Source organism: Rhodovulum kholense (assembly GCF_003053725.1).
Classification (GTDB): Bacteria; Pseudomonadota; Alphaproteobacteria; order Rhodobacterales; family Rhodobacteraceae; genus Rhodovulum; species Rhodovulum kholense.
This window is the reverse complement of sequence record NZ_QAYC01000009.1, coordinates 55,175-168,004: the sequence shown is the minus strand read 5'-3', so window position 1 is coordinate 168,004 and position 112,830 is coordinate 55,175. Positions and strand designations below refer to the sequence as shown.

98 protein-coding genes, 1 tRNA gene and 7 pseudogenes (2 of these 106 only partly in view) are annotated in these 112,830 nt (G+C 68.4%); 46 read left to right on the top strand and 60 right to left on the bottom strand.

What is annotated here, in order from left to right:
• A protein-coding gene (locus C8N38_RS13215; RefSeq protein ID WP_108027644.1) for a DksA/TraR family C4-type zinc finger protein crosses the window boundary here: on the top strand, positions 1–60 show its 3' portion. Its footprint begins 210 nt before the window's first position; only the last 60 of its 270 coding nucleotides appear in the window; its start codon lies beyond the left edge, outside the window; its stop codon occupies positions 58–60.
• A gap of 265 nt (positions 61–325) precedes the next feature.
• Entirely contained in the window at positions 326–1,612 is a 1,287-nt protein-coding gene (locus C8N38_RS13210) for a DEAD/DEAH box helicase (RefSeq protein ID WP_425440045.1), read from the top strand.
• A gap of 61 nt (positions 1,613–1,673) precedes the next feature.
• Here the strand turns inward: C8N38_RS13210 and C8N38_RS13205 are convergent, their stop codons facing one another.
• Together C8N38_RS13205 and C8N38_RS13200 are read right to left on the bottom strand one after the other, a co-directional pair.
• A complete protein-coding gene (locus C8N38_RS13205; protein ID WP_108027642.1) occupies positions 1,674–3,701 on the bottom strand; it encodes a M3 family metallopeptidase in 2,028 nt (675 codons plus the stop codon).
• A 45-nt stretch (positions 3,702–3,746) separates the two neighbouring features.
• Complete coding sequence (locus C8N38_RS13200; RefSeq protein WP_146176277.1) at positions 3,747–4,328, bottom strand: phosphatase PAP2 family protein; 582 nt, start codon at positions 4,326–4,328, stop codon at positions 3,747–3,749.
• A 327-nt stretch (positions 4,329–4,655) separates the two neighbouring features.
• Between C8N38_RS13200 and sucC the strand changes: the two genes are divergently transcribed.
• The 9 genes from sucC (at position 4,656) to lpdA (ending at position 14,369) form a co-directional block, all read left to right on the top strand.
• The gene (gene sucC, locus C8N38_RS13195; RefSeq protein WP_108027640.1) at positions 4,656–5,849 is read left to right on the top strand and encodes an ADP-forming succinate--CoA ligase subunit beta; all 1,194 of its coding nucleotides are present in this window, start codon (positions 4,656–4,658) and stop codon (positions 5,847–5,849) included.
• A 5-nt stretch (positions 5,850–5,854) separates the two neighbouring features.
• Positions 5,855–6,736 (top strand): succinate--CoA ligase subunit alpha, encoded by an 882-nt coding sequence (gene sucD / locus C8N38_RS13190; RefSeq protein ID WP_108027639.1) that lies wholly within the window; start codon positions 5,855–5,857, stop codon positions 6,734–6,736.
• Positions 6,737–6,758: 22 nt separating this feature from the next.
• The gene (locus C8N38_RS13185; protein WP_108027638.1) at positions 6,759–7,286 is read left to right on the top strand and encodes a DUF805 domain-containing protein; all 528 of its coding nucleotides are present in this window, start codon (positions 6,759–6,761) and stop codon (positions 7,284–7,286) included.
• Entirely contained in the window at positions 7,283–10,255 is a 2,973-nt protein-coding gene (locus tag C8N38_RS13180) for a 2-oxoglutarate dehydrogenase E1 component (protein WP_108027637.1), read from the top strand. Before C8N38_RS13185 ends, C8N38_RS13180 begins: the two co-directional genes overlap by 4 nt.
• A gap of 5 nt (positions 10,256–10,260) precedes the next feature.
• Complete coding sequence (gene odhB / locus C8N38_RS13175; RefSeq protein WP_108027636.1) at positions 10,261–11,787, top strand: 2-oxoglutarate dehydrogenase complex dihydrolipoyllysine-residue succinyltransferase; 1,527 nt, start codon at positions 10,261–10,263, stop codon at positions 11,785–11,787.
• A gap of 49 nt (positions 11,788–11,836) precedes the next feature.
• Complete coding sequence (locus C8N38_RS13170) at positions 11,837–12,070, top strand: HTH-like domain-containing protein (protein ID WP_108027635.1); 234 nt, start codon at positions 11,837–11,839, stop codon at positions 12,068–12,070.
• On the top strand, positions 12,067–12,459 hold the full coding sequence (locus C8N38_RS13165) for an MAPEG family protein (protein WP_108027634.1): 393 nt from the start codon (positions 12,067–12,069) through the stop codon (positions 12,457–12,459). The genes C8N38_RS13170 and C8N38_RS13165 overlap by 4 nt, the downstream gene beginning before the upstream one ends.
• A gap of 7 nt (positions 12,460–12,466) precedes the next feature.
• Positions 12,467–12,862 (top strand): MAPEG family protein, encoded by a 396-nt coding sequence (locus C8N38_RS13160; protein WP_108027633.1) that lies wholly within the window; start codon positions 12,467–12,469, stop codon positions 12,860–12,862.
• A 118-nt stretch (positions 12,863–12,980) separates the two neighbouring features.
• A complete protein-coding gene (gene lpdA / locus C8N38_RS13155; protein ID WP_108027632.1) occupies positions 12,981–14,369 on the top strand; it encodes a dihydrolipoyl dehydrogenase in 1,389 nt (462 codons plus the stop codon).
• Positions 14,370–14,539: 170 nt separating this feature from the next.
• Here the strand turns inward: lpdA and C8N38_RS13150 are convergent, their stop codons facing one another.
• The gene (locus C8N38_RS13150; protein ID WP_108027631.1) at positions 14,540–15,430 is read right to left on the bottom strand and encodes a LysR family transcriptional regulator; all 891 of its coding nucleotides are present in this window, start codon (positions 15,428–15,430) and stop codon (positions 14,540–14,542) included.
• Positions 15,431–15,573: 143 nt separating this feature from the next.
• On the opposite strand from C8N38_RS13150, the gene C8N38_RS13145 reads away from it, so the two are divergent.
• From C8N38_RS13145 to C8N38_RS13135, 3 genes and pseudogenes are all read left to right on the top strand, one after another.
• Positions 15,574–15,834 (top strand): hypothetical protein, encoded by a 261-nt coding sequence (locus C8N38_RS13145; protein WP_108027630.1) that lies wholly within the window; start codon positions 15,574–15,576, stop codon positions 15,832–15,834.
• 3 nt (positions 15,835–15,837) lie between these two features.
• Positions 15,838–16,101 (top strand): annotated as a pseudogene (locus tag C8N38_RS22325) (MBL fold metallo-hydrolase); the annotation flags it as partial.
• A 43-nt stretch (positions 16,102–16,144) separates the two neighbouring features.
• Positions 16,145–16,600, top strand: coding sequence for an MBL fold metallo-hydrolase (locus C8N38_RS13135; RefSeq protein WP_245895745.1), 456 nt, complete (start codon positions 16,145–16,147; stop codon positions 16,598–16,600).
• Between the two features lie 115 nt (positions 16,601–16,715).
• On the opposite strand, the gene C8N38_RS13130 is transcribed toward C8N38_RS13135, so the two are convergent.
• The 3 genes from C8N38_RS13130 to C8N38_RS13120 all read right to left on the bottom strand — a co-directional run bounded on the left by C8N38_RS13130 (position 16,716) and on the right by C8N38_RS13120 (position 18,923).
• The gene (locus C8N38_RS13130; RefSeq protein ID WP_108027627.1) at positions 16,716–18,458 is read right to left on the bottom strand and encodes a PHA/PHB synthase family protein; all 1,743 of its coding nucleotides are present in this window, start codon (positions 18,456–18,458) and stop codon (positions 16,716–16,718) included.
• A 174-nt stretch (positions 18,459–18,632) separates the two neighbouring features.
• Entirely contained in the window at positions 18,633–18,758 is a 126-nt protein-coding gene (gene ykgO / locus C8N38_RS13125; protein ID WP_075784404.1) for a type B 50S ribosomal protein L36, read from the bottom strand.
• A gap of 90 nt (positions 18,759–18,848) precedes the next feature.
• Positions 18,849–18,923 (bottom strand) — tRNA-Val (locus C8N38_RS13120).
• 153 nt (positions 18,924–19,076) lie between these two features.
• On the opposite strand from C8N38_RS13120, the gene C8N38_RS13115 reads away from it, so the two are divergent.
• Positions 19,077–19,934 (top strand): N-formylglutamate amidohydrolase, encoded by an 858-nt coding sequence (locus tag C8N38_RS13115; protein ID WP_108027626.1) that lies wholly within the window; start codon positions 19,077–19,079, stop codon positions 19,932–19,934.
• Between the two features lie 24 nt (positions 19,935–19,958).
• Here C8N38_RS13115 and C8N38_RS21985 read toward each other — a convergent pair whose 3' ends face one another.
• A complete protein-coding gene (locus C8N38_RS21985) occupies positions 19,959–21,236 on the bottom strand; it encodes a threonine/serine exporter family protein (RefSeq protein ID WP_245895744.1) in 1,278 nt (425 codons plus the stop codon).
• A 228-nt stretch (positions 21,237–21,464) separates the two neighbouring features.
• Here C8N38_RS21985 and C8N38_RS21980 point away from each other — a divergent pair, with 228 nt between their 5' ends.
• Complete coding sequence (locus C8N38_RS21980; protein ID WP_158272351.1) at positions 21,465–23,447, top strand: glycosyl hydrolase; 1,983 nt, start codon at positions 21,465–21,467, stop codon at positions 23,445–23,447.
• A gap of 39 nt (positions 23,448–23,486) precedes the next feature.
• Here C8N38_RS21980 and C8N38_RS13100 read toward each other — a convergent pair whose 3' ends face one another.
• From C8N38_RS13100 to C8N38_RS13080, 5 genes are all read right to left on the bottom strand, one after another.
• On the bottom strand, positions 23,487–25,103 hold the full coding sequence (locus tag C8N38_RS13100) for an OpgD/OpgG family glucan biosynthesis protein (protein ID WP_108027624.1): 1,617 nt from the start codon (positions 25,101–25,103) through the stop codon (positions 23,487–23,489).
• Between the two features lie 172 nt (positions 25,104–25,275).
• Positions 25,276–26,847 carry a GMC family oxidoreductase gene (locus C8N38_RS13095; protein WP_108027623.1) on the bottom strand — a complete coding sequence of 524 codons (1,572 nt, stop codon included), beginning with the start codon at positions 26,845–26,847 and terminating at the stop codon, positions 25,276–25,278.
• Positions 26,848–26,874: 27 nt separating this feature from the next.
• The gene (locus C8N38_RS13090) at positions 26,875–27,399 is read right to left on the bottom strand and encodes a twin-arginine translocation signal domain-containing protein (RefSeq protein WP_108027622.1); all 525 of its coding nucleotides are present in this window, start codon (positions 27,397–27,399) and stop codon (positions 26,875–26,877) included.
• A 78-nt stretch (positions 27,400–27,477) separates the two neighbouring features.
• On the bottom strand, positions 27,478–27,873 hold the full coding sequence (locus tag C8N38_RS13085) for a VOC family protein (protein ID WP_108027621.1): 396 nt from the start codon (positions 27,871–27,873) through the stop codon (positions 27,478–27,480).
• Positions 27,874–27,978: 105 nt separating this feature from the next.
• Positions 27,979–28,272: a ribbon-helix-helix domain-containing protein gene (locus C8N38_RS13080; RefSeq protein WP_108027620.1), complete on the bottom strand. Its 294-nt coding sequence runs from the start codon at positions 28,270–28,272 to the stop codon at positions 27,979–27,981.
• 186 nt (positions 28,273–28,458) lie between these two features.
• On the opposite strand from C8N38_RS13080, the gene cobU reads away from it, so the two are divergent.
• Complete coding sequence (gene cobU, locus C8N38_RS13075; RefSeq protein WP_108027619.1) at positions 28,459–28,965, top strand: bifunctional adenosylcobinamide kinase/adenosylcobinamide-phosphate guanylyltransferase; 507 nt, start codon at positions 28,459–28,461, stop codon at positions 28,963–28,965.
• 9 nt (positions 28,966–28,974) lie between these two features.
• Here cobU and mntR read toward each other — a convergent pair whose 3' ends face one another.
• A complete protein-coding gene (gene mntR, locus C8N38_RS13070; protein ID WP_108027618.1) occupies positions 28,975–29,430 on the bottom strand; it encodes a manganese-binding transcriptional regulator MntR in 456 nt (151 codons plus the stop codon).
• Between the two features lie 236 nt (positions 29,431–29,666).
• Here mntR and C8N38_RS13065 point away from each other — a divergent pair, with 236 nt between their 5' ends.
• Complete coding sequence (locus C8N38_RS13065) at positions 29,667–30,935, top strand: Nramp family divalent metal transporter (RefSeq protein ID WP_108027665.1); 1,269 nt, start codon at positions 29,667–29,669, stop codon at positions 30,933–30,935.
• Between the two features lie 39 nt (positions 30,936–30,974).
• Here C8N38_RS13065 and C8N38_RS13060 read toward each other — a convergent pair whose 3' ends face one another.
• Entirely contained in the window at positions 30,975–31,268 is a 294-nt protein-coding gene (locus C8N38_RS13060; protein ID WP_108027617.1) for a hypothetical protein, read from the bottom strand.
• A 230-nt stretch (positions 31,269–31,498) separates the two neighbouring features.
• Here C8N38_RS13060 and C8N38_RS13055 point away from each other — a divergent pair, with 230 nt between their 5' ends.
• Entirely contained in the window at positions 31,499–32,629 is a 1,131-nt protein-coding gene (locus tag C8N38_RS13055) for a hypothetical protein (RefSeq protein WP_146176276.1), read from the top strand.
• 383 nt (positions 32,630–33,012) lie between these two features.
• Entirely contained in the window at positions 33,013–35,601 is a 2,589-nt protein-coding gene (locus C8N38_RS13050) for an EAL domain-containing protein (RefSeq protein ID WP_108027615.1), read from the top strand.
• A 496-nt stretch (positions 35,602–36,097) separates the two neighbouring features.
• Here the strand turns inward: C8N38_RS13050 and C8N38_RS13045 are convergent.
• The 6 genes and pseudogenes from C8N38_RS13045 to C8N38_RS13015 all read right to left on the bottom strand — a co-directional run bounded on the left by C8N38_RS13045 (position 36,098) and on the right by C8N38_RS13015 (position 44,836).
• Positions 36,098–37,182, bottom strand: a pseudogene (locus C8N38_RS13045) (IS3 family transposase).
• 298 nt (positions 37,183–37,480) lie between these two features.
• Entirely contained in the window at positions 37,481–39,865 is a 2,385-nt protein-coding gene (gene amt / locus C8N38_RS13035) for an ammonium transporter (protein WP_108027613.1), read from the bottom strand.
• A 127-nt stretch (positions 39,866–39,992) separates the two neighbouring features.
• The gene (locus tag C8N38_RS13030; protein WP_108027612.1) at positions 39,993–41,432 is read right to left on the bottom strand and encodes an NAD-dependent succinate-semialdehyde dehydrogenase; all 1,440 of its coding nucleotides are present in this window, start codon (positions 41,430–41,432) and stop codon (positions 39,993–39,995) included.
• Positions 41,429–42,484, bottom strand: a complete 1,056-nt coding sequence (locus tag C8N38_RS13025; protein WP_108027611.1) for a tartrate dehydrogenase — start codon at positions 42,482–42,484, stop codon at positions 41,429–41,431. The genes C8N38_RS13030 and C8N38_RS13025 overlap by 4 nt, the downstream gene beginning before the upstream one ends.
• 22 nt (positions 42,485–42,506) lie before the next feature.
• Positions 42,507–43,970, bottom strand: coding sequence for an aldehyde dehydrogenase family protein (locus tag C8N38_RS13020; RefSeq protein WP_108027610.1), 1,464 nt, complete (start codon positions 43,968–43,970; stop codon positions 42,507–42,509).
• Between the two features lie 89 nt (positions 43,971–44,059).
• Positions 44,060–44,836, bottom strand: coding sequence for a (2Fe-2S)-binding protein (locus C8N38_RS13015; RefSeq protein ID WP_245895743.1), 777 nt, complete (start codon positions 44,834–44,836; stop codon positions 44,060–44,062).
• A gap of 205 nt (positions 44,837–45,041) precedes the next feature.
• Between C8N38_RS13015 and C8N38_RS13010 the strand changes: the two are divergent.
• Positions 45,042–46,480, top strand: a pseudogene (locus C8N38_RS13010) (IS1182 family transposase).
• 231 nt (positions 46,481–46,711) lie between these two features.
• Here the strand turns inward: C8N38_RS13010 and C8N38_RS21705 are convergent.
• From C8N38_RS21705 to C8N38_RS12985, 11 genes and pseudogenes are all read right to left on the bottom strand, one after another.
• Positions 46,712–47,038 carry a hypothetical protein gene (locus C8N38_RS21705; protein WP_245895751.1) on the bottom strand — a complete coding sequence of 109 codons (327 nt, stop codon included), beginning with the start codon at positions 47,036–47,038 and terminating at the stop codon, positions 46,712–46,714.
• Positions 47,038–47,112: pseudogene (locus C8N38_RS21970) on the bottom strand (hypothetical protein); the annotation flags it as partial. The pseudogene C8N38_RS21970 and the gene C8N38_RS21705, both read right to left, overlap by 1 nt.
• A complete protein-coding gene (locus tag C8N38_RS22320; protein WP_215731148.1) occupies positions 47,109–47,228 on the bottom strand; it encodes a 2Fe-2S iron-sulfur cluster-binding protein in 120 nt (39 codons plus the stop codon). The gene C8N38_RS22320 and the pseudogene C8N38_RS21970, both read right to left, overlap by 4 nt.
• A complete protein-coding gene (locus tag C8N38_RS22215; protein WP_215731147.1) occupies positions 47,228–47,404 on the bottom strand; it encodes a 2Fe-2S iron-sulfur cluster-binding protein in 177 nt (58 codons plus the stop codon). The genes C8N38_RS22320 and C8N38_RS22215 overlap by 1 nt, the downstream gene beginning before the upstream one ends.
• Positions 47,401–47,877: a hypothetical protein gene (locus C8N38_RS21690; protein ID WP_215731146.1), complete on the bottom strand. Its 477-nt coding sequence runs from the start codon at positions 47,875–47,877 to the stop codon at positions 47,401–47,403. The genes C8N38_RS22215 and C8N38_RS21690 overlap by 4 nt, the downstream gene beginning before the upstream one ends.
• 27 nt (positions 47,878–47,904) lie before the next feature.
• Complete coding sequence (locus C8N38_RS21960) at positions 47,905–48,837, bottom strand: hydantoinase B/oxoprolinase family protein (protein ID WP_281258228.1); 933 nt, start codon at positions 48,835–48,837, stop codon at positions 47,905–47,907.
• Positions 48,838–48,928: 91 nt separating this feature from the next.
• A pseudogene (locus tag C8N38_RS22160) lies at positions 48,929–49,276 on the bottom strand (hydantoinase B/oxoprolinase family protein); the annotation flags it as partial.
• A 59-nt stretch (positions 49,277–49,335) separates the two neighbouring features.
• Positions 49,336–50,901 carry a hydantoinase/oxoprolinase family protein gene (locus C8N38_RS12990; RefSeq protein WP_245895742.1) on the bottom strand — a complete coding sequence of 522 codons (1,566 nt, stop codon included), beginning with the start codon at positions 50,899–50,901 and terminating at the stop codon, positions 49,336–49,338.
• Positions 50,787–51,401 (bottom strand): annotated as a pseudogene (locus C8N38_RS21955) (hydantoinase/oxoprolinase N-terminal domain-containing protein). Before C8N38_RS21955 ends, C8N38_RS12990 begins: the two are co-directional and overlap by 115 nt.
• 92 nt (positions 51,402–51,493) lie before the next feature.
• On the bottom strand, positions 51,494–51,709 hold the full coding sequence (locus tag C8N38_RS22155; protein WP_215731144.1) for a type 2 periplasmic-binding domain-containing protein: 216 nt from the start codon (positions 51,707–51,709) through the stop codon (positions 51,494–51,496).
• 22 nt (positions 51,710–51,731) lie between these two features.
• A complete protein-coding gene (locus tag C8N38_RS12985; RefSeq protein WP_215731143.1) occupies positions 51,732–52,382 on the bottom strand; it encodes a LysR family transcriptional regulator in 651 nt (216 codons plus the stop codon).
• Positions 52,383–52,485: 103 nt separating this feature from the next.
• On the opposite strand from C8N38_RS12985, the pseudogene C8N38_RS12980 reads away from it, so the two are divergent.
• Positions 52,486–53,514 (top strand): annotated as a pseudogene (locus C8N38_RS12980) (NAD(P)/FAD-dependent oxidoreductase).
• Positions 53,515–53,582: 68 nt separating this feature from the next.
• Here C8N38_RS12980 and C8N38_RS12975 read toward each other — a convergent pair.
• The gene (locus C8N38_RS12975) at positions 53,583–54,908 is read right to left on the bottom strand and encodes an NAD(P)/FAD-dependent oxidoreductase (protein ID WP_108027608.1); all 1,326 of its coding nucleotides are present in this window, start codon (positions 54,906–54,908) and stop codon (positions 53,583–53,585) included.
• A gap of 209 nt (positions 54,909–55,117) precedes the next feature.
• On the opposite strand from C8N38_RS12975, the gene C8N38_RS12970 reads away from it, so the two are divergent.
• Complete coding sequence (locus C8N38_RS12970) at positions 55,118–55,618, top strand: Lrp/AsnC family transcriptional regulator (protein ID WP_075784525.1); 501 nt, start codon at positions 55,118–55,120, stop codon at positions 55,616–55,618.
• Here the strand turns inward: C8N38_RS12970 and C8N38_RS12965 are convergent.
• The 9 genes from C8N38_RS12965 to argE form a co-directional block, all read right to left on the bottom strand.
• Positions 55,615–57,285 (bottom strand): ABC transporter ATP-binding protein, encoded by a 1,671-nt coding sequence (locus C8N38_RS12965; protein WP_108027607.1) that lies wholly within the window; start codon positions 57,283–57,285, stop codon positions 55,615–55,617. The two genes, C8N38_RS12970 and C8N38_RS12965, sit on opposite strands and share 4 nt — an antisense overlap.
• Positions 57,285–58,130, bottom strand: coding sequence for an ABC transporter permease (locus C8N38_RS12960; RefSeq protein WP_108027606.1), 846 nt, complete (start codon positions 58,128–58,130; stop codon positions 57,285–57,287). Before C8N38_RS12960 ends, C8N38_RS12965 begins: the two co-directional genes overlap by 1 nt.
• On the bottom strand, positions 58,130–59,089 hold the full coding sequence (locus C8N38_RS12955) for an ABC transporter permease (RefSeq protein WP_108027605.1): 960 nt from the start codon (positions 59,087–59,089) through the stop codon (positions 58,130–58,132). The genes C8N38_RS12960 and C8N38_RS12955 overlap by 1 nt, the downstream gene beginning before the upstream one ends.
• Positions 59,090–59,171: 82 nt before the next feature.
• Positions 59,172–60,782, bottom strand: a complete 1,611-nt coding sequence (locus C8N38_RS12950; protein WP_108027604.1) for an ABC transporter substrate-binding protein — start codon at positions 60,780–60,782, stop codon at positions 59,172–59,174.
• Between the two features lie 100 nt (positions 60,783–60,882).
• Positions 60,883–61,623, bottom strand: coding sequence for an HAD-IA family hydrolase (locus C8N38_RS12945; protein ID WP_108027603.1), 741 nt, complete (start codon positions 61,621–61,623; stop codon positions 60,883–60,885).
• 274 nt (positions 61,624–61,897) lie between these two features.
• On the bottom strand, positions 61,898–62,806 hold the full coding sequence (locus tag C8N38_RS12940; protein WP_108027602.1) for a 2-hydroxyacid dehydrogenase: 909 nt from the start codon (positions 62,804–62,806) through the stop codon (positions 61,898–61,900).
• Positions 62,806–64,182: an aspartate aminotransferase family protein gene (locus tag C8N38_RS12935; RefSeq protein ID WP_108027601.1), complete on the bottom strand. Its 1,377-nt coding sequence runs from the start codon at positions 64,180–64,182 to the stop codon at positions 62,806–62,808. Before C8N38_RS12935 ends, C8N38_RS12940 begins: the two co-directional genes overlap by 1 nt.
• An 18-nt stretch (positions 64,183–64,200) precedes the next feature.
• Positions 64,201–65,013: a GNAT family N-acetyltransferase gene (locus tag C8N38_RS12930; protein WP_108027600.1), complete on the bottom strand. Its 813-nt coding sequence runs from the start codon at positions 65,011–65,013 to the stop codon at positions 64,201–64,203.
• Positions 65,014–65,177: 164 nt separating this feature from the next.
• Entirely contained in the window at positions 65,178–66,287 is a 1,110-nt protein-coding gene (argE, locus tag C8N38_RS12925) for an acetylornithine deacetylase (RefSeq protein WP_108027599.1), read from the bottom strand.
• Between the two features lie 225 nt (positions 66,288–66,512).
• Between argE and C8N38_RS12920 the strand changes: the two genes are divergently transcribed.
• Both C8N38_RS12920 and C8N38_RS12915 read left to right on the top strand, forming a co-directional pair.
• Positions 66,513–67,178: a haloacid dehalogenase type II gene (locus tag C8N38_RS12920; RefSeq protein WP_108027598.1), complete on the top strand. Its 666-nt coding sequence runs from the start codon at positions 66,513–66,515 to the stop codon at positions 67,176–67,178.
• Between the two features lie 13 nt (positions 67,179–67,191).
• A complete protein-coding gene (locus C8N38_RS12915; RefSeq protein ID WP_108027597.1) occupies positions 67,192–68,469 on the top strand; it encodes an NAD(P)/FAD-dependent oxidoreductase in 1,278 nt (425 codons plus the stop codon).
• Here the strand turns inward: C8N38_RS12915 and C8N38_RS12910 are convergent.
• Positions 68,466–69,629, bottom strand: coding sequence for an MFS transporter (locus tag C8N38_RS12910; protein WP_108027596.1), 1,164 nt, complete (start codon positions 69,627–69,629; stop codon positions 68,466–68,468). The two genes, C8N38_RS12915 and C8N38_RS12910, sit on opposite strands and share 4 nt — an antisense overlap.
• A gap of 286 nt (positions 69,630–69,915) precedes the next feature.
• On the opposite strand from C8N38_RS12910, the gene C8N38_RS12905 reads away from it, so the two are divergent.
• The 3 genes from C8N38_RS12905 to C8N38_RS12895 all read left to right on the top strand — a co-directional run bounded on the left by C8N38_RS12905 (position 69,916) and on the right by C8N38_RS12895 (position 72,823).
• On the top strand, positions 69,916–70,920 hold the full coding sequence (locus C8N38_RS12905; protein WP_108027595.1) for a DctP family TRAP transporter solute-binding subunit: 1,005 nt from the start codon (positions 69,916–69,918) through the stop codon (positions 70,918–70,920).
• Between the two features lie 87 nt (positions 70,921–71,007).
• Positions 71,008–71,502, top strand: a complete 495-nt coding sequence (locus tag C8N38_RS12900; RefSeq protein WP_108027594.1) for a TRAP transporter small permease — start codon at positions 71,008–71,010, stop codon at positions 71,500–71,502.
• Positions 71,495–72,823 carry a TRAP transporter large permease gene (locus tag C8N38_RS12895; RefSeq protein WP_108027593.1) on the top strand — a complete coding sequence of 443 codons (1,329 nt, stop codon included), beginning with the start codon at positions 71,495–71,497 and terminating at the stop codon, positions 72,821–72,823. Before C8N38_RS12900 ends, C8N38_RS12895 begins: the two co-directional genes overlap by 8 nt.
• 90 nt (positions 72,824–72,913) lie before the next feature.
• Here C8N38_RS12895 and C8N38_RS12890 read toward each other — a convergent pair whose 3' ends face one another.
• Complete coding sequence (locus tag C8N38_RS12890) at positions 72,914–73,240, bottom strand: hypothetical protein (protein ID WP_245895741.1); 327 nt, start codon at positions 73,238–73,240, stop codon at positions 72,914–72,916.
• Positions 73,233–74,060 carry a 2,3,4,5-tetrahydropyridine-2,6-dicarboxylate N-succinyltransferase gene (dapD, locus tag C8N38_RS12885; protein WP_108027592.1) on the bottom strand — a complete coding sequence of 276 codons (828 nt, stop codon included), beginning with the start codon at positions 74,058–74,060 and terminating at the stop codon, positions 73,233–73,235. Before dapD ends, C8N38_RS12890 begins: the two co-directional genes overlap by 8 nt.
• 92 nt (positions 74,061–74,152) lie before the next feature.
• Between dapD and C8N38_RS12880 the strand changes: the two genes are divergently transcribed.
• On the top strand, positions 74,153–74,971 hold the full coding sequence (locus C8N38_RS12880) for an LOG family protein (protein WP_108027591.1): 819 nt from the start codon (positions 74,153–74,155) through the stop codon (positions 74,969–74,971).
• Here C8N38_RS12880 and C8N38_RS12875 read toward each other — a convergent pair.
• Both C8N38_RS12875 and rlmN read right to left on the bottom strand, forming a co-directional pair.
• Entirely contained in the window at positions 74,968–75,888 is a 921-nt protein-coding gene (locus C8N38_RS12875; RefSeq protein ID WP_245895740.1) for a DMT family transporter, read from the bottom strand. The genes C8N38_RS12880 and C8N38_RS12875 overlap by 4 nt on opposite strands.
• A 104-nt stretch (positions 75,889–75,992) precedes the next feature.
• Positions 75,993–77,216, bottom strand: coding sequence for a dual-specificity RNA methyltransferase RlmN (rlmN, locus tag C8N38_RS12870; protein ID WP_108027590.1), 1,224 nt, complete (start codon positions 77,214–77,216; stop codon positions 75,993–75,995).
• A 202-nt stretch (positions 77,217–77,418) separates the two neighbouring features.
• On the opposite strand from rlmN, the gene C8N38_RS12865 reads away from it, so the two are divergent.
• A complete protein-coding gene (locus C8N38_RS12865) occupies positions 77,419–78,387 on the top strand; it encodes a VPLPA-CTERM sorting domain-containing protein (protein ID WP_108027589.1) in 969 nt (322 codons plus the stop codon).
• Between the two features lie 60 nt (positions 78,388–78,447).
• On the opposite strand, the gene C8N38_RS12860 is transcribed toward C8N38_RS12865, so the two are convergent.
• Complete coding sequence (locus C8N38_RS12860; RefSeq protein WP_108027588.1) at positions 78,448–78,981, bottom strand: invasion associated locus B family protein; 534 nt, start codon at positions 78,979–78,981, stop codon at positions 78,448–78,450.
• Positions 78,982–79,181: 200 nt separating this feature from the next.
• On the opposite strand from C8N38_RS12860, the gene C8N38_RS12855 reads away from it, so the two are divergent.
• From C8N38_RS12855 to C8N38_RS12845, 3 genes are all read left to right on the top strand, one after another.
• A complete protein-coding gene (locus C8N38_RS12855) occupies positions 79,182–80,177 on the top strand; it encodes an asparaginase (RefSeq protein WP_108027587.1) in 996 nt (331 codons plus the stop codon).
• Between the two features lie 66 nt (positions 80,178–80,243).
• On the top strand, positions 80,244–81,518 hold the full coding sequence (locus C8N38_RS12850) for an aspartate aminotransferase family protein (protein WP_108027586.1): 1,275 nt from the start codon (positions 80,244–80,246) through the stop codon (positions 81,516–81,518).
• On the top strand, positions 81,515–82,501 hold the full coding sequence (locus C8N38_RS12845; protein WP_108027585.1) for a phosphotransferase enzyme family protein: 987 nt from the start codon (positions 81,515–81,517) through the stop codon (positions 82,499–82,501). The genes C8N38_RS12850 and C8N38_RS12845 overlap by 4 nt, the downstream gene beginning before the upstream one ends.
• A gap of 134 nt (positions 82,502–82,635) precedes the next feature.
• Here C8N38_RS12845 and pncB read toward each other — a convergent pair whose 3' ends face one another.
• Together pncB and pncA are read right to left on the bottom strand one after the other, a co-directional pair.
• The gene (gene pncB / locus C8N38_RS12840) at positions 82,636–83,928 is read right to left on the bottom strand and encodes a nicotinate phosphoribosyltransferase (RefSeq protein ID WP_108027584.1); all 1,293 of its coding nucleotides are present in this window, start codon (positions 83,926–83,928) and stop codon (positions 82,636–82,638) included.
• Between the two features lie 3 nt (positions 83,929–83,931).
• A complete protein-coding gene (pncA, locus tag C8N38_RS12835) occupies positions 83,932–84,540 on the bottom strand; it encodes a bifunctional nicotinamidase/pyrazinamidase (RefSeq protein ID WP_108027583.1) in 609 nt (202 codons plus the stop codon).
• Positions 84,541–84,769: 229 nt separating this feature from the next.
• Here pncA and C8N38_RS12830 point away from each other — a divergent pair, with 229 nt between their 5' ends.
• Positions 84,770–85,456 carry a hypothetical protein gene (locus C8N38_RS12830; protein ID WP_108027582.1) on the top strand — a complete coding sequence of 229 codons (687 nt, stop codon included), beginning with the start codon at positions 84,770–84,772 and terminating at the stop codon, positions 85,454–85,456.
• A gap of 72 nt (positions 85,457–85,528) precedes the next feature.
• Here the strand turns inward: C8N38_RS12830 and C8N38_RS12825 are convergent, their stop codons facing one another.
• Complete coding sequence (locus tag C8N38_RS12825) at positions 85,529–86,854, bottom strand: UDP-glucose dehydrogenase family protein (protein WP_108027581.1); 1,326 nt, start codon at positions 86,852–86,854, stop codon at positions 85,529–85,531.
• Between the two features lie 195 nt (positions 86,855–87,049).
• On the opposite strand from C8N38_RS12825, the gene C8N38_RS12820 reads away from it, so the two are divergent.
• Positions 87,050–88,126: an AbrB family transcriptional regulator gene (locus tag C8N38_RS12820; RefSeq protein ID WP_108027580.1), complete on the top strand. Its 1,077-nt coding sequence runs from the start codon at positions 87,050–87,052 to the stop codon at positions 88,124–88,126.
• Positions 88,127–88,142: 16 nt separating this feature from the next.
• Here C8N38_RS12820 and C8N38_RS12815 read toward each other — a convergent pair whose 3' ends face one another.
• Both C8N38_RS12815 and C8N38_RS12810 read right to left on the bottom strand, forming a co-directional pair.
• On the bottom strand, positions 88,143–90,665 hold the full coding sequence (locus C8N38_RS12815; protein WP_108027579.1) for an ABC transporter permease: 2,523 nt from the start codon (positions 90,663–90,665) through the stop codon (positions 88,143–88,145).
• Positions 90,662–91,357 (bottom strand): ABC transporter ATP-binding protein, encoded by a 696-nt coding sequence (locus C8N38_RS12810; protein ID WP_108027578.1) that lies wholly within the window; start codon positions 91,355–91,357, stop codon positions 90,662–90,664. The genes C8N38_RS12815 and C8N38_RS12810 overlap by 4 nt, the downstream gene beginning before the upstream one ends.
• A gap of 76 nt (positions 91,358–91,433) precedes the next feature.
• Between C8N38_RS12810 and C8N38_RS12805 the strand changes: the two genes are divergently transcribed.
• Together C8N38_RS12805 and C8N38_RS12800 are read left to right on the top strand one after the other, a co-directional pair.
• Complete coding sequence (locus tag C8N38_RS12805; protein ID WP_245895738.1) at positions 91,434–92,054, top strand: arylesterase; 621 nt, start codon at positions 91,434–91,436, stop codon at positions 92,052–92,054.
• Between the two features lie 188 nt (positions 92,055–92,242).
• On the top strand, positions 92,243–93,661 hold the full coding sequence (locus tag C8N38_RS12800) for an FAD-binding oxidoreductase (RefSeq protein WP_108027577.1): 1,419 nt from the start codon (positions 92,243–92,245) through the stop codon (positions 93,659–93,661).
• 119 nt (positions 93,662–93,780) lie between these two features.
• On the opposite strand, the gene hemC is transcribed toward C8N38_RS12800, so the two are convergent.
• Positions 93,781–94,725 carry a hydroxymethylbilane synthase gene (gene hemC / locus C8N38_RS12795; protein ID WP_108027576.1) on the bottom strand — a complete coding sequence of 315 codons (945 nt, stop codon included), beginning with the start codon at positions 94,723–94,725 and terminating at the stop codon, positions 93,781–93,783.
• Positions 94,726–94,829: 104 nt separating this feature from the next.
• On the opposite strand from hemC, the gene hemE reads away from it, so the two are divergent.
• Positions 94,830–95,861, top strand: a complete 1,032-nt coding sequence (gene hemE / locus C8N38_RS12790) for a uroporphyrinogen decarboxylase (RefSeq protein WP_108027575.1) — start codon at positions 94,830–94,832, stop codon at positions 95,859–95,861.
• Positions 95,862–96,014: 153 nt separating this feature from the next.
• Entirely contained in the window at positions 96,015–96,632 is a 618-nt protein-coding gene (locus tag C8N38_RS12785; RefSeq protein ID WP_108027574.1) for a TetR/AcrR family transcriptional regulator, read from the top strand.
• 21 nt (positions 96,633–96,653) lie between these two features.
• On the opposite strand, the gene hemF is transcribed toward C8N38_RS12785, so the two are convergent.
• Complete coding sequence (hemF, locus tag C8N38_RS12780) at positions 96,654–97,538, bottom strand: oxygen-dependent coproporphyrinogen oxidase (RefSeq protein ID WP_425440046.1); 885 nt, start codon at positions 97,536–97,538, stop codon at positions 96,654–96,656.
• Positions 97,539–97,669: 131 nt separating this feature from the next.
• Here hemF and C8N38_RS12775 point away from each other — a divergent pair, with 131 nt between their 5' ends.
• Positions 97,670–98,083, top strand: coding sequence for a hypothetical protein (locus tag C8N38_RS12775; protein WP_146176274.1), 414 nt, complete (start codon positions 97,670–97,672; stop codon positions 98,081–98,083).
• Between the two features lie 17 nt (positions 98,084–98,100).
• On the opposite strand, the gene C8N38_RS12770 is transcribed toward C8N38_RS12775, so the two are convergent.
• Genes C8N38_RS12770 through clpS form a run of 3 tightly spaced genes read right to left on the bottom strand, consistent with a single transcriptional unit; the run spans position 98,101 to position 100,292 of the window.
• Positions 98,101–98,910 carry an SDR family NAD(P)-dependent oxidoreductase gene (locus C8N38_RS12770; RefSeq protein WP_108027571.1) on the bottom strand — a complete coding sequence of 270 codons (810 nt, stop codon included), beginning with the start codon at positions 98,908–98,910 and terminating at the stop codon, positions 98,101–98,103.
• Between the two features lie 39 nt (positions 98,911–98,949).
• Positions 98,950–99,951, bottom strand: a complete 1,002-nt coding sequence (locus C8N38_RS12765) for a class I SAM-dependent methyltransferase (protein WP_108027570.1) — start codon at positions 99,949–99,951, stop codon at positions 98,950–98,952.
• A 20-nt stretch (positions 99,952–99,971) separates the two neighbouring features.
• Positions 99,972–100,292, bottom strand: coding sequence for an ATP-dependent Clp protease adapter ClpS (gene clpS, locus C8N38_RS12760; RefSeq protein ID WP_075787469.1), 321 nt, complete (start codon positions 100,290–100,292; stop codon positions 99,972–99,974).
• A 140-nt stretch (positions 100,293–100,432) separates the two neighbouring features.
• On the opposite strand from clpS, the gene C8N38_RS12755 reads away from it, so the two are divergent.
• The 6 genes from C8N38_RS12755 to C8N38_RS12730 all read left to right on the top strand — a co-directional run bounded on the left by C8N38_RS12755 (position 100,433) and on the right by C8N38_RS12730 (position 108,640).
• Positions 100,433–101,134, top strand: a complete 702-nt coding sequence (locus tag C8N38_RS12755) for an HAD family hydrolase (protein ID WP_108027569.1) — start codon at positions 100,433–100,435, stop codon at positions 101,132–101,134.
• A gap of 175 nt (positions 101,135–101,309) precedes the next feature.
• Complete coding sequence (locus C8N38_RS12750) at positions 101,310–102,896, top strand: D-alanyl-D-alanine carboxypeptidase family protein (protein ID WP_181498004.1); 1,587 nt, start codon at positions 101,310–101,312, stop codon at positions 102,894–102,896.
• Between the two features lie 7 nt (positions 102,897–102,903).
• A complete protein-coding gene (locus C8N38_RS12745) occupies positions 102,904–103,590 on the top strand; it encodes a fumarylacetoacetate hydrolase family protein (RefSeq protein ID WP_108027567.1) in 687 nt (228 codons plus the stop codon).
• Positions 103,591–103,714: 124 nt separating this feature from the next.
• Entirely contained in the window at positions 103,715–104,854 is a 1,140-nt protein-coding gene (gene dapE / locus C8N38_RS12740) for a succinyl-diaminopimelate desuccinylase (protein ID WP_108027566.1), read from the top strand.
• Positions 104,855–104,920: 66 nt separating this feature from the next.
• Positions 104,921–107,176, top strand: a complete 2,256-nt coding sequence (rnr, locus tag C8N38_RS12735) for a ribonuclease R (RefSeq protein WP_108027565.1) — start codon at positions 104,921–104,923, stop codon at positions 107,174–107,176.
• A 246-nt stretch (positions 107,177–107,422) separates the two neighbouring features.
• The gene (locus tag C8N38_RS12730; protein ID WP_342750301.1) at positions 107,423–108,640 is read left to right on the top strand and encodes a lytic murein transglycosylase; all 1,218 of its coding nucleotides are present in this window, start codon (positions 107,423–107,425) and stop codon (positions 108,638–108,640) included.
• 22 nt (positions 108,641–108,662) lie between these two features.
• Here the strand turns inward: C8N38_RS12730 and C8N38_RS12725 are convergent, their stop codons facing one another.
• The 3 genes from C8N38_RS12725 to C8N38_RS12715 form a co-directional block, all read right to left on the bottom strand.
• Positions 108,663–109,661, bottom strand: a complete 999-nt coding sequence (locus C8N38_RS12725) for a hypothetical protein (protein ID WP_108027563.1) — start codon at positions 109,659–109,661, stop codon at positions 108,663–108,665.
• Positions 109,662–109,789: 128 nt separating this feature from the next.
• On the bottom strand, positions 109,790–112,651 hold the full coding sequence (locus tag C8N38_RS12720; RefSeq protein WP_108027562.1) for an error-prone DNA polymerase: 2,862 nt from the start codon (positions 112,649–112,651) through the stop codon (positions 109,790–109,792).
• A gap of 58 nt (positions 112,652–112,709) precedes the next feature.
• A protein-coding gene (locus tag C8N38_RS12715) for a LysR family transcriptional regulator (protein WP_108027561.1) crosses the window boundary here: on the bottom strand, positions 112,710–112,830 show its 3' end. Its footprint extends 761 nt past the window's final position; the window shows 121 of its 882 coding nt (coding positions 762–882); its start codon lies beyond the right edge, outside the window; it ends in the stop codon at positions 112,710–112,712.

Below are 112,830 nucleotides of genomic sequence, written 5' to 3'. Positions count from 1 at the left end.
CGTCCGGTGATCCGCGGCGGGATCAACCGGCGGGGGTCGAAGGACAGCCAGCTCAAGTGACGGCAGTTGCAGGATTGACCGGAGGGTCATGTTCCTGTACGTGTCGCCGATCCGCACCTTCTGTCGCGTGAACAGAGGCCGCCTGCCCGGACCGACCGGGCCGCGGCGCAAGGTGTCGGGCAAATCCGTTCCCATCATCACGCGAGGGGTACTGGGACCGTCGCCAACCGACCCGTCGGGTCGGGGCGTCGCGGGCCCGCTCACCCGTTCGCAGCGGCGAACGCAATTTGACGAGGCGTCCGCGACGGGCGCCCGAAAGGACACTGTGACGACATTCGACAAGATGGGCCTGCCCAAGCGGCTCGTGACGCGCCTGGCCGAGGCCGGCATCACCGAGCCCACCCCGGTTCAGGCCCGTGCCATTCCTCCGGCGCTGGAAGGCCGCGACGTGATCGGTCTGGCGCAGACCGGCACCGGCAAGACCGCGGCCTTCGGGCTGCCGCTTCTCACCGCGCTGTCAGAAACCCGCGGCAAGCCCGTGCCCAAGACCGCCCGCGCCCTGGTGCTGGCCCCGACCCGCGAACTGGTCAAGCAGATCGCCGAGAGCCTCCGGCCGCTGGTCGCGGGCACGCCGGTCAGCGTCGAGACCGTGGTCGGCGGCGCCTCGCTGTCGGCTCAGGAAAAGCGGATGGCGCGCGGCGCCGATCTGCTGGTGGCGACGCCCGGGCGGCTGATCGACCTGATGGGCCGGGGCGCCGTGGTGCTGGCCGAGACCCGGTTCCTGGTGCTGGACGAGGCCGACCAGATGCTGGATCTGGGCTTCATCCATGCCCTGCGCCGGATCGCCGCCAAGCTGCCGAAAGAGCGCCAGACCATGCTGTTCTCGGCCACCATGCCCAAGCAGATGGACGAGATCGCGGCCAGCTACCTGACCGATCCGGTCCGGGTCGAGGTGACGCCCCCCGGCACCGCCGTCGACAAGATCCTGCAATCGGTGCATTTCCTTGAGAAGGCCGAGAAGACCGGGCGTCTGATCGAGCTTCTGGATGGCCACCGCGACGACCGTGCCATCGTCTTCGGCCGCACCAAGCACGGCGCCGAGCGGCTGTCGAAACAGCTGGAACGGGCGGGCTTCGCGACCGCCTCGATCCATGGCAACAAGAGCCAGGGCCAGCGCGACCGGGCGATCAAGGCGTTCCGCGCGGGCGATGTGCGGGTGCTGGTCGCGACCGACGTGGCGGCGCGGGGCATCGACATCCCCGAGGTGCGCCACGTCTACAATTTCGACCTGCCGAACGTGCCCGACAACTATGTCCACCGGATCGGCCGCACCGCGCGGGCCGGGGCCGATGGCGCGGCGATCGCCTTCTGCTCGCCCGAGGAGGTGTCAGAACTCCGCGCGATCCAGAAGGTGATGGGCACCGCGATCCCGGTTGCCTCGGGCACGCCCTGGGAAGGGCTGGAGCCGAAGCAGTCGCGGGGCGGCCCGCGCGGCGCAAGCAAAGGCGCGGGCAAACCGCCCGCCAAGGCCCGGGCGCGCCGCCGTCCGCGCAACAAGAACCGCGCGGCGGCCTGCCCCCCCTGGGGCGCTGTCGCTACCCTCACAGGTTAAGGAAAACGCCCGCCCGGGAAACCGGGCGGGCGTTCTTCTGCATGGGGCTGCATGGGCGCGGTCAGGCCGGTTCGAGGTCGAGCCCGCGCCCTTTCAGCAGCGCCTCGACCCCGGGCAGGCGCCCGCGGAAGGCGATGTAAAGCGCATCGGGCTCGGCCGTGCCGCCGGTCGACAGCACGTTGTCTTCCAGCGCCCGGGCCGTTGCCGGATCGAAGGCGTCGCCGGTCTCCTCGAAGGCCGCGAAGGCGTCGGCATCCATCACCTCGGACCACATGTAGGAATAATAGGCCGAGGCGTAGCCGCCCGCGAAGACATGGGCGAAATGCGGCGTCGCATGGCGCATCCGGATCGCGCGCGGCATGCCGATTCCTTCCAGCACCTCGGCCTGTTTCTGCATCGGATCGGCGGGGGCGGGGCCATCGTGGAATTCCAGATCGACCAGCGCCGAGGCGATGAACTCGACGGTCTGGAAGCCCATGTCGTAGGTTGCCGCCGCCAGCACCCGGTCGCGCATCGCCTCGGGCATCGGTTGGCCCGTTTCGGCATGGGTGGCGAAGCGGTCCAGCACCTCGGGCACTTCCAGCCAGTGTTCGTAAAGCTGGCTCGGCAGTTCCACGAAATCGCGCGGCACCGAGGTGCCCGAAAGGCTTTCATAGGTCACGTCCGACAGTATCTGGTGCAGCGCATGGCCGAATTCGTGAAACAGCGTCCGCGCATCGTCATAGGACAGCAGCGCGCGTCGCCCCTCGGCGGGCTTCGAGAAATTGCACACGTTCAGCACATGCGGGCGGATCTCGCCCGTCAGTTTCTGCTGGCTGCGCAGCGCCGAGCACCACGCCCCCGACCGCTTGCCCGCCCGGGCGAAATAGTCGCCGATGAAGACGCCCATATGGCGGCCGTCTCGGGTGACCTCCCAGGCGCGGGCGTCGGGGTGGTGCAGATCGACCTCGAGCGGCGCGAAATCCAACCCGAAAAGCCGGTGCGCGCAGTCGAAGGCCGCCTCGATCATCCGGTCGAGCTGCAGGTAGGGTTTCAGCTCGGCTTCGTCGAGATCGTGCAGCGCCCGGCGGCGTTTCTCGGAGTAATAATGCCAGTCCCAGGGCTCGAGTGGCGCGGCAAGCCCGTCGGCGACCAGCATCTCTTCAAGGATCGCGGCATCGGCCTCGGCGCGCGCCCGGGCCGGGGCCCAGACCTGCATCAGCAGGTCGCGCACATGGCCGGGGGTCTTCGCCATCTCGGTTTCCAGCACATAGGCCGCATAGCTGTCATAGCCCAGAAGCGCCGCGCGCTCGGCGCGAAGCTTCAGCGTCTCGGCCACGATGCTGCGGTTGTCGGTGGCGCCGCCCCGCGCGCCGCGCGAGGTCCAGGCCTCATAGGCCGCCTTGCGCAGATTGCGCCGGGGCGAGAATTGCAGGAAAGGCACGATCACCGAGCGCGAGAGCGTCACGACCGGGCCGTCCGCGCCGCGTTCGGCGCCCGCCGCCCGGGTGGCCTCGGCGACGAAACCGGGCAGGCCCTCCAGATCCGCCTCGGCCAGCGGCATCGTCCAGTCGCGCTCGTCGGCCAGCAGGTTCTGGGCGAAGGCGGTCGACAGCTCGGCCAGCCGGGTGTTCAGTTCTCGAAGCCGCCCGCGCCCCTCTTCGGGCAGCGCCGCGCCTGCGCGGACGAAATCGCGATGCTTCAGTTCCAGCAGGCGGGCCTGTTCGGCGGTCAGATCCAGCGTCTCGCGGGCCTGCCAGACCGCGTCGATCCGGTCGAACAGCGCGCGGTTCAGCACCACGTCGGACGAGAAGTCGGCCAGTTTCGGAGAAAAGGCGCGTTGCAGCGCCTCGCGGTTCGGGGTCGACGAGACCGAGGCCAGCAGGAAGAAGACCGACAGCACGTCGGACAGGGCCTGACCCCTCTGTTCCAGCGCCTCGATGGTATTGGCGAAATCGGGCGGCTCGGGGGACTCAGCGATGGCGGCGATTTCGGCCCGGGCCTCGCTCAGCGCCTGATCGAAGGCCGGGGCGAAATCCGCGTCCGAGACGGCGGCGAAGGCGGGAAGCTCGAACGGCGCCGTGCGCGGCGCCAGCAGGGGATTGGTCATGGGGATCTCCGTTTGCCAGAAGGCATAGCCGGATCGCGGCCGGGTTCAAGGCCGGCCCGGCACCGGCGCGCGTCCGCGCAGCGCGGTCAGCCGCGCTCCGGCCCGCGCCCAGATCGCCACGACCGCCCGGTCGAAGGCGATAAGCTTGACCGTGGCGACAAGCCAGCCCAGAACCGCCCCGGCCAGCGTCTGCCAGATCGTGTGACGCCCGGCGTCGATCCGCGAGGCGCCGACGAAGCCGGCCGACATGACGGCGACCGCCTGCGCCCCGGGGCTGTCGCGCAGGCAGCCGGCAACCAGCGCGCTCGCCCCGAAGGCGGCCGCTGCGGTGTGCCCGGAGGGGAAGCCATGCCCGCCGCCATTCGGGCGAAGATTGACCGGCAGATCGCCCAGCAGGGCCTTGGGGAACTTGATTCCGGCCTCGAGCAAGAGGTATCGTCCAGCGTAGACGCGCGCCTGTCCCCGGGTCGCGGCGCAGACCAGTCCGGCCGCGGGCAGGGCAATCTGCAGATGGTCGCCGATCCGGCGGGCCCGCCCCTCGGACAGTGCGGCCGAAAGCAGGACAAGCGCAAGCATCGCCGAAAGGGCTGCGGGGCGGATAAGGAACGAGGGCGGCGGCACTCGCATGGCGAACAGGTCCGTCTCCGGCAATTGAGGCGCGTCCTCTATCGGCAAGATCTGTGACGATTTGGTGTCGAGTCGCGGTTGCCTTGCGTCGGCTGGCGCAGAAAACGATCCTTTCGGGCTCGTTGCGGCAAGGTCCCGGCAGGGCCGCCCCGCCCGTGCTTTAACACTTCCCGAGTTTCGCCCTACTTTGCGATCACACCATTCGCGAGCGTGATCACAAAGGCAAAAAACATCGGATGATCACGGAAATTTCGGGAAAAGGGCGTTTCGCCGCACCATCATTCCGTGCTTAGACAGCGGTAAATCGTACCAGCACGGGACAGTTTGATGAACATCCACGAATACCAGGCCAAGGCGTTGCTGCGCAGCTACGGCGCGCCGGTCTCGAAAGGGCATGTCGTCACCAAGGCCGAAGAAGCGAAGGCCATCGCGGCCGACATCGACGGGCCGATCTGGGTCGTCAAGGCACAGATCCACGCAGGCGGCCGCGGCAAGGGCCATTTCATCGAGGAAGAAGCGGGCGAGAAGGGCGGCGTGCGCCTGACCAAATCGGTCGGCGAAGCCGCCGAAGAGGCCAAGAAGATGCTGGGCCGCACTCTCGTCACCCATCAGACCGGTCCCGCGGGCAAGCAGGTCGGCCGCGTCTATATCGAGGAAGGCGCGGGCATCGACCGCGAGCTTTACCTCGCGCTGCTGGTGGACCGTCAGACCAGCCGGGTGGCCTTCGTCTGTTCGACCGAGGGCGGCATGGACATCGAGGAGGTCGCCGCCAAGACCCCCGACCGCATCCTCAGTTTCTCGGTCGATCCCGTGACCGGCTATCAGGGCTATCACGGCCGCCGCATCGCCTTTGCGCTGGGGCTGACCGGCAACCAGATCAAGCAATGCGTCCGGCTGATGGGCCAGCTTTACAAGCTGTTCACCGAGAAGGATTGCGAGCTTCTGGAAATCAACCCGCTGATCGTGACCGACCAGGGCGACCTTCGCTGCCTCGACGCCAAGATGAGCTTCGACTCGAACGCGCTCTACCGGCAGGAGGACATCCTGGCGCTGCGCGACGAGACCGAGGAAGACCCCAAGGAGCTTCAGGCCTCGAAATACGACCTGAACTATATCGCGCTCGACGGCGAGATCGGCTGCATGGTGAACGGCGCGGGCCTCGCGATGGCGACCATGGACATCATCAAGCTGTACGGCGCCGAGCCCGCAAACTTCCTCGATGTGGGCGGCGGCGCCACCAAGGAGAAGGTGACCGAGGCCTTCAAGATCATCACCTCGGACCCGAACGTGAAGGGTATCCTGGTGAACATCTTCGGCGGCATCATGCGCTGCGACGTCATCGCCGAGGGTGTGGTCGCCGCGGTCAAGGAAGTCGGGCTGAAGGTGCCGCTGGTCGTGCGCCTCGAAGGCACCAATGTCGAGAAGGGCAAGGCCATCATCAACGGCTCGGGCCTCGACGTCATCGCGGCGGACGATCTGTCGGACGCGGCGCAGAAAATTGTCAAAGCGGTGAAGGGGTAAGATCCATGGCGGTTCTCGTCGACGAAAACACCAAGGTGATCTGCCAGGGCTTCACCGGCAGCCAGGGCACCTTCCATTCGGAACAGGCCATCGCCTACGGCACCCAGATGGTGGGCGGCGTCACGCCCGGCAAGGGCGGCCAGAGCCATCTGGACCTGCCCGTCTTCAACTCGTGCCACGAGGCCGTGGCCAAGACCGGCGCCAACGCATCGGTGATCTACGTCCCGCCGCCCTTCGCGGCCGACTCGATCCTCGAGGCCATCGACGCCCAGATCCCGCTGATCGTCTGCATCACCGAGGGCATCCCGGTGATGGACATGATGACCGTCAAGCGCGCGCTGCAGGGGTCGAATTCGATCCTGATCGGGCCGAACTGCCCGGGCGTCATCACGCCGGACGCCTGCAAGATCGGCATCATGCCCGGCCATATCCACAAGCGCGGATCGGTCGGCGTCGTGTCGCGCTCGGGCACGCTGACCTACGAGGCTGTCAAGCAGACCACCGATGTGGGGCTGGGCCAGTCGACCTGCGTCGGCATCGGCGGCGACCCGATCAAGGGCACCGAGCATATCGATGTGCTGGAATGGTTCCTCGCCGATGACGAGACCCAGTCGATCATCATGATCGGCGAGATCGGCGGCTCGGCCGAAGAGGAAGCGGCCCAGTTCATCAAGGACGAGGCCAAGAAGGGCCGCAAGAAACCCATCGCGGGCTTCATCGCCGGTCGTACGGCGCCGCCCGGACGCCGCATGGGCCATGCCGGTGCCATCGTCGCCGGTGGCAAGGGCGGGGCCGAGGACAAGATCGAGGCAATGAAGTCGGCCGGGATCGTCGTGGCCGACAGCCCGGCGCATCTTGGCGAAGCGGTGCTGAAGGCGATCGGCTGAGGCCGGTCGCAGGGGAGGCAAAATGGGCTTTGCGGCTGCCGTAAAGGTCTGTTTCAGAAAGTACTTCACCTTTTCGGGGCGGGCGTCCCGCCCCGAATACTGGTGGTTCGTCCTGTTCATGCTGCTGGGCAGCATCGTCACCGGGCTGCTTGACCTGGTGCTGTTCCCGAGCGAGGTCCGCACCGGACCGGGCAGCATCGAGGCCGAAAGCGACGGTCCCCTGACAGCCCTGTTCACGCTTGCCGTTCTGGTGCCCTCGGTTTCGGCAGGCTGGCGACGCATGCATGACAGCGGCCGCAGCGGGCTCTATCTGCTTTATCCGCTGATCGTGCTGGTGGGCATCGCCGGTTTTGCGAATTTCATCGGTGCCTTCGACGCCGCCACCACGGGCGATGTCGCGCAGATGTTCACCGGCCTCGCGGGCGTCGTGCTCGCCCTGTCGGTCGTGGTGCTGATGATCTCGCCGCTTCTGGTGCTCTGGTGGCTGACCCGCCCGTCCCAGCCCGGCCCCAACGACTACGGTCCAAACCCCCATGAGGTAGCTCCATGACCGAGCAAAGCGCGAACGACATCTTTCACAGCTCGTCCTTCCTGCAGGGGCACAATGCCGAGTATGTGGAACAGCTTTACGCCCGCTATGCCAACGATCCGAACGCGGTCGACGAGGCCTGGCAGAGGTTCTTTGCGGAACTGGGCGATGACGAGGTTTCGGTCAAGCGCGAGGCGGCGGGGCCGTCCTGGGCCCGGCGCGACTGGCCGCCCGCACCGAACGACGATCTGACCGCGGCGCTTGACGGGCAATGGCCGACCCCGCCCGCCGCCCGCGAAGCCAAGGCCGCCGAGGAAAAGATCCGCGAGAAGGCGAAGGAAAAGGGCGTCGAGGTCACCGATGACGAGGTCAAGCGCGCGGTGCTCGACTCGATCCGGGCGCTGATGCTGATCCGGGCCTACCGGATCCGGGGCCATCTGGTCGCCGATCTCGACCCGCTGGGGCTGCGCAATCCGACCCCGCATCCCGAGCTCGACCCGGGGTCCTACGGCTTCACCGATGCCGACATGGAGCGGCCGATCTTCATCGACAACGTGCTGGGCCTGCAGGTCGCCTCGATGCGCGAGATCCTCGCCATCGTGCAGCGGACCTATTGCGGCACCTTCGCGCTGCAATACATGCATATCTCTGACCCCGAACAGTCGTCCTGGCTGAAGGAGCGGATCGAGGGCTATGGCAAGGAAATCAAGTTCACCCGCGAGGGGCGGCGCGCGATCCTGAACAAGCTTGTCGAGGCCGAGGGCTTCGAGAAGTTCCTGCATGTGAAATACATGGGCACCAAGCGCTTCGGCCTCGACGGCGGCGAGGCGCTGATCCCGGCGATGGAACAGATCATCAAGCGGGGCGGTGCGCTGGGCCTGAAGGAAATCGCCATCGGCATGCCCCACCGGGGCCGCCTGTCGGTGCTGGCCAACGTGATGGGCAAGCCCTACCGCGCGATCTTCAACGAATTCCAGGGCGGCAGCTTCAAGCCCGAGGATGTCGACGGCTCGGGCGACGTGAAATACCACCTCGGCGCCTCGTCGGACCGCGAATTCGACGGCAATACCGTGCACCTGTCGCTGACCGCGAACCCTTCGCACCTCGAGGCGGTGAACCCGGTCGTCCTGGGCAAGACCCGCGCCAAGCAGGCGCAGATGGTCGATCATGAACGCAAGCAGGTCCTGTCGGTGCTCCTGCACGGCGACGCGGCTTTCGCGGGCCAGGGCGTCGTGGCGGAATGCTTCGGGCTGTCGGGGCTCGTTGGCCACCGCACCGGCGGCACCATCCATATCGTCGTGAACAACCAGATCGGCTTTACCACGGCGCCGCATTTCTCGCGGTCCTCGCCCTATCCGACCGACATCGCGCTGATGGTCGAGGCGCCGATCTTCCACGTCAACGGCGACGACCCCGAGGCGGTGGTGCATGCCGCCAAGGTCGCGACCGAGTTCCGCCAGAAGTTCGGCAAGGACGTGGTTCTGGACATCTTCTGCTATCGCCGCTTCGGCCATAACGAGGGGGATGAACCGATGTTCACCAACCCCCTGATGTATCAGAAGATCAAGAAGCATAAGACCACGCTGCAGCTTTACACCGAGCGGCTGGTCGAGGACGGGCTGATCCCCGAAGGCGAGATCGAGGACATGAAGGCCGCCTTCCAGTCTCATCTCAACGAGGAATTCGAGGCCGCCAAGGAATACAAGCCCAACAAGGCCGACTGGCTCGACGGGCGCTGGTCGCATATCCAGCGCGGCGGCGGCGACGACTATCAGCGCGGCGATACCGCGATCGGCGAGGAAACCCTGCAGGAACTGGGCCAGGCCCTGACCACGCCCCCCGAGGGCTTCGAGGTCCACAAGACCGTCGGCCGCCTGCTTGACGCCAAGAAGGAGATGTTCGCGACCGGCAAGGGCTTCGACTGGGCGACCGCCGAGGCGATGGCCTTCGGAAGCCTCCTGACCGAAGGCTATCCGGTGCGGCTGGCTGGTCAGGACAGTGCCCGCGGCACCTTCAGCCAGCGCCACTCCGCGCTGATCGACCAGAACAGCGAAGAGCGCTATTACCCGCTGAACCACATCCGCAAGGGGCAGGCGAAATACGAGGTCATCGACTCGATGCTCTCGGAATACGCGGTGCTGGGCTTCGAATACGGCTACAGCCTGGCCGAGCCCAACGCGCTGGTGATGTGGGAGGCCCAGTTCGGCGATTTCGCCAATGGCGCGCAGATCATGTTCGACCAGTTCATCAGCTCGGGCGAACGCAAATGGCTGCGGATGTCGGGCCTCGTCGTGCTGCTGCCGCACGGCTTCGAGGGGCAGGGGCCGGAACACAGCTCGGCCCGGCTCGAGCGTTTCCTGCAGATGTCGGCCGAGGACAACTGGATCGTCGCCAACTGCTCGACGCCCGCCAACTACTTCCACATCCTGCGCCGCCAGCTGCATCGCAGCTTCCGCAAGCCGCTGATCCTGATGACGCCCAAATCGCTGCTGCGGCACCGGCTGGCGGTGTCCGAGGCGCAGGACTTCGTCACCGGATCGTCGTTTCACCGGGTCCTGTGGGACGATGCCGATGCGGGCCGCATGTCTGAAACAAAGCTCAAGCCCGACGATCAGATCCGGCGCGTGGTGATCTGTTCGGGCAAGGTCTATTACGACCTGCTGGAAGAACGCGACGCCCGCGGCATCGACGATGTCTACCTGATGCGGCTCGAACAGTTCTATCCGTTCCCGGCGCTCAGCCTCGTCAAGGAGCTGGACCGGTTCCGCGACGCCGAGGTCGTCTGGTGTCAGGAAGAGCCCAAGAACCAGGGCGGCTGGACCTTCATCGAGCCAAATCTCGAATGGGTCCTGACCCGCATCAACGCCAAGCACGGCCGGCCTCGCTATGCGGGCCGTCCCGCCGCCGCCTCGCCGGCCACGGGCCTCGCCAGCACGCATAAGGCACAACAAGCCGCGCTCGTGAACGACGCGCTGACCATCGAAGGATAATCGCCATGTCCACAGAAGTCCGTGTTCCGACGCTCGGGGAAAGCGTCACCGAGGCCACCGTAGCCACCTGGTTCAAGAAGCCCGGCGATGCGGTCGATGCCGACGAGATGCTCTGCGAGCTGGAAACCGACAAGGTGACCGTCGAGGTGCCCGCCCCCGCTGCGGGGACCCTGTCCGAGATCGTCGCCGCCGAAGGCGAAACCGTGGGCGTCGATGCGCTGCTGGCCACCATCGCCGAGGGCGCCGCCGCGCCCGCGCCGAAGTCGAATGGCGGCGAGCCCGCCGCAGCTCCGGCTGCCGAGGCCACCACCGAAGAGGTGCCGGTGATGGTGCCGACCCTGGGCGAAAGCGTGACCGAGGCCACCGTCTCGACCTGGTTCAAGCAGGCGGGCGACACGGTCGAGCGCGACGAGATGCTGTGCGAGCTTGAAACCGACAAGGTTTCGGTCGAGGTGCCCGCGCCCGCCTCGGGCGTTTTGAAGGACATCCTCGCGGGCGAGGGCACCACCGTCGAGGCGGGCGGCCAGCTGGCCGTCCTGCTGGCGGGCGAAGGTGCTGCCTCTGCCCCGGCCGCAAGCCCCGCGCCCGCGCAGGGCACCGGCGGCGGCAAGGATGTCGAGGACGCCCCCTCGGCCAGGAAGCTGATGGCCGAAAAGGGCCTGACCGCGGCCGAAGTCGCGGGCACCGGCCGCGACGGGCGCATCATGAAGGAAGATGTGCTGAAGGCCGCCTCGGCCCCGAAACCGGCCGCCGCTGCGCCCCGTGCCCCCGAGGCCCCCAAGCCCGCCGCTATCCCGGACGCGGCCCGCGCGCCGATTCCGGCCGAGGATGCCGAGCGCGAGGAACGGGTGAAGATGACCCGGCTGCGCCAGACCATCGCCCGCCGCCTGAAGGATGCCCAGAACAGCGCCGCGATGCTGACCACCTATAACGAGGTGGACATGTCGGGCGTCATGGCGCTCCGGAAGGAATACAAGGACCTCTTCGAGAAGAAGCACGGGGTGAAACTGGGCTTCATGTCCTTCTTCACCAAGGCTTGCTGCCATGCGCTGTCCGAGGTGCCCGAGGTCAATGCCGAGATCGACGGCACCGACATCGTCTACAAGCGCTTCGTCCACATGGGCATTGCCGTCGGCACGCCCTCGGGGCTGGTGGTTCCGGTGCTGCGCAATGCGGATTCGATGAGCTTTGCCGAGATCGAGAAGCGGATCGCCGAGATGGGCACCCGCGCCCGCGACGGCAAGCTGTCGATGGCCGAGATGCAGGGCGGCACCTTCACCATCTCGAACGGCGGCGTCTACGGCTCGCTGATGTCCTCGCCGATCCTGAACCCGCCGCAATCGGGCATCCTCGGGATGCACAAGATCCAGGACCGGCCGATGGTCGAGGGCGGCCAGATCGTCATCCGTCCGATGATGTATCTGGCGCTGAGCTACGATCACCGCATCGTCGACGGCAAGGGCGCCGTGACCTTCCTCGTCCGCGTCAAGGAAGCGCTGGAAGATCCGAGACGGCTGCTGATGGATCTGTGAGCCCTATCTCCCTCCTTGGTCTGCGCTTGGAGACCAAGGAGGGAAGCCAATGGAGGATCACATGCAAGTGCATGAACTCGCATCCATCTTATCGAAGGGCTATCTTAGCGCTGCGCCAGGGGAAGCCGTTCTCTCCATTCATTTGTTTGGAATCAGATATGCCGAAGAGCTTAAAGGGCATTCCTTGCCGGAGATCTTGGCATTGGCGGACCTCCCGAAATCCTATGGAACTGAAATAAGGAAGGGGATGCGTTTAGCAGAATACGTGGAGATCAGGACTTGACCCCCGAACTTGCCGCCCTCGCGGCGACCGCCTTCATCCACCTTGCCGCCGTGCTCTGGTCCCAGCGTGCGCTCGAGGCCGATGTGGGCCGCGAGGGCAATACCGGCCCCCGCGACGGGATCGAGGACCGGCTGTCGCCCCATACCCTCCGCCTGCGCCGGGCGCTCGCCAACCATGTCGAGAATACGGGCCTCTTCGTGATCGCGGTGGTTCTGGTGCAGTTCACCGGCTCCAATGGCTGGCTCACTGGGCTTGCCGCCTGGATCTTCGTCGCCGCCCGCGCGCTCTACCTGCCCGCCTATGCCTTCGGCTGGGTGCCCTGGCGGTCCGTCATCTTCATGGCCGGGCTCGTTTCCTGCTTCGCCATGATCCTCGCCAGTATCTTCTGAGGCCCGCATGACCCCCGAACTCACCGCCCTCGCTCTCGCAATCCTCGTTCAGGCTGTGCAATTCGTCCTCATGGCGATCCCTGCCAATATGGAACTGGGCACCGAATACACCACCAGCCCCCGCGACACGGCCCCCGACCAGCAGCTCTCGCGGCGGACCGGACGGATGCAGCGCGCGCTGAACAACCATTTCGAAGGGCTGATCCTCTTCACCGCGGCGGTGGTCCTCGTCACCGTATCGGACCAGTCGACCTGGTTCACCGCGCTTTGCGCCTGGATCTACCTGATCGCCCGCATCGCCTATGTGCCCGCCTATATCCGCGGCTGGGTGCCGGGCCGCTCGATGATCTGGGCCGCGGGCTTCGCGGCGACCGTCCTGATGACACTCGCCGCGCTGATATGATCTTCTTCTTGGCGAAAATACCCTCGGGGGGTGAATTGTCCGCCAGGACAAGAGGGGGGCAGACAGCCCCCCATGCCCCCGCCGCCATCCCAACATCCGCCCGTAAAGGAGGCCCCGAATGGCAAGCTATGATGTGATCGTGATCGGCTCCGGCCCGGGTGGCTATGTCTGTGCCATCCGCTGCGCCCAGCTGGGCCTGAAGACCGCCTGCGTCGAGGGCCGAGAAACCCTTGGCGGCACCTGCCTGAACGTGGGCTGCATCCCCTCGAAGGCGCTGCTGCACGCCTCACACCAGCTGCACGAGGCGCAGCACAATTTCGAGAAGATGGGCCTGAAGGGCAAGGCGCCCTCGGTCGACTGGGCGCAGATGCTGTCCTACAAGGACGAGGTCATCGGCCAGAACACCAAGGGCATCGAATTCCTGTTCAAGAAGAACAAGATCGACTGGCTCAAGGGCTGGGCATCGATCCCCGAGGCGGGGCTCGTGCAGGTTGGCGACGAGACCCACAAGGCGAAACACATCGTCATTGCCAGCGGGTCCGAGGCCTCGAGCCTGCCGGGCATCGAGATCGACGAGAAGACGATCGTCACCTCGACCGGCGCACTGGCGCTGCCGAAGGTGCCCAAGAAGATGATCGTGATCGGCGCGGGCGTGATCGGGCTGGAACTCGGGTCGGTCTATGCGCGCCTCGGCGCCGAGGTCACGGTGCTGGAATATCTCGACCAGATCTCCCCCGGCATCGACAGCGAGGTCGCCCGCAGCTTCCGCTCGCTGCTCAAGCGCCAGGGGCTCGACATCATCACCGGCGCCGCCGTGCAGTCGGCCGAGGCGCTCAAGACCAAGGCCAAGGTCACCTACAAGCTCCGCAAGGACGACAGCGAGCATCAGCTTGATGCCGACGTGGTGCTGGTCGCGACGGGGCGCAAGCCTTTCACCGACGGGCTCGGGCTCGACGCGCTGGGCTTGCAGTTGACCAAGCGCGGCCAGATCGCGACCGATGCCCATTACAAGACCTCGGTTGACGGGATCTATGCCATCGGCGACGTGATCGAAGGCCCCATGCTGGCCCACAAGGCCGAGGACGAGGGCATGGCGGTCGCCGAGATCCTGGCAGGGCAGGCGGGCCACGTGAATTACGGCGTGATCCCGGGCGTGATCTACACCCATCCCGAGGTCGCCTCGGTCGGTCAGACCGAGGACCAGCTGAAGGAAGCGGGCCGCGCCTACAAGGTCGGCAAGTTCTCCTTCATGGGCAACGGCCGGGCCAAGGCCAATTTCGCCGCGGACGGCTTCGTCAAGATCCTCGTCGATGCCGAAACCGACCGCATCCTCGGCGCCCATATCCTCGGGCCGTCGGCGGGCGATCTGATCCACGAAATCTGCGTCGCGATGGAATTCGGCGCCGCGGCCGAGGACATCGCCCGCACCTGCCATGCCCACCCGACCTATTCCGAGGCGGTGCGCGAGGCGGCGCTGGCCTGCGGCGACGGACCGATCCACAGCTGAGGCCGGGACAGGACCTGCAAGGGGCGGTGGCCGGACCGGGCCGCCGCCCCTCGTCATGCCGGGGAGCATGACAGCCCGCCCGTCCCGGGCAAGCGCGAGCTTCGGGCCACGGATGATCTTGCGGCCGTGCCATCGGCATCCGTCGCGCGCGGTGCGGGACGGGCGCGCCGTCAGGTCGTGCGGGTCTGGGCCCGGATCAGCATCTCGGCGAAGGCCGTGACCTTGGGCTGGCGGTAGCGCGTCGGCGGATAGACGATGTGGATCCCGCCGTCCCGCAGGCTCCATCCGCTGAGCAGCGGCTGCAGCTGGCCGTCGCGCAACGGCGACTCCAGCAGGAAATCCGGCAGGACGGCGCAGCCCATGCCTTGAAGCGCGCCCGCCAGCACGGCCGCGGTCGTCGACATCGAGACGACGGTGTCGAAGCGCACCCGCTCTACCTGACCCGAACCATCCTCGAAATCCCAGCTGCCGGGGTCGTGCAGCGCCGAGTTGGCGACGAAGGGCAGGCCTTTCAGGTCGGCCGGGGTCTCGATCGGGCCGAAGTCGTCCAGAAAGGCCGGGGCCGCCACCAGAGCCTGTCCGAACCGGCCGACGCGGCGCGATTTCAGGCTGGAATCGACCAGCCAGCCCAGCCGCACCGACAGGTCCCAGCGGCCGGATTGCAGGTCGACCACCGCGTCGGTCAGGTCCAGCTCGACCCGGCAATCGGGGTAGCGGCGGCGGAACTCGGCCACCAGCGGCACCAGAACCGACTGGCCGAAATCGAGCGGCGCGGTGATCCGCAAAAGCCCCGTGGGCCGGTCGGCCGCGTGCAGCAGAGCCTCTTCGGCCTCGGAGGCTTCCTGCAGGATGACCTGGCATTTCTCATGCAGAAGAAGGCCTTCGGCGGTTGCCGTGACCCGGCGCGTCGTGCGCACCAGCAGCGCGGTGCCAAGCTCTTCCTCCAGCCGGGCCACATGCGCGCTGACCACGGCCTTGGTGACCCCCAGCCGGTCCGCCGCGCGGGTGAAGGACCCAGTCTCGACCACGGCGGCAAAGAAGGGAAGACGGTCAAGTTTCATGGGCGCTCCGTACCGAAGGGAAATGGTGAGGCCGTATGGAAAAAGCAGACAGAAATGAATGTATTATTCGGGCAATGCTTCCCAACCCGCAATGAGACCCAGCGTCACCCGGGGCGCCGCCGCCCGGTAAAGATGAGGACATCATGATTTACCGCCCGATTGCCGTCTCCCTGACCGCCATCACGCCGATCCTCGGCGGCCAGGCCGCGCTGGCCAAGGCCCCGTCCACGGTTCATGCGACCTATCGCGCCGCCTCGGCCGATCAGGCGCTGGCGCGGGGCAAGAAGATCGCCGATCTCTTTACGCTGAACATGACCACGCCCCACGTCCTGCAGAAGCTGACCGACCGCACCTGCTGGTATCGGGCGGGCTTCTACGGCACGACCTGGTATTTGGGCGCCTAGGGCGTGCTGCAGTTCGATCCGCTGGACGGGCAGGCTCCGAAGGTCCTCGAGGCGGGGCGCAAGGTCACCGACAAGCCGGTCACGGCGGTGGTCTGTTCGCACGACCATGCCGACCATATCGGCGGAATCGCGGCGCTGTTCGACCTGCTGGCGGACCCGCAGCCGACGCCCGAGATCGTCGCCTCGCAGGAAACGGCCGACAAGATGGAGCGTCTGGGCAGCACGCTGCCGCGCCCCGACCGCATCGTCGCCTGGCCCGAGGGCAGCCTTGCTTTCGAGGGGCTGACCGTCGACCTGCACGGCTTTGCCCATGCCGCCCATACCGAGGTGGCTTCTGGTCGGCGAACGGGTGCTGCATGCCCCCGACCTGCTGAACGCCGACCAGCCGCCCTTCTGGGACTTCGCCGGGTCCGAGCGGTTCACCTATCTGCGGGACAACTTGCGCGAAGCCGATGCGCTGGGCTGGGACTATCCCATTGGCGGCCATGGCAAGGAGGGCTCGCATGACGACATCGCCTTCCATCTGACCTTCATCGACGACCTGATCGCGGCGGTCGGCAAGGCGATGGGCGAGGTGCCCCGGGCATTTGGCGTCGATCCGGCCACGCTGACCGCGCATACCGCGATGCTGCCGGCCTGGTATGCCGAGATCTCGCGGCGCGCGACCGAGGCGCTGCGGCCGAAATACGGCAACTGCTACGGCTTCGATGCGGCCACTCCGCCCAATGCCGGGATGGTGGCCGAGTATCTCTTCAGCTATCGCTGAGCCCGCGGGCGCGGCAGAGCCAGCGGAAGGAAAGCGAACGGCCCGCCGATGGCGGGCCGTTCTGCGTTGCGGGAGTGGCGGGCCAGCCCCGGAGGGGCAACCTTTCCGGCGCCCGCTATTTCATCAAGACATAGGTTCCCGGCGCGGGGCACAGCGGCGGCAGGCCGGCATCGGGCGCCCCCATGGCGGGCGGAGCGGCCTCGGCCGGGCCGGTCTTGTCGGCCAGCCAGCGCGCCCATTCCGGCCACCAGGACCCCTCGGTCGCCGGATGGCGGGCATACCAGCTGTCGGGGTCGGTATAGCGGGTCTCGGGCGTCCGGCAGCCGATCCGGTAATGGCGGCCCTTGTGGCCGGGCTCGGACAGGATGCCGCCGTTATGCCCGCCCTTGGTCAGCACGAAGGTCAGCTCGTTCTGGGTGAAAAGCGCCACCTTGTAGACCGAATGCCAGGGGGCGATATGGTCCTTCTCGGTGCCGATCACGAACATCGGCGCGCGGATGTCCTTCAGGGCGATCACCTGGCCCTCGACCGCGAATCGCCCCGAGGTCAGCCGGTTGTCGAGGAAAAGTGCGCGCAGATAGTCGGAATGCATCTTCGCGGGCATCCGCGTCGCGTCGGCGTTCCAGACGGTGATGTCGAAGGCCTCGTCTTCCTTGCCCATCAGGTAGCGGCTGACGGCGCGGGTCCAGACCAGATCCTCGTCCCTCAGCGCCCGGAACGCGCCCGCCATCTGTTCCTGCGCCAGATAACCCTGGTCCCACATCATGTCCTCGAGGAAGGCCACCTGGCTTTCGTCGAGAAAGAGCATCAGCTCGCCCGCTTCGGTGAAATCGGTCTGCGCCGCCAGAAGGGTGATCGACCCCAGCCGGTCATCGCCGTCCCGCGCCATGGTGGCGGCGGCGATCGACAGGATGGTGCCGCCGAGGCAATAGCCGCAGGCATGGATCTTCTGCCCGGGCATGACCTTGCCGACCGCATCGAGTGCCGCCATCACGCCGTCGCGGCGGTAATCGTCCAGCGACACGTCGCGATAGTCGGCCGAGGGGTTCACCCAGGACATCGCGAAGACGGTGAAGCCCTGCTCGACCAGATAGGCGATCAGCGAGTTTTCCGGGCTGAGGTCGAGGATGTAGTATTTCATGATCCAGGCGGGCACGATCAGCACTGGCTCGGGGTGCACCTTTTCGGTGCGGGGGGCGTACTGGATCAGCTCGAACAGCTCGTTGCGGAAGACGACCTGGCCCTCGGTGACCGCGAGGTCGCGGCCCACGGCAAAGCCGCCCGCCGCGGCGGCGGGGGTGCCGGTGGCCTGGACGCGGATGTCCTCGGCCAGGTGGCGCATCCCCTGCATCAGGTTGCCGCCGCCGGTGCGGGCGGTTTCCTGCAGGACCTCGGGGTTGGTCAGCGGCATGTTCGAGGGCGACAGCACGTCCAGCATCTGCCGCGCCATGAAGGCGACCCGGTCGCTGTTATGCGGATCGGTGCCGCGCGCCGGTTCGGCGGCGGCATCCCACCAGTCCTGCGCGGCCAGGAACGCCTGCTGCCAGAGCGAGAAGGGCGGGGTCGACCAGCCGGGATGGGAAAAGCGGTGATCCTCGGCGCGGGGGCGGAACGGCGGGTCGTCCCGCGTCAGGCCGGTGGCATGGACCGCCAGCTTGGCACCGTTGCGCATCGCCCGTTCGGCCAGTTCCATCTGGCGGCCCGGGGCGCGGGCCAGATGGCTGGCCCAGTCGGCCCAGGCGGCGGCCGCCGCGTTCAGCGAGGACCCCGAGGTCATCCGCGCCAGCATCGCGCGGCCGGCCCGGTCGGCGGTCTCGTAGGGGTGGTCGTGTTTCGGATGGCCGTTCGGTGCGGTCATGCCCTGCCTCTCTGTCGCTCGATCCGTCGCCGGTCTGACAGGCCGGCGTGTCGTCACCGCGATAGCAACGCGGCGCTGCAGCGACAATCCTCCCGCAACGTCACAGAAAAGCGCCCCGAACCGGGGTTCGGGGCGCTTTTCGATCACAGATGCGATCTTGTCCTTGTGCGGCGCTCAGCCCTGACGGGCCTTGTAGCGGCGCTGGGTCTTGTTGATGACATAGACCCGGCCCTTGCGGCGCACAACGCGGCAGTCGCGATGACGCTGCTTGAGCGAGCGGAGCGAGTTGCGGACCTTCATCGGCCTTCTCCTCATGTCGCGGCGCGTCCGTGCGCCTCGTGGGTTTCAAGGGCTGTCCCTGGGCGTTGCGCCGCAGGGGCAGAAATTCGATGGTGGGCGGTACTGGGATCGAACCAGTGACCCCTACGATGTCAACGTAGTGCTCTACCGCTGAGCTAACCGCCCGGTCGCCGATGCCATCCCACCCGTCCGAAAGAAAACGGACGCGGGCAGGACCGCGTCGGTTCGCAGGTCTATAAAAGGAGTCGGAGGAGGGTGCAAGGGCTTTTGGTCGGCCGCGAAATACCGTTATAAACGTTCGAAGGAGGACGTGGCGGCGTGCAAGCGTTCAAGCTTTTCCGGCCGGACTGGCCGACCACCAGCGTTGTATTTTCCTCGCCCCATAGCGGGCGGGACTATTCTTGGTCGTTCCTCCGCCAGACGGTGCTGGACGAACGTTCCGTGCGGTCGTCCGAGGATGCCTTCGTCGATCTCCTGTTTTCCGACGCGCCCGAGCATGGCGCGCCGCTGATCGTGGCCTCGGCCCCGCGCGCCTATGTGGATCTGAACCGCGCCGCCGAGGAACTCGACCCAGCCGTCATCGACGGGGCGCGGCTGGCCGGACACAATCCGCGGATCAGTTCGGGGCTGGGGGTGATCCCCCGGGTCGTGGCAAACGGTCGCGCCATCTATCGCGGCAAGATCGCCCTGACCGAGGCCGAGACCCGGATCGAGACTTGCTGGCGGCCCTATCACCGGCAACTCGAATCGCTGGTCGAGGAAGCGCTGGCCCGGTTCGGCGAATCGATATTGATCGACTGTCACTCGATGCCGCGCGAGGCCATCGAAAGCGCACGGGCGGGCGGGCGGCCCCGCCCCGAGGTGGTGCTGGGCGACCGGTTCGGCACCTCGGCGGGCGGCGAGATCGTCGACCGGGTCGAGCAGGCCTTTTCCAATGCGGGGCTCAGGGTCGGGCGCAACGCGCCCTTTGCCGGGGCCTATATCACTCAGCGCTACGGCCTGCCCTCGCGGCGGCGCCACGCGGTGCAGGTCGAGATCGACCGCTCGCTTTACATGGACGAGGCCACGGTGCGCCCGAATGCCGATTTCGACGCGGTGCGGCGGCTTCTGGGCCAGGTGGTCGGCACGCTGACCCAGATCGGCCGCCCGGGCGAGGTGCCGCTGGCCGCCGAATAGCGCGACCTTCGCCGAGGCACGCGCTCAGACGAAATCCGACCGGCGGAACAGGCTGCGCACGATCGTCAGCCCGGCGCCGATCGCGCCGATGGTGAAGGCCACCCGCAGTCCGGCCGACGCGGTCATGCCCAGCGTTTCGGCGGCGGTCGCCGGGTCCTCTGCGGTCAGGGTCAGAAGGCCGATGATGCATTGCGTGGCGGCCCCGCCCGGGATCATCGGGATGCAGCCCGCGACCGCCAGCGCGGTGCCCATCCGCGCCACCCGAAGCCGCGGCAGGGACAAGATCTCGACCCCCAGCGCGACCGAGGCGGCGGCGGCGAAAGAGGCCGCCTCGAGGCTCCAGCCCAGATCCATGCCGACGGTGCGCACCGCCAGCGCCAGCGCGCCCGCCGCCGCCGCCCAGACCAGCCGGACCCAGCCGAAGTTGAACAGGACCCCGAACCCTGCCGCCGCGACCGCGCCGAAGACGGCCTGGTGCAGCACCGAGCGCTGCGGCTCGAAGATCTGGTCGGGAAGCGCCGGAACCAGAAGCCGCGCGGCCGAGATCCCCACCGTGATGAAGACGAGGATCATGCCGACGGTCACGAAACGGGCGCTTCCGGTGGTCGGATGGCCCTCCATGATGTCGGTCTGCGCGTTCATCGCCGGAACCCCCGGCACCAGCAGCAGAACCGCCGCCGTCATCGCCGTTTCGATCATGTGGCTGCCCGCCGGGATCGCCAGCAGCCCCGCGAGGCTGGCCGCGAGGCAGGCGACGATGGCGGTCAGAACGAAGGTGTTGGTGCCCCGGCGCAGCAGGCTGACCCGGACCCATTGCGCCGCCGTGCTGGCCGCCAGAACGGGCCCGAAGGCGGCCCAGTCGACCCCCAGAAGCCGCCCGAAGGCGGCGCAGGCGATGCCTGCGGCCAGCGCGATCACCAGCCGGGGGTGATGCGGCGTCCCGGCCTTCAGCCGGGCCAGCGCCTCGCGGACCTGCTCGGCGGTCTGGCCGCCCTTCTCGACCTCGACGCAGAGATCGCGGATGGCGTGGTTCAGGCGCATGTTGACCCCATGCCCGCCGGTGCCCGTCATCCGGGTGATAGTGTTCTCGCCATGGGTGACGGTGATCGCGAGCGAGGCGAAGCCGATCCGCGCATGCACCTCTTCGGCGCCAAGCCCCTCGGCGATCTTGCGCATCCCCTCCTTGACCAGAAGCGATTTGCCTCCCGTTTCGGTCAGCAGCACGCCGGCCTGCAGCGCGGTCATCGCGATCTGTTCGAGGTGTCGGTGCCGAAGCACCACCGGGTCCGAGCTGCGTGTCATGCCCGCCTGCCTGTGCGCTATGGGTCGTGCCCTCCCAATTGTGGTCCTGCCGCCCGAGGGCAAGGCCATTCTGCACGACCGGTCGGACGACCGCGCCGGGGCTGGATCCCTGATCGACTAAAAATGGCCTTGATTTCCATGATTTGGTTGAAATTTTGGCCGCCGCGCAGCACCCCGCCGTGGCACCTCCTCCGGTCTGGGCAGGGGCATCCCGGACGGACGGCAGGCATGAGCATCGAGCATCCCGAGAAGATCGGACTTGGCATCTGGGACCGCGATTCCCTCGGCAGCGCGCTGAACGACCTCGAAAGCGTCGGGGTCGCCTGGTATTACACCTGGTCCGACTGGGCGCTTTACGATGCCGATCCCGCGCCCGAGACGGTCGGGTTCGTCGGCATGACCTGGGACGAGCGGCTGGTGACGCCCGAAGCGCTGGAGCGCATCCGGGCCTCGGGGGCGACGGCCCTTCTGGGGTTCAACGAGCCCGATCTGGACCGGCAGGCCGACATGAGCATCGCGCAGGCGCTACACCTGTGGTCGGCGCTTGAGGCGACCGGACTCCGGCTCGGGTCGCCAGCCGCCTCGCAGGACCAGACGCTGGGCGGGGACTCCTGGCTCGGCCGGTTCGTGGCGGGGGCCGAGGCGCGCGGCCAGACCGTCGATTTCGTCGCAGTCCATTACTATTCCGACAGCGGCGATGTGGCCGAGTTCGAGGCCTGGCTGAAGGCCGTCCATGCCCAGTACGACAGGCCGGTCTGGGTGACCGAATGGGTGCTGGCCGACTGGACCGGCGCGCGCAGCTTCAGCGCCGCAGAGCAGGCTGCTTTCGCCCGCGCCGCGACCGAGATGATGGACGATCTCGACTTCGTCGAACGCCATGCCTGGTTCGCGGCCTATGAGGGCGGCGACGGCTGGTATCTGAACAGCGGCCTTTTCGACGCCGCGGGCAACCTGACCGAGGTGGGGCGGACCTTCGCCGACCTGACCGCGCCCGAAGCGCCGCCCCCGATCGCCGGGGGTGCGGGCAACGACCGTCTGACCGGAACCCAGGGGGACGACCTGATCCTGGGCGGCGGGGGCGACGACCTGCTGTCGGGCGGCAGCGGCACCGACACCCTGCGGGGCGAAGCCGGAAACGACACGCTGCAGGGAGGGGCGGGAGACGACTGGCTGCTGGGTGGCGATGGCGACGACCGGCTCTGGGGCGGGGCCGGGGCCGACCTGCTGGAGGGCGGCACGGGCGACGACCTCTATGCGGTCGACACTGCCGGGGACCGGACCCTCGAGCGGCCGGGCGAGGGCTGGGACCGGGTTTGCGCCAGCCTCAGCTGGACGCTTGGCGATCATGTCGAACAACTGACGCTGAGCGGCAGCGCGGCCCTTGATGGCACCGGCAACGCGTTGGCCAATGTCCTGACCGGCAATGCGGGGGCCAACCGGCTTGACGGTCGGGGGGGCCGTGACACCTTGCAGGGCAACGGGGGTGATGACACGCTGCAGGGCGGGGCGGGGGACGACTGGCTGCTGGGGGGCGATGGCGACGACCGGCTCTGGGGCGGGGCCGGGGGCGACCTGCTGGAGGGCGGGACGGGTGACGACCTCTATGCGGTCGACACGGCCGGGGACCGGACCCTAGAGCGGCCGGACGAGGGCTGGGACCGGGTTTGCGCCAGCCTCAGCTGGACGCTTGGCGATCATGTCGAACAACTGACGCTGGGCGGCAGCGCGGCGCTTGATGGCACCGGCAACGCGTTGGCCAATGTCCTGACCGGCAATGCGGGGGCCAATTATCTTTGCGGGCTCGGCGGGCCGGATACGCTGTCGGGCGGGGCGGGCGATGACGGGCTTGTGGGCGGCACCGGCGACGACCGCCTGTGGGGCGGGGACGGAAACGACTGGCTCGATGGCGGCGAGGGGGCCGATCTGCTGGATGGCGGGGCGGGGTCCGACCTGTTGATCGGCGGTGCCGGGGCCGATCTTTTCATCTTCACCGGCGGCTGGGACCGGATCGCGGATTTCGAGGACGATCTCGACACGCTCAGGTTTGACGGCGCGCTTTGGGGGGGCGCGCCGCTCGATCTGGCCGAAGTGCTGAGCCTGGCCACCGAGACCGGCACCGGTCTGATGTTCGATTTCCGTGCCGGAAACGGGATCGTGGTCGAGGGGATCACATCGGTCCTGGCGCTGGCCGATGATCTGCAGATCGTCTGAGCGCCCGGACTTGTCAGGTCAGGGCCGGACCGGCGCGCCTCAGCGCAGCCGGTCGATCTGGTCGGGATGGATCTGGCCGAGCCAGGTTTCGGTCAACGGCTTGCCGTCCCGTGTCAGATAGGCGCGCAGGTCCACCGTCTCGGTTCCGGGCGGCGCCTTGAGGTCGAACACCATCCGCCAGCGGTCGGTGTCCACCACCGGCAGCACGAAGGGGTTGATGATCACGACCCCCTGGGGCGCCGAGACCTTTGGCAGGATCCCGTCCTTGCGGTTCAGCCCCTTCAGCGCGGGCCCCTCGAAATCGACGACGACCTTGATCTGGTCCTTTGGCCGCGGCTGGCCGGGCACGCCGCCATTGCCGATCCGGGTGGCAACGGTATGGGCCAGCTTCATCTCGACCGGCGGGGTCGCGGTCCAGTGCAGCCGGTAGGAAAACGTCATCTCGTCGCCTGCCTGGGGCTTGGTCTCTGGGTTCCAGAACGCGACGATATTGTCGAAGATCTCGTCATCGGTCGGGATCTCGATCAACTGGACCGCACCCGCGCCCCAGGGCGAGGTCGGCTCGACCCAGACCGCTGGGCGCTTGTCGTAGAACACGCCGTCATCCTGGTAGTTCTCGAAGTCGCGGTCCCGCTGGATTAGCCCGAAGCCCTTGATGTCCCGGTCGAAATAGCTGGAGGTCACGACCCGGTCGGGGTTGTTCAGCGGCCGCCAGATATGTTCGCCCGCGCCGGTCTCGATCATCAGCCCGTCGGTGTCATGCACCTCGGGCCGCCAGTCCGCCGACTGGAAACGGTTGCTTTCGGAATACCAGAACATCGAGGTCAGGGGCGCGATCCCCAGCCGTTCGACCGGTGCGCGGAAGAACAGCCGCGCGGTGATGTCCATGATCTGGCCCTGGCCGGGGTGATCGCCAAGCACCATCCGGTAGGCGCCCGCGACGCTTGGCCCGTCCAGCAGCGCGTTGACGATGGTGCGGCCGTCCGGACCCGGCTCGAGGTAGAATTCGGTGAAGCGCGGGAATTCCTCGGGCACCGACATGCCGGTATCGAGCGCGATGCCGCGTGCCGACAGCCCGTATTGCTTCAGCGCGCCGTCCGAGCGGAAATAGGCCGCGCCGAGAAACGAGATCCAGTCGGTTTTCATGTCGGGCCGCATCAGGCGGAATCCGGCAAAGCCCGCATCGGGTTGCAGCGCATGGGCCGGGCTGTCTTCCGGCATGTCGAAATAACCGGTGCTGTAGACCAGCTCGCGGGCGGTGCCGTCCTCGACCGCGAAGATCTTCACCGGCTGGCGGAAATAGGTGCCGAGATGGAAGAACTGCGCCGCGGTGTCGCCGATCATCAGCGAGGTCTCGGGCCGGAAGAAGATCTTCCAATGCGCGTCATAGTCGATCTTTTCCAGCACGTCGGGCTGATGCACCGGCGTCGGCGCATAGGGTCGGGCGGCCAGCGCGGCGGCGCGGGAGGCCAGCATGTCGAAGCTGAAAGCTTTGGGGGCGCCGAGTTCGGGAGCTGAAAGGCCCGGTGCGGGCGGGACCGAAGCCGGATCGGCCGCGGCGAAGGGGGCGGCGGCAAGAACGGCGGCAAAACAGCTTGCGGCGGCGAAGAGGGCACTCGTCAGAAGGCGATAGGCGGTCGGGCGGACAGTCGGCACGGTGGGCTCCTTGGCGGCGGCCCCGGCGGGGGCGTCGTCCGAGGGATGTGGTGGATTCGCGGGCCAAATCAAGCTGAAGATCGGGTCTTGGGCGGTGCCGCGCAGGGATGCCGCCTGGCGGGGGGGCCGCGGAACAAGGGCCGGGCGGTGCCGCCCGGCCCCCGCGGTCCCGTCAGATCGTCCGCGCCGACATTTCGCGGGCGATATGGTCGGCCTGGCGGATCGCCAGCGCGACGATGGTCAGGGTCGGGTTCTCGGCCGCGCCGGTGGTGAATTGCGAGCCGTCCGACACGAAGAGGTTCGACACGTCATGGGTCTGCCCCCAGCGGTTCACCACGCCGTCCCTCGGGTTTTCCGACATTCGGTTGGTGCCGAGATTGTGGGTCGAGGGATAGGGCGGCGTCGGGAAGGTGCGGGTCGCGCCCACCGCCTCGTAGATCGCGCGGCCCTGGGCATAGGCATGGGCGCGCATCGCCCGGTCGTTCGGGTGGTCGTCGAAATGCACATCGACCACCGGCAGGCCGTGCTGGTCGGTCACGTCGTGGTTGAGGGTGACGCGGTTGGTTTCCTGCGGCATGTCCTCGCCGACGATCCACATGCCCGCCATGGTCTCGTAGGCATCGAGCGCCGAGGTGAATTCGCGCCCCCAGCCGCCCGGATCGAGGAAGGCCGCCATGAAGGGCAGGCCGAGGCTCAGGGTCTCGAATTCATAGCCACCGACGAAGCCGCGCGAGGGGTCGTGACGCGCCTCGTCGCGGATGATCCCGGCCATGGTGGTGCCGCGCCACATCCTGACGGGCTTTTCGAAGGTGGCATAAACCGACCCGGTCATGTGCCTCATGTAGTTGCGCCCGACCTGGCCCGAGGAATTGGCCAGCCCGTCGGGGAACATCGACGAGGCCGAGTTCAGCAGGAGCCGCGGGCTTTCGAACGAGTTCCCGGCGACGCAGACGATCCGCGCCTTCTGCATCTGCAGAGTGCCCTCGGCGTCGAAATACTCGACCCCGGTCACCTTGCCGGTCGCGTCATGCAGGATGCGCGCGGCATGCGACCGGTCGCGGACCTCGAGATTGCCGGTCTCTTCGCCGCGCGGAATGTCGGTATAGGCCGAGGACCATTTGGCGCCCCATTTGCAGCCCTGGAAGCAGAACCCCGTCTGCTGGCAGCTGACGCGCCCGTCGCGCTCGACCGAGTTGATCGCCATCCGGCCGGTGCTGACCTCCTTGTAGCCAAGCGCCAGCGCGCCCGCCTCGAAGACCTTGTAGTTGTTGTTCCCCGGCAGGCCGGGCAAGCCGTTGGTGCGGGTCACACCGAGCTTTTTCTCGGCCAGATCGTACCAGGGCTCCATCTCGGCCGCGTCGATCGGCCAGTCGAGCAGGTTCGCACCCTGCACCGGGCCATAGGTGGTCTTGCCCTTCCATTCGTGGTCCTGAAACCTCAGCGAGGCCCCGGCCCAGTGGGTGGTGGTGCCGCCCACCGCCTTGACGATCCAGGCGGGCAGGGCCGGGAAGTCGCGCGCCACCCGCCAGTCGCCCGATGTGGTGCGCGGGTCGGTCCAGGCCAGCTGGCCGAAGCTTTCCCATTCGTCGTTGATGTAATCCTCGGGCAGATAGCGCCCGCCGGCCTCCAGCGCCACGACCTTGACGCCCTTCTGCGCCAGTTCGTTGGCCAGCACCCCGCCGCCCGCGCCGGTGCCGATGATGACGACCACACTGTCGTCGGTCTTGTCGAATTTCGCAGCCATGTCCGTTCCTCCCTGACTGGCTATGGCTCAGAGCCAGGCGATGTCGTCGAAGCCGCGGTGCAGATAGCCGCCCTTCGAATAGCTCTCGCCCTCGTAGCCAAAGAGCGGCCAAAGCGCTTTTTGGTTGTAAAGCCCGGTCACGAGCCCGCCGCGCACGGTCTGAAAGAAGGGGCTGTCCTCGATCCCGCGCAGGATCGCGACCCGGTCGCTTTCCCAGCCGGTGCCCAGGTAGCTGGCGAAGCCGTGGCCCCGGGCGGCCGCGTCCAGCGCGGCGACCCCGGCCTCGACCATGGGCGCGGCCTCGGCGCTGTCGTAGCCCTTGACCGCGACCGCGTAATATTCGGTGCCGACCCGGTCATGGGGGTAGATGTCGCGCGCCATCTGCACGAGGGTCGCGAAGGTCTCGGGTTTCAATGCGGTGGTCTCGAGCGCCCAGGCGGCGTCTGGCGCGGCGACGAAGCCCGCCCCCACCACCAAAGTCGCCCCCGCCGCGCTGGCGCGCGCAAGAAGCTGGCGCCGGGTCAGTGCCCGGACGGCTTGCTGGTCTGTCATCTGGTCTCCTCCCTTGACAGACGGGCGGGGTCCAGCCGCCCTGTCTCTTGTCGTTATCGGTCTTTTCTCTTTATCGGGTCATTTGAAGCGGCCGCTGCGTTCCAGCACCTCGATCTGGTAGCCGTCCGGATCGGCGACGAAGAAGAACCGCCCGACCAATTCGCCCGCCGGGGCGAATTCCACCAGCTTGCGCGGCGCGAGGCCCTCCGCCTCGAAGCGCGCATGTTCGGCATCGAGATCCTCGACCGACACCGCGAGATGGCCATAGCCGTCGCCGAGGTCATAGGGCTCGGTCCGGTCCTTGTTGACGGTCAGTTCGAGTTCGAATTCGGTTTCCGGGTTGCTCATGTAGATCAGCGTGAACTCCGGGAAGTCGAGCCGGTCCGCGACCTTCAGCCCGAAGGCCTTGTCGTAGAACGCGACCGACCGCTCTTCGTCGAGCACCCGGATCATGCTGTGGATCGCCTTGGCCAAGATGGTCCCCTTCTTGCTGGGTCTTCCGTTCGGAATGATCCTAGCGCGAGGCGGGGAGGGTGCGGGTAGTAGCTTGATACTACCGCGCGGGCCTTCCGTGCGGGCCTATTCGGCGGCCATCGCCATCGCGCCCCCGGCCGGGACCGTCTCGCGGAAGATCAGGCAGGTGCAGCGCAGAAGCGAGGTGAAATTCGACGGCTCGCCGTGCAGTTCCAGCACCTCGGCATGCAGCTTCGAGATGAAGGCGGGCGTCGTCACGCCTTCGGAAACCGCGATTTCGTCGAGGATCGCCCAGAAGCTGTTTTCCAGCCTGATGCTGGTGCTTTGCCCGTTCAGCCGCAGCCGCCGCGTTGTGGATTGATACCGTTCGGGGTCCTGACCCGCAAAGATCTGGCACATGGCATGTCTCCTTCCCTGCGGCGCGGTCTTCGTCCGGATCGGCGGCCGCCCGTCCTGTCCGTTTCGAAGTTTATACCAATTCCACGCGCCTCCCCAAGCAGGAACCGTGCCGGACCCGTTCCGGGCGGCGATTGAAGCGCGGCGCGGTGCGGGCTATGCAGCGCCCTGCGGCAAGAGGAGAGCGCGATGGGACGGATCGTTCTGGTGACCGGCGGGGCCCGGTCGGGCAAGAGCAGCCATGCCGAGGCACGGGTGCGGGCGATGCCGGGCGCGCCGGTCTACATTGCCACCTCGGAGCCGCAGGACGACGAGATGCGCGACCGCGTGGCCCGCCACCGGGTGGCGCGGGGGCCGGGCTGGACGCTGATCGAGGAACCGCTCGATCTGGTCGGCGCGCTTGACCGCAGCGACGGCGCCGGACCGCGTCTGGTCGACTGCCTGACGCTCTGGCTGTCCAATCACATGTTCGCCGGGCGCGACTGGGAACCCGAGGCCGAGGCCCTGACCGCGGCGCTTTTGCGTCAGCAGGCGCCGGTGGTGCTGGTCTCGAACGAGGTCGGCATGGGCATCGTGCCGGAAAACGCGCTGGCGCGGGCCTTTCGCGATGCCCAGGGCTGGGTCAACCAGCGCGTGGCCAAGGTGGCCGACGAGGTCGAATTCGTGGTGTCGGGCCTGCCGCTGCGGGTGAAGTGACGGCGGCGGTCAGCCCTTCGCGTCCAGAAACCCCTCGAAGGCATGCAGCGTCGCGTCCGAGACGTGATGTTCGATGCCTTCGGCGTCAAGCTCGGCGGTCTCGCGCGGCACCCCCACCGCCACCAGCAGATCGACCACCACCCGGTGGCGCTGCCGCACCCGGTCGGCCAGCGCCGCGCCGTCTTCGGTCAGGAACACGCCCCGATAGGGCCGCGACACCGCCAGCCCCTCGCGCTTGAGCCGCGAGACCGCCTTGGTCGCGGTCGGATGCGCCACGCCCATGCGCTGGGCGATGTCGGCCACCCGCGCCTCGCCGTGCTCGGCGATCAGATCGCCGATCATCTCGACATAATCCTCAAGCAAGGCCACTGCCTGCGCCTCGCGGGCCCGCTGGAACCGGTCGGGCTGCGCATCGGCGGTGAGGTCCGTTTGCGGGTCGCAGGTCGGGGGCGCGTCGGGCGGCATCGGGTCTCCTCTCCCGCACCGGCGCCGCGGCCGGCCGGACTGTCAGACCCCAATATATACCCGCGCCGGGCGGTCCAGACCAGCCCCTCTTGCCGTGTCCGGAGGAAAACAAAGACGCACCATCACGATAAAGACACTTGCACGGAATAAAGCCCTGGCTACATTTCGAACGTCATCCCTTCACCCCCTGCCCGCAGGACGAAACCGTGAGCCCGAGCGACCGCACCCGTCTGGAAATGTCTGCCGTTCTCGCGGGCAAGCGTCACGGGCTGCGTGCCCGGCTGCTCTTCGTGGGGCCGGCGGTGATCGCCTCGGTGGCCTATATGGACCCCGGCAACTACGCGACGAACATCCAGGCCGGGGCGGGCTATGGCTACGCGCTTTTGTGGGTGGTGCTGCTGGCGAACCTGATCGCGATGCTGTTTCAGGGCCTCTCGGCCCGGCTTGGCATCGTCACCGGCAAGAACCTGGCCGAACTGTGCCGCGACCACTTTCCGCGCCCGCTGGTGGGCGTGATGTGGGCCGTCAGCGAGGTGGCGGCCATGGCCACCGATCTGGCCGAGTTCCTGGGCGGGGCCATCGGGCTGTCGCTGCTGCTGGACCTGCCGCTGCTCGTCGGCATGGCGATCACGGCCATCGTCACCTATGCGATCCTGCTGGCCCAGGGGCGCGGCTTCCGGCCGATCGAGCTGATCATCGGAGCGTTGGTCGGGGTGATCGGGCTGTGCTATCTGGCCGAGATCCTGATCGCCCCCATCGACTGGGGCGCCGCGGGGCTGGGTCTGGTGACCCCCTCGATGCCCGATACCGCGGCGCTGACCATCGCCGTCGGCATCATCGGGGCCACCGTCATGCCGCATGCGATCTACCTGCATTCTGGTCTGACCCAGACCCGGACGGTCATCCACAGCGAGGCCGAGCGGGCCAAGGTGCTGCGCTATTCCGACATCGAGGTCGTGGCGGCGCTGGCCGTCGCCGGGATCGTCAACATGGCCATGGTGATGATGGCGGCCAGCGCCTTTCACACCGGCCATAGCGAGGTGTCCGAGATCGAGACCGCCTATCACACGCTGACCCCGCTTCTGGGCGCGGCGGCGGCGGGGGTGTTCCTGCTGTCGCTGATCGCCTCGGGTATTTCCAGTTCGGTCGTCGGCACCATGGCCGGTCAGATGATCATGCAGGGCTTTCTGAGGATTCGGATCCCGATCTGGCTGCGGCGGCTGGTGACGATGCTGCCCGCCTTTGCGGTGGTCGCGGCCGGGGTCAACGCGACCCAGGCGCTGGTCGTCAGCCAGGTGATCCTGTCGATCGCGCTGCCGGTGCCGATGATCGCGCTGATCGTCTTTGCCGGGCGGCGCGACGTGATGGGGACCTATGCCGCCGGGCCACTGGTGCGGGGCCTCGCGGTTGCGGGCGCGGTCGTGGTGCTGAGCCTGAACGCGGTGCTGCTGGCCGGGTCTTTCGGCGTCGATCTGCCCTTCCTCGGATCGGTCGCGCTGCACTGAGCGGCGGTGCGTCCCGGTTCGCTGTCGCTGTCCTGCGGTTCAGTCCTGCGGGCCGCGCGGCGGCCGGGCCAGGCCGATCAGCAGGCCCAGCGCCAGGGCGCAGATCCCGAAGCCCTGCAGGCCAAGCACGCAGAATTCGGCCAGCACGGGCGGACTGGCGGCGCCCGCCGCAAGCCGCGCCAGACCGGCGCCGAGTCCCAGCCACAGGAAGGCCGAGGCACCGAGCGCGACCGACAGGATCGGCAGCGCCTTGGCGGGCGGCAGCGCACAGAGCGAGCGGCAGGATCCGGGGCAGGACCGGCGGGCAGGAGTGCGGCTGGCGCGATCGGGCATGGCGGGCGGTCTTTCTCGCGAATGGGCTCGTCTGCATGGAACCCTGCAAAAGGTTGATGAATGCCTTTCACCGGGCGACAACGCGGTCTTCCGTCCGGCCGGGTACGATATGAGCGATCGTGTCGCAAGAAAAGTTTATCATGGATCAAGGACTCCGTGACATGGCTCGGGCTATGTCGCCCGCCATCGCGCCCATCCGCATCGCGGACGGCCCGGATCAGGAGCCTCGCATGCCCGCCCTCGTAAAGACCGCCGTCACCATTGCCGAACCGGCCGGTGTTCCGCACCTCTGCCGGGCCGTGGTCCTGCCGCTGGCTCTGGTGCTGGCGGGGTCGGACCTGGCGGCGGGACCGGCGGTCGCGATGCCGCCGCTGACCGACGCGCCGGAGCGGCCCTTCTATTTCGTGGTCGATCTGGGCGATCTGGCGGATGGCAGCGCGACCAGCGTTCCGCACGCGATCAGCGAGGACAATGCCGTCGTCGGCGCCGCCGCCGACATGACGGGCGCCACCCATGCCTTCTACTGGAAAGGCGGGCAGATGCGCGATCTCGGCGTGCTGCGGCTGATGGGCGAGCCGATCTACAGCCAGGCCGAGGACATCAACGAGGCCGGGCAGATCGTCGGAACCACCTATACCGACGAGGGCCCGGCGGTCGCGCTCTGGGACAAGTCGGGCATCTCGCTGCTGCCCGCGCTGGAGCCCGACGCCGATCCGGGGCAGGCGCATTCGATCAACGCCCGGGGCGACATCACCGGCTATGTCGGACGCCCCGACCGCAAGGAAAGCGTGGCGCTGTGGCAGGGCGGGCGGTTGGTCGAGATCGGCTTGCCGGGGCCGCAATTCGACACCGCCCATGGCATGGTCATCAACGACGCGGGCCAGATCGCGGGCCAGGCCGCGCGCCATGACGAGGTGCGCGCCTTCCGCTACGACGCCGGGGTCTGGACCCTGCTGCCGGAATTTTCCGGCGGCGGTTATGCGAGCCTTGTCAACGACATGAACCGGTCGGGCGAGATCGTCGGCAAGGGCATCGGCGAAAGCGGCACGGATCGCGGCTTTTTCTGGGATGGCGCGGTCTTGTACGACATCGGCGACCTGCCCGGGGGCAAGGACATGAGCCATGCCTTCGGGCTGAACGACCGGGGCGAGGTGGTCGGCTACAGCGCCGCCGGGAACGGCAACGCCGCCGTGCTCTGGACCCGGGCCGACCGGCGGTTGGTCGATCTGAACGACTGCATCGACCCGGAAAGCGGCTGGCATCTGGTTCTGGCCAAGGACATCAACGACAATGGCTGGATCACCGGCTATGGCATCGCGCCGAACGGTGCGACCCATGGTTTCGCGCTGATCCCGGAATAGGGCCGGCGACCGGCGGCGCGATCCGGCCGACACGGCCCGGTCGCGGCCTTGCGATCCGGCCCGGCTGTCGTCGGCGCCCGGACGGGCCTGTTCGACGGGACGGGCAGGGCCCGCCCGCCGGTCTTCCATCGGCTGCCGGCCGGCGGTTTTCGCGGGTCGCGGACTGATCCGTCAAGGCGGTCCCTCGGATGCCATCAATTTGACCTATTCGATTGCTATGAAAATGGAAGGCCCTGCAGGCGGCAATCCCGGGTCTCTTAAAGCGGTTTTAAGCTGATGGCGTCAGTCCCTTGCAGTGTCGGGGGGGCAACGCCTCCCGGGCGAAGGTCGGGGCGCGCAGACCCGGGGCAGGCGGAACGATCCGCCAGGGGACGGAGACGGACATGACGGAAACGCGCAGCGGCCGGGGATGGCTCGTCAATCGCCTTGCGGCGACGGGGCTCGGGGTGCGCCTGATCGGGATCATGCTGGCGCTTTTCCTGACCAGCGTGACGCTTGGCGTCATGGGATATGTGGAACTCCGGGCACTGGGGGACTCGGCGCGATCGGTCGGCGATGTCTCGGTTTCGCGGCTCTTTGCCATCAATGACATGGAGAATGCGCTGAGCGATCACGAGATCGCCGCCGAACGGTCCGTTCTTGAGGACGATCCGTTCGAACGCCAGGATCTGCACGACGCGCAGCGTATGGCAAGTTCGGCCTTCGGACAGGCTCTCTTGCGTCTCAAGACGTTCGGTCTGTCGTCCGAGGAAAAAAGGATCGTCGCCGAGATTCAACGTGACTGGGACGGCTATCTCGACAAGTTCCGGCTTGCCGACAGGTTCGCCGATGACGGCCGTTTCGAAGAGGCGAAGGAGCATTTCGAGATCGGGGCCGAACAGATGGCGGCCGCTCTGACCGCGAAGATCACCGACATCACCACGCTGACCCGCGCCGACACTGCGGTTGCGCTGGACCGTCAGGACACCATCGTCGAGCAAAGCCTGCGTCTGATCGTGGTGACCCTGGCGGCCGCCGGGGGGCTGGCCCTCGGCGCGGCGATCTGGGTCCTGCGGCGCCTGAGCCTGCCGCTGATCGCACTGAACGAGGCCCTGCGCAGGCTGCTTGCCGGGGACGATACCGTCCGGCTGCCGGATTTCGGCACCGAACGGAACGAGCTGTCGACCCTGTCCCATTCGGCCCATGCGCTGCGCGACAGCATCGTCGAGACCCGGCGGCTGGCCGCCGAGATGAAGACCCAGCGGGCGCTTCTGTCCGAGACCGTAGAGAACATGCCGGCGGGCCTGTGCATGTTCGACGAGACCGGCAAGCTTCTGGTGGCGAACGCGATGTTCTGGTCCTTCTTCGGCATGCCGAAAGAGCTGACTTCAGGGCAGGGCTCGGTGATGCTGGACCGGCTGTTGACTCAGGTCGGCTGCCGGATGACCGCCGCGCGTCCCGGCGGCGGGGCGGCTTTTGCCAGCCGCATGAAGGCCCTGATCGCCCAGGGCGGATCGGACTCGGCGTCGTGGGAACTGGACGACGGGCGGCATGTCCTGTTGCAGGTCCAGCCGGTGCCCGGCGGCTGGATGATGATCGCCAGCGACATTTCCGACCGGGTCGACCAGGAGGAACAGGCCCTCCACATGGCCCGGCACGACACGCTGACCGGGCTTCCGAACCGGCGCGCCTTTGCGGACAGCATCGACTACGCCATCGCCACCGCCGACCCGAACCGGCCCGCGGCGATCCTCTTCGTCGATCTCGACCGGTTCAAGCATGTCAACGACACGCTCGGCCATGCCGCGGGCGATAAACTGTTGCGCCATGTGTCCGAGCGTCTGCAGGGCGCGGTGCGCGAGGGCGACACCGTTGCGCGGTTCGGCGGCGACGAATTCGCCGTGATCCAGATCGGCCAGCAGCAACCCGACAGCGCGCTGGGGCTTGGCGACCGGATCATCGACTTGCTCTCGCAACCCTTCAGGATCGACGGGCGGCTGGCGGATATCGGGGCCAGCGTCGGCATCGCGCTCGCGCCCGAGCACGGCGACCGCGCCGAAACCATCATGTCGCGCGCCGATATCGCGCTTTACGCGGCCAAGTCCGCGGGCCGCGGCCAGTGCCTTCTGTTCGACACGGACATGCTGGACCGGCAGAACGCGCTGATCAAGCTGGAAGCGGATCTCAAGCGCGCCATCGAGCTGGACCAGTTCTCGATGCTGTTCCAGCCGCTGGTCAATCTCGATACCGGGCGGATCACCGGGGCCGAGGCGCTGCTGCGCTGGCGGCACCCGACGCGCGGGCTGGTCCCGCCCGCCGAATTCGTCCCCATGGCCGAAGAGCTGGGGCTGATCGTGCCGCTCGGGGCGCTCGTGCTGCGGATGGCCTGCACCGAGGCGGCCGCGTGGCCCGACCGGCTGAACGTCGCCGTCAACCTGTCGCCGGTCCAGTTCCGGCGCCACGACATTGTCGGCGATGTGGTCGCGGCGCTGAAATCGAGCGGCCTGCCGCCCGCCCGGCTGGTGCTGGAAATCACCGAAGGCGTGCTGCTCGAGGACACCGACGACGTGAAGGACAAGCTGATCACGCTGAAGGGCATGGGCGTCCGGATCTCGCTGGACGATTTCGGCACCGGCTATTCCTCGCTTCGCTATCTCAGGATCTTCTCGTTCGACAAGGTGAAGATCGACGCCTCCTTCGTGCAGGAGATCGACAGCGATCTGGGCGGCGCCGCGGTGGTGCGGGCGGTCTGCATGCTGTGCGGCAGCATGGGGATCGACGTCGTGGCGGAAGGGATCGAAACCCGCGAGCAGTTGCTGCAGGTGATGGAGGCCGGGTGCAACGAGGCGCAGGGTTACCTTCTGGGCCGGCCGCTTGCGCGCGAGGAGTTCCTCGAGATCGAGGGCCGGTCGGCGGCAGGCGTCTTTCCCGGGCTCGGCGTCGAGGAGAGCCCGGACCTGCCCTCGGCCATGCGCAGCGCGCAGGCGGGCTAGGCACGCCCGGCGCGACGGCCGCCGATCCGGCACGGAAGGGGATCGGGCGCGGTGAGCGTCCGACGAACCGGACCCGGACGAACCGGGCCGAGACCAACCGGACCCGGACGAACTGGAAGCGGACGGACCTGGCAAGCCGATGCGGAACGGCTTTGCGGTGCCTGTCAACGGCCGGATGCACGTCGATCCGCCGACCGCGACTGTGCCCGGCGGCCGGTCTCACGCGGTCGGCCACCGGGCGCAAACCGGTGGCGCCTTGATCAACGCCCGTGATCGCGGCCCGGGCGGCCGCCTGCTCCGCCGGGCGCCGGCCCCGGAGGATCGGACCCCGGCCGATCACGCACGAAACCTGACCGCCGCAATCGCCCCGCTCTGCGGGACGAAGGCCCGGAGGAAGGCTGCGGGCGTCGGGCGATTGCTTGCCTAGCGCCGTTCGGCGAGAACGCCGGCCGGGACAAGGTCGCGACTGACCTGCTGCTCCCCTCGGAGTCCGCGTTTATAGGTTAGCTCTGTTCAGGGTTTGGTCCTCTTTCGACCTTTGGCGATACTCCCACGGGGTGAGCCCGTCGAGGCTCGTGTGGGGGCGGTGATGGTTGTAGTCGTCTCTCCACGCCGTGATCAGGCCGCGGGCAGGGCGCAAGTTGGCGAACAGATGCTCGTTGAGGCATTCGCCCCTCAGGCGGCCATTGAAACTCTCGACAAGGCCGTTCTGCATCGGTTTCCCCGGCGGGATGTAATGCCATTCGATCCGACGATCCTGCTGCCATTTGAGGATGGCGTTCGAAGTCAGCTCGGTCCCGTTGTTGCTGACCACCATGCAGGGATGGCCTCTGATCTCGGCGATCCGATCCAGTTCTCGGGCGACCCGGATGCCGGAAAGCGAGGTGTCGACGACCGTCGCCAGGCATTCCCGGCTGAAGTCGTCGATCAATCACAGGATCCGGAAACGGCGGCCATCGCTCAGACTGTCCGAGACGAAGTCTAGCGACCAGCGCCGGTTCGGTCCCTGCGGGATCGCCATCGGCGCCCTGGTGCCCAGCGCCCGCTTGCGGCCCCCTCGCTTGCGCACGGTGAGGCCCTCCTCGCGGTGGATCCGGTAGAGCGCTACGCCCTGCAAACGATCCCCCGGATCGTTTGATTGACGGGCTTCGATCCAGTTCAGTGCCCAACCTTCCCGCCGCAGCAGGATGTGAAGACGCCGATATCCGAACCGCCGTCTCTCGCCGGACGGGTCCCGCAGCGGCTCGCGCAACTCCCGGTCCTCCGGCCTGATCGGCTGCCGCCGATACACGCGCGGGTCGATCCCGGCCAGCGCACAGGCGCGCGGCTGCCAGCAGCTCTTCTCCTTCATGGCCCAGTCCACAGCACGACGCCTCGAACCGTGTCTTGGAAGTTTCTTCCCAGCGTATTCTTCAGCTTCGCGTTCTCGGCCTCCAGCGCCTTCAGCCGCCGAGCATCCTGAACCTCCATGCCGCCATATCTCGAGCGCCACTTGCAGAAGGTCGCGTCGCTGACGCCGTGCTTGCGGCACACCTCCTTCGCGCCCAGCCCGGCCTGATGCTCCTTCAGGATGCCAATGATCTGGTTTCCATGGGCTTACGCGGCCCCACTTGGGCCACGGTCCCATTCCAACTCGCTGAAACGGCTTCTCTTCTTCGTCTGTCTCCTCGTCTGGAGAACAGGCTAACCTCAAAACGAAAACAGTTCAGGGGAGCAGGTCGCAACCGGATGAAATATCAGGGGCAAGCTCAAGGGTAAGCTCAGAGACAAACTCAGAGACAAACTCTGGGGCAAACTCGGGGACCGCTCGATCGGCCGCCCGCGAGGTTCGCAAGATCCCGCGCGCGACCGGAGCGGAGACCGGGCCTTTGCGGCAGGGTCAGGCGGCGCGATACCGTTCGACCGTGGCGGTGGTGCGGGCGGCGTTCGAGTGCAACTCGCGCGCCACCTGACGGGTCTGGTCCGCCTCTTCCAGCACTTTCCGTGAAGACTGCGCCAGATCGGACAGCGTCGTTTCGACCCGCGCCAGGAGGGTGCGCGAGCGCGCTTCCATTTCCTCGACCTCGGCCAGCAGCGTGGCATTCGAGGCGATGCGGCCGCGAATGTCCTCCAGCGCGTGATCGGTGCCCGCGACCTCGCGGACCGCCCCGGTGACGGTCTCGCGCACCCCGTTCAGCATGCCGCGGATGTCGGCCGCCGAGGCGGTGGTGGTCTCGGCGAGGCTGCGCACCTCCTGCGCCACCACCGAAAAGCCCGCGCCGGCCGTGCCGCTGGCCCGGGCCGCCTCGACCGAGGCGTTGAGGCTGAGAAGTCGGGTGGCAAAGGCGACCTCGTCGATCATCTCGAGCCCGGCGGCGATGCGTCCGATCGCGGCGCTGGCCTGTTCCATCCCGGCCACGGCCCGCCGCGAAATCTCGGCGGCATCGGCCGCGCCCTGACGCGCCAGTTCGGAATTCAGCAGCGCCTGTTCCAGACGCGCGCCGTTGCGGTCGACCTCGGCGCGCAGCTCGGCCATCTCTTCCGAAACGGACCCGATCTGGCGCGCCTGATCGGTCGAGCCCGAGGTCAGCGTCGCGCTCTGGGCGCTGAGCTGCGCGGCATGGGCGGCGACCGACTGGGCCGAGGCGGCGATCTCGCCGACCATAGTCTCGACCGACCCGATCATCGCATTGATCGACCCCGGCACCCGGGCGAAGGGGCCCTCGTGCCCGATCTGCATGCGCCGGTCGAGCCGCCCGTCCAGCACCGCCTCGATGGTCCCGGCCAGATCGGCCAGCAACGCCTCGGACTGGTCGGCAAGCCGCCGGTCGGTTTCGGCCTTGCGGCGGATGTTCTCGGCGATGCCGTTGAACAGGGTCGCCGCCTCGTGCGATTCCTCGCCCGGTTCGGTCTCGATCCTGCCGATCTCGGCCGAGGGGTTCTCGGCGATGCGGGCCATCGCCCGCACCAGCCCCGAAAGGCCCAGCGGCGCGTCGTGTTCGGCAATGTTCAGCCCGGCCTCCTCGGCCTCGCGCGTGACGCGAAGCCCGCCGCGCGGCCCGTCGGGCGCGGGCAGCAGCGCGTCCACGATCCGCAGCAGAACGAAGGCCGTGCCGAAGGCCCAGACGAAGACCGCGCCGATGCCCAGGGCCTGCACACCGATCTGGGCGATCCGGCTGCCTGCCATCAGCGCATCGGGCCGGGCCAGGGCGCCCGCCATCAGCGTCCCCCAGGCCCCTGCGACGCCGTGCACCGAGATCGCCCCGAGCGGGTCGTCTAGCCGCCAGACCCGGTCCAGCATCTCACGCGCAAGGAAGGCGACGGCGCCCGCGCTGGCCCCGATCAGGAAGGCCGATTGCGTCGCGACCGCGTCGCAGCCTGCGGTGATGCCGACCAGACCGGCCAGCGAGCCGTTGATCAGATGCTCGGGCCGGTAGATGCCGGTCTTGCGCGCTCCGATGATCAGCCCGACCGCACCGCCCGCCGCGCCCGAGACGATGGTGTTGGCGATGATCCCGGCGATGGCGCCGGACCCGATATTGGTCGATCCGCCATTGAACCCGATCCAGCCGATCCAGAGGATCAGCGCGCCCAGCGTCGACAGGACCGGCGAATGGCCATGGAGCGTGACCGGCCGTCCCGCTGCGTCATAGCGCCCGAGCCGCGGTCCGATGAGGATGATCGCGGCCAGAGCCACCCAGGCACCGACCGAATGCACCACGGTCGACCCGGCGAAGTCGATGAAGCCGAGCCGCGCGAGCCAGCCCTCGGTCTCGCCCGACAGCAGCCCGCCCCACGCCCAGTGGCCCGAGACCGGGTAGATCAGGCAGCCGATCAGCAGGGTGCAGATCATGTAGCCCGACATCGTCGCGCGTTCCGCGACCGCGCCCGAGACGATGGTGGCCGCGGTGCCGCAGAACATCAGCTGGAAGACGAAGAAGGTCAGCGACCAGTCGCCTTCGGTGTTGAAGAAAATGTAGTCGGAAGAAAACCCGATCCATCCGCCGAGGCTGGGACCGAACATCAGCGCAAAGCCGATCGAGCCGAAGGCCAGCGTCGACAGGATGAAATCGACCAGGTTCTTCTGGGCGACGTTGATCGAGTTCTTGGACCGGACCTGCCCGGCCTCGAGCAGCAGGAAGCCCGCCTGCATCATGAAGACCAGCGCCGCGGCGGTCATCGTCCAGACATGGTCGAGGTCGGTATGAAGCGCGAAACGCTCGGTGCCGGCGGCTGCAATCCCAGGCGTCAGGAGGGTGGCGAGAACCGCCAGGACAGCTTTCATGAACAGGGCTCACTGGTTGAAAACGACTCCCTGCCTAGTCCCCACATCCGAAATAAGAATTAACCGCCCGGGGCCACTGCCGCCGGGGCCCCGGAAAGGGCGCGCCGATGGGCGCGCCCTGCCTCGATCAGAGCAGGCCGCCCATATGGAAGGCTTTGGTTTCAAGGTATTCCTCGATCCCGGCCTGCGCGCCCTCGCGCCCGAGCCCCGAGGTCTTGACGCCCCCGAAGGGCGACACCTCATGGCTGACCGCGCCGGTATTGAGCCCCACCAGACCGAACTCGAGCGCCTCGCCGACCCGGAAGGCGCGGGCCAGATCGCGGGTGTAGAAATAGGCGGCCAGCCCGAAGGGCGTGCCATTGGCGAGGGCCAGCGCCTCGGCCTCGGTCTTAAAGCGGAAGATGGGCGCCACCGGGCCGAAGGTTTCCTCCGAGGCCAGCCGCATCGCGGTCGTGGCGCCGGTCAGGACCACCGGATCGGCGAACTGCGGCGGCAGATCGCGGGCGGGGGTCGCCCGGGTCGCGCCCTTTGCCAGCGCGTCGGCGACATGGGCCTCGATCTTGGCGATGGCGGCGGCGTTGATCATCGGGCCGATCTGGGTGCCGTCCTCGGTGCCCGCGCCCACCTTCAGCGCCGCGACCCTGGCCGAAAGCTTTTCGACAAAGGCGTCATGAATGCCCGCCTGCACGAGGATGCGGTTCGAACAGACGCAGGTCTGCCCGCCATTGCGGAATTTCGAGGCCATCGCGCCCTCGACCGCCGCGTCGAGATCGGCGTCGTCGAAGACGATGAAGGGCGCATTGCCGCCCAGTTCCAGGCTGAGGCGTTTCACTGTGGGCGCGCATTGCTCCATCAGCAGAGACCCCACCCGGGTCGAGCCGGTGAAGGACAGCTTGCGCACGATTGCGGACCCGGTCAGCGTCGCGCCGATCTCTTCGGGGCGGCCGGTCAGGATGTTGATGACGCCCGCGGGGATGCCCGCGCGCTCGGCCAGAACGCCAAGCGCCAGCGCCGAATAGGGGGTGAAGTCCGAGGGCTTGATGACCACGGTACAGCCTGCCGCCAGCGCCGGGGCGACCTTGCGGGTGATCATCGCGTTGGGGAAGTTCCAGGGCGTGATGATGGCGCAGACGCCCACGGGTTCCTTCAGCGTCAGGATGCGCTTGTCGGGCGTGGGCGAGGGGATGATACCGCCATTGATCCGGCGGGCCTCTTCGGCAAACCAGCGCACGAAGCTCGCGCCGTAGCGGATCTCGCCCAGGGCCTCGGCGAGCGGCTTGCCCTGTTCGGCGGTCAGGATCTGCGCGAGGTCTTCCTCGTGGGTGCGCATCAGCCCGTACCAGGCCATCAGGATATCGGCCCGCTCGGCATGGGTGCGCGCCTTCCAGGGGCCCATGGCGGCCCCGGCTTCGGCGATGGCGTCTTCGGTCTCGGCGGCGGTGCAGTCGGGCATGTGGCCGAGGACCGAGCCGTCGGCCGGGTTCTCGACGGCCATGTCGGGGCGGGAGATCCACGCCTTGCCGATCAGCGCGGCCTGGCGGAAAAGGTCGGGGTCGTTCAGCTTCATTCTTCTCGGGCCTCCAGCGCCGCGGCGACGGCTTTCGTGATGTCGGATGTGGAATGGCTGCCGGGCCGGGTGCCGATGCCTTGCGCCGTGGCGGCCTCTATGGCGGCAAGGATCGCGGCGGCGGCCTCGGCCTCGCCCAGATGATCGAGCATCATCGCCGCCGACCAGATCGCGGCGATGGGGTTGGCGATATCCTTGCCCGCGATATCGGGGGCCGACCCGTGCACGGGTTCGAACATCGAGGGCGCGCTGCGGTCGGGGTTGATATTGGCCGAGGCCGCGAAGCCAAGACCCCCCTGAATGGCCGCCCCCAGATCGGTCAGGATGTCGCCGAAAAGGTTCGAGGCGACGATCACGTCAAGGCTTTCGGGCGCCATCACCATCCGCGCGGCCATCGCGTCGATATGCATGGGCTCGACGCTCACGTCCGGGTAGTCGGCGGCGACCTCGCGGGTGACTTCGTCCCAGAAGACCATCGAATACTGCTGGGCGTTCGATTTCGTCACCGAGGTCAGGTGCCCGCGCCGCGCGCGCGCCTGCTCGAAGCCAAAGCGCAGGATGCGCTCGACGCCCATCCGGGTAAAGACCGAGGTCTGGATCGCGACCTCGCCCGGCGTGCCCTGATGCACGCGCCCGCCCGCGCCGGAGTATTCGCCCTCGGTATTCTCGCGGATGCAGAGAATGTCGAAGCCTTCCGACCTCAGCGGGCCTTCGACGCCTTTCAGCAGCCGGTGCGGCCGGATATTGGCATATTGCGCGAAGGCCTTGCGGATCGGCAGCAAAAGCCCGTGCAGCGACACGGAATCCGGCACCGTGGCGGGCCAGCCGACCGCGCCCAGATAGATGGCTTCGAAGCCGCGCAACGTCTCGATCCCGTCCTCGGGCATCATCCGCCCCGTGGCCAGGTAATGGTCGCAGGACCAGGGGAAGGTCTCGGTCGCCAGCGTGAAGCCGAAGCGCCGGGCGGCGGCGGTGGCGATCTCCATCGCGGCATCGGTCACGTCGACGCCGATGCCGTCGCCCGGGATCAGGGCGATCTTGTGGTTGGTCATGGTCGTCTCCTGAAAAGGCGGCTCAAAGGTCGATCAGAACGGATTTCTGGCGTCGGTTGGCCAGATAGGCCTCGCGGCCCAGATCCTTGCCAAGGCCCGAGGATTTCCAGCCTCCGGTGGGCAGGATGTGGTCGCGCGAGCGGCCATAGCGGTTGACCCAGACCGTGCCCGCCTCGATCGCGCGGGTCATCCGCAGCGCGCGCGACAGATCGCGGGTGTAGATCCCCGAGCAGAGGCCATAGGTCGGATGGCGAGCCAGGGCCAGCGCCTCGTCCTCGGTCTGGAAGGTTTCGACCGTCAGGACCGGGCCGAAGATCTCTTCGGTGATGGCGGGCGAGTCCGCGCCAGGCCCGGTCAGGATCGTGGGCGCATAGAAGCTGCCGGACCGGTCGAGGCGTTCGCCGCCGCACAGCACCCCGGCGCCCTCGGCCCGGGCGGCCTGCACGATGCCGTCGATGCGCGACAGCTGGGCCTCCGAGATGATCGGCGAATAGCCGGTGGCCGCCTCCCAGGTCGGGCCGGGGGCGATCCCGGCCATCTTCGCGGCGATTTTCGCGGCCAGCTCTTCGGCCACCGAGGCTTCGGCGATCAGGCGCGATCCAGCGACGCAGACCTGACCGGCATTGGCGGTGATGCCGCGCAGGATGCAGTCGGCGGCGAGGTCCAGATCGGCATCGGCGAAGACCAGTTGCGGCGACTTGCCGCCCAGTTCCAGCGTCATCGGCTTGATGCCGCTGCGCGCGATGTTTTCCATGATCGCTGCGCCCGCCCGGGTCGAGCCGGTGAACGAGACCTTGGCGATGCCGGGATGGGCGACCAGCGCCGCGCCGGCGTTCGGCCCGTCGCCGAGCACGATGTTGATCAGCCCCTCGGGCAGGCCCGCGCGCACCGACAGCTCGGCCAGGCGCAGCGTCGACCAGGGGGTCATCTCGGAGGGTTTCAGCACCACCGCATTGCCCGCGGCCAGTGCCGGGCCAAGCTTCCAGCCCGCCATCGACAGCGGGAAGTTCCAGGGCGTGATGGCGCCGACGACGCCATAGGGTTCGGACGCGATCATCCCCATCCGCCCGGCGCCGGTCGGCACCAGGCTGCCGCCCTCCTTGTCGGCGAATTCTGCGAAAAAGCGGATCTGTTCGGCCAGGATCGCGACATCGCCCGGCACCGCCTCGGCAATCGGGCGGGACGAGGCCACGGCCTCGATCCGGGCCAGGTCCTCGGCCTCGGCCTCGATCAGATCGGCCCAGGCCTGCAGCGCGCGAACCCGGTCGCGGGGGGCCAGATCGGCCCAGCCCGACCGGGCAAGTGCCGTGCGGGCGGCCTCGACCGCGCGGTCGACGGTCCCGGCATCGGCTTGCGGGATAGCGCCAAGGATGCGGCCGTCCGAGGGCGCGCGGATCTCGATGGCGTCGGGGCCGGGCAGATAGCGCCCGCCGATGAAATGACCCTCCGGCAGGGACAGGCGTGCCGGGTCGAAACTGAGCGACATGGCTCCTCCGCTGTGATCTTGGGCCGAGCCTAGCCGATGGCCCCCGTATCTTCCTGCCGAAGCGCCGGGGCGCGCAGCATATTCCGCTGTCAGCGCCGCCTGGATGGCAGGATCGTCTGCGACCGGCCGGGGTCCGGGCGGGCCAGGCAGGCCGAGACCGGCAGCGGCCGCGCCGGGGCCTGGGCCCGCATCCGTCCCGCCTCGGTCGGCCGCATCCTTGGCGCGATCCCGGTGGCGGCGGCCAGGATTTCGGTCGCCGCGATCTGGCAATAGCGGCCCTGACAGCGGCCCATACCGGCGCGCGACAGCGACTTGACCCGGTTCGCCTCCGCCCCGCCATGGGCCGCGCTTTCGCGCAGCGCGCCCGCGGTGATGCCCTCGCAGCGGCAGATGACGGATCTGTCGGGCGGTGCCGCGACCCTGGCGGCGGGGTCGGGAAAGGCCTGCGCCAGACCGGCCGCAAAGCGGCGCGGGCGTTTGAGGCGGCGCAGATCGGACGCGGGGTGGGGCAGGCCCAGATCCTGAAGGCAGGCGATGGCGGCCAGCCGCCCCGCGATCTCGGCCGCGTCGGCGCCCAGAAGGCAAAGCCCGTCGCCCGCGAGATAAAGCCCGGCACCCGCCCGGCCCATCGGGTCGGCCTCGGGCCGCCATTGCGCCCAGAGCGGATCGTGGAAAAGGCGCGCGCCCGCCAGTTCGGCCAGATGGGTTTCGGACCGCAGGTGCCAGCCAAGCGCGACGGTATCGCAGGGGGGCCGCGCCTGTCCGCGCGCGTTGGGCCAGCAAAGCGCTGTCGGCCCCTCGGCATCTGCCTCGATCCGCCCGAGCGTGACGCCCGCGCGGCAAAGCCGCCCGAGCCGCGCCCGCATCGCCAGCCCCCGCAGCGTGACGACGGGTCGGGCGGCCAGCCGGGGCAGCGCCCGGGCCTGCGCCCCAAGCGGTGCGGTGTCTAGAACGGCGGCGACCCCGGCTCCGGCCGCCTGCAGCTGTGCCGCGACCAGCGTGAGCAGCGGGCCGAGGCTGTGTGGAAACGCTGTTCCGTGTTAAGCTTCCGCAAGGTAGCGGGAGGCAGGGATGGCGGGCTTCATCGATGGCACCGACCGGGACCAGGTCACGCTTTTCCCTGATCGCCTCGAGGACCGGATCGGCGAGGATCACCTGGGCCGTGTCGTCGACCTCTTCGTCGAGGAGCTTGATCTTCCGGCGCTCGGCTTCGAGCGTTGTGTGCCCGCCCGAACCGGTCGCCCAGGCTACCATCCGGCTGTGCTGCTGAAGCTCTTCATTTACGGCGACCTGAACCGGATCCCGTCCAGCCGTCGCCTGGAACGCGAAGCGGGTCGCAATGTCGAGCTGATGTGGCTGACCGGTCGCCTGGCGCCAGACCACAAGACCATCGCCGATTTCCGGCGAGACAACGGATCGGCGATCCGCAGGACCTGCGCGCGGTTCGTGGAGCTGTGCCGGCGGATCGGGGTGCTGAAGGGCGCTTGCGTGGCCATCGACGGCAGCAAGTTCAAGGCCGTGAACAACCGCGATCGCAACTTCACGAAGAACAAGATTGCCAGCCGCCTGGCGCATCTCGAGACCGACGTTGAGCGCTATATTACGGAGATGGTCCGCATCGACCGCCAGGAGGACGGCGAGGCACGGGCTGACAAGATCGCTCATCTCGCCCGCCGTTATGGCCGTATCCGGCAGGAAATTACGCGGCTGAAGGCAATGGACCGGGCCCTGGCCGATGCGCCCGACGGGCAGATCTCCCTGACCAATCCCGATGCCCGGGCCATGGCGACCAGCGCCCGGCACGGCGGCATGGTCGGCTACAACGTCCAGACCGCGGTCGATACCGAGACGCATCTGGTCGTGACGCATGACGTGACCAATCAGGGCTTCGATCGCGACCAGCTGAGCCCGATGGCGGCGGCAGCCAGGAAAGCGCTTCAGCGCGACGACTGCACGCCATTGCCGACAAGGGATATTTCAGCGGGTCTCAGATCCTGGCCTGTCCTCAGGCGGGGATCACCGCGACCGTGCCGCGCCCCGAGACATCGGGCAACCTGGGCAAGGGCATGCATGTGAAGGCCGACTTCGCTTACGATCCGGCCCGCGATGTCTATGTCTGCCCGGCGGGAGAAGAGCTGACCTATCGTTACTCGCGCGAGGAGGACGGCCTGCGGGTCGGCCGTCACTGGACCAATGAATGTTAGGATTGTCCGGTTCGTCACCGCTGCACCACCAGCAAGGAACGTCGGATCACCCGGTGGGACCATGAACACCTGGTCGATGCGATGCGCGAAAGGCTGGCTGGACACGCGGATCCGATGTCCCCGCGCCGCTGCACCGTGGAACACCCGTTCGGCACGCTCAAGGCCCGGATGGGGCACACCCATTTCCTGACCCGGAGGCTGAAGAACGTCCGCAGCGAGATGGCGCTGAATGTGCTTGCCTACAACATCAAGCGGGTGGTCGCGTTGATCGGCATCCGGGGCCTGATGCGGGCCATTCCGGCCTGATCAGGGGGTGCGGCGCCCCAAGCGCAGACGTTGCGCTTTGCCCGAAAGGGATCGCGGGCCGCCGCGCGCGCCAGGGGATGTCTGAGACGGCTAAAGCGAGCATCCGGGCAAATCAGCATCCGAAAACCCCTGCCGGCCCGTCTCCACACAGCCTCGGCCGCTTCCGGCCAGCACGATCCCCCGTCCCAGCGCCACGCCCTGCGACTTGAGCGCGATCTGCGCGGCGCCAAGCTAAAACACCCCCGGCGCCTGCCAGCCGGGCACCGGGGCCAGCCGGTCTGTGGCGCCGGATGCAAGGATCAGCCGGTCGAAGAGGCAGGGCAAAAGCCCCTCAGGGCCAAGGACATGCAGCACCCCGTCGCGGATCGCCACGACCGAGCTTTCGGGACAATGGTCGATCCGGCCCCGGGCCACAAGCCCGTCGAAACAGTCATGCAGCGCGACCGCCTTGGCGGCCTCACTGCCATAAAGCGTGGCAGGAGGGCGGGCGAAGCCTGCGGGGGGGGGCGGTAGATCTGGCCCCCCGCGCGCGTGCCCTCGTCGATCACCATCGGGCAAAGCCCGGCATGGGCCAGGGTTTCGGTCGCGCGGATGCCCGCGGGGCCCGCGCCGACGATGACGACCCGGGTCATGGCCAGCTTTCCGGCGGCTGCGACAGAAGCCGCATGCCCGGCGCGACGGGCGTCGAACCGGCGCGGAGCCGCGGCCCGTCTCGCTGCCAGACCCAGCAGTCCTGACAGGCGCCCATCAGGCAGAACCGGCGCGCCGTTCGGGGCCTGCATCGCCCGCGCGCAGGCTCCGGGCCGATGTCAGCACCGCCGTCAGCACCGTGTCGCCCGCCAGGGCCTGACAGGCGCGGCCATCCAGCATGAAGCGGACGGGCGGGCGGCCCTTTCCCGCCAGCCGGACGAACTGACCGGTCATTCGGCGGCCTCAATGGCCTCTGTGGCCCTGGCGGAGCGGGGCAGGTCGGGGAAACGGGCGCAGACCGCCTCAAACGCGGCCGCGACGCCTTCGGCGCCGGTGCGCCCGTCCATCCGCGCAAAGATTTCGGTCTTGGCGAAGAACCGCCAGTGGATCGGCAGCGCCGACAGGATCGCACTAAGCGCGTCATAGGCCGCGGGCGTGGCCCGGGCGCGGAGCGCCGCCGTCGCGGCCTCGTCGACCCTGCCCTCGGGCAGCACCACGCCATAGTCGCGACCGGCGGCCCCGGCCGAGACATAGCCCCGCGCCTCGTCCCAAGCCACCCGCCAGGGCTCGCGCGCCATCGGATCGCCGCGCCCGCCGCACCCGGCCGAGCGGATCTCGAGCACGTCGCCCGGTTGCAGCACGGCGGTATCGACATTGCCCAGACGCCGCTCATTCGGTGTGCCGGGATTGACGACCATATCGGACAACCCCGCCGCCCGGCCCTCCAGTACGCCCTAGGGGCGAAAGAAGGACCGGTCGCGGTTGCGCGCGGTGATGCGGGTATCGGGGGCGAAGACGCGGAACGCCATATCGGTCGCAAGCCCGCCGCGGCAACGCCCGGGGCCTCCGGAATCCCGCGCAAGCCCGTATTTCACGAACTCGACGGGCGTTTCGGTTTCGGTGATCTCGATGCGCGTGTTCTTTAGGTAGGCCGCATCGGCGTCCGACCCGTTGGTGCCGTCGCGATGGGGCATGCCGCCGCCACCGCCCACGACCGGGTTCACCGCAGCGATGATGGTGCACCGGGTCCGCTCGTCGGTGGTCATCACGTTGACGATGCAGTTGTTACCGGCTGGTGCTGCGGGCAGGCGGTCGGGCACGGCCTGCGAGAAGGCGCCGAAGATCACCGAGCGCAGCCGCGCGCAGGTCAGCGAGCGCATGCCGACCGCGGCGGGCGCCACCGGGTTCAGCACCGTGCCCTCGGGCGCGATGCAGGTGAAGGGGCGCGTGAGCCCCGTATTCAGCAGGATCTGCGGGTTCAGGGCGTAAAGGACGTAATAGACGCCCACCAAAAGCACCGTGTGGCGCGGATCGCCGCCCGAGGGCACGTTAAGCGAACTGGCCATCTGCGGATCGGACCCGGTGAAATCGAGGATGGCCTCGTCGCCCCGGATCGTGAGGCGCAGCTTCAGCCGGCAGGGATTGGCCTTTTCGGAATCCTCGGCGGCATAATCGGCGAACTCCCATGTCCCGTCGGGCATCGCCGCCAGCACGGCACGGGCCTGGGCCTCGGCACGGTCGAGCAGCTCCTCCACCCCGTCCAGAAACGTCGCCTTGCCGAACTTGGCGATCATCGCATGGGCCTTGCGTTCGCCCGTGTTCAGCGCGCCGAGCAGCGCCTTGATGTCGCCGATGTTCAGATCGGGCTTGCGCACGTTCGTCGTCATGATCCGCAGGATCTGCGCGTCGAAGCCCCACCTCGTTCACCAGCTTCATCGGCGGAACGCAAATGCCCTCCTGATGGATCTCGGTCAGCCCGCGCGACAGCGAGGCGGGCACGGCGCCGCCCATGTCGGTATTGTGGATATACCCGCCAGACCAGGCGACGATCTCGCCGTCCGCCAAGCTCGGCTTCCATAGATGGGTGTCGGGGGCGTGGGTCGCGACATGGCCCGAATAGGGGGCGTTGGTGAAGGCCACATCGCCCGGGCGGTAGTCATCCACCATGTCGATTGCGCGGCCACAGGTCAGCCCCGGACACCAGGTGGCGCCCAGATCCATCGGCACGGCGAAGGTCTGGCCCGCGCGGTCCATCAGCATCACCGTGAAATCCTGCGTCTCCTTGACGAAGGCGGAATGGGCGGTGCGGTGCAGCGTATGGGCCATGTTCTCGGCCGCGGCGCGGGCATGTTTCGCGAGAACCTGAAGGGTCATGCGATCAAACATCAGGCGCGCTCCTCGATCTGCAGATGAAGGTTCAGGTGCCGCTCCACAAGGGCCAGCGCCCCGGGCGGGATCGCGACGGTGGTGTCTTCCTGGACGACGACGGCGGGGCCTTCGAACCTTGTGCCCGGGGTCAGATCGTCACGGGAATAGAGGTTCACATCCTGTTCGGCGCCGCCCGTATGGACCCGGACGGATTTCAGCGCGGTCGCGGCGGTCTTTGCCTCTTCTGCCTCGGGAAGTTGCAACGCGGGGCCCGCGCCGATGGCGGTCAGGCGCAGGTTGACCATCTCGACCGTGCCCGCCGGATCGTCGAAATCGTAGATCCGGGCATGGGTCGCGTTGAAGGCCGCCGCGATGGCGCCCAGATCGCCCGCCTCGATCCAGGCGGGGTCCAGCGTCACCTCGATTTCATAGATTTGCCCGTGATAGCGCATGTCGGCCGACAGGATCAGATCGACGGCGCCGTCATGGCCCTGATGGGTCAGCCATTGGCGGCCCTCGGCGATCAGGTCGGCCAGCGAGGTCCGCAGCCCCGGCAGGACCTCGGGCGAGGGCAGGGCAAAGACCCTGCGGATGAAATCGCCCCTGAGATCGGCCACCAGTCCGCCAAGCGCCGAGACGACGCCGGGACGGCGCGGCGCCATCACATGCGAGATGCCCATCTCCTGCGCCAGGAACGCGCCCAACATCGGGCCGCCGCCGAAGGGCATCAGGGTGAATTCCCGCAGATCGACGCCCGCGCGCGGGGCCAGTTTCTCGACCTCGACGAACATCTCGGAAACCGCGATATCGAGGATCGCCTGCGCCGTTTCGGCCAGCGGCCGCTCGAGGATCGCGGTCAGTTCGCCCACCGCCGCGCGGGCCAACGCGGGGTCCATGTCGAGCTGCCCATAGGCCATTTCCGCATGTCCGAGCCAGCCGCAATCGGCCATCGCATCGGTCACCGTCGCCTTGGTGCCGCTGCGCCCATAGCAGGCGGGGCCGGGGCTTGACCCGGCCGAGTCAGGCCCCACCCGAAACACGCCGTGATCGTCGATCCAGGCGATGGACCCGCCGCCGATCCCGATCGAGTTGACCGAGACCGAAGGGATGTGCAACGGAAACTCGCCCACCAGCTCGCCCGTGCCGAATTGCGCGGTGCCATCGACGATCAGCGCGAAATCGGCCGAGGTGCCGCCGATATCGAGCGTCAGCACCTTGTCCTCGCCCGCCTGCCGGGCCAGCCAGGCGGCTCCGGTCACCTCCGAGGCGGTGCCCGACAGCAGCATGTTCACGCAGGCGGTCTTGCCCTCGGCGGCATTCATCACCCCGCCATTCGACTTGGTCAGTAAGGGCCGGGTGGGCACGCCCTGCGTGGCCACCCGGTCCTCGAGCGCGCCGAGATAGCCCGCGACGCGCGGATGCACGTACCCGTTCAGGATCGCGGCTGTCGTGCGTTCGTATTGGCGGATCACCGGCCAGACCTCGGACGAGGCGAAGACGAACAGATCCGGTGCAAGGCGTTGGATTTCGGCCTTGATCGCGGCCTCCTGCGCGCCGTCGCGCCAGGCATGCAGGAAGGGCACGTGATCCCCACGGCCCCCCGGGCGCGGGCCGTGGCGACGGCCCCGGCCACCGCAGCCATGTCCGGTGCCAGGGTTTCCCGGCCATCGGCCCGCAGCCGCGCGGGGATGCCGAAGACCATGTCGCGGGCGATCAGCTGATCGGGACGCGCGCAGAACAGCGAATACATGGCGGGCATCCTCAGGCGCGCCAGCTCGATCACGTCCTCGAAACCCGCATTGGTCACAAGCGCGAGCCGCGCGCCCTTGCGCTGGATCACCGTGTTGATCCCGACCGTGGTGCCATGGACGAAGCGGGTGATGTCGGCGGGCGCCAGCCCCTCGCGCTCGGGCCAGCAGGGAAAGGCCGGTGATCAGCACGGCCCCGGCTCGTCGGGCGTGGTCAGCACCTTCAGCGAGGCCACCCGGTCCGAGCGCGTCTCGAGCGCGCAGAAGTCGATGAAGGTGCCGCCGATATCGACGCCGACCTTCCAGTCGGCTGGCAAAGCGGCGCTTGCATCCATGGCCATCTGTCCCTTGCTGTGTCGGGCCGCAGGCTGGCACGGAGGCCGGGGCGCGGTCCAAGACGCATCCTGACCGGCGGCATAAGTTGGACTTATGCGGAAAGCGCGGGCAGGGCACGGCAGGTCTGGCGCAGGTGGTCGCGCAGCCGGGTTTCGGCCTGCGACAGCGGGCGGTTGCGGACCGAAAGCAGGGCCAGCGGCACGGTCGGGCTGGCCGCCAGCGGCCGGACCGCGATACCCGCGAACTGCGCCCAGGGCAGCAGTGCATCTACGAGGGCAAGCCCCAATCCCGCCTGCACGAAGCCCACGGCCGAGATCGAGCCGTCGATTTCAAGGCTGGGGGGTCAGGGTCACGCCCTCGACGCGGGCCAGCTCTTCGCCGGGGCGGGTGTCGCCGCGATAGAAGATCAGCGGTGCTTCTGCCAGATCGGCAAGGCTCAGGCTTTCCTGCGCGGCCAGCGGATGCCCTGCGGGCAGAAGGCAGGCGAAGCCGACACCGCTCAGGACCTCGGCCGCGATATCGGGGGCAAGACGGTCGTCAAGCGCCAGCGCCAGCCCGGCATCGCCCTCGCGCAGAATCCGGATCATCGAGGCCAGCGGCGCGATGTGAGACCGCAGCAGGATTTCGGGATGGCGCGCCCGGAAGGCGGCCAGCGCGCCGGGCAGCACGGCCATTGCGGGCGGGGTCGAGGCCGCGATCCGCACCAGCCCGGCCCGGCCATGCCGCAGATCGGCGGTCTTCTGGCGCAGCCCTTCGAGATAGGCGAAGATCCGTTCGGCCTCGGGGAAGATCCCGATGGCCTCGGGCGTCGGATGCAGGCGGCCCCTGATCCGGTCGAACAGCGGAAAGCCCAGTTCGTCCTCGGTATGCAGAAGGATCTGGCGCAGCGCCGGCTGCGAGATGTTCAGCATCCGCGCGGCGGCGGTGACGGTGCCCGCCCGCATGATGGCGGTAAAGACCTCCATCTGGCGTGCGCGCATCGGCTTTCCATAGGTCTGGCTTATGAGGTTATCCCGATCCGGTCTTTGACGCAAAGACCCCACGCCGCCAAGCTTGCAGCGGACAAAGTCAGGTGGCGGCAGCATGGATACACCGGTTCCGGGCGGCGGGCTGATGGGAAGGGCCTCGGCCTTTTTCCTGGCCCGGCGCGGGGTTCAGGTGACGCTGATCGAGCGCGGCCGGATCGGCACCGGCGCCACCATCGCCGCCTTCGGCAATATCCGCCGGACCGGGCGCCACCTGCCGCAACTGCCGCTGGCCCATCGGTCCCGCGCGCTTTGGGGCGAGGCCGAGGCGCTTCGGGGCCGCGATGTCGAATTCCGCACGACCGGGCATCTGCGGCTGATCTTCGACGCCGACGGCCTGTCGGAAATGCGCGCCTTTGCCGAGGCCGCCCTGCCCTGGGGGCTCGACCTTCAGGAGCTGGCGCCGACAGAGATCCGCGCGCGCTTTCCGGGGTTCGGGCCCGAGGCGATTGCGGCCTCGTTCTCGCCCGAGGACGGGTCGGCCAATCCGCGCCTGATCGCGCCCGCCTTCGCCGCCGCCGCCCGCGCACTGGGCGTGCGGATCGTCGATGAGGCTGGGCGGGTTGATATCCGCCAGACCGGTTCGGGCTTCGAGGTTGCGACCGCGCAAGGCACCTTTGGCGCCGGGATCCTGCTGAACGCGGCCGGGGCCTGGGACGCCGGGATCGCGGCGAGGTTCGGCGAGCCGGTGCCGCTGGAAGCGTTCGGCACGCAGATGGGCGTGACCGAGCCGCTGCCGCACCGGGTGCTGCCGGTGGTCGGGCTCTGGACCCGGGACGCGGGCCGGAACGGCTATCTGCGGCAGGTCTAGCGCGGCAACATCGTCTTCGGCGGCGCGGCCGAACGGGTGCCGGTGGCGCTTGACCCCGGTCATGCCCAAGCCGATCCGGCGCGGCTGCCGGGGCAGGTGCGGGCGCTCGTGCGACTTTTGCCTGCGCTGAGGGATGCCGCGATCATCCGCACCTGGTCGGGCTGCGAGGGCTATGTCGCCGACGGGCTGCCGGTGATGGGGGCGTCGGGCACAACGCCGGGGCTGTTGCATGCCTTCAGCATTGCCCCGGGGTCGGCGACGCGATGGCCGAGCTGATCGCGACCGGGGGCCTGCACGACCCCGCTGGCCGAGTTCGGGATCGGACGCTTCGCCCGATGACCGGCTCAGAACTCCGAGACCTTGCCCCATTGCGCCCCGCCATAACGCGCCAGCCGGTATTGCGCGATTTCGGTGATCGGCGGGCGGCCCAGCAGGATGTCGGCCACCAGATGGCCTGCACCGGGGCCGATGCCGAAGCCGTGCCCGGAGAACCCCGCCGCCAGCAGCAGGCCCGGCACGCCGATCTCGCCGTCGATGACCGGCACCCCGTCGGGCGTGCTGTCGATGTACCCCGCCCATTCGGCCTGCACCGGCAGCGTCTTCAGCGCGGGCAGCAGGCGGCGGGCGCGGGTCAGCGTCTCGGCGATCAGCTTCGGCGCCGGGCGCGGATCAAGGATGCGGACCCGCTCCATCGGGGTGGGGGCGTCCATCGCCCAGCGGCGCCGGGTCTCAAAGCCCGCGGCCCAGGCCTGGAACCCGCCCGGGGCCAGCGCCTGCCAGCGCTTGGCGAACATCGGCAGGAAGTGCCGCGCGCCCATCAGGGCGCCGGGCGTCGGGTCGAGACTGGCCTTGCCCGAGATTGCCAGCGTATGCCCGCCATCGCCGCGCCGGGTGACGGAAACGGCGGCGGTATGAAGCGCCGCCGGAAGATCGCCGCCGCCGGGCGCGAGCGACAGGATCGAGCTGCGGACCGAGGCTTGCGGGAACCGCAGCCCCAGCTGGTGCAGAAAGCTCGCGGCCCAGGCGCCGCCCGCAAGCACCACCTGGCGGGTGCGGATCACGCCCTTTTCGGTGATGACGCCGCTGACGGCGCCCGCCTCACGCTCGATCCCGCGGGCGGCGCAGTTCTGCAGGACGGTGCCCCCCAGCTTCGTCACGCCGGTCGCGATCAAGGGCGCGGCGCGCGCCGGATCGGCGATGCCGTCGGTCGGCGACCAGACCCCGCCCGCCCAGGCCTGCCCGGTCGCGGCGCCGCGTTCGGCGGCCTCGGCGGCACTCAGCATCCGGGTATCGACGCCCGCGCCCCGGGCAAAGCGGCCCCAATTCGCCCAGCCCTCGATCTCGGCGGGGTCGTTCGAGAGATAGAGAAGCCCCGAGCGGCGGAAGCCGAGATCGGTGCCGGTTTCGGCGGTCAGGCGGTCCCACAGCTCGAGGCTTCGGGTGGCCAGCGGCAGTTCGCGCGCGTCGCGGTTCTGCTGGCGGCACCAGCCCCAGTTGCGCGAGGACTGTTCGGCGCCGACCAGCCCCTTTTCCAGCAGCACGACCTTCTGTCCGGCCGCGGCCAGCCAATAGGCGGCCGACACGCCCACGATGCCTGCGCCGATGACGACGCAATCGGCGGATTCGGGCAGGATATCTGGGGTTTCGATCCGGTGAAGGGGCGCGGGCATGAGGGGACTCCGGTCTGTTCGGGGCCGACGTTAGGCCAGCCGACGCGCCCGTACCTGCCAGAATCCGCGCCTTAAACAGCATTTCCTGCGGAATTGCCCTTGCCGAACAGCGTGAGAAGGCGTTTCTCGGACGTTGCGTCAGACGGCCGCAGACCGCCCGCCGGGGCCTCTGGCGCCCCCCGATGACGCCTTGCCGCCGAGGACGACCCATGGACAGCCGCCAGAAACTTGACCGCATCGACATCAAGATCCTGTCCGAGTTGCAGAAGAACGGGCGGATCACCAATGTCGAGCTGGCCGAGCTGGTGAACCTGTCGCCCTCGCCCTGCCTGATGCGGGTCAAGAAGCTGCAGGCGGCGGGCTATATCACCGGCTACAGCGCGCAGATCGATCTGGCGAAGCTGGGCGAGACCCTGACCGTCTTCACCGAGGTCACGCTGAAGAACCACCGCCATATCGACTTTTCGCGGTTCCAGCAGACCGTGGCCAAGATCGAATCCTGCATCGAATGCCATCTGGTGTCGGGCGGCTACGACTATCTGCTGAAATTCGTGACCGCCGGCATCGTCGACTATCAGACCATCATGGAAAGCCTGATCGACCGCGACATCGGCATCGACAAGTATTTCAGCTTCGTCGTGATCAAGTCGCCCTTCATCAAGTCGCAGATCCCGCTGACCAGCCTGTTCGCGGGCAAGCTCGACACCTAGCGGCGCGAGAAGGCGGCCAGCAATTCGGGGTCTTGGTCGAGACTGTCGAGCCAGCCCGGATCGATCTGCGGCACCGAGGAGATCAGCAGTTTCGAATAGGGATGCGCGGCCTCGGCCGACATCCGTGCCGCGGGCAGTTCCTCGACCACCTCGCCCTTGTACATGACCAGCACGTCGTCGCAGATCGCTTCGACCGTCGAGAGGTCGTGCGAAATGAACATGTAGCTGAGGTTCAGTTCGGATTGCAGCTCTTCCAGCAGCTTCAGGATCGCGGCGGCCACCACGGTGTCGAGCGCCGAGGTGATTTCGTCGCAAAGGATCAGCTCGGGCTCGGCGGCCAGCGCCCGGGCGAGGTTCACCCGCTGTTTCTGCCCGCCCGACAGCTCGCGCGGCAGCCGGTATTTCAGCGCGGCGGGCAGGTGCACCATGTCCAGCAGTGCATCGACCCGGGCGTCGCGGGCCGCGCCGCGGAGCCCGTGGTAGAATTTCAGCGGACGCGCGAGGATGCTGCCCACGGTCTGGGCCGGATTGAGCGCGGTATCGGCCAGCTGAAACACGATCTGCATGCGCCTGAGGTCTTCCTTGCGGCGCTCTTTCAGATCGCCGTCAAGCTCGTGCCCGTCCAGCAGAACCGCGCCGCGATAGGGCGGCAGGATCCCCGAAACGGCGCGGGCGAGGGTCGATTTCCCGGACCCGGATTCGCCGATGACCCCAAGGTTGCGGCCCCGTTCCAGCCGGAAATTGATGTTCTTCAGAACCTTCACGGCGGGTTCGCCGTTCTGGAAGGTGCCATAGCCCGCATGCAGGTCGATTGCTTCGAGGATCGGCGGGCGGGGCTGCAGGCCGGCAATGCTGCGCGGCTGGTGCGGCACCGGATCGACCGCCGCCAGCAGCGCCCGGGTATAGGGGTGGCGGGCCTCGGTCAGGATCTTCGGCGTGGTGTTCTCTTCCTGGATCTCGCCGCCTTTCAGCACGATGATCCGGTCGGCGATCTGGGCGACCACGGCCAGGTCATGGCTGACATAGACGCCCGAGACGCCGCCTTTCTGCACCACCGCCTTGAAGGCGCGCAGCACCTCGATCTGGGTGGTGACGTCAAGCGCCGTGGTCGGTTCGTCGAAGATCACCAGTTTCGGGCCGCCGATCAGCGCCATGGCCGCGGCCAGCCGCTGTAGCTGGCCGCCCGAGACCTGGTGCGGATAGCGCCGCCCGATGGTCTCGGGCTGGGGCAGGGCAAGCGCGCGGAACAGCGAGACCGCCTTGGCCTCGGCCTCGGCGCGCGGCATCAGGCGGTGGATGCCGGTGATCTCGACCACCTGATCCATGATCCGCTTCGAGGGATTGAAGGCGGCGGCGGCCGATTGCGGCACGTAGGACACCTCGGTGCCGCGCAGCTCGGCGCGGTCGGCCTCGGACATCGCGGTGACGTCGCGGCCGTCCAGCGTGACGGTGCCGCCCGCGATCGAACAGCCGGGGCGGCAATAGCCCATCAGCGACAGCGCGATGGTGGTCTTGCCCGACCCGGATTCGCCGATCAGCGCGACGAATTCGCCGGGCCGGATGTCGAAGGACACGCCCTTGATGATCTCGACCTGGCGGCCGGAATCGGTGACCGCGCCGATATGCAGGTCGCGGACGGTGACAAGAGGCTGGCTGGCGTCGGGCATCAGGCGCTCCTGTCGCGGATACGGGTGGGCAGGTTGTCGATGAAGAGGTTCATCGAGATCGTCAGCGAGGCGATGGCCAGCGACGGGAACACCACCGCAGGCGCCCCGAAGCTGAGCGCGCCGATATTCTCGCGCACCAGCGCGCCCCAGTCGGCATTGGGCGGCTGCACCCCGAGCCCGAGGAACGACAGGCCCGACAGCACCAGCACGATGAAGACGAAGCGCACGCCCAGATCGGCCAGCACCGGGCCGAGGATGTTGGGAAAGATCTCGCGCGCGATCAGATAGGGGGTCCGCTCGCCCCGCGCCCGGGCGACGGTGACGAAATCCATGGTGTTGACGTTCACCGCAAGCGACCGGGCAAAGCGGTAGGCTCCGGGCATGTAGATCGTAGCCAGCGTCAGGATCAGCACGGTCAGCGACGAGCCGACGGCGGCGACCACCACCAGCCCGAAAAGAAGCCCCGGAATGCCGTTGATCGCATCCAGCAGCCGCGACAGTCCCATGTCGAAGATCCCGCCGACCACGGCGGCGATCATCCCCAGCACCACGCCCACCGAACAGGCGATGGTGACGGCGGCCAGCGAGATGCCCACCGTGTAGCGCGCGCCCATCAGGATGCGCGAAAGCATGTCGCGGCCCAGATAATCGGTGCCCAGCAGAAATTTCTGCGACATCGGACCGAAATAGTCCCAGTCGACGATCTCGCCCACCGGATAGGGGGTGATCAGCGGCCCGACCAGCGCCACCGCCCCCCAGAGCAGCACGATGGCCAGGCCGATCCGGCCGGCCCAGTTGAAGCGGAAGCCATGGCGGGCGGGCGACAGGAACATCGGTTTGGGCATCAGCGGCGGAGCCTCGGATTGGACAGGATCGCGACCAGATCGGCCAGGGTGATCAGCGTCAGGTAGCTGACGCAGAAGATCATCGCGCAGGACTGGATCAGCGGCAGGTCGCGGGTCGCGACCGCGTCGACCATCAGCTTGGCGACGCCCGGATAGTTGAAGATCGTCTCGACGATGATGACCCCGCCGACGAGGTAGGACAGCGACAGCGCCATCGCATTGGCGATGGGCCCCAGCGCGTTCGGCAGCGCGTGGCGCAGCACCTGGCGGATGCGGCCCGCCCCCTTCAGCCGCGCCATCTCGACATAGGGGGTGTCGATGGTCTCGATCAGGGCCGCGCGGGTCATGCGGATCATCTGGGCCGAAACCACGAAGGTCAGGGTGATGACCGGCATGGTATAGGCTTTCAGCAGCGCCCAGAAGGTGCCGACCTCGGCCCCGAAGCTGAGCGCGGGCAGCCATTTCAGCCAGACCGCGAAGATCAGAACGGCCAGCGTCGCGACCATGAATTCGGGCACCGAGATCACGGTGATGGTCAGCGCGGTCACCATCCGGTCATAGGCCGAGCCGCGCCACATCGCCGCGGTGATCCCGAGAAACAGCGCCAGCGGCACCGAGACGGCCGTGGTGACGCCTGCCAGTTTCAGCGAATTCGCCAGCCGGCCGCCGATCAGGTCGGCCACGGGCATCTGGTTGACATAGGAGGTGCCCAGATCGCCGGTGAAAAGCCCGCCGAGCCAGCCCAGGAAGCGCAGGAAGGCGGGCTGGTTCAGCCCCATCGCCTCGCGCAGCCCCGCGACCGCCTCGGGGGTGGCGGCCTGCCCCATCAGGATCTCGGCCACGTCGCCGGGCAGAAGGTCGGTGGCGAAGAAGACGGCGAAGGACACGATGATCAGGGTGATCAGCGCGATGCCCAGCCGCCGGGCGACGAGGATATAGGGGATCAGGGATGCCTGCACGGACGTGGCTCTCCTCCTGCGTGGGGCGTCGACGAGGGGCGCGGGAGGGATCGCCTCCCGCGCCCGCGTTCAGGGGCGGCTCCTAGGCGTCGAGCCAGACATATTCGGCGAAGGCATAGCCCATCATCCCGCCCAGCGGGTTCGGCCTGAGCCCCTTCACCTTTTCCGACAGCCCGTCGACGTTCGAGATATAGGCGGGGATCAGCGTGCCCGCCTGGGTCGCGACCATCTCCTGCATGTCCCAGTAGATCTCGGTCCGCCGCTCTTCGTCCAGCGACCCGCGGGCCTCGACCAGCAGGCTGTCGAATTTCTCGGACGCATAGTGGCTTTCGTTCCAGGGCGCGTCCGAAGCGTAAAGCAGAGAGAACAGGATGTCGGGGGTCGGGCGCGGGTTGATGTTGCCGAAATGGACCGGCGCCTTCAGCCAGTAATTCGACCAGTAGCCGTCCGAGGGCACGCGCTGCACGTCGAGCTTCATGCCGATTTCGGCGCCCGCCTGCTGGACGACAGTCGCCATGTCGACCGACGACATGGCCGCGTCCGAGGCCACGACCGGGATCGAGGTGCCCAGAAGCCCGGCCTTGTCGAAGATGTGCTTCGCCTTGTCGGGGTCGAATTCGGCCGGCTTGAGGTTGGGGTTGTGATAGCGGTTCGCGCTGGACACGGGCTGGTCGTTGCCGATCTCGCCGAGGCCCCGCAGCACCGCCTTGACGATCTGTTCGCGGTTGATGAGGTGGCGCATCCCCGCGATGAAGCCGGCCTTGGTGCCGGGGTCCATGTCGAGCCGGATGTTCAGATCGGTGTAGTTGCCCGCGGTGGTGACCGACTTGACCACATGGGGCTGGCTGTCGATCAGCCGAATCGACCGCGGGTTGAGCTGGGCCGCCAGCTGGATGTCGCCCGACAAAAGCGCGTTGACCCGCGCGCTGTCATCCGAGATCGCGAAGAACTCGAAACTGTCCAGATAGGGGCCTTCGGCCTTGAAGTAGTTGGGGTTCTTCGTGCCGATCGAGCGCACGCCCGGCTCGAACACCTCGCATAGGAAGGCGCCGGTGCCGTTGGCCTTGGTGAAATCGGTCGTGCCCTCGGCCAGGATCATGAAGTGGTGCAGCGACAGGATGGTCGGCAGGTCGGCATTGGGGGCTGCCAGCTCGATCCGGACGGTCAGGTCGTCGACCGCCGAGATGCCGGTCATCTGCTTGGCGATCGAGTTGGCCTTGGAGCCCACGCTCTCGTCGAGATGGCGGTTCAGCGAATAGACCACGTCGGCCGCGGTCAGGGTCTTGCCGTCATGGAAGGTGACGCCGGATTTGAGCTTGACCTGCCAGACCCTGGCGTCGTCGGTCTCGATGCTTTCGGCCAGCTCCATCTGCGCCTGTCCGGCCTCGTCGAGGAAGGTCAGGCGGTTGTAGAAGGCGCAGCAGCGCACGTAGTCGGTCGACAGCGACGCCTTGGCCGGGTCGAGCGTGTCGGCGGTCGAGGCCGACCAGCCCGCCGCGCGGAGCGTGCCGCCCGTCACCGGCGTGGCGGCCACCGCTGCCCCGGCGCGCAGCAGGATCGAGGACCCGGCCGTTGCGGCCACGCCCGAGGCCATCAGCATCTTCAGAAGCTCGCGACGCGAGGCGCCGCGCCGGATCGCGTGTTCGACCGCCGCGTCGTCGCGTCCGGTCCAGTTGGTGGGCTTGAAGGTCATGGGCTTGTCGTCTCCCTGTTGGAGGGGGGGCCGGACGCCTTTGCCATGCGCTTGCGGCCCGGATGTGCCGTGTCCGGGATTGCCTGTCCCGGAGGGCGGATCAGTCCGCGAAGGCCCGGTCGACGGCGTCGGCAAGGTCCGCGAGGCTGTGGAAGTGGTAGTCGGGCCTGGTGAATTCGGCGGGCTCGATGGTCCCGCCATAGCCTTTCTGCGCATGCCGTCGCTGGATCCAGCAATTGGTCATGCCCAGCGCGCGCGAGATGCTGATGTCGTGATACTGGCTTTGCGCGGTGTGCAGGATCCGGTCCTTGCTGCCGCCGGTCGCCGCGACATGGGCGAAGACCTGTTCGAAGAAGGCCGCATCGGGCTTTTCGGTCCCGGTCTCGTCGGTGGTGAACCCGGCCCAGAACGGTTCGCCCAGCTTGGCGGCGTATTTCTCGTAGGCCCAGCGGCGGGCATTGGTCATCGCGATCAGCTTGTAGCGTCTTGCCAGCCTCGCCAGCGCCTCGGTGCTGTCGGGGAAGGGCTGTGCCTCGCCCACCGCGTCGATCATGCTTTGGCGCGCTTCGGGGGTGTCGGGCAGGCCGAATTCGGCGGCGATGCGCCCGTAGCAGCGGCCCAGGTCGTCGGGAAACTTCAGCGCGCCGGGTTCGTAGCGCGCGGCGCGGTAGACGCTCAGTGCGGCCTCGCCGTCCAGATCGATCCCGGCGGCCTTGGCAATGGTGTCGAGCCCGGCCTTGATGGCGCCCTCGAAGTCGATCAGCGTGCCGACCACGTCGAAGCTGACATAATCGAAACGGGTGAGGGGCGGCGCCTGCGTCTCGGCGGTTTGCTCGTCCATGATCGGCCTTTCCTTCGCGCGGCCATGGCACCTGCCATGGAACATTCTTCTGTATGTCGCACCCGGGCACCGGGGGCGTTTTGCAAGGGCGCGTCCGGAAGGTCCGGGCCGTTTCGCCCTTGTATTTCAGGGCTTCCGCGGTCCCGGAGCGCCTGTGCCTTTCCCGAGTGTGCCGTTCGGGGGGCGAGAGGAATATTCGAAAGATCCGGACGTCGCGGCAGAAACTACCGAATCCGCCCCCCACGCGGCATATCCGGTTGCGACCCGGTCCGGCTCAGTATCCGGCCTCGGGATCGACGAGGCCCGGCAGGGGCCGGCCCGCGCGCCAGGCGCTCAGCACCGCCAGCGCATGGCGGGCGCCTTCCTCGGGATCGGTGTTGGCCGCGACATGGGGTGTGATGACGATCCGTGGATCGGCCCAGGCGGGATGGTCGGCGGGCAGCGGCTCGGGGTCGGTCACGTCGAGCATGGCCGAGGCCAGACGGCCTGCATCGAGCGCGTCCGACAGCGCCGCCATGTCAAGTTGCGCCCCGCGCCCGGCATGGACCAGATGCGCCCCCCGGGGCAGTTTCGCGAAGAGACCGGCGTTCAGCAGGCCGCGGGTGCTGCCGGTCAGCGGCAGCAGGCAGATCAGGATGTCGGTGCGCGCAAGAAAGGCGTCGAGCCCGGCCGCGCCATGGGTCTCGATCCCCGGCAGGGGCGTACCGGACCGGCTCCAGCCCGCGACCTCGAAGCCGAGGCCCGCGAGAGTTTCCGCGGCCAGCCGGCCGATCCGGCCCAGTCCCAGGATGCCGACCCGGCGCGAGGCGGCCAGCCGCACCGGGTGCTGTTGCCAGCGGCCCTGCCGGGCGCCTTCCAGATAGGTGGGCATATCGCGATGCAGCATCAGCGTGGCCATCACCACCCAGTCGCGCACCATCCGGTCGATCCCCGGCGCGACGGTGCGGACCAGCGCCACGCCCGGCGGCAGCGGTGGCATGTGGTCGACGCCCGCGCCCACCGACAGCAGCACCCTCAGGCTGGGATAGGCGGACAGGTCCGGCGGCTGCCAGCACGCCAGATGGGTGACGGCGGCCGCGTCCCGGACCTCGTCCGTGCCGACCCACAGATCCTCGCCCGCCTCATGAAAAACGCGGCGCCAGACGGCACCGCGTTCGGGGTAGGACAGCAGAAGAAAGGCCATCAGGCCATCGCCTGCCGGATCTCGGGATCGTCCAGCGTCAGGTCCAGCACCTTGCGGGTGCGCTCGACGATGGCGTCTATCTCGGCCTCGGTGCAGCAAAGCGGCGGCGCATAGCCGAAGATCCCGTTGGCGAAGGCGCGGATTACCAGGCCCTGGTCCCAGGCACGGTCGAAAAGCCTGGTCGCGGCGTTCAACTCGGCCGGAACCGGGGTCTTCTTGGCCTTGTCGGTCACCATCTCGATGGCGGCCAGCATGCCCCGGCCGCGCACGTCGCCGACCAGCGGGTGATCGGCAAGGCCCTGCAGCCCCGCCATCAGTCGCGCCCCCATCTTGCGGCCGTTTTCCAGCAGGCCGCCGTCCTCGTAGAGCCTGAGCACCTCGAGCGCGACGGCGGCCGAGACCGGATGCGCCGAATAGGTGAAGCCATGGCCCACGGCGGCCGCGCCCGCGCCCTCGGCGATGGTCTCGTAGACATGATCGGCCATGAAGACCGCGCCCATCGGCACATAGCCCGAGGTCAGCCCCTTGGCGGTGGTCATCAGGTCGGGGACGATCCCTTCGTCCTCGCAGGCGAACAGCGGGCCGGTGCGGCCGAAGCCGGTGATGACCTCGTCGGCGACGAAAAGCACCCCATAGTCGCGGCAGGTCTCGCGCATCGCCTTGACCCAGCCCGGCGGCGGCACCAGCACGCCCCCCGAGCCCTGGATCGGTTCGACATAGAAGGCGGCGACATGCTCGGGGCCGATTTCCTCGATCTTGGCCTTCAGTTCGGCGACCGAGGCGGCGGTGATGGCCTCGGGGTCGTCGCCCACCGGGTTGCGGTAGCTGTAATGGGACGAAATCTTGTGCTGCCACTCATAGGGCACGCCAAATCCGGTATGGAAGGACGGCAGGGCGGTCAGGCCCGCGCCCATCGTGGTCGAGCCGTGATAGCCCTGGGCGACCGAGATGAACTGGTCGCGGCCGGGCTGGCCCTTGGCATGCCAGTAATAGCGGACGAAGCGGATCGTGCTGTCGACCGAATCCGACCCGCCGAGGGCAAAGTAGATATGGTTCAGATCGCCCGGGGCGCGCTCGGCCAGGGCGGCGGCCAGCCGGATCGGAGCCTCGGCGCCGAGGTCGAAATAGCCCGTCGCATAGGGCAGGCGGCGCATCTGCTCGGCGGCGGCCTCGACGATGCTTTCATGGCCGTAACCGGCGTTCACGCACCAGAGCCCGGCAAAGCCGTCGATCAGCTCGCGGCCTTCGGCATCGGTGACGGTGGCGCCCTTGGCCGATTGCAGCAGACGCACGCCGCGCGCCTCGTGGCCCTGCCATGAGGCGACCGGGTGGACAAGATGCGCGCGATCGAGCTCGATCAGCGAATTCGACAACATGGCTGCGGTCTCCGAAATTCAGCCCAGCGCCTGCGAGGCGAGGGCATAGGTTGTGAAACTGTCGTCGCGCCGGGGGGCGGGGCCCCGGTGCATTTCGGTCCCGCCGCCCACATGCGGCAGGCCGATTTCGTTCAGAAGCGGCCCGAGGCCAAGGCCGGGCCGGGTGTCGACCCGCAAGAACCGTCCGGGCATCCCCTGGGCGGCGGCCGCGATCAGCGCCCGGGCGGTCAGCGGACTGTCGGCTGCAAGCGGGCCCAGAACGGTGCCCCGGCCGAACGCGCGCAGCATCGCAAAGCCGCCCTCGGCCATCAGGATCTGGCCCGAGGCCGCGATCCTTGTCAGCAGCGCGCGCCGGTCGGCGCCGGTCGCGGCCCGGTCCATCGCGGCGATCCGGTCGAGGTCGTCGGTCCCCCCGGTTCGCACGGGCAGGCCCGGCGACGGCAGATGGCGGACCACCTCGCCCTGATGCTGCACGATCTCGCCGGTGGCGGCAAAGCCCAGCTTTTCGTAAAGCGGGCGGCCCTCGGGGGTTGCGACCAGCGACAGCGCGCGGTCGCCGGCAAGCGCGATCACCGCCTCCATCAGACGGCGGCCGAGCCCCTGTCCGCGCAACGCCGCATCGACGATGATCATGTTCAGCGCGGCGCGGTCCCCGAAGGCGGAGCAGAAGGCGGTGCCCACGACGCGGCCCTCGGCGTCGAGCGCAGCCACGCCGGTCGAGACCGACAGGACCAGCGCCCAGTCCTCGCGCCGATGCGGCCAGCCCGCCTGCTGCGAGAGCCGCACGCCATCCGCCAGATGGCTGTCGTCGAAAGGCACGATCGGGATCATTGAACCTCCATCCGTTCGGGCGCCGGGTCGGGTGCCGGGTCGGTCGCCGGGGCGCCCCCTGTCCCGAAGGCTAGGGGCGCGATCCCGGCAGAAGCCACCGGATCGCCGGACCGGGCGGCATTTTCCTGTCATGCGCCCGGCCCGCGCGACACGATATGCTGCGTTCAGACGGCGCCAAGCCGGTCGCCGAGCCGCAGCACCATCGCCCGGGCGGCGTGAAGTTCATCCACCGTCAGATATTCCTCGGGCTTGTGGGCACGGGCGATGTCGCCGGGGCCGCAGACGACCGATGGCACCCCCGCCGCCTGGAAAAGCCCGGCCTCGGTCCCGAAACTGACCGCGGAAAGCGGCGCATTTTCCGAGAGTTCGGCGGCGAGCACGGCCAGCGGGCTTGTTTCGTCAAGCGAGAGCGCGGGGTAGGTGGACTGAAGCTCGACCGTCACGCCCTCGCCCGCGGCCGCGACGACCGGGCCCAGCAACCCCTGCGGATCGACGCCCGCGATGGCGCGCGCCTCGATCATTGCCTCGGCCGCGGCCGGCAGGATATTGACCGCCTGCCCGCCCGAAACGGTGCCGACCTGCAGCGTCGACCAGGGCGGGGCGAAATGCGCGTCCTGCGCCCCGGACTCGAGCGCGGCCGACTGCGCGCGGGCCGCGGTCAGGACCGGGATCAGCCGGTGGATCGCGTTGCAGCCCAGATCGGGGCGCGAGCTGTGCCCCGAGATGCCTTCGGCCGAGACCCGGATCGTCGCCTTGCCCTTGTGGCGCAGCACCGGCACCAGCCCGGTCGGCTCGCCGACGATACAGCCCAGAGGTGCCGCGCAAAGCGTCGGCAGTCGCTTGATCAGATGCGGCACGCCAAGGCAGCCGGCCTCTTCGTCATAGGAAAGCGCGATGTGGATCGGCGCGGCCAGCTCGCGCCGGGCCAGATCGGGCACCGCCGACAGCACGGCGGCGACGAACCCCTTCATGTCGCAGGCGCCGCGCCCGATCAGCCGTCCGGCCTCTTCGCGCAGGGTGAAGGGATCGGCCCGCCAGTCCGGCTCGCCCGCGGGGACGACATCGACATGGCCCGACAGGATATAGCCCGGCACGCCCACGGGGCCGATGCTGGCGAAGAGGTTGAACCGGTCGCCCTCGGGGCCTGCGATCACCGAAAACGGCACGCCGTTCTCGATCAGATAGTCGCGGACGAAGTCGATCAGCGCCCCGTTCGGCCGTCCGACGACGGTGCGGAAGGCGACGAGATGGGCAAGCATCAGTTCGGGGGGCATGGGGTCTTTGATCCGGTTCCGGGGTGGGGCGGGGCAGGGGCTCCGCGGCGCTGTCCCCAGAATGCCCGGGGCGCCCCGCGCGATGCGGCCGTTCTCGGTGCTCTGGCGGCACGACCTGCCGCAGCCCGGGGGTGATACGCAATTTCATGCGCCCCTGCGGGCAAAGGCGGCAAGGTCTTCCGTGGCGGCGGGCGCATGCTCTGGCCGAACTGACCGGAGACCCCCATGACCTTCCGCCCGAAATACATCACCTTCGATTGTCACGGCACGCTGATCCATTTCGCGATGGCCGAGGCCGCCACCGAAATCTGGGGCCCCCGTCTGTCGCCCGGGAAACTGGCGAAATTCATCAGGAATTTCGCGGCTTACCGGCTGGACGAGGTGCTGGGCGCCTGGAAGCCCTATGCCGAGGTCGTCCATAATGCGGTCGAGCGGACCTGCAAGGCCAACGGTCTGCCCTTCGACCCGGCCGAGGCCGCCAGGATCTACGATCTGGTGCCGAGCTGGGGCCCGCATCCCGACGTGCCGGCGGGGCTTTCGAAGGTGGCGCAGGAAATTCCGCTGGTGATCCTGTCGAATGCCGACAATGCGCAGATCCACCAGAACGTGGCCCGGCTGGGCGCGCCCTTCGCCCATGTCTTCACCGCCGAGGACGCCCGGTCTTACAAGCCCCGGATGCGCGGGTTCGAATACATGCTCGACAGCCTCGGCGTCGGGCCCGAGGACATCCTGCATGTGTCCTCGTCTTTCCGCTACGACCTGATGACGGCGCATGATCTGGGCATCGTCAACAAGGTCTGGGTCAATCGCGGCCATGAACCGGCGAACCCCTATTACGGCTATACCGAGATCAAGGACATCTCGGGGCTGGCCGGCGTCGTCGGGCTTTAGGCGGAGACGGGCGATGGACTATTCCTCGTACTGGCACGAGACCGCGCCGCGCTTTGCGGGTGCCTGCCCCGACAAGGTCTCGGGGCGTTTCGACGTGGCGGTGATCGGCGGCGGCTTCACCGGGCTGAACGCGGCGCGGCAGCTGGCCAAGGCGGGCGTCAGGGTCGCGCTGCTCGAGGCCGCCCATGTCGGCGCGGGCGGGTCGGGGCGCAATGGCGGGCATCTGAACAACGGCGTTGCCCATGGCTATGCCGAGGCCAAGGCGGCGCTGGGCGCCGAGGCCGCGCACCGACTTTACAAGGCCTATGATGCCTCGATCCGGATGATCGAGGCGATCACGCAGGAAGAGGGCATCGACTGCGATTTCCGCTGGTCGGGCAAGCTGAAGCTTGCCTCGAAGCCCGGCCATGTGGACGGGCTGAAGGCGAATTACGAGCTGATCAACCGCGAGGTCGACCCCGAGACGCGATGGCTGGAACGCGCCGATCTGGCGGGCGAGGTCGGGTCCGAGGCATTTCACGGCGCGGTGCTTTTTCCGAAATCGGCGATGATGCACATGGGCCGCTATGTGACCGGGCTGGCCGAGGCCGCCCGGCGGCACGGCGCGGTCATCTGGGAAGGCGCGCCGGTGACGGCACGCGAAAAGGGCGTGACGGGCTGGGCCGTGACGACGCCCAAGGGCACGCTGACCGCCGACCGGGTGATCCTCGCGACCGGCGCCTACACGCCCCGGACCTTCGGCTATTTCCGGCGCCGCATCCTGTCGGTCGGGTCCTACATCGTCGCGACCCGGCCGCTGAGCACCGAGGAAGCCGCGCGGGCCATGCCCGGCAACCGGACCTGCGTGACCTCGATGAATGTCGGCAACTATTTCCGACTGTCGCCCGACAACCGGCTGATCTTCGGCGGCCGGGCGCGGTTCTCGGCGGTGTCCGACCAGCGCTCGGACGCGAAATCGGGCAAGATCCTGCGCGCCTCGATGGCGGCAATCTTCCCCGATCTGGCCCGGGTCGAGATCGACCATTGCTGGGGCGGGCTCGTGGGCATGACCAAGGACCGCTTCCCGCGGGCCGGGCAGGCCGACGGCATGATCTATGGCATGGGCTATTCCGGCCATGGCGCGCAGATGTCGACGCTGATCGGCGCGGCGCTGGCCGATATCGCGATGGGGCGGGACGATACCAACCCGCTGAACGGGCTCGACTGGCCGCCGATCCCGTTCAATACCGGCAAGCCCTGGTTCCTGCCGGTGGTGGGCGCCTACTTCCGGCTGAAGGACATGATCTCCTAGGGGGTTGCCGCCACGGGCCGGGTCCCCTTGCCGCCGAGCACCGGCGCAAGGGTCGCGGCCAGAAGCGCGCCCAGCCCCAGCAGCATGAAGGCCAGCCGCAGCGAGGTCGCCTCGGCGATCAGCCCGATCAGGGCCGGCCCCATCAGAACCGACCCGTAGCCCATGGTCGCGACCGAGGCGATGGCCTGACCGGGCGGGATCTCGGGGTCGGCGGCGGCGCGGCTGAAGGCCAAAGGCACCAGCACCGCAAGCCCCAGCCCCATCAGCGCGAACCCGGCCAGCGCCAGCGGAAAGCTCATCGGCCCGGTGACGAGCGCCACGCCCAGCGCCGCCGTCAGCCCGCCCGCCCGCGCGACCGGTCCCGGCCCGAGCCGGACCACCAGACGGTCGGCGCAAAGCCGCATCGCCACCATGCTGGCCGAATAAACCGTATAGCCCAGCGCCGCGCGCGCCTCGGTGGCGCCGATGCCCTCGCGCAGCAGGATCGCGCTCCAGTCGACCATGGCGCCCTCGCCGAAGCCCGAGGACAGCGCGATCAGCCCGACCAGGATCAGCGGCCCGCGGGGCAGCGCGAAGACCGGCGCCCGGCCCCGGCGCGGGGCGATACGCGAGGTCCAGGGGACCGACAGGAAGGGGCCCATCGCGGCCCCGATGGCCAGGGCGGCCAGCGCGAAATGCAGTCCGACCGACAGGCCGAGGCCGACCGCCGCCAGCCCCGATGCCGCGCCGATCCCGGCGCCGAAGCTCCACATCGCGTGGATCGAGGACATGACCGAGCGGCCCATCTGGCGTTCGACCTCGGCGGCCCAGCCGTTCATGGCCACATCCATCGCGCCATGGGCCGCGCCGAACAGGACCAGCGCCGCGCCCAGCGTCAGGGGGCTGGGGGCCAGACCGGCGAGAACGAGGCTCAGCAGATAGACCGGGGCCATCCGCCGGGTTAGGCGCACCGCGCCCAGCGCGTCGCTGAGGCGCCCGGCCAGCGGGAAGGAGACCAGCGCCCCAAGCCCCATCAGCAGGATCATGAAGCCAAGCTCGGCCTCGGACAGGCCATGACGCTCGGCCACGGCGGGCACGCGTGAGGCCCAGGCGCCGAGAAGGAAGCCGTTCAGCGCAAAGGCCGCTGCGGCGCCGCGCCAGGGGGTGCGGAATGTGGGCATGCCGATCCTCCGGATGCGTGGGGCGCGCGGGGACCCGCGTCGTGCTTGTCCCCTCGATTGCAGGAAATGCCGCCCGGGGCAATCGGTGCCGCGCCGTCCGGGCAAGCTCTCGCCGAGGCGCTGCCGGGGCGTCCTGTGCTGACATGATGCAAGGCCCCGCACCGTGACGGGGCGTCTGACGGCTTGTGCCATGGTCCGGCTTCTGGTCTTGATGTTGCCCGCGGGTCCCTGTGGCCCGCCATCGGGCACCGCGCCACAGGGCCGGGCAAAAAGACGGAGGAGAACCATGAAGGCTGCGAAACTGGGAGGGCGGGCGCTGGCCGCCCTGATTGCGGGGGCGCTGATGCTGGGAACGGCCTCGGCCGAGACCCTGCGCCTGTCGCACAATGTCGGCGACACCACGACCTGGCACAAGGGCGCCGAGAAGTTCGGCGAGCTGCTGTCCGAGGCGACGGATGGCGAGATGACCGTTCGGGTCTTCCCCAATGCGCAGCTTTCGGGCGGCGACCAGATGAAACAGGCCGAGATGGTCGGGCGCGGGGCGCTGGATCTCGTGGTGACCTCGGCGATCAACGTGACGCCTCTGGTGCCCGAGATGGCGATCTTCTCGCTGCCCTATCTGTACAGCTCCTATGACGAGGTCGACGCCACGACCCAGGGCGCGCCCGGCGAGACGATGGCGAAGATCCTGCTGGAGAAGGGGATCGTCGTTCTAGCCTGGGGCGAGAACGGCTTTCGCGAGCTCACCAACAACGTCCGCCCGGTGAAATCGCCCGAGGACATGAAGGGGCTCAACATGCGGGTATCGGGGCCGATGTATATCGACGTGATGAACGCGCTCGGCGCGAACCCGACCCAGATGCAATGGTCCGAGACGCTGACCGCGCTGCAGCAGGGCGTCGTTGACGGGCAGGAAAACCCGATCGGCGCGGTGATCATCCCGCAGCAGGTCTACGAGATGCAGAAATACCTGACCGCCTGGCATTATTCCTACGATCCGGTCTTCCTGGGCGTGTCGAAGGCGAAATGGGACAGTCTCGACGCCGATACCCAGGAGAAGATGCGCAAGGCCGCGGTGGAGGCGATGGCCTGGCAACGCCAGATCTCGCGCGAGGCGACCGCGTCGGGCATCGCGTTCCTGCGCGAGAAGGGCATGGAGGTCTACGAACCGACCGCCGGGGAACTGCAGGCGTTCCGCGCCGCGACCAAGCCCGCCTTCGACAAATGGGCCGGGAAGGTCGGCCCCGAGATCGTCGAGGCGTTCCAGTCGGCCATCGTCGGCACCAACTGAGCCCGCTGGCGCCGGGGCTCGGGGTCGCCGACAGGCGGCCCCACCCCGGCGCCTGACCGCGTTTCGTCCATTCCGGTAGGCCCGCCCATGCGCTTCCTGCTTCGAGAGGCCGAGAAGATCGTCTGCGCCCTGCTGTTTCTGGGCATGACGGCGATCGGCTTTGCCAATGTCGTGGTGCGCTACGGCACCCATTATTCGCTGGCCGCCAGCGAAGAGCTGCTGACCAACGGCTTTCTGCTGCTGACCGTCTTCGGCGCGGCCATCGCCGCGCGGCGGGGCGAGCATCTGGCGGTCACGCTGGTGCAGGACCTCTTGCCGCCCGTGCTGCGCAAGCCGATGTTTTTGCTGGCAGCCGCGCTGTCGGCGCTGCTGCTGGCGCTGTCGGCCTGGGTGTCCTGGGATGTGCTGGTCAATCTGCACGGCAACGGGATGCGGTCCTATGCGCTGGGCGTCCCGGCCTGGTACTATCAGGCGGCGGTGCCCTTCGGCTTTGCGCTGATCCTGATCCGCTATCTGCAGCATGTCCGCGAGGCGCTGGGCGGCGCCTCGGGCACGGTGTCGCCGGAGACGCCCCATGTTTGATCTCTTTCCCGGTCTCGGCGCGGGCACCGAGATGGTGATCCTGTTCTTTGTGCTGATGGCGCTGCGGGTGCCGGTCGCCTTCTCGCTGGGGCTGTCGGCCTTCTACGCGATGGGACAGATGGGCTTCGGCTTCGATCTGGCGGGCGATCTGATCGCGGCCGGCGTCACCAAGTTCTCGCTGCTGGCGATCCCGTTCTTCATCCTGGCGGGCACGCTGATGGGCACGCTCGGGATCGCCGAGCGGATGATCCGCTTCTTCCGGGTGCTGATCGGGTCGATGCCGGGCGGCATGGGGGTCGTCGGCACCGTGGTCTGCCTGTTCTGGGGCGCGGTCAGCGGTTCGGGCCCGGCCTCGGTCGCGGCCATCGGGCCGATGATCGTCAAGGGGATGGAGGAAGACGGCTATGACCGTGCCTATGCGGCGGGCCTTGTCTGCACCGGGGCGGCGCTGTCCATCGTCATCCCGCCCTCGATCGGGCTTGTGATCTACGGGGTGATCGCCGAGACCTCGATCTCGCAGCTCTTCATCGCCGCCGTGCTGCCGGGGCTGTTCATGGGGCTGGTGATGCTGGCGACGCTGCCCTTCGCCGGGCGGCGCGGGGGCGGACGCGAGGCGCTTGATGCGCTGAGCCCCACGCCCCATGCCGGGCTGCCTTACCGCCAGAGGCTGGCCGCCGCCTTCCGCGAGGCGTTCTGGGGCCTTCTGACGCCTCTTGTCATTCTTGGCGGCATCTATTCGGGCGTCTTCACCCCGACCGAGGCCGCACTTGTCGCCACCGTCTATGCGCTGGGCGTCGGCGCGCTGGCCTACCGGACCCTGACCCTTCGCGGGCTTTACGAGGCGCTGGCCGACGCCGCCGCATCCTCGGCGGTGGTGATGCTGGTCGTGGCCTATGCCGGGCTCTTCGGCTGGGTGGTGACGGTCGAGGATCTGGTCGGCACCTATTCCGGCGCGCTGCTGGGGCTGAGCGACAACCAATGGGTCATCCTGCTGGCGATCATGGTGATCCTGCTGGTCGCGGGCATGTTCATGGATGCGATCACGGTGATGTTCATATCGCTGCCGATCTTTCTGCCGGTGATGCGCGAGATGGGCTGGGACCCGGTCTGGTTCGGGGTGGTAGTGATGGTCAACCTGGCCATCGGGCTTTTCACCCCGCCGGTCGGCATCAACCTTTATGTGGCGGCCAACGTGACCCGGCTCTCCATCGAGCAGATCGCGCGGGGGGCGGCGCCCTTCCTGCTGACGAGTCTTCTGGGTCTTGCCGTGGTGGCGGGCCTGCCGCAGCTGTCGCTTTTCCTGGTCGAGGCGTTGCGCTGAGGCGGCAGGGGCGGGGGCTCTGCCCCCGCGCCCCCGGGGTATTTCGACCAAGAAGAAGAGGGGCGCGGGGCTGTTCGGGGATCGGCGGCTCTAGTCGAAGAAGGGGTCCATCTGGGCCACGATGACCGCGTTCTCGGCCAGGGCGCGGGCCATCAGGGCCTCTTCCTCGGGGCCGATCTCGTGGCCCTCGTCGCGGCGTTCGGCCAGGGTGCCGTAGCCGGTCACGTCTAGCGGGGCGAGGCCCGCCTGTTTCAGCACGGCCACCGTTTCGCGCACCGCCTCGGCCTCGTCGACGCCCGAGGCGTAGCACATCAGCCCGGCCCCGGTGGCGCCGTCGGGCAGGCCGTCATCGAGCTTGCGCCCGACCTCGACCAGCAGGGTGTAGACCTGCTGGCGGCTGCTGGGTTTCTCAGTCACGCAGCAGCTCGTTGATACCGGTCTTGGACCGGGTTTGCGCATCGACGCGTTTCACGATCACCGCGCAATAGAGGCTGACGCCGCCTTTCGAGGGCATCGAGCCCGCGACCACGACCGAATAGGGCGGCACCTCGCCATACATCACCTCGCCGGTCTCGCGGTCGACGATCTTGGTCGACTTGCCAATGAAGACGCCCATGCCGAGGACCGAGCCCTCGCGCACGATGCAGCCCTCGACCACCTCGGAGCGGGCGCCGATGAAGCAGTTGTCCTCGATGATGGTGGGGCCCGCCTGCATCGGTTCGAGTACGCCGCCGATGCCGACGCCGCCCGAGAGATGGACGCCCTTGCCGATCTGGGCGCAGGAGCCGACGGTCGCCCAGGTGTCGACCATGGTGCCCTCGTCGACATAGGCGCCGAGGTTCACGAAGGAGGGCATCAGGACCACGCCGGGCGCGATATAGGCCGATTTGCGCACCACGCAGTTCGGCACCGCGCGAAAGCCCGCGGCGCGCCAGTCGGCCTGGCCCCAGCCCTTGAACTTGCTGTCGACCTTGTCCCACCAGCCACCGTCCTGCGGCCCGCCTTCATGGCACTCCATGTCCTTGATCCGGAAGCCCAGAAGCACCGCCTTCTTGGCCCATTGGTTGACATGCCAGTCGCCCGAGGCCTGCTTTTCGGCGACGCGGAGCGTGCCCTTGTCCAGCGCCTCCAGCGTGGCCTCGATGGCCTCGCGGGTCTCGCCCCGTGTGGCGGACGTGATCGTGTCGCGGGCCTCCCAGGCGGCCTCGATGGCCGTTTCGAGCTGGGCATTGGACATGGGCGTAACCTCCCGTCAAAAGGTTTCTGGTCTCGTTGGCGGTCAGGCTATAGACGCAAGATGCCCAACGCGCAATCCAAGCGAGATCCCCCATGCATGACGACGCCCGCCGCCCTCTCCGCGACGCTCTCCGCGACATCGAAAGCGCGCGGGACAGCCCGGACACGGCGCAGGCCCGCTCGCCCTCCTACCGCCTGGCCTTCGCCGATCCCGAGTTCCTGTGCCGCGACGAGATGCGCGCGGTCCGGGTGCAGCTGGAACTGCTGAAACCCGAGCTGATGATGCGGGATTACGGCATCGAAAGCACCATCGTGCTGTTCGGCGGGGCCCGCATCCCCGACCCCGCGCATCGCGACACCGCCCGGACCCAAACCCTGGCCGATCTGTCGAAATACTATGACGAGGCGCGGGAATTCGCCCGGCGCATGACCTTGCGGGGGCAGCAGGGCGACCGGCTTGACCATGTGATCGTGACCGGCGGCGGGCCGGGGGTGATGGAGGCCGGCAATCGTGGCGCGGCCGATGCGGGGGGCGTGTCGATCGGGCTGAACATCGTGCTGCCGCATGAACAGGTGCCGAACCCCTATGTGACGCCCGAGCTGTGCTTCAACTTCCACTATTTCGCGATGCGCAAGATGCACTTCCTGCTGCGCGCGGCGGCGATCGCGATCTTTCCCGGCGGCTTCGGCACGCTGGACGAGATGTTCGAGGCGCTGACCCTGATCCAGACCCGGCGCATGGACCCGGTGCCGTTCCTGCTGTTCGGGCGCAGCTTCTGGGAGACGGTCATCAACTGGGAGGCCCTGGCCGAAGCCGGGACCATCAGCCATGAGGACCTGCGGTTGTTCTCCTTCGTCGAGACCGCCGAAGAGGCGGTTGCAATCATCGAGGGCTGGACGCCGCCCCGCTAGCGCCGGAACAGCCGGCCGTCGACCGCCGCAAGCCCCAGCGCGATGCAGGCCATGCCAGCGAAATCGGTGGGGGCCAGCCGCTCGCCCAGAACCAGCCCGCCCAGCAGGATCGCCGAGACCGGGATCAGGAAGGTCACCAGCGACAGGCTGGTGGCCCCGGCGCGGGCGAGGATGCGGAAGTAAAGCAGATAGGCCAGCGCGGTCGACAGCACCGCCAGCCCCAGCACGGCGGCGCAGGTGGCAGTGCCCGGCATCGGCAGCGTCCAGGGCCGGTCGGCGATCAGCATCGCCGGGCTTAGCAGCAGCGTCGCGGCGCCGACCTGCCCGGCCGCCGTCACCAGTGGATCGACCCCCATCCGCCGAAACCGCCGCCCGAACACCGCCGCGCAGGCATAGGACAGCGCGCCGCCCAGCACCGCCAGCTGGGCCAGCGCATTCGTGCCCAGACCGGCCAGCGCGTCGGGGCCGATCATCACCGCCACACCGGCCAGCCCCGCCGCGACCCCGCATAGCTTCAGCCCGCCCGGCCGCTCATCGGCCAGCAGAAGACCTGCCACCACCACGGTGAAAAGCGGCGTGGTGGCATTGAGGATCGAGGCCAGCCCCGAGGCGATGCTGTGCTGTCCGGCCACGATCAGGCTGAACGGGATGACATTGTTCAGAAGCCCCATGCCGAGGAAGGCTGCCCAGACTCCGGGCGAGCGTGGCAACGGCCGTCCGGTCACCGCGACCGCGGCCCAAAGCACCAGCGCGGCCAGCGCCACCCGCAGCCAGACCAGCGTCAGGGTCGGCAGCTCGGCCACGGCGATGCCCACGAACAGGAACGACCCGCCCCACAGCACGGACAAGGCCAGAAGCATGGCCCATTCGGCCCGCCCCATGGTCAGACGCTCCGCCGGGTCCGCGATGGTTGTCATGTTGCCCTCCTGCCACTTTCCGGCAGATTGGCGCGGCGGGCCGGGGCGCGCGACCCGAAAGCTGCGCAAACCGGCGGCCCGCGCAGGCGATCAGGTCCTCGCGCTCAGTGAACGTCGGGGGCGTCGGGGCGGCGGACGATGCGTTCGGGCTCGGGCAGGCCGGCCTCGGCCGCGATCTGGAAGCGGTTCTTGCGGGCGCGTTCCGTCGCCGATTTCAGCTGTCCGCAGGCCGCCATGATGTCCTCGCCCCGCGGGGTGCGGATCGGGCTGGCGTAGCCCGCCTTGTAGACGATGTTGGCGAAGGCCTCGATCCGGTCCCAGTCCGACCGCTGATAGGGCGCGCCGGGCCATTCGTTGAACGGGATCAGGTTGATCTTGGCCGGAATGCCGGAAATCAGCCGGACCAGCTGGCGGGCATCGGCATCGCTGTCGTTCACGCCTTTCAGCATCACGTATTCGAACGTGATCCGTTCCGAGTTCGACAGCTTGGGATAGGCCCGGAGCGCCTCGAACAGCTGGGCGATAGGGTATTTGCGGTTGATCGGCACGATCTTGTTGCGCAGCTCGTCGGTGGTCGCGTGCAGGCTGATCGCCAGCATGCAACCGATCTCGCGGCCCGCGCGCTCGATTTCCGGCACCACGCCCGAGGTCGACAGGGTGATCCGGCGGCGCGACAGCGAAATCCCCTCGCCATCCATCGCGATCAGCATCGCGTCGCGCACCGCCTCGAAATTGTAAAGCGGCTCGCCCATGCCCATCAGCACGAGGTTCGAGATCAGCCGGGTTTCGTCCTTCGGATTGCGGCCGGGCTTCGGCCATTCGCCCAGATCGTCGCGCGCCAGCATGACCTGGCCCACGATCTCGGCCGCGGTCAGGTTGCGCACCAGCCGCTGGGTGCCGGTGTGGCAGAAGGTACAGGTCAGGGTGCAGCCCACCTGCGACGAGATGCACAGCGTGCCGCGCCCGTCCTCGGGGATGTAGACCACCTCGACCTCATGCCCGCCCGCGATCCGCACCAGATATTTGCGGGTGCCGTCGGCCGAGACCGAGCGGGTGACGATCTCGGGTACCTCGATCGCGAAATGGTCCTTCAGCAGCGCGCGGTAGTCCTTGGCCAGATTGGTCATCGCGTCGAAGTCGCGTACGCCCTTCTGGTAGATCCACTGCCACAGCTGGTTCGCCCGCATCTTGGCCTGCGCCTCGGGCGTGCCGGCAGCGATCAGCGCCTCGCGCAGACGCGGGCGGGTCAGGCCGACCAGATTGACCCGGTCGGTTTCCGGCAGCTTGCGGGGCAGCGGCAGCACATCCTGGACGATGGGCGCGGACATCGGAGGACTCCTGTTCGGAAAGCGGTACCCCTTAGCAGAGTCGCGCCCGTTTTGAAAGGGTCGCGCTTGCCTCGGGGGGGGCGCCGCCGCGAAACGGCATCGCGTCACAATCCGGTTAACAAAACGTTACCAGATTGTCAGGCGCCGCGCCTAACGCTGGCGGCGCCCGCACTCGGGCAGGGCTCACATTTTGGAGAGACGAATGCGTCTTCTGTTCACCACCGCCGCCGGCGTTCTGGCGGCCGGTTCGGTTCATGCCGCAAGCTGGACCCTCGACAGCTTTGCCGATTATGCCTTCCTCGACGAGAACCAGACCGGGCTTCAGATGACCCAGGGCATCGCCTGGAACGCCGCGGCCAACGAATGGGTCACCTCCTGGCAATACGGGCTCGCCCGGTTCACCGAAGACTGGCAGTTCATCGAGGCCAGCGGGCATTACGATCTTGAAACCGGGCAGGTCGTCAGCGGCATTCCGGCCGCGCTTGCCGATCGGGGCTTCGACCATATCGGCGATTTCGACATCAGGGACGGGGTCGTTCACGCTTCTCTCGACAGTGCCGAGGGCGACTATCAGAACGGGCATGTGGCCTTCTTCGATGCCACGACGCTTGCCTATGCCGGCGAGCTTCACGAAATGCTGGGCGATCCGACCAACCGGCGCGACGATGTCGCGAGCTGGACGGCGATCGATCATGCGACCGGGCTGGGTTATGGCAAGGAATGGGCGCTGGGCGACACGCTCAACGTCTACGACCTCACCGACTGGAGCTTTCTCGGCACGCTGCAGATGGATCAGGAGCTGAAGCGCGTTCAGGGGGCCAAGGTTCTGGACGGGATGATGTACCTGTCCACCGATATCGGCACGAAATCGGTCTACAGCCTCGATCTGGCGACCGGCCATGTCGAAGAGCTGTTCCAGCTGCCGATCTTCGAGGGCGACATCCGGTTCGAAACCGAGGGGCTTGCGCTCCGCGAGCTGGCCGATGGCGGCCTTGAGATGTATGTCGAGATGGTGATCGACCCGCAGGCGGTCGAGGGCGAATTCGACGCCTATACGCGGCTTTATCGCTATGTCCTGGCGGAGGATCCGGCGCCCGTGCCGGTGCCGGCGACTCTGCCGCTGGTCCTGTCCGGACTGGCGGCCTTCGGCCTCATCCGCCGCCGCGCCTGACACACGAACGCCAAGGCATCGGGGCGATGCCTTGGCGGCCTGCGATCCGGCGCGTCCGGCTCAGTTGCCCGAGCAGCGGCGCGCGGCCTCGTCCATCGCGGCAGTGAAGCCGTAAAGCGAGAAAGTGTCGGTGGTCTTCGTCCCCCGCGACGAGAAGCCGACCAGTTCGGCCTCGGCGCCGCGTTTCATCGCCTCGATGATCTTGGCATCGTCGGCCTTCGAGGCCGGCCAGGCCCATTCTCCCTCGGTGAAGAGGTCGAAATTGCTGTCGCCCACGCTGAGCGCCACGGTCGAGCCGGGCTTGAACGGATAGCCGCCCGAGAACGAAACTTCGCCCGCGATGCCGTCGCCGGGGCGGAAGGTCACGAACAGAAGGATCTCGCCCCGCCGCACGGACACGACCTGACCGTCGCGGGTGTTGACCGTCTTCTTGGGGGGCGACACGCTCCAGCATTCGGTGGGATCGGTCTCGACGAACACGTTCCAGTCGGTCTTGACCGCCACGTTGTTGGTCGATTCTTCCTGCGCATGCGCCGCTGTCACCGCCAACGCCAAAGCGCCGCCCGCGATGGCCGCTCGGAAAAGGGATGTCATCGTCTTACAGCCTCCAGCTGTCTTTGCCTCTCGGCCCGCCTTTTGGGGAAGCGTTTCCAGTGGCGTGGCAGGTCCGAACTCGATATGCGCAGCCTAGCCTAGGCACGCGGGGATATGAAAGTCTTCATGGCACAAAGTCAATCGGACTTGAAGGGGAGCAGGGACACGATGCCGGACCCGGGCCGGATGGGAGGCAGGGAATGACCGGTGCCGTCGCCATGGTCGAGCTGCTGCGTGGGGGCATGGTCGAATCCTGCCATCGCGGCCATGCGGCGATTTGCGATGCCTCGGGTCTTGTGGCCGCCTGGGGCGATCCCGAGGCGCTGATCCTGCCCCGGTCGTCCTGCAAGATGGTGCAGGCGCTGCCGCTGGTCGAAAGCGGCGCGGCCGACGCGGCCGGTCTCGGGTCCGAGCATCTGGCGCTGGCCTGCGCCTCGCATCAGGGGGCGCCGCTCCATGTGGGCAAGGTCGCGGCCTGGCTGGACGGGCTGGGTCTGAACGAGGCCGACCTGCTGTGCGGCGTGCAACCGACCCGCGACCGCGACGAGCGCGACCGGATGATCCGCGCGGGCGAACACGCCTGCCAGTTGCACAACAACTGTTCGGGCAAGCATGCGGGCTTTCTGACCCTTGCCCGGCACCTGCACGCGGGGCCCGACTATGTCGATCCCGCCCATCCGGTGCAGCGCGCGGTCCGCGCGACCTTCGAAGAGGCCACCGGGAGGGCGAGCCCCGGCTTTGGCATCGACGGCTGTTCGGCGCCGAACTTCGCCACCACGGTCGCGGGGCTTGCCCGCGCGATGGCGGTCTTTGCTGCCGCCCGGCCCGATGCGGGCGACGCCCGGTCCCGCGCCGCCGGACGGCTGAGCGAGGCGATGCGCCGTCATCCCGATCTGGTCGCGGGCGAGGGCCGGGCCTGCACCGAGCTGATGCGCGCGATGGAGGGCCGCGTCGCGGTCAAGACCGGGGCCGAGGGCGTGTTTGTGGCCTTCCTGCCCGAGCGCGGGTTTGGCGTCGCGCTCAAGATCGAGGATGGCGCCACCCGCGCCGCCGAGGCCGCCATTGCCGGGCTTCTGGTCCATCTGGGGGCGCTCGACCCCGCCCATCCGGCCGCGCGGAAGCGGATGGTCGGCCCGATCCTCAACTGGCGCGGGATCGAGACCGGCGCGATGCGGCTGGCGCCCGGCTTCGCCTGAAGTCGGCCTTGCATGCGCCCCGGCGCTGCGCTCTGATTGGAGCGCAGACGGCCGAGGTGCCCTTCCATGACCGACCCCCTGATCGACCGGCGCGCGCGGCTGCTCGGTCCGAACGTGCCGACCTTCTACGACGAGCCCGTCCATATCGTCCGGGGCGAGGGCGTCTGGCTTTGGGACGCCGGCGGACGGCGCTACCTGGATGCCTATAACAACGTCCCCCATGTCGGCCATTGCCACCCGAAGGTGGTCGAAGCGATCGCCGCCCAGGCCGCAAGGCTGAATACCCATACCCGCTACCTGCACGAGACCATCCTCGATTATGTCGAGCGGCTGACGGCGACCCTCGGCCATGACCTGAGCCAGGCGGTGATGGTCTGCACCGGGTCCGAGGCCAATGACGTCGCGCTTCGCATGGCCCAGGCGGCGACCGGAAAGACCGGGCTGATCGCGACCGACAACACCTATCACGGCAATACCGCCGCGGTCAGCGCGCTCTCGACCCGGCGCCCGCCGATCGGCGGCTACCCGCCCCATGTGCGGCTGGTGCCCGCCCCTGACAGCCTCGCCCCGCTTGGCGGCAGCGCCGAGGCCCAGCCCGAAGCCTTCGCCGCCAATGTCGCCTGCGCCATCGCCGAACTGGAAGAGGCAGGCCACGGCTTTGCAGGCTTCATGCTGTGCCCGTTCTTCGCCAATGAAGGTTTCCCGACGCTGGCCCCGGGCTTTCTCGATCCCACCGTCGAGGTCGTGCGGCAGGCGGGCGGGCTTATCCTCGCCGACGAGGTTCAGCCGGGCTTCGGACGGCTCGGCACCGCCTTCTGGGGCCATGAGGTGCTGGGCTTTGCTCCCGATGTCGTCACGCTGGGCAAGCCGATGGCCAATGGCCATCCGGTCGGCGCCGCCGTCACCCGGCCCGAGATCATGGCCGCCTTCCGCGGCGCCTTCGGCTATTTCAACACCTTTGGCGGCAATCCGGTCTCGATGGCCGCGGCGCTGGCGACGCTTGAGGTCATCGAGGAGGAGGGGCTGATGGAAAACGCCCGCACGGTCGGTGCCTACGCTCTGGACCGGCTTGGGGGGCTTCGCCATCCCTGGCTGGCCGAGGTCCGGGGCAGGGGGCTTTTCTTCGGCGCCGAGTTGGTCGACGAGACCGGCGCACCTGCTACCGGTTTCGCCATCCGGCTGGTCGAGGGGCTCCGCGCCGAGGGCATCCTTGCGGGGCGGATCGGGCGCGCGATGAACACGCTCAAGTTCCGCCCGCCGATGCCGTTTTCGCGCGAGCATGCCGATCTTGTGCTCGATAGTGTTGACCGGGTCCTGGCCCGTACGGAGGTGCCGCGATGACCGAGGCCGAAACCCTGTGCCTGGCCGAGGAGGCCGCCACCCATTGGGAGGGCTGCACCGCCCCCCGGCTGTTGTCGCATCGCGAGAACGCGGTTTTCGCGATCGCCTTGCCCGAGGGCCGGCGCGGCGTGCTGCGCCTGCACCGCCGCGGCTATCAAAGCGTCGACGCCATCCGCTCGGAACTGTGGTGGATGGCCGCCTTGGCACAGGCCGGAATTCCGGTGCCCGGTCCCGAGACCACCGGCGACGGCGACCTGCTGGCCCATCTTGACGACGGGCGCGTGGCCTCGGTGCTGGGCTGGGTCGAGGGGGCGCCGCTCGGCCTCGGCGCACGGCCGCTCGACGGCACCCCGGCCGAGCAGATGACGCGGTTCGCCGGGCTCGGGCGGGCCATCGGGCGGCTTCACGTGGCGACCGACCGGCTGACCCTGCCCCAGGGCTTTGTCCGGCTCCGGTGGGACGCCGACAGCCTCCTCGGTCCCGCGCCATTCTGGGGCCGGTTCTGGGATCATCCCGCCGCCAGCGACGCCGAGGCGATCCTGCTGCAGGAAGCCCGCCGCTTCGCCCGCGAAAAGCTGTCGGCCTATGCCGCGGCGGGGGGCGACATGGGGCTGATCCATGCCGATCTGATGCGGGAAAACGTGCTGTTCGACGGGACCCAGGCGCATCTGATCGACTTCGACGATTGCGGCTTCGGCTTCCGGATCTACGATCTCGGGACCGCGCTCGTGCCCAATCTCGAGGAACCCGGCCTAGACGCCATCGCGACAGGGCTCATCGAGGGCTATGCCACCGAACGGGGGCTGAGCGCGGCCGATCTGACGATGCTTCCGGTCTTCGTCATGCTGCGGTCGCTGGCCTCGGTGGGCTGGACCATGCCGCGGCTCGACCCCCACGACCCGCGGATCCGCGCCTATCTGAACCGGGCCGTGCGCACCGCCCATGCGGTGATGGAAGGCCGCCCGCTGTTCCGGATCGGGTGAGCCGACCGGGCGGCCGCCCTGTGGCCGACGGCGCGCCTTGGGTATTTCTGCCAAGAAGAAGGAGCGCAGGTCTCTCTTCTTCTTGGCTGAAATACCCAAGGCGCAAGGCTTGCCACAGACGTGCCGCCGGGGTGTCAGACCACGACGTCCATCGGCGCCTGGGCGCCGACCGAGAACACCCGCTTGTAGCGCTCGATCTCGCCCGCCGGCCCCATCGCCTTGTTCGGGTTGTCGCTGAGCTTGACCGTGGGGCGCCCGTTGGCGCTGACCGCCTTGCAAACCAGGCTGAACGGCGCGAGCCCGTCGCCGGGCACGAGGCCGCGGAAATCGTTGGTCAGCAGCGTGCCCCAGCCGAAGCTGATCTTGGCCCGGCCCGCGAAACGGTGGTGCAGCTCGACGATCTTGTCGACGTCGAGCCCGTCGGAAAAGATGATGAGCTTGCGCGTCGGGTCCTCGCCGCGCGCCGTCCACCAGGCGATGGCGGCCTCGGCGCCTTCGGCCGGGTCGCCGGAATCGATGCGGATGCCGGTCCAGCCCGCCAGCCAGTCCGGGGCGTTTTCCAGGAACCCGCGCGAGCCGAAGGTGTCGGGCAGGATGATCCGCAGGTTGCCGTCATGCTCTTCGTGCCAGTCGGCCAGCACCTTGTAGGGCGCGCGGCGCAGTTCGGCATCGGTTTCGGCCAGCGCGGCCTGCACCATCGGCAGTTCATGGGCGTTGGTGCCGATCGCCTCGATGTCGTGGCGCATCGCGATCAGGCAGTTCGAGGTGCCGGTAAAGCGGGTGCCGAGCCCCTCGATCATCGCCTGCACGCACCAGTCCTGCCACAGGAAGGAATGCCGCCGCCGGGTGCCGAAATCGGCGACCTTCACGTCCTCGAGCCCGCGCAGCCGCTCGATCTTTTCCCAGAGCTTGGTCATGGCGCGCGCATAAAGCACCTGCAGCTCGAACTTGCCGAGCCGTTCCAGCACCGCGCGCGAGCGCAGCTCCATCAGCACCGACAGTGCCGGGATTTCCCACATCATGACCTCGGGCCAGCGGCCCTCGAAGGTCAGCTCGTACTGGCCGTTGCGCTTTTCCAGCGTGTAGGGCGGCAGGCGAAGCTCTTCGAACCATTCCATGAATTCGGGGCGGAACATCTGGCGCTTGCCGTAGAAGGTGTTGCCACGGAGCCAGGTCGATTCGCCCCGCGTCAGCCGGAGCGTGCGGATATGGTCCAGCTGCTGGCGCAATTCGCCCTCGTCGATCAGCTCGGCCAGCCGGATATCGGTCGACCGGTTGATCAGCGAGAACCGCACCTTGGTGTCGGGATGGTTGCGGAACACCGACTGGCACATCAGAAGCTTGTAGAAGTCCGTATCCAGCAAGGACCGGACAATCGGGTCGATCTTCCATTTGTGATTGTATACCCGGGTCGCGATGTCAGCCATCGCTCAGGGCTCCAAGACGATGTTGGCATCCAGCATCGTGGTCCGCGCATCCTCGAGCGAGCCGTTCAGGTCGATCCCGCGGCAGGCGCCTTCCAGCACCGTCACCGCATAGCCCAGCCGGTTGGCGTCGAGCGCCGAATAGAGCACGCAGAAATCGGTGGCGAGCCCGACCAGAGTCACCTTCTCGATCCCCTTGGACGACAGGTAGTCGTCGAGCCCGGTGGAGGTCTCGTGGTCGTTCTCGAAGAAGGCCGAATAGCTGTCGATGGCCGGGTTCGTGCCCTTGCGCACGACGTGATCGGCCTTCGCGACGTCGAGATCGGGATGAAACGCGGCGCCGGTGGTCTCGGCCACGCAATGCACCGGCCAGAGGATCTGCGACCCGTAGGGCATGTCGATCACCTCGTAGGGCTTGTGGCCCTCGTGGTTCTCGGCGAACGAGCTGTGGTCGGCCGGGTGCCAGTCCTGAGTGAAGACGCGAAGCTGGAATTCGTCGAGCAGGGCGTTGACGCGGGCAATGATCTCTTCGCCGCCCGGCACGGCAAGGGCGCCCCCGGTGCAGAAATCGTTCTGGATGTCGACGACGATCAGGGCTTCGTTGGCGGGTCGCATTGGCCTTCCTCCGGTCACTGTCGATCAGGGGTAAGGGGCTGGTCGGGTCAGGTCAATGCCCCGCTCTTGCCGCAGTCTTTCCGCGCCTCGCGGCGCGCGGCTGCCGCACCGGGCCCCGTTGGCAGCCTAACAGGCCCGTCCCGTGCCTGTCGATGGGTAGGCGTCAGGCTGGACGCGGGGCCGCAGGTGGTTAGATCTAATGGAGTGACAACCTTGCGGAGTCCTGCCGATGCTTCATGTCGTGACGCCGTCGACCGTGACCAACCGGGCCGTCATGCGGATCCGGAAAGTGCCGCGCCAGCTGATCGGGCACGGGATGGGGCTGTTGCCCCACGGCTCGTTCGGGCGCGCGATCTTTTGGCGCATGGCGACCGAGATCTCGTTCCTGCGCTATTGCGCCGCGCTGACGCCGTTTCCGGTGGCGATGCTGCTGTTTCCCGAGGCGGCGCTGCCGATCGGGCAGTTTCCGGCCTTCATGTTCCTTGTCGTCTATCTGGTCGAGTCGCGGGTGCTGTCGGTCGACAATGCCGACCGGCGTCACCGGCTGATGCCCGAGGAAGAGGCCGAGCGCGGCGCCGACATCGCCCGGGTCCGGGGGCGCGAGATCCTGACTCGGATCGCCGCCCGACGGGGCATGCGGGCGGGCGATCTGCATCTGGTGATCGAACAGTCCTCGCTGGCGCGGATTCCGCCGATCACGATCGTTTCGTTGCAGACCGCGACGCCCGAGCCGCAGATCCTCGAGATGGACGAGGAGGAACGCCAGCTGATCCGCGACACGCTGTTCGACACCGAGTTCACCGAACAGCGGATGCACATCACCAGCCTCGCGCTGGGCCGCTTCCTGCATGACGTGACGCTGGATGCGCGCAGCGTCTCGGCCCATGCCCGGCTGGAGGCGCTGGCAACCGCCTGACGCATCGCGCGACCTTGCGCATCGGCGCCCCCGCCCGCCGGGCAGGGAGCGCGGAACCGGGCGGTCGGGCCGTCAGGCGTCTAGGCCGAAGCCCCGGCGGCCGACCGCCACATAGGCCTCGAACCCGGCGGCGCGCACGTCCTCGGGGGGGTAGATGTTGCGCAGGTCGGCCAGGCGCGGTGTCGCCATCGACCGGGCCATCTGGCCGAGGTCGAGCGCGCGGAACTCGTTCCATTCGGTCAGGATCACCAGCGCATCGGCCTCGCGGGCGGCGGCATAGGGGTCCTCGACCCAGTCGACGCCGGGCAGCAGGTGTTCACCCTCGCGCCGGCCCTGCGGATCGACCACGCGGACCTTGGCCCCGCCGCCGACGAGCGCAGGCACTATGGTCAGCGCGGGCGCCTCGCGCATGTCGTCGGTATTGGGTTTGAAGGTCACCCCCAGTACCGCGACGGTCTTGCCGTTGACCGATCCGCCGCAGAGATCGACAAGCTTGTCGATCATCCGTCGCTTGACCCGGTCATTGACCTCGATCACCGTCTCGGTGATGGCGCATGGCGAGGCATGGTCCTGACCGATCCGGGCCAGGGCATTGGTATCCTTGGGGAAACACGACCCGCCATAGCCGGGGCCGGCATGCAGAAACTTGTTGCCGATCCGGCCATCGAGCCCCATGCCCTTGGACACGGCCTTGATGTCGGCGCCGACCCGTTCGCACAGCATCGCCATCTCGTTGATGAAGGTGATCTTGGTCGCGAGGAAGGCGTTGGCGGCGTATTTGATCATCTCGGCCGATTCCAGATCGGTGTAGACGATGGGGAATTCGCGCAGGAAAAGCGGCCGGTAGATGTCGGACATCACTGCCCGGGCACGGTCAGACTCGACCCCCACCACGACCCGGTCGGGCCGCATGAAGTCGTCGATGGCCGCGCCCTCGCGCAGGAATTCGGGGTTTGAGGCGACGTCGAACTCGGCCGCCGGATTGGCCTTCGACACGACCTCGGCGACCTGCCGGTTGGTGCCGACGGGGACCGTCGACTTGGTGACGATGACGCAATAGCCGGTCAGCGCCTTGGCGATTTCTTCCGCCGCGGCCATCACGTAGCTCAGATCGGCATGGCCGTCGCCGCGCCGGGTGGGAGTACCCACCGCGATGAAGACGGCATCGGCCCCGGCCACGGCCCCGGCCAGATCGCCGGTGAAGGACAGCCGTCCCGCCGCGACGTTGCGCGCCATCACCGTCTCGAGCCCGGGCTCATAGATCGGCACCTCGCCCCGCATCAGCATCTCGATCTTGCGGGGGTCCTTGTCGATGCAGACGACCTCGTGCCCGAAATCGGAAAAGCATACCCCGGAGACCAGCCCGACATAGCCCGTTCCCACCATCGCGATCTTCATGCAAAGTCTCCTCGAAACCTGTCACGGAGCCGCATGCGACGGCGCGCGGCGCAAGTCAACCGTGCTTTGCCTGCCGCTCCTGCGGCGGGGTCATGCCTGTGGTCGGCGGGGTACGAAGCGTCCGCCCGGAATTGACAATCCGGTGCCAGACAGGTTTCTGGACCCGGCAGGCGGACAACGTCTGCGGAAGCGCGCATGATATCGACCGACTCTTCGCTAGGCCCCGCCCTTCTGACCCTCGCCATTGGCGCCGCGGGCGCGGCTTTTGCCGCGCTTTTGCAGATGCCCGCGCCGTTCCTGACCGGCCCGGCGCTGAGCGTGACGCTGGCCGCGCTGGCGGGCCTGCAGGCCCGGCTTCCCGACCGGTTCCGCGATGCCTGTTTCGTGCTGGTGGGCGTCAATCTCGGGGCCAGCGTCACCCCCGAGGCGATCGACACCGCGATCCGCTGGCCGCTGAGCCTGGTGGTGCTGGCGCTCTCGGTGCTGGCGATCATCCTGCTGGGATCGCGCCTGCTGCGGCGCCTGTTCGGCTTCGACCGGATGAGCGCGCTGCTGACCGCGACGCCGGGGCATCTCAGCTTCGTGCTGAGCCTGTCGACCGATGTCCGGGCCGACCTGCTTCAGGTCACGATGATCCAGACGATCCGGGTGCTGGTGCTGACCCTTCTGGTGCCGTTTTTGGCGCCGCTGCTGGGCCATGGCGACCTGCCGGTGCTGCCGCCGCAAGGGGCGCCGCCGATGCCGCTCTGGATCCTGCTGCCGCTTCTGGCGCTGTCGGCCCTGGCGGGGCTTGCGCTTCAGCGGTTCCGGGTTCCGGCGGCGCTGCTGCTGGGTGGGATGGGGCTTTCGGCGCTGGGCCATGCCACCGGCACGATCTCGGGCTCGGTCCCGGCCTGGCTGTCGGTGCCGGCCTTCGTGACCATGGGCACCCTGATCGGCACCCGCTTTTCCGGCGTGACGCCAAGCATGCTGGGGAAGGCGCTGGGGGCTGCGAGCCTGCTGACCGTATTCGCGACGCTTGTCTCTCTGGCGGTGGCGGCGCTGGTGTCCAAGCTGCTGGGCCTGCCGATCCTGAGCGCGCTGATCGCCTTCGCTCCGGGCGGGCTTGAAACGATGATTGCCATGTCTTTGCTGCTGAACGCCGATCCGGCCTATGTGACCACGCATCACGTCTTTCGCCTGCTGATGCTGACGGTCGTGGTGCCGGTGCTGGTCGCGCGGACCCGCAGGGTAATGGCGCGCGAGGCGGCGGCCCGGCCGCCCCGGGACTGACCCCGCGCGTCAGCCCCTATTCCCGTGCCCGCAGCACCCGCGCCGGGCGCGCCGCCAGCGGGCGCCAGGCGAAGACGAGCCCCGCGATCAGCGTGGCGAGCGCGCCGCCGAGGACGATGGCCAGCGCCGAGACCGGCTCGAACCGGTAGCTGCCCTCCATCACGAAGCGCATCACCGCCCAGCCCGCGATCCCGCCCGCGAAAATCGCGACCACGCCCGCCGCCGCGCCCAGCATCGCCGACCGAAGCGCGAAATAGGCCAGGATCTGGCCCCGGACCGCGCCCACGGTCTTCAGCACCGCCGCCTCGAAGATCCGCGTCCGCTGGCCTGCCGCGGCGGCGCCGATCAGCACGATCACCCCGGTCACCAGCGTGGCCGACGCGCCATAGGCGATGGCCGCGGCAAGGCCCGCCAGCACCTCGGCCACCCGGTCGATGGCGTCCTTGACCCGGATCGCGGTGATGTTGGGATAGGCCGAGGCCAGATCGCGCAGGATCGCCGCCTCGGCCGAAGGCTCGGCATAGATCGTCGCGATATGGGTATGCGGCGCGCCCTGCACCGCGGCCGGGTCCATCGTCATCACGAAGCCGATGCCCGCGGTCGAGAAATCGACCTCGCGAAAGCTCGTCACCGTTGCAGGGATGTCGCGGCCGAGAATGTTCACGGTGATCTCGTCGCCCAGCTTCAGCCCGATTTCCTCGGCTTCCTCGCGGGCAAAGCTGATCTGCGGCGGTCCGTCATAGTCGGAAGGCCACCAGAGCCCGTCGGTGACCACGGTGTTCGCGGGCGGCTCGGCGGCATAGGTCACGCCCCGGTCGCCCGTGACCACCCAGTGATCGCCCGCCACCTCGCGCGCGGGGCGGCCGTTGATGCGGGTGATGACACCGCGCATCATCGGTGCCGTCTCGACCCGGCTGACGCCCGGGTCCCGGTTCAGTCTGTTCAGGAAGCCGTCAAGCTGGTCGGGCTGGATGTCGACGACGAAATAGGAGGGCGCGCGGTCGGGCAGCTCCTGCTGGATCGCGCTGCGCAGGTTCCAGTCGATCTGGCCGACCGCCGCGAGGATAGACAGGCCGAGCCCCAGCGACAGCACCACCGATTGGGTCTCGCCCCCGGGACCCCCGACCGCGCCCATCGCCAGCCGAAGCGCGGTGCGTCCGCGCAAGGCGCGCGCCCGGGCCGAACGCCGGGCGATCAGGCGCAGCGCGGCGGCCGCCAGCACCAGAAGGCCCAGCGCGCCCAGAATGCCCGCCGCCGCCCAGAGTGCCAGCTTCGGCACCCCCGAGAAGGCGGTCGCGACCCCGATCAGCAAGAACGCGAGCCCCGCCGTCGCCGCCACATAGCGCGGCCGGGGCCAGGCTCTGACCCGGCCCGAGGCGTCGCGGAACAGCGCTGCCGCCCGCACCTCTTCGGTCCGGGCCAGCGGCCAGAGCGTGAAGAGAAGCGCCGTCAGCACGCCATAGATCGCGGCCTCGATCAGCGGGCGGGCATGGACGGTGAAATCGGCCGGGACCGGCAGCCGGGGTTCGATCAGCGGCCCCGCCGCCAGCGGCAGCACCGCACCCAGCACAAGCCCCAGCCCGATGCCCAGCCCGGCCAGCACCCCGATCTGAATCAGATAGGCGGCAAGGATCGTGCGGCCCTCGGCGCCCAGCGTCTTTAACGTGGCGATGACCTCGGTCTTGCCGTCGATATAGGACCGCACCGCCGCCGAGACGCCGACGCCGCCCACCGCAAGCCCGGCCAGCCCCACCAGCACGAGGAAAGACGCCATCCGGTCGACGAAGCGGGTCATGCCGGGCGCGCCGTTCCGGGCATCGCGCCAGCGCACGCCCCGGTCGGCAAAGCGCGTCTCGGCCTCGCGTTCCAGCGCCGCGATGTCATGGCCGGGCGGCAGTTTCAGCCGGTACTTGACCTCGTAAAGCGTGCCCGGGGCCAACAGCCCCGAGGGCTCCAGAGCCGCCGTGCGCAGGATCAGCCGCGGCCCCAGCCCGAAGCCGTCGCCCGCCCCGTCGGGTTCGCGCGCCAGCACCGCCGACAGGGTGTAATCGCCGGTTCCCAGCCGGAAGCTGTCGCCCGGCCTCAGCCCCAGCCGGTCGGCCAGCACCCGCTCCATCACCGCGCCATTGCCGGCGATGGCCTGATCCAGCGGCAGCGGCGGGTCGAGCGCGACCGCGCCGTAAAGCGGATAGGCGTCGTCCACGGCCTTGACCTGGGTCAGGCCGCGTTCGGTCTCGCCGTCGCGCGTCACCGCGATCATCGACCGGAAATCGACCACTTCGGACAGCGCGTCCGACACGCCCTCCATCCAGGCGCGTTCCTCGTCCGAGGCAAAGCGGTAGGTCAGCGTCATCTCGGCATCGCCGCCCAGAAGCACCGCGCCCTCGCGCATCAGCCCGCCTTCGATGCTCTCGCGTACAGACCCGACTGCGGCGATGGCGGCGACGCCGAGCGCGAGGCAGGCGAGAAAGACGTAAAACCCGCGCAGGCCGCCCCGCAGCTCGCGCCGGGCGATCCGCGCCGCGACCGGCAGGCTCATTCCGCGGCCCTCCGCGCGGCTTCGCCCGTGATCCGTCCGTCGGCCAGCTCGACCACCCGGTCGCAGCGCGCGGCCAGATCGGGGGCATGGGTCACCAGCACCAGCGTCGCGCCATGGCGGTCGCGGAGCCCGAACAGAAGATCCATGATCGCGGCCCCGTTGGCGCCGTCGAGATTGCCCGTCGGCTCGTCGGCCAAAAGCAGATGCGGGCGCGGCGCGGCGGCGCGGGCCAGCGCCACGCGCTGCTGTTCGCCGCCCGACATCTGGCTAGGGTAATGGTCCATCCGGGCGCCAAGCCCGACCGTGCGCAATTCGTCGGCGGCGCGCTCGAAGGCGTCGCGATGCCCGGCCAGTTCCAGCGGCGTCGCCACGTTTTCCAGCGCGGTCATGGTCGGGATCAGGTGGAAAGACTGGAAGACCACGCCCATATGTTCCCTGCGAAACCGGGCAAGCTGGTCCTCGTTCATGGCCGTCAGATCGCGGCCCAGCGCCAGCACGCGGCCCGATGTCGCCCGTTCGAGCCCGCCCATCAGCATGAGGAGAGACGACTTGCCCGACCCAGACGGACCGACCAGCCCCAGCGTCTCGCCCGGCGTCACGTCGAGCGAGATGCCATGCAGGATCTCGACCGGCCCGGCATTGCCGTCGAGCGTCAGCGTGACGTCGCTGAGCGAAAGAATCGGGTCTGCCATCGGGCGCTGCCTCCGTTGCCTGCCTCTCTTTCGATATGGGGCCGCGCGCCGCCCGCTCAAGCTCGCCGCAGCCCTGGTGCTGGCGGGCGGCGCGGCTGCGGCCGAACCGGTGACGATCGCCGCGCTGGGCGACAGCCTGACCCAGGGCTACGGGTTGCCGCAGGAAGAGGGTTTCGTGCCCCAGCTCGAAGCCTGGCTGAACGCGCAGGGGGCCGAGGTCACGGTGCTGAATGCCGGGGTCTCGGGCGACACCACCGCCGGGGGGCTCTCGCGAATCGGCTGGACGCTCACGCCCGAGGTCGACGGGCTGATCGTTGCGCTTGGCGGTAACGATTTGTTGCGCGGCATCGACCCGGCCGCCTCGCGCGCCAATCTCGACGCGATCCTGACCCGGGCCGATGCCGCCCATGTGCCGGTCCTGCTGGTCGGGCTCGACGCGCCGGGCAATTACGGGCCCGAGTTCGAGGCGGCCTTCGATGCGATGTATCCCGAACTCGCCAAGGCCCATGACGCGCTCTATTTCCCGAACTTCCTCAAGGGGCTGACCGACCTGCCTGACCGGGACAAGGCGATGGCGCGCTACATGCAGGCCGATGGCATCCACCCCTCGGCCGAAGGCGTCGCGCTGGTCGTCAAGGCGATGGGGCCGAGCGTGCTCGACCTTGTCGCCCGGGCCGAGGCCGCGGCTGGGGGCTGACCCCGGCGCAGCCCCTCCGAAGGTCCGGCCCGAAGGCCGGGCCCGAGACAGGGATTTGGCGCCGCAAGGCGCGCCTTTGTGACAGGACGATCACGACAGGATCGCGGCACGTGCGGCGGCGATGCCCCAAGCCTCTGGCCAAGACCGCCCGGCTGGCGTTAGGTGCGTCTCGACAGACGGAGGCACCCTTGGACCCGATCCCGCAGCTTACCGACCTTCTCGGCCCCGCCCATGTGCTGACCGGCGAAGACACCCAGCGCTATGCCCATGACTGGACAGGCAAATACAAGGGCACGCCCCGCGCCGTGCTGCGACCGGCCGACCGCGACCAGCTGGCCGCCGTGGTGACCCTGGCCGCGCGGCACCGCATTCCGGTGGTGCCGGTTGCGGGCAATACCGGGCTGGCGGGCGGCGCCTATGCCGATGGCGCGCTGATGATCTCGGTCGAACGGCTGAACCGGATCCGCGAGATCAATCCGCGCGCCCGGACCGCGACGGTCGAGGCGGGGGTGATCCTGTCGCAACTGCACGACGCGGCCGCGGCCCAGGACATGGTCTTTCCGCTGACCTTCGGCGCGCGCGGCTCGGCGCGGATCGGCGGGGTGCTGTCGACCAATGCGGGCGGCTCGAACGTGCTGCGTTACGGCACCACCCGGGCGCTTTGCCTCGGGCTCGAGGCGGTGCTGCCCGACGGCCGGGTGATGGACGTCATGAGCCCGCTTTACAAGGACAATACCGGGCTCGACCTCAAGGACCTGATGATCGGGGCCGAGGGCACGCTGGGGATCATCACCGCCGCCGTGGTGCGGCTTTTCCCCAGGCCGCGCGCCTATGCCACGGCGATGGCCGCGGTCGAAAGCCTGCCCGCCGCGCTCGATCTGCTGAACCGGTTGCAGGAAACCACCGGCGGCGCGGTCGAGGCCTTCGAATACATGCCCGGCAACTTCATGCGTCATCTCTTCCGCTGCCGCCCCGAATTGCGTCCGCCCTTCGCCGAGCCGCACGAGATCAACATCATGGTCGAGATCGGCGCCACCGCGCCGCGCGACGCGACCCCGGGCCCGGACGGCCGCCTGCCGGTCGTGGCGATCCTCGAAGAGGCGCTGGCCGAGGCGATGGAGCGGGGCGAGGTGCTGGACGCGGTCGTCGCCCAGAACGAGGCCCAGCGGGCCGAGATCTGGCACCGGCGCGAATTGTCGGCCGAGATCTGCTTTTCGCGCCAGCCGGTGATCGACAATGACGTGGCCCTGCCGCTCGATCTGGTGGGGACCTTCCTCGACCGGATGGAGGCCCGGCTGCAAGAGATCGATCCCGGCGCCGAAACCGTCAATGTCGGCCATCTGGGCGACGGTAACCTGCATTATACCGTCTGGCCCGCGACCGACCGCCCCGAGATGAAGGAGATCATCCGCGAGGCCGTCGAGGACGAGGTCGCGGCGCTCAGGGGCAGTTTCTCGGCCGAACACGGGATCGGGCTTTCGAAGCTTTCGACCATGACCCGCCGCAAGGACCCGGTCGCGCTCGATGTGATGCGCCGGATCAAGTCGGCCATCGACCCGCAGAACATCATGAACCCCGGCAAGCTGATCCCGTCGGGCGAGGACTGATCCTCCGTTTCCCGGACCGGAAGGCCCTAAAGACGCAAACGCCCGGCCGAAAAGCCGGGCGTCTGACGATTGGTCCCGATGGCTGCGGGCCCGATCTCTGGGGGCGCGCCCCGGATGGGTCACTCCCAGTCGAAGAAGCCTTCGCCCGCCTGCTCGCGCAGTTTCTTGCCCAGCGCAAAGCCCATCTCGGCCGCGTCCTCGATGGCCGCGCGATCCTCGCCCGCGATCCGTTCGGACCCGTCGGGGCGCAGGATCTCGCCGCGCAGCCACAGGCTGCCGCCCTCGTGCAGCGCAAGCCCGCCGATGGGGGTCTCGCAGGACCCGTCCAGCGCGTCGAGGAAGGCGCGTTCGCAGGCCATCATCTCGCCGGTGGCCTTGTCGTGCAGCGCTTCCAGCAGGTGACCGGCCAGCGCGTCGTCCTTGCGCCGCTCGATCCCGATGGCGCCCTGCGCCACGGCGGGCAGCATCTCTTCGGGCTCGATGGTCGATTGCGCGACCTCTTCCAGCCCCAGACGGTTCAGCCCGGCCATGGCCAGGAAGGTCGCCTCGGCCACGCCGTCTTCCAGCTTTTTCAGCCGGGTCTGCACGTTGCCGCGGAATTCGATCACCTTCAGGTCGGGGCGGTAGTTCAGCAGCTGGGCCCGGCGGCGCAGCGACGAGGTGCCGACCACAGCGCCCTCGGCCAGATCCTTCAGCCCCTTGACGCTTTTCGAGATGAAGGCGTCGCGATAGTTCTCGCGCGGCAGGAAGGTGTCCAGCACCAGCCCCTCGGGCTGCTCGACCGCCATGTCCTTGGTCGAATGGACCGCGATGTCGATCTTGCCGCCCAGCATGGCGTCCTCGATCTCCTTGGTGAAGAGACCCTTGCCGCCGATCTCCTTCAGCGCGCGGTCCAGCACCCGGTCGGCGATCGTGTTGATCACCACGATCTCGAAGGCATCCTCCGGCAGATCGAACGCCTTCATCAGCCGTTCGCGGGTTTCATGGGCCTGAGCCAGCGCGAGCGGCGAGCCGCGCGTGCCGATCTTGAGGGGTGAAGCGGGGGAAGGAAGTGTGATAGCCATGCGCCAAACCTCTAATCGCGTCACGTCGTCCTGACAACTCGGCCTGTCTTGACATGCTGACGCAAGCAGGGGACGACAGGCCGCACACATAAACGGGGACGACGATGGCGGAAACTAAAAAACTGCTGCGGGCACTTTCCGGAGAGACGATGGACGTGCCCCCGGTCTGGCTGATGCGGCAAGCGGGGCGATATCTGCCCGAATACAGGGCCACCCGGGCCGAAGCGGGCGACTTTCTGTCGCTCTGCTACAACTCGGAGCTTGCGGCCGAAGTGACGCTGCAGCCGATCCGCCGCTACGGGTTCGACGCCGCCATCCTGTTCGCCGACATCCTGCTGCTGCCGCAGGCGCTGGGCGCCGAGCTGTGGTTCGAAACGGGCGAAGGCCCGCGCATGTCGACGATCACCGGCCCCGAGGGTCTGAAGGCGCTGAAGGGCAAGGACGACATCCACGACCACATGGCCCCGGTCTACGAGACCTGCCGGATCCTGTCGCGCGAGCTGCCGAAAGAGACCACGCTGATCGGCTTTGCCGGCGCGCCCTGGACGGTCGCGACCTACATGATCGCCGGTCGCGGCACCAAGGACCAGGCGCCGGCCCATGCGTTGCGCACCGAGGACGAGGCGACCTTCGCGGCGCTGATCGACCTGTTGACCGACGCCACCATCGAATACCTGTCGAAACAGGTCGAGGCGGGCTGCGAAGTGGTCAAGATCTTCGACAGCTGGGCCGGGTCGCTGAAGGGCGAGGCCTTCGACAAATACGCGATGGAGCCCGCGAAACGGATCATCGCCGAGATGAAGGCGCGCCATCCGGGCCTGCCCTGCATCGCCTTCCCGCGCGAGGCGGGCGACAAGTGTATCGGTTTCGCCAGGGCGACCGGCGCCGATTGCGTCGCGCTCGACAATTCGGTTTCGGCCGAATGGGCCGTCGAGAACGTGCAGAAGGACGGCTGCGTCCAGGGCAACATGGACCCGAAACTGATGGTCACCGGCGGCCAGGCGCTGATCGACGAGACCAGGCGCATCAAGGAAGCCTTCTCGAAAGGGCCGCATATCTTCAATCTCGGCCATGGCATCACCCCTGATGCCGATCCCGAGAATGTGACGGTGATGCTCGAGGCCCTGCGCGCCTGAGGCGCACCCTTCGGGACGGAACACGGCAAACGCCCGCGCGGATCGCTTCGCGCGGGCGTTTTCCCGCCGAGGCCCGCCTTTTGGTCAGGTTGAAGGTGTCGGTTGCGGTCGCTAGCTATAGTTGAATTTGCCGCATGCCTTGACCGGGGACCCATGGCCCAACCGTCCGAACTCTTTGCCGCGTCCGGCTTTCGCGTCAGGGTCGTCGATGCCCTGATCTTGCTGCTGCGCGAGCGCGGAACCGCGCGGTTCACGCTGGGCGAGGTGGCCGAGGCCGCGGGGGTTCCCGAGGGCCGGGTGCGGGCCGCCTTTCCCGACCGGGATGCGCTGGTCTCGGAATTGCGGCGGGTCTGTTACGACCGGCTCGCGGCCCGGCTGACCGCCCGCTATTTCGACCCGGACGGGCACCCGCCCACACGCCTGCGCGAGGGCGGCCGCGCCCATCTTGAGTTCGCCCGGACGAACCCCGCGCTTTATCGCCTTCTTTATTGCGATCCGGGCGATGGCGGGATCGCCCATATCATCGATGTCATCGTTCCGCCCGACTCGCTCGAGGCGCTGACCGAGGGCGTGCGGCGCTGTCGTGCGTATCGGGGACGGAGCACCGGCAAGGCGCGCGAGCTTGCCTTTCTGCTCTGGACCACGATCCATGGCGTCGCGGTTCTGGCGCTGGATGCCGATGGCCCGAACCGGTCGGGCGGCAAATGGGACCAGGCCGCGCAGACCCTCGACCTGCTGATCGACCTGATCTGCGCGTCCGGCGACGACTGAAACCCGGCCTCTGGCGCGGGCTCAGGGCCAGCTGGCCAGCGGCGGCATGCTCATCAGCACGGCTTCCGGGTCATGCCCGGTCTCGAGCCCGAAGCGTGTGCCGCGGTCGTAAAGCAGGTTGTATTCGGCATAAAGCCCTCGATGCGCCAGCTGCGCCTCGCGGTCGCGCTCGGTCCAGGCAGTGCCCGCGCGCCGCTCGACCAGCGGCAGGAAGGCCGGCAGGAAGGCGCGGCCGACATCCTGGGTGAAGGCGAAATCCGCCGACCAGTCGCCCGAATTCAGGTCGTCGAAGAAGATGCCGCCGACGCCCCGGACCCGGCCGCGATGCGGCACAAAGAAATACTCGTCGGCCCAGGCCTTGAAGCGCGGATAATGGCTGAGGTCGTGCCGGTCGCAATGCGCCTTCAGCACTCCGTGGAAATCGGCCGTGTCCGCGTCGTGGGGCAGGCAGGGATTGAGATCGGTGCCGCCGCCGAACCACCAGTCATGCGGGGTCCAGAACATCCGGGTGTTGAGGTGGACGGCGGGCGTGTGCGGATTGCGCATATGGGCCACCAGGCTCAGCCCCGAGGCCCAGAACCGGGGGTCGTCCTTCATCCCCTCAAGCCCCTTGCGCGCGGCCATGGCCGCCTGCGCGCGCGGGTTCAGCGTGCCATAGACGGTCGAGACATTGACGCCCACCTTCTCGAAGATCCGGCCGCCGCGCATCACGCTCATCAGGCCGCCGCCGGCATCAGATCCGTCCTCGGACTGGCGCCGCGTCTCGGTCACGTTGAACCGGCCCGGCGCGAGATCGGCCACCGGCGCCGGGGGCGGGGCCTCTTCCAGCGCCTCGAAGGCGGCCACGATCTCGTCGCGAAGGCTGCGGAACCAGGCCGAGGCCTGCGCCTTCCGGTCGTCGAACATTTCGGTCATCGCGCGCGTCTCCCTGTTTTGTTAACCGGTTATCAGCTTATCCGCGCCCGCGCCACCATGCCGCACGGTTCCGTTGCCCCGCGCCGCGGCGTAGGATAGGCCATCCGACCGGGAGTCCCTCGATGCGAAAGCTAGCCCTCTTGTTGCTTCTGCCGCTTGCCGCCTGCGCCACGCCGCGCCAGTCCTGCGAACGCGCGGCGCTTTACGACCTGCGCGTGCTCGACACGCTGATCCGCGAGTCCGAGCAGACCATCGCGCGCGGATACGGCTATCGCCGCGAACCCTATGAACGCACCCGGTTCGATTTCTGCTATGGGTCGCGTTTCGGGCGCAGCCCGGCGATGGGGTTCACCTTCTGCGACTATCCGGACGTGGGGATCCGCGAGGTGCCGGTGGCGGTCGATCTGGATGCGGAACGGCGCAACCTCGCCGAACTGAAGGCCAAGCGGTCCGAGGCCGCGCGGCGCGCGGCGCGCGCGCTGTCCGCTTGCGATGCCCGCTATCCGGCCAGCGGGACGGTCACCGGCAAGCAATAGGCGAGGCGGCGCGCCGGTCAGTGCGCGGGCGCGGCCACCGGGTCGATCAGGGTGCGCCCGCCATCTACGGCAAGGATCTGGCCGGTCATGAACTGCGCCGCGTCCGCGGACAGGAACTGAACGGTCTCGCTGAGTTCCGAAGCCTTGGCGATGCGCCCGAGGGGCGTGTGGGAGCGGATCTCGTTGCGGTAGTCGGGCTGGTCCTTGAGGATGTTCTGCAGGCTCGCAGACATCACCGAGCCGAAGGCCACGCCGTTGACCCGGATCCGGTGCGGCGCCAGCGCCACCGCCATCGAGCGGGTCAGCTGTTCCAGCGCCGCGCAACTGACCGAATAGGCCAGAAGCTCGCCATGGGTGCGGGTCGCGGCGATCGACGAGATGTTGACGATGGCGCCGGCCTGTCCCTCGGTCTGGCCCGCCTCCTCGGCCTGACGGATCATCCGCCGCGACACGATCTGGCTGAGCCGGAGCGAGGTCATCACGTTCTGCTCCATCATCACGTCGAACCCGTCATTGTCTGGGTCCAGCGGATCGGACAGCACCATCTGGCGGCTGGCATTGACCAGGATGTCGATGCGGTCGAAAGCGTCGATGGTGGCCGACAGCAGGTTGGCGATGGTCAGCCGCTCGCGCAGGTCGCCCGCGAAGTAGCGCACCGTGCTTTCGGTCTCGGGATTCTTGCCGCATTCGTCGACCAGCCGCGGCTCGTCCCGGTCGGCGAACATCACGTTCGCGCCGCGGTCGCTGAAATGCCGGGCGATGGCCAGCCCCAGCCCGTTGGCCGCGCCGGTGACGATGGCAGTCTTGCCCTGGATGGAGAAAGACATGGCGGAGCCTCCTGATTCGGTTGGTCAGACTATGCGATTTCACCGGGGGCGGCGAGACGGCCGCCGCGCCAGCAGCAGCTTGAACCCCGCATCGCCGCCGATTTCATGGGTTTCCCCGAACAGCGCAGCCAAGTCGCGTTCATAGGGCAGGTGCCGGTTGGCGACGATCAGCGCCTGTCCGTGCGGCGCCAGCAGCTGGGCCGCCGCCGCCAGAAACGCCCGCCCGAGCCCCGGATCGGCGGCGCGCGAGACATGGAAGGGCGGGTTCGTCAGCACCGTGTCGAAGCCCTTCTCGGCGGTGAAGGCGGTGGCGTCGGCCCAGTGGAAGCGGGCGCGCGGGTCGCTGACATTCTCGCGCGCGCAGCTCAGCGCCGCGTGGTCGGCCTCGATCAGATGCATCTCGGCGATGCCGGGATGGGCGGCCAGCGCCTCGGCGGCGACATAGCCCCAGCCCGCGCCCAGATCGGCGACCCGGCCCTTCAGCGACGTCTGCAGCGCGCCCACCAGAAGCGCCGAGCCGCGGTCGACGCCATCGGCCGAGAAGACGCCGGGCAGGGTGCGGTAGCGCCCCGCCACCAGCTCGCCCGCGCCGGGGCGCCAGGCATCGAAGTCCGCAGGGTCGGCCCGGACCGCGAAGGTCTTGCCATGGGCCTTGGCGAAGGGGGCCGAGACCTCGGCGCCGCCCTGGCGCAGCGCCTTCAGAAGGCTGTCGACCCCGTCGGTCTTGGCGCCGTCGACCAGCACCGGCCCGCCGCCGGTCAGCCCCAGCGCCTCGACCAGCCGGGCCTGGGCCGCGGCCTTGGCGCGCGGCAGCAGGACAAGTGCGGCCGAGAACGCGCCCGAGGGTGCGACCGCGACCTCCCAGCCGCGCGCGGCCCAGGCGGCATGGTCGGGCGCGAAGCCCTGGACGATCTGCACCCGGTCCTGCGGCAGGGCCGACAGGTCGGCCGTGGCCGGGGCGTCGAAGACGGCGATCCGCCCCTCGGGCGGCAATGAAACGGCGCCGCCTTGCAGCGCCAGGGTCAGTCTGGAAACTGTCATGGACGGGCGGGCCTTGGGCCCTACTCCTTTTCCATCGTGCATTGCAGGGGGTGCTGGTGACGGCGGGCGAAATCCATCACCTGGGCGACCTTGGTCTCGGCCACCTCGAAGCTGAACACGCCGACCACGGCAACGCCCTTCTTGTGCACGACCAGCATGATCTCGAAGGCCTGGGCGTGGCTCATGCCGAAGAAACGCTCCAGCACATGCACGACGAATTCCATCGGCGTGTAGTCGTCGTTCAGCAGCAGCACCTTGTAAAGCGGCGGCCGCTGGGTCTTTGGCTTGGTCTTGGTGATGACCCCGGTTTCGCCTTCGGGGTCGCCACTCTTGTCGGCCATCATGCGAAGGTCGTTCGTCACGGGGTCCGGGCTCCGGCGAAGGTTGTGGTGTTCAGCTCAAGTGGTTTTATATATGCGGACGCCCCGGTCTGAAAAGGGCCGGTCTGAAAAGGGACGCGGAACCGCGCGAGGGGACGGGAATGGCCGGAAACCTGACAACCATCGGTTTCGATGCCGACGATACGCTTTGGCAGAACGAACGCTTCTTCCGCCTGACGCAGGCGCGATTCGCCGATCTCCTGGCGGATTACGTCCCGTCCGAGGCGCTGATGGACCGGCTGCTGGCGGCCGAGCGCCGCAATGTCGGGCAGTACGGGTTCGGCATCAAGGGCTTCGTGCTGTCGATGATCGAGACCGCCATCGAGGTCACCGAAGAGCGGGTTCCCGCCGCCGTGATCCGCGAACTGCTGGCGGCCGGGCAGGAGATGCTGCGCCACCCGATCGAGCTGATGCCCGAGGCCCGCGACGCCATTCTGGCGCTGGCGAGAACGCATCGCATCCTTTTGATAACAAAAGGCGATCTTCTCGATCAGGAGCGCAAGCTGGCGCAGTCGGGGCTGGGCGACCTGTTCGACGGTGTCGAGATCGTCAGCGACAAGACGGCGCCCCGCTACGGTGCCATCTTCGCCCGTCACGGCGACGGTGCCGAACGCGCGATGATGGTTGGCAACTCGCTGAAATCCGACGTGATTCCGGCTATCGAGGCGGGCGCCTGGGGGGTCTTCGTGCCGCATGACCTGACCTGGGAGCTGGAACATGCCGAGCCGCCCCGGGCCCATGCGCGCTTTGCCGAGCTGTGCCATCTGGGCGAATTGCCGGACCTGATCGCCCGGCTGGACTGACATGTTGTAGCCGGTCCCCGCGCGACCGCGACATGTTGCAGTGTCGCAAGAACGTGGCCAATGCCATTGAAACACGGGTGTTTTCCCTCGTTGCGCAACGTGGTAAGGTTACCACGAAACAGGACCGCCCGGCACGACAATCGGGTGGCGAGAGGCAGTGAAAAGGCAGGTCCCCGTGAGACGAGCGAGTCTGTGCGTTCGGCACGCGCTTCTATTCGCAATCCTTGCATTTGGCATTTCGGTTGCCGCGACCGGCCTTCGGGCCGCGCCCTCGGCCTCGTTCGTGGTCGATGCCCGGACCGGGGAAGTGCTGCATGCCGAGAACGCCGATACGAGGCTGCACCCGGCCTCCCTGACCAAGATGATGACGCTGTATCTCGCCTTCGAGGCGATCGAGCACGGCGAGATTTCCCCTGAAACCGTGGTGACGATCTCGGCCCATGCGGCCTCCGAGCCGCCCTCCAAGCTGGGCCTGCGTGCCGGTCAGAAGATCCGGTTCAAGTACCTGATCCGGGCCGCCGCCATCAAGTCGGCGAACGACGCGGCCACCGCCATAGGCGAGGCGCTGGAAGGGTCCGAGGCCGCCTTCGCGCGGCGGATGAACCGCACCGCCCGGGCGATGGGCATGAACCGCACCACCTTCCGCAATGCCAACGGGCTGACCGAGGAGGGCCATCTGTCGACCGCGCGCGACCTGACCATCCTCGCGCGGCACATCGTCTACGACTATCCGGGCTATTATAACATCTTTTCGCGGGTGACCGACGATGCCGGCGGCCGTCAGGTCTACAGCACCAACCGCCGCTTTCTCGGAAGCTATTCCGGCGCCGACGGGATCAAGACCGGCTATACCAATGCGGCGGGCTACAACCTCGTGGGCTCTGCCAAGCGCGGGCAGGAACGCATCATCGCCACTGTCCTCGGCGGGCGCAGCACCGCCGCGCGCAACGCCGAGGTCGCCAAGCTCCTGGATCTGGGCTTCCGCAAGGCGCCCAGCCGCGTCGCCCTGCGCAGCCCGCAAAAGCCGCCCTATCTGACCGGAGCCGCCCGCCTTGCGGCGGTGCCGCCGGTCGAGGCCGCGCCGGCCCAGGCGCTTCTGGCGCGCTCGGTGCGGCCGCGGGCCCGCCCCGGCTCGCATGCTCCGACCGAGGCGCTGATCGCGGCTCTCGCCGCCGATGTCAGCAGCTCGGTCAACGCGGCCAAGGCCGAACTGACCGCTCCCGCAGCCGAAGTCGCGTCCGAAGCCCCTGCATCCCGCGCGGCTCTTGCGGTCTCGATCCCGCCGCGGGCCCGGCCCGACGGTCTGGCGCCGGAAACCGCTGCGCCGGTGGCGCCCGCCCCCGGCACGGACTCCGTGGCCGTCGCCGCGGCGGCCCCCGAACCCGCCGCCACCGATCTTGCCGCCGTCGCGGCCGCGGCCGCCGCAGCGGCCTCTGCCCCGCCCGCCGCGCCCGATGCGGTCGAACTGGCGCTGGCCGAGGACGAGCCCCAGATCGTCTCGCGGATGTCGTCTTCGGGCGGGCGCTACTGGGGCATCAATGTCGGCAACTACAATTCGCGCTATCAGGCCGAGCGTGTGTTGCTGCGCACCGCCCTGCAGGAGATGGGCATTCTCGACAACGCCCTGCGCAAGGTGGTGCAGGGCCGCCGCGGGTTCGAGGCCAATTTCGTCGGCATGACAGAGCTTGAGGCCGATCAGGCCTGTCGCCGCCTGCAATCGCACGGCTCGACCTGCAGCACCTTCGGCCAGCCCCCGTCGTGATCCGCCGATGACCGCCTACGCCCTGCCGCTTCCGCCGGTCCCGGCGCTGACCATCGCCGGAGACGCGGCGCGCTTTCCGGTGCGGCGGATCTTCTGCGTCGGCCGGAACTATGCCGAACATGCCCGCGAGATGGGGGCGGACGACCGCGAGCCGCCCTTCTTCTTCACCAAGCCCGGCGATGCGCTGGTGACGGGCGATGCCGATATCGCCTATCCGCCCGCCACGGCCGATCTGCATCACGAAGCCGAACTTGTGGTCGCCCTGGGCCGGGGCGGCGCCGATATCCCGACGGCGGCCGCGCTTGACCATGTCTGGGGCTATGCGGCGGGCAACGATCTGACCCGGCGCGACCTGCAGGCGGCGGCCAAGGCCGCGCGTCGGCCCTGGGACATGGCCAAGGGCTTCGATGCCTCGGCGGTCTGCGGTGCGCTGCAGCCTGCCGCCCGGATCGGCCATCCCGCCCGGGGCCGGATCGTCTGCCATGTTGACGGCGTGCTGCGGCAGGAGGGCGATCTTCGCGACATGATCTGGTCCGTGCCCGAGATCGTCTCGCACCTGTCGCGGCTGGTCGCGCTGGCCCCGGGCGACCTGATCTATACCGGCACCCCGGCGGGCGTGGGCGCTATTGCCCGCGGACAGACTTGCAGCGTCGAGATCGAGGGAGTCGGCCGGGTCTCGACCCGCGTGCTCTAGGCCCAGCGGAGGCTCGCCCGCCGCGCGCGGACGGCACCGGGGCCGCGCCGACATGTCCACGCCGCCTTGCAGCATGGCTTTCGCAGGGGTATCGGTCTGACCGAACGCCACGCCGGAGCCGCCGATGACCGATCCCGTCGCCCTCACTGCCGAGCTGATCCGTTGCCGCTCGGTCACGCCCACCGAAGGCGGCGCCTTGGTCCTGCTGGCCGACCGGCTGTCGGCGGCCGGGTTCGACTGCCGCCGGGTCGACCGGAACGGCACCTCGAACCTCTTCGCGCGCTGGGGCGGGCGGGGGCACGAGCGGACCTTCGGCTTCAACGGCCATACCGATGTCGTGCCCGCGGGCGACACCGGCGCCTGGACCGCCGACCCGTTCGGGGCCGAGATCCGCGACGGCCAGCTTTGGGGCAGGGGCGCCACCGACATGAAGTCGGGCGTCGCGGCCTTCGTCGCCGCCGCCATCGACTTCGTGACCGACACCCCGCCCGATGGCGCCATCGTGCTGACCCTGACCGGCGACGAGGAGGGCGACGCGACCGATGGCACCATCGCATTGCTGGACTGGATGCAGACCGAGGGCGAGCATATGGCGGTCTGTCTGGTCGGCGAGCCCACCTGCCGCGAGGCCATGGGCGACATGATGAAGATCGGGCGGCGCGGGTCGATGACGGCTTATTTCACCGCGCGCGGCGTGCAGGGCCATTCCGCCTATCCGCAGCGCGCCCGCAACCCGATCCCGGCGCTGGCGCGGCTGGTGCAGCGGCTTGATGCCTACAGTCTCGATCAGGGCACCCGGCATTTCGACCCCTCTACGCTGGCCGTGACCACCTTCGATACCGGCAATCCGGCGACCAATGTCATTCCGGGCCAGTGCCGGGCCACCGTCAACATCCGCTTCAACGAGGCGCACAGCTCGGAGAGCCTGGCCGACTGGATGGCCGCCGAGGCCGCCCGGGTCACCGAAGAGACCGGCATCGAGATCGGGATGGAAATCAAGGTCTCGGGCGAGAGCTTCGTCACGCCCCCGGGCCCGCTGTCGGCGCTGGTGGCCGATGCGGTCGAGGCCGAGACCGGGCGGCAGCCCGAGCTGTCGACCTCGGGCGGCACGTCGGATGCGCGCTTCGTCAAGGATCTGTGCCCGGTGGTCGAATTCGGGCTGGTCGGCAAGACCATGCATCAGGTCGACGAACGGGTCGAGACCGCCCAGATCGACGAGCTGAAGCGGATCTACACGCGCATCCTGAGCGGCTATTTCGGCTGATCCGTTTCGCCGACGCGCCCGCGCTTTCCGGCTGACGGCGAAGGGGCCGCGTGCTAGGTCTCGGCCATGACCCGCATCCCCGCCAAGACCGAGATCCTCGACTGGATCGCCGCCCATCCCGGCCAGACCAACAAGCGCGACATCGCCAAGGCGTTCGGGCTGAAGGGGGCCGACCGGATCGACCTCAAGCGCCTGCTGAAGGAGCTTGAAGACGAGGGCCATCTGGAAAAGCGCAAACGCACCTACCGCGACCCCGAAAAGCTGCCGCCGGTGACCGTTCTCTCGATCCTCGCGCCCAATGCCGATGGCGATCTTTTTGCCCGGCCGCTGGAATGGCATGGCGAGGGCGCGGCGCCGAAGGTGCTGTACCTGCCCCGGCAAAGCGACGCCGCGCTGGGCGAGGGCGACCGGATCCTTGCCAAGCTGCAGGAGGTCCGCGCCGAGGATCACCAGTACGAGGCGCGGCTGATCCGCAAGATCGGCTCGAACCCGAAACGCATCCTCGGGATCTTCCGCAAGGCGACCGAGGGCGGGCGGATCGTGCCCATCGACAAGGGCGCCGACAAGGAATGGACGGTCGCCGCCAGCCTGACCCATGGCGCGAAGGATGGCGAACTGGTCGAGGCCGAACTGGCGGGGCCGCGCGGCCGCATGGGCCTGCCGCGCGCCCGCATCGTCGAGCGGCTGGGCGACCCGACCGCGCCGAAGGCGGTCAGCCTGATCGCGATCCATCAGCATGGCATCCCCGACGACTTCCCCGACGAGGTGATCGCCGAGGCCGACCGCGCCAAGCCCGCGGGGCTGGGCAACCGCGAGGATCTGCGGGCACTGCCGCTGGTTACCATCGACCCCGCGGACGCGCGCGACCGCGACGACGCGGTGCTGGCAATACCCGATGACGACCCGGCCAATCCGGGCGGCCATGTCCTTTGGGTCGCCATCGCCGATGTCGCCCATTACGTGCCCCCGGGCTCGCGGCTTGACCGCGAGGCGCGGCGGCGGGGCAATTCGACCTATTTCCCCGACCGGGTGGTGCCGATGCTGCCCGACCGGCTGTCGGGCGATCTGTGTTCGCTGCATGAGGGCGTGCCGCGCGCCTGCATGGCGGTCCGGATGAAGATCGACGCCTCGGGCCACAAGCTGTCGCACCGGTTCACCCGCGGGCTGATGCAATCGGCCGGGGCCTTCGCCTATGAGGAGGTGCAGGCGGCCGAGGATGGCACGCCCTCGGAGCGCATCGCGCCCTTGCTCGAGGAGGTGATCCACCCGCTTTACGCCGCCTATCGAGCGCTGATCCGGGCCCGCGAGGCGCGCCAGCCGCTGGATCTAGACCTGCCCGAGCGCCGGATCGAACTGTCCGACGAGGGCAAGGTGGCCTCGGTGAAGTTCCGCGACCGGCTGGATGCGCACCGGCTGATCGAGGAATTCATGGTGCTGGCCAATGTCGCCGCCGCCGAGGAACTCACCCGGCTGCAACGCCCGCTTCTGTTCCGGGTCCATGAAGAGCCGAGCCCCGAAAAGCTCGATGCGCTGCGCGAGGTGGCGGGCGCCTCGGGCTTCACGCTGGCCAAGGGGCAGGTGCTGCATACCCGCCAGCTGAACGACCTGCTTGATCAGGCGATGGGGACCGAGTTTTCCGAGCTGATCAACCTCTCGACGCTGCGCTCGATGACCCAGGCCTATTACTTCCCCGAGAATTTCGGCCATTTCGGTCTGGCGCTGAAATCCTATGCCCATTTCACCTCGCCGATCCGGCGCTATGCCGATCTGATCGTGCACCGGGCGCTGATCTCGGCCCATGGCTGGGGCAAGGACGGGCTCAGTCCCGAGGATGTGGACGAACTGGAAGCAACGGCCAAGCATATCAGCGAGACCGAGCGGCGCTCGATGGCGGCCGAGCGCGACACCACCGACCGCTACCTTGCGGCCTATCTGTCGGAACGGGTGGGCAACGAATTTGGCGGCCGGATCTCGGGAATCGCCCGGTTCGGTGTCTTCGTCTCTCTCGACGAGACCGGGGCGGACGGGCTCATTCCGATCCGCGAGCTCGGGAACGAGTATTTCCACCACGACCGCGACGCCCAGACCCTGATGGGGTCCAATAGCGGGCTGGTGATCGGCATCGGCCAGCGGGTGACGGTGCGGCTTGCCGAGGCAGTGCCGGTAACAGGCGGGCTGACCTTCGAGCTTCTGTCGATCGAGGACCGGGCGGTGCCGCGCGGTGCCGTGCGCGGGCGCGGCAAGCCGGTGCGGCGCAAGGTGGTGGGCGCCAAGGCGAAATCCGACAAGGTCAAGCGCAAGGTCAAGCGGACCCGCCGCTGAGCGATGCGCGGTCCGGCGCCTGCGACCGGCTGGGCGAAAGCCGCCCCCGAAACCCCGCTTTGCGGTTGAACGGACCTGCGCTACACTGGCTCAAAGCCTGACAAAAGGTGCGAGCAGATGACCCGACACAGATCCTTGGCCCCCGGCCTCGGGGTTGCCCTTGGGGTTGCCCTTGTCCTGGGCAGTCCCGCGGATGCGGTTCTCGACCGCGCGCCCCGGCCCTTGCCCCGTCCGGAGACGCCGGAAATGAGCCGGAGCCTGCGCCCCGAAACCCGCCCTGACCTGCGCCCTGCCGTCGCCGCTGCCCTGGCCGAAGCCGTCGCACCCGACACCATCGCCGACGAGGCGCGGGGCTTTCCGGGCTGGATCGCGGGTTTTCGCGGCCGTGCGCTGGCGCAGGGCATCGCGCCCGGCGTCTTCGACCGGGCCTTCGAGGGCGTGACCTTCCAGGCCGACGTGATCCGGCGCGACCGCAACCAGTCGGAATTCGTCAAGCCGATCTGGGACTATCTCGACAGCGCGGTGTCCGAGACCCGGGTGCAGAACGGCCGCGCGGCGCTGGCGCAATACGGCGCGGTGCTGACCCGGATCGAGGCGCGCTATGGCGTCGACAAGGAGATCGTGGCCGCCATCTGGGGCATGGAGACCTCTTACGGCAGCTATCGCGGCTCGGCGCCGATCGTAGATTCGCTGGCGACGCTGGCCTATGACGGCCGCCGCGCCGCGTTCTTCGAGACCCAGCTGGTCGATGCGCTGAAGATCATTCAGGCGGGCGATACCGATGCCCGGCACATGACCGGAAGCTGGGCGGGGGCGATGGGCCATACCCAGTTCATGCCAAGCTCTTACCTCGCGCATGCGGTCGATTTCACGGGCGACGGGCGGCGCGACATCTGGTCGGACGATCCGACCGACGCGCTGGCCTCGACCGCGGCCTATCTGGCGCATTTCGGCTGGACCAAGGGGCAACCCTGGGGCGTCGAGGTGCAGCTGCCGCGGGGCTTCGATCACCGGCTGGCCGACCGCTCGGTCAAGCGGATGCCCTCGGACTGGGCGCGTCTTGGGGTGCGCGACATGGGCGGTCGGGCGGTGCGCGACTATGGCCGTGCGGCGATCCTGCTGCCTGCGGGCGCGCGGGGCGCGGCCTTCATGGTCTTCGACAATTTCCGCGTGATCGAACGCTACAACCCCGCCGATGCCTATGTGATCGGGGTCGGGCATCTGGCCGACCGGCTGAAGGGGGGCGGGCCGATCCGGGGCGCCTGGCCGCGCGACGACCGGGCGCTGGCCTCGGCCGAGCGCAAGGAGTTGCAGGAGCGTCTGACCCGCGCAGGCTTCGACACCAATGGTGTCGACGGACGGATCGGGCCTGACACGGTCTCGGCGCTTCGGGCCTATCAAAGCGCGGTCGGGCTGATCCCCGACGGCTATGCCAGCATGGCGGTACTGCGGCGGCTGAGATAAGGCCGCCGGGTCCGGGACGCGCCTAGAACTGCGTGACGCCCATCGGAAGATCGAGGCTTTGCACCAGGCCCTGCAGCGTGTCCGCAGACGTGCCCAGTGCGATCCCCTCCAGGGCTGGGGCGTTGCTGCCCCAGTACATCGTGACGGTCTCGTGCGCGTCGTATTCGATGTACTTGTCGGCAGAGTGCTCCTCCTTGGGATCGCGCGCGGTGATGATCTTCGAGAAGGTGTCGACCGACTCGACGCTCGGCTCCCATTTGAGACCGATCACGGCGGGGTTGTTCGTGACGCGCAGGGTGATGGTGACGTCGAGCATGTAGACGTCGGTATCGACCGTGTTATCGAGACTTCCGACAAATTCGCGCAGGTAGGTCTGGCGGGCGCCGTTATTGGTGAGCGCCTGAAACTCCTCGTCTTCCATACGGTTGCCGACGGTCTTGGCGGTGTCTTTCATGATCTGGCGGATGTCGTCCAGGACATGCTTGCGCAGGTGGTCGACATAGTTCTGGTATTTCTGGACTTCGTAGGTTCTGGGGTCGAGCCGCGTGACCTGATCGAGATTGGGCGTTCTTCGCAACCGGTCTTCCTGAAATTCGCGGTCCACCGTCAGATGGCGGCCCATCATGTGGCCGCGATCGCCCGAGAGGTCGCTGTCGCGCATGCTGGCGGCCCGTTCCTCGAGCCCCGAGATCAGGCCGCGAACTGCCTTTGCAGAGTTTCCGGCCTGCTTGGCCTGGCCCACCAGCCAGTCATAGGGGATCGTGACCTTTGCGTCCTTGGCGGCCGTGTAAAGCTGGCGCAGCGCCGTATCGAGGTCCTTGTTCTGCTTGGGGTTCCGTCCGCGGATCTCGGTCTTGAAGATGTCGAAACTGTTGCCGGTGTCCAGCAGCCGCTGAATGGGCGCGGGGCTGGCGGCCGGGGCGGCGGCAAGGCGTTGAAGCGCGACCAGGGCCCGGACGGGGGTGCTTCGGTCTGCGGTTTCGGTGAGGCTGTCGAGCGCCGTATCGGGCGGGGCCTGCATCCGGCTTTGCGTCGGGGCTGTCCTGGCGGAAGTGGGGCGGGCCGTCCGTACCGCCCGCGGTCGCGCTGTCTGCATCATTCGCCCTCGGTCCACGGCCATCGTGGGCGAGCTTGCCCCGACCGGTACAATCACAAGGGAAGCCTAGCAAGGGAATGGGGCGGCGTCAGCCGCTTTCTCAGCAGCGCAACCGGATGGGCGCGCAGCGTCAGGTGGAGGGCCAGGTAGTCCTCGACGATCTCCTCGCCCTCGGTCATGGCGGGCAGGGCGACGGCGGGTTCGGCGCGGCCTTCGCCGTCGAGGTCGCGGGCGAAAAGCGGCAGGGGGGCGGCGACGCGTTCGGGGCCGCCCAGCGCCCGGGCCGCCCACAGCGCCTCGCGTCGGCCGAGCCCCAGCGCGGCGAAGGCGTCGGCCTCGGCCAGTACCGTCAGCAGCCCGGGGCCAAGCCCGGCCCGGCGCCAGAGATCCTCGACCGAGGCATAGCCGTTGCCGCGCGCGGCCGCGATCCAGGCGGCCTCGTCCTCGGGCAGGCCGCGCACCTGGCGAAAGCCCAGCCGCAGCGCCAGCCCGCCACGGCCGTCGGGTTCCAGCGCGTTGTCCCAGCGGCTGGCATTGACGCAGACCGGGCGCAGCTCGACCCCATGCGCGCGGGCGTCGCGCACGATCTGGGCGGGGGCGTAGAACCCCATCGGCTGGGAATTCAGCAGCGCGCAGGCAAAGACCGCCGGGTGGTGGCGCTTGATCCAGGCCGAGGCATAGACCAGAAGCGCGAAGCTGGCGGCATGGCTTTCGGGAAAGCCGTAGCTGCCGAAGCCCTCGATCTGGGAAAAGCAGCGTTCGGCGAACTCGGCCTCATAGCCGTTCGCCGCCATTCCGGCCAGGAACCGGTCGCGGAACGCGCTGACATTGCCGTGCTTCTTGAAGGTGGCGAGCGAACGGCGCAGCCGGTCGGCCTCTTCGGGCGAGAAGCCCGCGCCGAGGATCGCGATCTGCATCGCCTGTTCCTGGAACAGCGGCACGCCCAGGGTCTTGCCCAGAACCTGGCCCAGCGCGTCCGAGGGAAAGCGCACCTCTTCCTCGCGGTTGCGGCGCCGCAGATAGGGGTGGACCATATCGCCCTGGATCGGCCCGGGCCGGATGATCGCGACCTGGATCACCAGATCGTAGAAGCTGCGCGGCCGCATCCGGGGCAGAAAGTTCATCTGCGCCCGGCTTTCGACCTGAAACACGCCAAGGCTGTCGGCCTTGCAGAGCATGTCATAGGTGGCCGGGTCCTCGGCGGGCAGGGTGGCGAGGTCGAAGCGCCGGCCATGGTGGCCGTCGATCAGGTCGAAGGCCTTGCGCAGGCAGGTCAGCATCCCCAGCGCCAGCACGTCGACCTTGAGAATGCCCAGCGCGTCGATATCGTCCTTGTCCCAGCAGATGACGGTGCGGCCTTCCATGGTGGCGTTCTCGATCGGCACCAGCTCGTCAAGCCGGCCTTCGGTGATGACGAAGCCGCCGACATGCTGCGAGAGGTGGCGCGGAAAGCCCTGGATTTCCTCGATCAGCTCGAGGGTGCGGCGGAGCCGCGGGTCGGCGGGGTCGAGCCCGATCTCGGTCAGTCGCTCGGGCGCGATCCGGCCCGAGCCCCAGCCCCAGACCTGGCTGGAGAGGGCGGCCAGCGTGTCCTCGCTGAGCCCCATGGCGCGACCGACCTCGCGGATCGCGCGTTTGCCGCGGTAATGGATGACGGTGGCGCAAAGCCCGGCGCGGTGGCGGCCGTAGCGGCCGTAGATATGCTGGATCACCTCTTCGCGGCGCTCGTGTTCGAAATCGACGTCGATGTCGGGGGGCTCGTCGCGGGCCTCGGAGACGAAGCGTTCGAAGACCATGGTGCCGATCTCGGGCGAGACAGAGGTGATGCCGAGCGCGTAGCAGGTGACTGAATTGGCGGCCGAGCCGCGGCCCTGGCAGAGGATGCCGCGGCTGCGGGCGAAGGCCACGATTTCGTTGACGGTGAGGAAGTAGGGTTCGTAGCCGAGCTTGCCGATCAGCGCGAGTTCGTGATCCATCATCGCCCGGACCCGATTGGGCGCGCCCTGCGGATAGCGCCAGGCCAGCCCGGCCTCGGCCAGCCGGGCGAGGCGCCGGGGGGCGGTTTCGCCATCGCTGCATTCCGAGGGGTACTCGTAGCGCAGCTCGTCGAGCGAGAAGCCGCAGCGCCCGGCAATCTCGCCCGCGCGGTGGACGGCGGCCTCGTGGCCGCGGAAGAGCCGCAGCATCTCGGGTTCGCTGCGCAGGCGGCATTCGGCATTGGCGAGTGCTGCCCGGCCCAGCGCGTCGACCCGGGTGCCGGTCCGGATCGCGGTCAGCACATCGGCCAGCCTGCGGCGGCGGCCGTGATGCAGGATCGGACTGGCGGTGGCGACGGGGTCGAGCCCCAGATCTGCGGCGAGCGCGGCAAGCCGGTCGAAGCGGGCGGCGTCGTCGCCGTCATAGGCCGGGGCCATCGCGAGCGCGACGGCGCCGGGGAAGCGGCGCGTCAGCCGGTCCGCCTGTGGCCGCCATGCGACCGCGCCGCCCTGCAGGCGTGGCGCCTGTGGCGGGTGGAGCAGGAGTTCGGCGCCATCGCCCCAGTCCATGAGGTCGTCGAGGCCGAGCCGGCAGGCGCCCTTGGCGGCCCGGAGCCGTCCGGCCGAGAGCATCCGGCAGAGCCGCCCCCAGGCGGCGCGGTCGCGCGGCAGCAAGGTGAGGCTGAGCCCGTCGGTCAGCACCAGCCGCGTGGCCGGGAGCAGTCGGGGCAGGGCCTTGGGCGCGGCCTCGCCCCGGCCTGCGGCCCGGGCAATCTCGCGCGCGGCGACATGGGCGCGGACGATGCCCGCCACCGTGTTCTCGTCGGCGATGGCCAGCGCCGCAAGCCCCAGCTCGGCGGCGCGCGCCATGTATTCCTCGGGATGCGAGGCCCCGGTGAGGAAGGTGAAATTCGAGGTGGCGTCGAGTTCGGCGAACATGGCGAGTCGGGAGTATATTCCCGTTTTGTTCTTTTCGGGAGTCCGCTTCGCCCCCCGGCTAGTCGGGGCGGCTGGCTGCGATCTCGAGCCAGGCGCGGGCGGCCTGGGGCAGATAGGCGCCGCGCCGCCAGAGCGTGGCCATCACCCAGTCGGTCGAGGGTTCGTCCAGCGGCACCTGC

Excerpts from the sequence above, each read along its gene's own strand:
- C8N38_RS12850 (WP_108027586.1), top strand. The coding sequence starts at position 80,244 with ATGACCGACCCCCTGATCGACCGGCGCGCGCGGCTGCTCGGTCCGAAC.
- C8N38_RS13090 (WP_108027622.1), bottom strand. The coding sequence starts at position 27,399 with ATGACAGACCAGCAAGCCGTCCGGGCACTGACCCGGCGCCAGCTTCTT.
- C8N38_RS13080 (WP_108027620.1), bottom strand. The coding sequence starts at position 28,272 with ATGTGCCAGATCTTTGCGGGTCAGGACCCCGAACGGTATCAATCCACA.
- C8N38_RS12960 (WP_108027606.1), bottom strand. The coding sequence starts at position 58,130 with ATGCCCAAACCGATGTTCCTGTCGCCCGCCCGCCATGGCTTCCGCTTC.
- C8N38_RS12875 (WP_245895740.1), bottom strand. The coding sequence starts at position 75,888 with ATGACAACCATCGCGGACCCGGCGGAGCGTCTGACCATGGGGCGGGCC.
- rnr (WP_108027565.1), top strand. The coding sequence starts at position 104,921 with ATGACCCGCATCCCCGCCAAGACCGAGATCCTCGACTGGATCGCCGCC.
- C8N38_RS12775 (WP_146176274.1), top strand. The coding sequence starts at position 97,670 with ATGCGAAAGCTAGCCCTCTTGTTGCTTCTGCCGCTTGCCGCCTGCGCC.
- sucD (WP_108027639.1), top strand. The coding sequence starts at position 5,855 with ATGGCGGTTCTCGTCGACGAAAACACCAAGGTGATCTGCCAGGGCTTC.
- sucC (WP_108027640.1), top strand. The coding sequence starts at position 4,656 with ATGAACATCCACGAATACCAGGCCAAGGCGTTGCTGCGCAGCTACGGC.
- hemC (WP_108027576.1), bottom strand. The coding sequence starts at position 94,725 with ATGGCTATCACACTTCCTTCCCCCGCTTCACCCCTCAAGATCGGCACG.
- C8N38_RS21980 (WP_158272351.1), top strand. The coding sequence starts at position 21,465 with ATGAGCATCGAGCATCCCGAGAAGATCGGACTTGGCATCTGGGACCGC.
- C8N38_RS13200 (WP_146176277.1), bottom strand. The coding sequence starts at position 4,328 with ATGCGAGTGCCGCCGCCCTCGTTCCTTATCCGCCCCGCAGCCCTTTCG.
- C8N38_RS12895 (WP_108027593.1), top strand. The coding sequence starts at position 71,495 with ATGTTTGATCTCTTTCCCGGTCTCGGCGCGGGCACCGAGATGGTGATC.
- C8N38_RS13180 (WP_108027637.1), top strand. The coding sequence starts at position 7,283 with ATGACCGAGCAAAGCGCGAACGACATCTTTCACAGCTCGTCCTTCCTG.
- argE (WP_108027599.1), bottom strand. The coding sequence starts at position 66,287 with ATGCCCCCCGAACTGATGCTTGCCCATCTCGTCGCCTTCCGCACCGTC.
- C8N38_RS12905 (WP_108027595.1), top strand. The coding sequence starts at position 69,916 with ATGAAGGCTGCGAAACTGGGAGGGCGGGCGCTGGCCGCCCTGATTGCG.
- clpS (WP_075787469.1), bottom strand. The coding sequence starts at position 100,292 with ATGGCCGACAAGAGTGGCGACCCCGAAGGCGAAACCGGGGTCATCACC.
- C8N38_RS12725 (WP_108027563.1), bottom strand. The coding sequence starts at position 109,661 with ATGCAGGCCCCGCCCGATACGGCGCTCGACAGCCTCACCGAAACCGCA.
- C8N38_RS21960 (WP_281258228.1), bottom strand. The coding sequence starts at position 48,837 with ATGACGACGAACGTGCGCAAGCCCGATCTGAACATCGGCGACATCAAG.
- ykgO (WP_075784404.1), bottom strand. The coding sequence starts at position 18,758 with ATGAAGGTCCGCAACTCGCTCCGCTCGCTCAAGCAGCGTCATCGCGAC.
- C8N38_RS12810 (WP_108027578.1), bottom strand. The coding sequence starts at position 91,357 with ATGGCAGACCCGATTCTTTCGCTCAGCGACGTCACGCTGACGCTCGAC.
- C8N38_RS13030 (WP_108027612.1), bottom strand. The coding sequence starts at position 41,432 with ATGAAGCTGAACGACCCCGACCTTTTCCGCCAGGCCGCGCTGATCGGC.
- rlmN (WP_108027590.1), bottom strand. The coding sequence starts at position 77,216 with ATGTCCGCGCCCATCGTCCAGGATGTGCTGCCGCTGCCCCGCAAGCTG.
- C8N38_RS13170 (WP_108027635.1), top strand. The coding sequence starts at position 11,837 with ATGGAGGATCACATGCAAGTGCATGAACTCGCATCCATCTTATCGAAG.
- dapD (WP_108027592.1), bottom strand. The coding sequence starts at position 74,060 with ATGTCCAATGCCCAGCTCGAAACGGCCATCGAGGCCGCCTGGGAGGCC.
- C8N38_RS12920 (WP_108027598.1), top strand. The coding sequence starts at position 66,513 with ATGACCTTCCGCCCGAAATACATCACCTTCGATTGTCACGGCACGCTG.
- C8N38_RS13055 (WP_146176276.1), top strand. The coding sequence starts at position 31,499 with ATGCCCGCCCTCGTAAAGACCGCCGTCACCATTGCCGAACCGGCCGGT.
- C8N38_RS13065 (WP_108027665.1), top strand. The coding sequence starts at position 29,667 with ATGTCTGCCGTTCTCGCGGGCAAGCGTCACGGGCTGCGTGCCCGGCTG.
- C8N38_RS12915 (WP_108027597.1), top strand. The coding sequence starts at position 67,192 with ATGGACTATTCCTCGTACTGGCACGAGACCGCGCCGCGCTTTGCGGGT.
- C8N38_RS12860 (WP_108027588.1), bottom strand. The coding sequence starts at position 78,981 with ATGACATCCCTTTTCCGAGCGGCCATCGCGGGCGGCGCTTTGGCGTTG.
- C8N38_RS13020 (WP_108027610.1), bottom strand. The coding sequence starts at position 43,970 with ATGTCGCTCAGTTTCGACCCGGCACGCCTGTCCCTGCCGGAGGGTCAT.
- C8N38_RS12830 (WP_108027582.1), top strand. The coding sequence starts at position 84,770 with ATGCTTCATGTCGTGACGCCGTCGACCGTGACCAACCGGGCCGTCATG.
- C8N38_RS12865 (WP_108027589.1), top strand. The coding sequence starts at position 77,419 with ATGCGTCTTCTGTTCACCACCGCCGCCGGCGTTCTGGCGGCCGGTTCG.
- C8N38_RS12880 (WP_108027591.1), top strand. The coding sequence starts at position 74,153 with ATGCATGACGACGCCCGCCGCCCTCTCCGCGACGCTCTCCGCGACATC.
- C8N38_RS13050 (WP_108027615.1), top strand. The coding sequence starts at position 33,013 with ATGACGGAAACGCGCAGCGGCCGGGGATGGCTCGTCAATCGCCTTGCG.
- C8N38_RS12930 (WP_108027600.1), bottom strand. The coding sequence starts at position 65,013 with ATGATCCCGATCGTGCCTTTCGACGACAGCCATCTGGCGGATGGCGTG.
- C8N38_RS13135 (WP_245895745.1), top strand. The coding sequence starts at position 16,145 with ATGCCGCCCATACCGAGGTGGCTTCTGGTCGGCGAACGGGTGCTGCAT.
- C8N38_RS13185 (WP_108027638.1), top strand. The coding sequence starts at position 6,759 with ATGGGCTTTGCGGCTGCCGTAAAGGTCTGTTTCAGAAAGTACTTCACC.
- C8N38_RS12965 (WP_108027607.1), bottom strand. The coding sequence starts at position 57,285 with ATGCCCGACGCCAGCCAGCCTCTTGTCACCGTCCGCGACCTGCATATC.
- C8N38_RS13015 (WP_245895743.1), bottom strand. The coding sequence starts at position 44,836 with ATGCGGGCGCGGCTCGGGCGGCTTTGCCGCGCGGGCGTCACGCTCGGG.
- C8N38_RS12970 (WP_075784525.1), top strand. The coding sequence starts at position 55,118 with ATGGACAGCCGCCAGAAACTTGACCGCATCGACATCAAGATCCTGTCC.
- C8N38_RS13060 (WP_108027617.1), bottom strand. The coding sequence starts at position 31,268 with ATGCCCGATCGCGCCAGCCGCACTCCTGCCCGCCGGTCCTGCCCCGGA.
- C8N38_RS22215 (WP_215731147.1), bottom strand. The coding sequence starts at position 47,404 with ATGACCGGTCAGTTCGTCCGGCTGGCGGGAAAGGGCCGCCCGCCCGTC.
- C8N38_RS12815 (WP_108027579.1), bottom strand. The coding sequence starts at position 90,665 with ATGAGCCTGCCGGTCGCGGCGCGGATCGCCCGGCGCGAGCTGCGGGGC.
- C8N38_RS12985 (WP_215731143.1), bottom strand. The coding sequence starts at position 52,382 with ATGCGCGCACGCCAGATGGAGGTCTTTACCGCCATCATGCGGGCGGGC.
- C8N38_RS12910 (WP_108027596.1), bottom strand. The coding sequence starts at position 69,629 with ATGCCCACATTCCGCACCCCCTGGCGCGGCGCCGCAGCGGCCTTTGCG.
- amt (WP_108027613.1), bottom strand. The coding sequence starts at position 39,865 with ATGAAAGCTGTCCTGGCGGTTCTCGCCACCCTCCTGACGCCTGGGATT.
- C8N38_RS13025 (WP_108027611.1), bottom strand. The coding sequence starts at position 42,484 with ATGACCAACCACAAGATCGCCCTGATCCCGGGCGACGGCATCGGCGTC.
- hemF (WP_425440046.1), bottom strand. The coding sequence starts at position 97,538 with ATGTTCGACGACCGGAAGGCGCAGGCCTCGGCCTGGTTCCGCAGCCTT.
- C8N38_RS12845 (WP_108027585.1), top strand. The coding sequence starts at position 81,515 with ATGACCGAGGCCGAAACCCTGTGCCTGGCCGAGGAGGCCGCCACCCAT.
- C8N38_RS13160 (WP_108027633.1), top strand. The coding sequence starts at position 12,467 with ATGACCCCCGAACTCACCGCCCTCGCTCTCGCAATCCTCGTTCAGGCT.
- lpdA (WP_108027632.1), top strand. The coding sequence starts at position 12,981 with ATGGCAAGCTATGATGTGATCGTGATCGGCTCCGGCCCGGGTGGCTAT.
- C8N38_RS12755 (WP_108027569.1), top strand. The coding sequence starts at position 100,433 with ATGGCCGGAAACCTGACAACCATCGGTTTCGATGCCGACGATACGCTT.
- C8N38_RS12900 (WP_108027594.1), top strand. The coding sequence starts at position 71,008 with ATGCGCTTCCTGCTTCGAGAGGCCGAGAAGATCGTCTGCGCCCTGCTG.
- C8N38_RS12820 (WP_108027580.1), top strand. The coding sequence starts at position 87,050 with ATGATATCGACCGACTCTTCGCTAGGCCCCGCCCTTCTGACCCTCGCC.
- C8N38_RS21985 (WP_245895744.1), bottom strand. The coding sequence starts at position 21,236 with ATGACACGCAGCTCGGACCCGGTGGTGCTTCGGCACCGACACCTCGAA.
- C8N38_RS12770 (WP_108027571.1), bottom strand. The coding sequence starts at position 98,910 with ATGTCTTTCTCCATCCAGGGCAAGACTGCCATCGTCACCGGCGCGGCC.
- C8N38_RS12730 (WP_342750301.1), top strand. The coding sequence starts at position 107,423 with ATGAGCCGGAGCCTGCGCCCCGAAACCCGCCCTGACCTGCGCCCTGCC.
- C8N38_RS12720 (WP_108027562.1), bottom strand. The coding sequence starts at position 112,651 with ATGTTCGCCGAACTCGACGCCACCTCGAATTTCACCTTCCTCACCGGG.
- C8N38_RS12765 (WP_108027570.1), bottom strand. The coding sequence starts at position 99,951 with ATGACAGTTTCCAGACTGACCCTGGCGCTGCAAGGCGGCGCCGTTTCA.
- C8N38_RS13205 (WP_108027642.1), bottom strand. The coding sequence starts at position 3,701 with ATGACCAATCCCCTGCTGGCGCCGCGCACGGCGCCGTTCGAGCTTCCC.
- mntR (WP_108027618.1), bottom strand. The coding sequence starts at position 29,430 with ATGCCGCCCGACGCGCCCCCGACCTGCGACCCGCAAACGGACCTCACC.
- C8N38_RS22320 (WP_215731148.1), bottom strand. The coding sequence starts at position 47,228 with ATGGGCGCCTGTCAGGACTGCTGGGTCTGGCAGCGAGACGGGCCGCGG.
- odhB (WP_108027636.1), top strand. The coding sequence starts at position 10,261 with ATGTCCACAGAAGTCCGTGTTCCGACGCTCGGGGAAAGCGTCACCGAG.
- C8N38_RS12945 (WP_108027603.1), bottom strand. The coding sequence starts at position 61,623 with ATGGACGAGCAAACCGCCGAGACGCAGGCGCCGCCCCTCACCCGTTTC.
- C8N38_RS12940 (WP_108027602.1), bottom strand. The coding sequence starts at position 62,806 with ATGGCCTTTCTTCTGCTGTCCTACCCCGAACGCGGTGCCGTCTGGCGC.
- C8N38_RS12935 (WP_108027601.1), bottom strand. The coding sequence starts at position 64,182 with ATGTTGTCGAATTCGCTGATCGAGCTCGATCGCGCGCATCTTGTCCAC.
- C8N38_RS12950 (WP_108027604.1), bottom strand. The coding sequence starts at position 60,782 with ATGACCTTCAAGCCCACCAACTGGACCGGACGCGACGACGCGGCGGTC.
- C8N38_RS12825 (WP_108027581.1), bottom strand. The coding sequence starts at position 86,854 with ATGAAGATCGCGATGGTGGGAACGGGCTATGTCGGGCTGGTCTCCGGG.
- hemE (WP_108027575.1), top strand. The coding sequence starts at position 94,830 with ATGGCGGAAACTAAAAAACTGCTGCGGGCACTTTCCGGAGAGACGATG.
- cobU (WP_108027619.1), top strand. The coding sequence starts at position 28,459 with ATGGGACGGATCGTTCTGGTGACCGGCGGGGCCCGGTCGGGCAAGAGC.
- pncA (WP_108027583.1), bottom strand. The coding sequence starts at position 84,540 with ATGCGACCCGCCAACGAAGCCCTGATCGTCGTCGACATCCAGAACGAT.
- C8N38_RS13130 (WP_108027627.1), bottom strand. The coding sequence starts at position 18,458 with ATGACCGCACCGAACGGCCATCCGAAACACGACCACCCCTACGAGACC.
- pncB (WP_108027584.1), bottom strand. The coding sequence starts at position 83,928 with ATGGCTGACATCGCGACCCGGGTATACAATCACAAATGGAAGATCGAC.
- dapE (WP_108027566.1), top strand. The coding sequence starts at position 103,715 with ATGACCGATCCCGTCGCCCTCACTGCCGAGCTGATCCGTTGCCGCTCG.
- C8N38_RS13145 (WP_108027630.1), top strand. The coding sequence starts at position 15,574 with ATGATTTACCGCCCGATTGCCGTCTCCCTGACCGCCATCACGCCGATC.
- C8N38_RS13150 (WP_108027631.1), bottom strand. The coding sequence starts at position 15,430 with ATGAAACTTGACCGTCTTCCCTTCTTTGCCGCCGTGGTCGAGACTGGG.
- C8N38_RS12855 (WP_108027587.1), top strand. The coding sequence starts at position 79,182 with ATGACCGGTGCCGTCGCCATGGTCGAGCTGCTGCGTGGGGGCATGGTC.
- C8N38_RS13095 (WP_108027623.1), bottom strand. The coding sequence starts at position 26,847 with ATGGCTGCGAAATTCGACAAGACCGACGACAGTGTGGTCGTCATCATC.
- C8N38_RS12975 (WP_108027608.1), bottom strand. The coding sequence starts at position 54,908 with ATGCCCGCGCCCCTTCACCGGATCGAAACCCCAGATATCCTGCCCGAA.
- C8N38_RS12785 (WP_108027574.1), top strand. The coding sequence starts at position 96,015 with ATGGCCCAACCGTCCGAACTCTTTGCCGCGTCCGGCTTTCGCGTCAGG.
- C8N38_RS12745 (WP_108027567.1), top strand. The coding sequence starts at position 102,904 with ATGACCGCCTACGCCCTGCCGCTTCCGCCGGTCCCGGCGCTGACCATC.